We start from the raw sequence: 112,490 nt of genomic DNA, 5'->3' as shown, positions 1-112,490 counted from the left end.
TCCTCCGCGAAACCGGCCGAGCCGATGAGGAAGGGCGCGATGTAGGTGTAGAAGATGTTCTGCCCGCCGACCACGATGAGCACGAGCAGGCAGATGAACAGCACGCCGGGGAAGGTCGCGTCGCGCCGCGCCGGCAGCGCGATCTCGCCGGTGGCGAGCGTCTGGCGGTGGTCGACGGCGGGCAGGAACTTGACGATCATGAGCAGCAGCACCGCGACGACGCCGGCGATGACGAAGAAGGATGCGCGCCAGCCGACGGCCGTGCCGAGCGCCGTGCCCGCGGGCACGCCGAGCACGAAGGCGGTCGTGCCGCCCGCGCTCGTCACCGCGACCGCCCGGGCGATCTGGTGCTTCGGCACGAGGTAGCCGGCGTAGGCGCCGACGACCGCCCAGAAGAGCCCGTGCGAGACGCCGCCGAGCACGCGGGCGGCGACGAGCCAGGCGTAGCTCGGGGCGAGCGCCGCGGCGACGTTCGCCAGCGCGAAGAGGATGAGCACGACGATGACGAGGTGCTTGCGGTCGAAGCGCCGGGTGAGGGCGGCGAGCGGCGCGGTCGTGACGACGACGGTGCCGGCGAAGATCGTGATGAGCAGACCGACCTGCGCCTCGGTGACGTCGAGGTCGGCGGCGATCTGCGGCAGCAGGCCCGTGGGCAGGAACTCGCTCGTGACGCAGACGAAGATCGCGGTCGCGAGGGTGATGAGTCCGAGCCAGGGGAAGGGGCGATCGGGTTGGTTCATGGAGATGAGAGTGCTTCCGTGGTCGGCGTGGCGGGCCGACGAGCCCGGGGCGAATCGATTCGAGTCGCCACCGACGATCGTACCGCCGTGCCGCGCGGCCGCCCGCGCGCGCAGGCCTAGGCTGATTCCGTGAGCGAGAACCCGAACCACTGGATCGTCACCCTCGTCTGCGCCGATCAGCCCGGCATCGTGCACGCGGTCACGGGCGCGATCGTCGAGGCGCAGGGCAACATCACCGAGCTGCAGCAGTTCTCGAGCCTCGAGTCCGGCCGCTTCTTCCTGCGGCTGCAGACCGAGACCGAGACCGACCACGCCGGCATGGAGCGCGCGCTCGCCCCCATCGTCGAGCGCTACGGCATGAGCTGCCGCATCGACCGCGTCGGGCGCCCGCTGCGCACGCTCGTGCTCGTCTCCAAGGCCGGGCACTGCCTCAACGACCTGCTGTTCCGCCAGCGCGCCGGGCAGCTGCCGGCCGAGATCCCGCTCGTCATGGGCAACCACCCCGACCTCGGCGAGCTCGCGAGCTTCTACGGCGTGCCCTTCGAGTCGCACCCCGTCGTCGGCGCCGAGCAGAAGGCCGCCTTCGAGGCGCGCGTGCTCGAGGTGGTCGAGCAGCACGACATCGAGCTCGTCGTGCTCGCCCGCTACATGCAGATCCTCTCCCCCGAGCTGTGCGCCGCGCTCGAGGGGCGCATCATCAACATCCACCACTCGTTCCTGCCCGGCTTCAAGGGCGCGAACCCGTACAAGCAGGCGCACGCGCGCGGCGTGAAGCTCATCGGCGCCACCGCGCACTTCGTCACGAGCGACCTCGACGAGGGCCCGATCATCGAGCAGAACGTCGTGCGGGTCGACCACACCCGCTCGCCCGCCGAGCTCGTCGCCATCGGTCAGGACGAGGAGAGCCGCACCCTCAGCCAGGCCGTGCGCTGGTTCGCCGAGGACCGCGTGCTGCTCGACGGCCACCGCACGATCATCTTCAAGTAGGAGGCATCGTGACCACCACCCTGCTCGCGGGCGGCAGCCTGCTCGACGCCGACGGCCGCCGCGACGGCTGGCTGCTGCTGGACGGCGACCGCATCGCCGCCGTCGGCACGGATCCCCCTCCCGCAGCGGACGTCGTCCTCGACGTGACCGGCCGCACCCTGACCCCCGGGTTCATCGACCTGCACGCGCACGGCGGCGGCGGCGCGGCCTACGACAACGGGCCCGACGAGATCCGCGCGGCCCTCGCCGTGCACCGGGCGCACGGCACGACGCGCTCGGTGATCTCGCTCGTCGCCAACCCGGTCGAGACGATCGTCGCCGGCCTGCGCGCCGTCGCCGCGCTGGCCGCCGCCGACTCAACCATCATCGGATCGCACCTCGAGGGCCCCTTCCTCGCGGTCGCCCGGCGCGGCGCGCACGCGCAGGAGTACCTCGTCGAGCCCGATCCCGAGCTCGTCGAGACCCTGCTCGACGCCGCCGGCGGATCCCTCGTGCAGGTCACCGTCGCGCCCGAGCTGCCCGGCGCCCTCGACGCGATCGAGCGCTTCGTCGCGGCCGGGGTCATCGTCGCGGTCGGGCACACCGAGGCGGGCGAGCACGTGACGCGCGCGGCCTTCGATGCGGGGGCGCGCCTGCTGACCCACGTGTTCAACGCGATGCCGGGCATCCACCACCGCGAACCGGGGCCGATCCCCTCCGCCTTCGACGACGACCGCGTGACGCTCGAGCTCGTCGTCGACGGCGTGCACGTGCACCCCTCGGTGACGCAGATGGTGTTCCGCGCCGCGCCCGGCCGGGTCGCCCTCGTGACCGACGCGATGGCCGCGGCGGGCGGCGCCGACGGCTTCTACCGGCTCGGCTCGCTCAACGTCACCGTGCAGAACGGCATCGCGCTGCTCAACGGCACCTCGACGATCGCCGGCTCGACCCTCACGCAGGACGTCGCGCTGCGCACCGCGATCGAGGTCGCCGACGTCGACGAGACGGCCGCCGTGCGCGCGCTCACCGCGACGCCCGCCTGCGTGCTCGGCCGCGAGGGCGAGTGGGGGATGCTCGCCGCGGGCTTCGCCGCCGACGTCGTCGTGCTCGCCGAGGGCTGGCGGGTCGAGCGGGTGTGGGCCGCGGGCGTCGAGGTCGGCCCCGCACCGGTCGCCGAGTCCGTCGAGGCGAGCGCGTCATGACCGACTGGTCGCGCGGCTCCTGGACGCGTGAGCCCGCGGCCGCCGCGCTCGACGCCGAGGGATCGCTCGTGGTCGAGGCCGTCGATGGCAGCGACTGGTGGCGCGACACCGCCTACGGGTTCCGGCACGAGGACGGGCACGGGCTGCTCGCGCCGTGGGCTCCGGGCACCGCCGTGGAGGTGACCTTCGCGCTCGAGGGCTTCACCGGCGAGTTCGATCAGGCGGGACTGGTCATCGTCGTCGACGACGCCACCTGGATCAAGGCGGGCGTCGAGCAGAGCGACGGGCACCCGCAGCTGGGCGCCGTCGTCACCCTGGGCGCGAGCGACTGGTCGACGGGGCGCGTCGACGACTGGACGGGACGGGCGGTCACGGTGCGGGCATCCCGCATCGCCGACGCCGTCGTGATCCGCGCCCGGTCGCGCCCGCTCGATGCGGACGCCGCGACCCCTGACGCCGCGGCCCCCGACGGCGCGGCCCCTGCGAGCGCGGACGACTGGCGCCTCGTGCGGGTCGCCCGGTTCCCCGAGGGGGATGCCCGCATCGGGCCCATGCTCTGCGGCCCCACCCGCGCGGGCTTCGCGGTGCGGTTCCTCGACTGGCGCGAGACCGCGCCCGATCTCGAGCTGCACGCCGCTCCGCCCTCCTGAGCTGTCCCGCGGGGCGTCGCCGGACGGGCCCGTCCCGCCGCCGGCGCCACCGGTCGGCGCAGCGCAGCGGCCCGCATCCCCCTGAACAAGGATGCGGGCCGCTGCCGTGACGGCGGGGTCGAGAAGACGATCACGACCCCGCCGCGGTCATGGGCGCGGTGATCAGTCGATCACGCGCTCGCCGCCCTTCGGCCCGGGCTTGCCGGGCTTGCCCGGCTTGCCGACCTCGACGCCCTCGCTGGTGGCGGTGCCGTCGGGCAGCCCCTCCTTCGAGGCGGTGACGACGACGGTGATGACGTCGCCCTTGTCGCCGCCGGTCACCCGGTAGGTCGACCCGGTCGCCCGGCGGATGTCCTCGCCGTCGGCCTGCCACTGGTAGGTGAACGTCAGGCCCTCGACGTCCCACTCGCCGGGATCGGCGGTGAGCACGCGGCCGGGCTTCGCGTCGCCGCTGACGGAGGGGGCCACGAGCGCGACCGGCGCGACGGGCTCCTCCGGGGCGTCGCCCGTCTCGACCTGCACCGTGGTCGCGGCGCCGGTGTCGCCGTAGCGCACCAGGCCGAGGTAGGTGCTCTGCGCCTCGAGGTCGGCCCACGAGGCGGTGACGATCGACTCCTCGCCCTGCACGCCGGCGATGACGGCCGGGTCGAGGGCGAGCGGGGCGCCCCCCTCGACGATCGAGGTGACGGTCATGTCCCAGGCCGTCTCGGTCGCTGCCGAGTAGACGTCGACGAAGACGGCGTAGTCGGCCGCCGCCGGCTCGACCAGGTCGATCCGCTCATCGGCCGAGCCCGTCGCCGACTGCCACCCCGCGATGGGGGTGCCGGCGGCGTCGAGCTGGTAGACGATGAGGTCGAGGTCGGCGATGTCATCGGCCGAGTCGAGGTCGAAGCGCGTGAACGCCGACCCCTCCGGCACGGTCACCACGTACTCCGCGAAGTCGCCGGTGACGCCGGAGCCCGAGTTCTCGGCCTCCGGGTCGGTCGCGTTCGGCAGGCGCTCGCCGAGCGAGAGGCCCGTCGTCGACAGGGCGATGTCGCCCGTGCCGCCGGGGGTCACCGCGATGTCCACCGAGCCCGTCGTGCCCTCGCCCTCGACCGCGGCCGGGGCCACGATCGTGACGGGCTGCACGACGATCGGGCTGCGCACCGTCGTCTCGCCCGACGCCCAGGTGAGCGAGCCCGAGGCGTACGCGTCGAGCGCCGCATCGGTGCGGGCGAAGGTGACGGTGAACTCCTGCGATTCGCCCGCGGCGCCGAAGGTGAGCGTCGAGGGCTCGACGGTCGCCTCGATGCCCGCGAGGCCCTGGATGCTGGCCTCGAAGGTGCCGGCCTGCGTGGCCGTCACCGTGCGGGTGACCTGCTCGGGCGCCGTGAGCGTACCTACGGCGATCGAGGCGAGGTTGAGGTCGCTGCCGTCGATCGGCTCGACGCCGGCGTCGTAGCCGATGCCCTGCAGGTAGCCGAGCCAGTCGGGAACGCCGTTGAGGTAGACCAGGCCCGGCTCGAAGAAGCGGGTCGGGTCGGCATGGCCGGCACCCTGGGTGAAGGGGTCGGTCACGGTCGAGCCGTCGGCGGCGAGCGTGTCGTACGCCGTCGTCATGATGGCCGACTTGATCTCGGCGGGCGTCGCGGTCGGGCGCTCACCGAGGTAGAGGGCCGCGAGGCCCGCGATGTGCGGCGACGACATCGAGGTGCCGCTGAGGAACCCGAAGGCCGGGTCCTCCCCCTCGCGGTTGGAGACCGCGGCGAGGATCGAGACGCCGGGCGCCGAGATGTCGGGCTTGAGGATGTCGCTGCCGTCGGCGAGCACCGGGCCGCGCGACGAGAAGCCGGCGACCTGGGGCACCGGGGTCACGACGTCGGTCGAGTTGCCCGCCGTGAGGGTCGCCGTGGCGCCCTCGGTGGCGGCGTAGGCGGTGACCTCGTCGTAGTAGACGGCGTCGAGGTGCACGGTCGGCACGCTGTGCGTGTCGGTGTCCACCGATCCGGGGGTCACGTTGACGAGCACCATGCCGGCGCCGCCCACGCGGGCGACCTCGGCCGACTTGGCGACGCGGTCGTAGACGCCGCGCTCGCAGAGCACGATGTCGCCCTCGCTCACGAGCGCGGGGTCGAGCGTGCCCGGTCCGCAGAGCTCCGGGTCGGGCGCGCCGGCCGCCGCCAGGGTGCGCGACGGGACGAGCGGTCCGGTGAGCGGCTCAGCGTCCTCCGACATGTCGACCGTGATGGATGCTCCCGCGAAGGCCTGCCCGTCACCGAGCGTGACCGTGCCCTGGTACGCGGGGATGGTGCTCGCGGCGACCGTCGTGATCCACGGGCTCGCGTTGTCGAGCGTGGACGCGCCGGGGCCGGAGTTGCCGGCCGAGGCGGCCACGAACACGCCGGCCGCGGCGGCGCCGAGGAAGGCGTCGTCGGTGGGCGAGTACGTGGTGGTGGCCGCGCCGCCGCCGATCGAGTAGTTGATGACGTCGACGCCGTCGAGCACGGCCTGGTCGATGCCGGCGAGCAGGTCGCTCGTCGCGCATCCGTCGTCGGTGGTGACCGTCGCGTCGGGACCGTTCCAGCAGACCTTGTACGAGGCGACCTTGGCGGCGGGGGCGACGCCCGAGATCGGGCCGAAGTCGATGCCGCTCACGGTCGTGCCGACGCGGTGGTTGCCCGCGGCGGTGCCGCCGGTGTGCGAGCCGTGGCCGTCGCCGTCGCGGGGCGAGAGGAACTCGCCGGGGCCGGTGCTGGCGTCGCCGATGCGGTTCGCACCGAAGCCGTCGACGAAGTAGCGCGCGCTGACGATCTTGGTCGAGCAGTCGTCGGCGCTGAACTGCACGCCCTCGACGCACTCGCCGACGAAGGTGCCGCCGTCGCTCTTCTCGAAGACGATGCTGCTGCCGTCGAGGTAGGGCTCGGAGCCCGGCGCGGTGCCGAGCGCCTCACCGGCGAAGGACGGGTTCTCGGGGGCGATGCCGGTGTCGAGGATCCCGACGACGACGCCCTCCCCGGCGGTCTCGGCGCCGCCGACGGCCTCCCAGACGCCGCCCGGGCCGTCCAGCCCGAGGAACTCGGTGCCGGTCTCGGCCTGGATCTGCTTCATCTCGTCGGGCACGACCTGCAGCACGTCGCGGCTCGTGATGAGCGCGGCCGCCTGCTCGGCGGTGAGCTCGGCGGCGAAGGCGTTGATCGCGACGGTGTACGAGGAGTCGATGGTGACGTCGGCCTCGGCCGCGACCTCCTGCTGCTTCTGCTGCAGGTGCGAGCGGTAGTCGGCGACGGGGGCGCGGCGGGCCTCGAGCTGCTCGCCCTCCTCGGGGGCGGTGGCGGGGATGCCCGGCACGCCGCCCTCGTAGGCGGCGACCGCCGGCTCGGCGAGCGTCACGATGTAGCGCCCGGCCTCGAAGTCGATCGCGCCGACCCCGGTTCCCGGAGCGCCGGGGGCCGCGTTCGCGGCGGTGCCCGTCAGCAGGCTCGCGGCCACGAGCGCCGCGGTGGCGGCTGCTGCGGCGGTTCGGGCGAGCGGACGGTGTGGACGGTGCTGGGCCGACGAGCGGCTCTCCCTTAGTGTCACAGCGGTGTGCATCCTTCTCGTGGAGGGCGTGAACGGCCCGACGTCGTCGTCGGGCTCGGGTGGTGGCCTCACCATAAGCCCCCCGAAAGCGGGTAGACAACCCTTTCTGTTTCCACCGGGTGAACTCTGCGTCCACCGGGGTATCCACCGAATCCTCGGCGCCTCGCATCGACCGTGCAGCAATCGCTCCCACCGAGCACAGCGAATACCCACCGGGCGTCGGGATGCTGATCACGTCGCCCTCGCCCCGCATCGACGCCCACGACCTCCTCCGGAAGACCCCATGACCTCTCGCGCCCGCTCGTTCTCCGCTCCCGCGTCCGCGGCAGCGGCATCCTTCGCCCTGCTCGGCACGCTCGCCGGATGCTCGGCGGCGGGCGATGCGGCCGCCGAGGGGCCCGCCGGCCCCGCCGACACCTCGGCCGAGTACACCGACGGCGAGTACAGCGCGAGCGGCGCCTACCAGTCGCCGAACGGCACCGAGTCGGTCATCGTGCAGCTCACCCTCGAGGGCGACATCGTGACGGCCGTGGCGGTGACGCCCGGCGGCAGCAACTCGACGACGCAGTACTACCAGGACCAGTTCGTCGGCGGCATCGAGGCCGAGGTCGTCGGCAAGGACATCGACGAGCTGCAGGTCACCCGGGTCGCGGGCTCGTCGCTCACGAGCGGCGGGTTCCTCGAGGCCCTCGAGGCGATCAAGGCGGATGCTCTCGTCGGCTGAGGCCTCGGCCCCGGTCGATGAGGCCTGGACGTTCGAGGCGATCGGCGTCCCCTGGTCGATCGAGGCCCCCGGCGGCATCCCCGCCGAGGCGCGCGCGGCGGTCGCCCGGCGCATCGCGCGCTTCGACGCCGACTGGTCGCGGTTCCGTGACGACTCCCTCGTCGCCCGCATCGCCGCCGCCCCCGGCTCGTGGCCGCTGCCGCAGGATGCCGCACCGCTGCTCGGCCTGTACGAGCAGCTCTACGCCCTCACCGGCGGCCGCATGAGCCCGCTCGTCGGAGCCTCGCTCGAGCGCCTCGGCTACGACGCCGCCTACCGGCTCGAACCCTCGGGCCCGCCGCTCGCGGCGCCCGTGTGGGAGGACGCGATCACGCTCGTGCGCTCCGCCGACGGCGATCTGCGGCTCGACGCCGTCGCCCCGGTGACGCTCGACGTCGGCGCCGCGGGCAAGGGCTTGCTCGTCGACCTCGTCGGCGAGGTGCTGCGCGAGCACGACGTGGTCGACCCGATCGTGGACGCGAGCGGCGACCTGCGCGCCTGGGGCGGTGCGGGGCTGCGCGTCGCGCTGCAGAACCCGGCCAACCCGGCCAAGGCGATCGGCGTCGTCGAGCTCGCCGACGGCCGCGCCCTGTGCGCGAGCGCGCTCGATCGCCGCCGCTGGGGCGCGGGCCTGCACCACATCGTCGACGCCGTCACCGGCCGCCCGATCGACGAGGGCGTGATCGGCACCTTCGCGGTCGCCGACTCGGCGCTCGTGGCCGACGGGGCGGCCACCGCGCTGCTGCTCGGCGATCCGCACGCGATCGGCGACCGGCTGGGCGTCGCATGGGTGAGGATGCTCTCGGACGGCTCGATCGAGTCGAGCGCCGACTGGAAGGGTGAGCTGTTCCGATGAGAGCCGCGATCGACGCCGTCACGGGCCGCGTCAGCATGTACCGCCTCACGGTCGGCGCCCTCGCCGCCGTCATCGTCATGGGCGTCGTGCTCGGCGCCGTCGGGATCATCGGGGTCGACCCGCTCGGCCTGCTCGGCGTCACCGGCGTGGTGCTCGTCGCCACGATCGGCGCGAACGAGGTCGCGGCGCGCCTCGCGCGCGTCGTGCCGCATCGCGAGTCGAGCGTCATCACCGCGCTCATCATCGCCTGCCTCGTGCCGCCGCAGGCCACGACCATGAGCCTCGTCGGCGCCGCCGCCGCCGGAGTCCTCGCCGCGCTGTCGAAGTACCTGCTCGTCTGGCGCGGGCGGCACCTGCTCAACCCCGCGGCGACCGGTGTCCTCATCGCGGGCTTCTTCGGCCTCACCGTCGGCATCTGGTGGATCGGCACCGCCGCGATGCTGCCGGTGGTCGCGATCGGCGCGCTGCTGCTGCTCGACCGCACGCGCCGGCTCGAGATCGGCGTCGTCTTCGTCGCCGTCGCGGTCGTCGTGTACGTGGGCCGCGGCATCGCGGTCGGCCTGCCCGCGCTCGACGTGCTGCAGAACGCTGTGCTGCTGACGCCCGTGGTGTTCCTCGCCGGCTACATGCTCACCGAGCCCCTCACCCTCCCGCCCCGGCGGTGGCAGCAGGTGCTCGTCGCCGCCGTCGCGGGCCTGCTCATCTTCCTGCCCTTCGCGCAGCCGGTCGGCCCGTTCCTGCTCGCGAACTCCCCCGAGCTCGCCCTCGTCGTCGGCAACCTCGTCGGTTTCGCGGTCTCGCGCCGCCGCGGCTTCGCGCTGCGCCTCGTCGACTCGCGCCCCCTCTCCGACTCCGCGGTCGAGCTGCGCTTCACCCCGACCCGCCCGGTGCCGTTCGAGGCGGGCCAGTGGCTCGAGCTGCACCTGCCGCACAAGGCCGACGTGCGCGGCACCCGCCGCATCTTCTCCATCGCCTCGGCCCCGTCCGCCGAGCACGTCGCCATCGGCACCCGGATGCTCGCCGAGGGCTCGTCCTTCAAGCGCGAGCTCGCCGCCCTCGAGCCGGGCTCGCTCGTGCGCGCCACGCAGGTGAGCGGCGACTTCGTGCTGCCGAAGGATGCCGCGACGCCGTTGGTGCTCGTCGCGGGCGGCATCGGCGTGACCCCCTTCGTGAGCCAGCTCGCCGAGCTCGCGCACCGCGGCGAGCAGCGCGACGTCGTCGCCGTGCTCGTGCCCTCGAGCCCCGACGAGCACCTCTACCGCGAGACGCTCGAGCAGGCGGGGGCGCGCATCGTCGTGCTCGATCGCGATGCGCTGACGGTGGATGCCCTGCGCGAGCACGTGCCCGACATCGGGCAGCGCCGGGGCTACGTCTCGGGCTCCCCCGCCGTGGTCGCCGCGGGCGCCTCGGCCCTGCGCGCCGCCGGCGCGAAGCGCGTGCGCACGGACTACTTCGCGGGGTACTGAGCACCCTCGGGCGGCCTCGGCGGGGCATCCGTTCGCCCTGCACGAACGTACTCGGCGGGGGCTGGCACTCTCGCGGGTCGAGTGCTAATTTATCCGCAGTTGAGTCGCCCCGACTCAACTCTCGGAACCCCGCCCGCGAGGGCGGCAGTCACCCAGGAGGACGATCCCCATGTCGATGCTCTTCGACCCGTTCCGCGAGTTCGACCGCATGGCCGGCAGCCTGCTCGACCGGCGCGAGAGCCCGCGTCTCATGCCCATGGACCTCTACCGCGACGGCGACCACTTCGTGCTCAGCGCCGATCTGCCCGGCATCGACCCGGGCTCGGTCGACGTCGACGTCGACGGGCAGCTGCTGACGATCCGCGCCGAGCGCACCCCGCGCTCGCAGGAGGGCGTGCAGTGGCTCACCCGTGAGCGCCCCGCCGGCTCGTTCCTGCGCCAGCTCACCCTCGGCAACGACATCGACACCGAGGGCATCTCGGCGCACTACGAGAACGGCGTGCTGAGCGTCATGATCCCCGTGGTCGAGAAGGCGAAGCCGCGCAAGATCAGCGTCGCCACGACCCAGGATCGCGCGGAGGTCTCGGCCTAGCCCGCCCTCTGCCGAGAACGCAGGATGCCCGCGACGAGTCGTCGCGGGCATCCCTCGTTCTGGCGGCCGTCGTCGACGACCGCGCGCTCGGCGCTAGGCCAGGCGCTGCTGCAGGTTCTCGTCGAGGGCCTCGAGGAAGGCCTCGGTGGTGAGCCACTGCTGGTCGGGGCCGACGAGCAGCGCGAGGTCCTTCGTCATCTTGCCGCTCTCGACGGTCGTGATGACGACGTCCTCGAGGGTCTCGGCGAAGGTGATGAGCTCGGCGTTGCCGTCGAGCTTGCCGCGGTGCATGAGCCCGCGGGTCCAGGCGAAGATCGACGCGATCGGGTTGGTCGACGTCGGCTTGCCCTGCTGGTGCTGACGGTAGTGGCGCGTGACCGTGCCGTGCGCCGCCTCGGCCTCGACGATCCTGCCGTCGGGCGTCGTGAGCACGCTGGTCATGAGGCCGAGCGAGCCGAAGCCCTGGGCCACGGTGTCGCTCTGCACGTCGCCGTCGTAGTTCTTGCAGGCCCAGACGTAGCCGCCCTCCCACTTCATCGCGCTCGCGACCATGTCGTCGATGAGGCGGTGCTCGTAGGTGATGCCGGCGGCCTCGAACTTGTCCTTGAACTCGTTCTCGTAGATCTCCTGGAACAGATCCTTGAAGCGGCCGTCGTAGGCCTTGAGGATGGTGTTCTTCGTCGAGAGGTACACCGGGTAGTTGCGCGAGAGGCCGTAGTTGAGCGAGGCCCGCGCGAAGTCGATGATCGAGGCGTCGAGGTTGTACTGCACCTGCGCGATGCCGTCGCCGGGCGACTGGTAGACCTCGAACTTCTGGGCCTCGCCGCCGTCCTTCGGGGTGAACTCGACGGTCAGCGTGCCCTCGCCCTTGAACAGGAAGTCGGTGGCGCGGTACTGGTCGCCGAAGGCGTGACGGCCGATGATGATCGGCTTGTTCCAGCCCGGCACGAGGCGGGGGATGTTCGAGATGATGATCGGCTCGCGGAAGATCACGCCGCCGAGGATGTTGCGGATCGTGCCGTTCGGGCTGCGCCACATCTTCTTGAGGCCGAACTCCTCGACGCGCGCCTCGTCGGGCGTGATGGTGGCGCACTTGACGCCGACGCCGTGCTTCTGGATGGCGTGCGCCGCGTCGATCGTGACCTGGTCGTCGGTCTCGTCGCGGTGCTGGATTCCGAGGTCGTAGTACTCGAGCGTGACGTCGAGGTACGGGTGGATGAGGCGGTCCTTGATGAACTGCCAGATGATGCGGGTCATCTCATCGCCGTCGAGCTCGACGACCGTTCCTTCGACCTTGATCTTCTGCACGGGGTCCTTTCTGGTGTCCGTCGCACCTGCGGCGGAGCCCGCAGAAGTCTAGCGGCTCGCCCGAGGTATCTCGATATCGAGATAAATCTCCCGCCCCCGTCCGCGGGGATCTCGATAGCCTGAGGACATGAGCGAACTGCGGCTGGAAGAGCTGTCGGCGAAGACCATCGTGGCGGCCAACGGCCTCACCCTGCGCCCCGGGCAGGAGCAGTACGTCACGCCCGTCTCGTACTCGGCGGCCGACGCGTACCTCAATCCGACCACCACCTGGGCCCGCGTCGTCCTGCGCGGCGACGAGGTGGTCGGCTTCATCCGCGGCAACTTCGACGCCGAGCACGACCGCCCCGAGTTCCGCGCCTGCATCTGGCGGGTGAACGTCGACGCCACCAAGCAGGGCCAGGGGGTCGGCCGCTTCGCCGTGCACGAGCTCGCCGCCGAGGCAAAGTCGCGCGGCTTCGACGCGATCACCGTCATCTGGGAGACCGGCGACGACGGCCCCGGCGCCTTCTTCCAGCGCCTCGGCTTCGTCGAGGTCGGCGAGACCGAGTACGGCGAGAAGATCGGCTCGCTGGGCATCTAGCGCCGCCGCTCCCGCTCGCCCCTCCGCCCCTCCCCTGCGATGGATGCCCGCCCGCAGCCCGCGCGCGACGACGCACCCGCGCCGCTCGATTTCGGCGGCGCCGTGCTGGTCGTCGTCGCCGAGATCCCCTCCGGCCGCGTCATGACCTACGGAGACGTCGCCGCCGCCCTCGGCTCCCGCGGAGCCCGGGCGGTCGGCCGCGTCATGGCCGGCGAGGGCTCGAGCCTGCCGTGGTGGCGGGTCGTGCGCGCCGACGCGCGCCCTCCCGCCGGCCACGAGGCCGCGGCGCTCGAGCACTACGAGCGCGAGTCCACTCCGCTCCGGTGGCGGGGCCCGCGCGGCGAGCCCGACGCCTACCGCCTCGACCTCGCGGCGTGCCGCTGGGCGCCGGAGGGCGTGGGCTGACGCGCGGCTCGCGCCGGGCATCCTGCAGCCGCCCTTTGCATGCGGGCGATCCCGTGCTGTCATTACGGCACTCCCCCTGCTTACACTGAGGCTCTCCGACACTTGTCGCCGACGACGGGACCCCCCTTGCGCGCACCTCGAACCGTTGTTCTCCTCGCCGCGACGTCCGCCCTCGTTCTCGGGTCGACCGTCGCCCCGGCCGCGGCGGCGACGTCGACCGTGACGACGATCACCGACCTCACCACCGCGCTCGCCGATTGCTCGAGCGCTCCGAACACCATCGTGATCGGGGCCGACATCGTGGCCGCGGCCACTGAGCTCCAGGTTCCGTGCGACACCACCATCGATCTCACGACCCACGACCTCACCCTCCTATCGATCGCCATCGGTACCGGCGTAGAGCTCACGATCACCGGCCCGTCGGACGGTACGGAAGGCCTGCTCACGACGAACGCCTCCGGCTCGCTCACGCAGGCCGGCATCCTGACCACGGGCGCCACACTCCGAGTGGCCGGAGGGGCGATCCTCGCTACCGGCGGAATCTACGGCGGCGGCATCGGCGCGGGCGGGATCGGGCAATCCGCCGGAGAACTCATCGTCGAGGGCGGCACCGTCACCGCGGTGAGCGGTGCCGTGTACGGAAGCGCCATCGGGGGCGCGAACGGAGGAGGCAACCCAGGTGGCGATGGCGGCGTCGTCACAGTGACCGGCGGTTCTGTCTTCGCGTCGACCACCTCGCCCTACGGCGTCGCGATCGGTGGCGGTGCGGGAACGCCCGGTGGCCGCGGCGCCGACATCACCGTGACCGGCGGCGTGCTGACGGCATCGGGCACGGGTTCCGGCGCGTCCACGCTCGGCGGGGGCGACGCGTACGGCGTCTCGACGGGCGGCGCAGGGTCGCTCACCATCGGCGCGGAAGGCGCGGTCGTCCTGAGCTCGGGAGTCGGCTCCGGATCGACGGTATTCGGGCCGGGCCTGTCCAGTTTCAACGTCGCTCAAGGCGCCCCGGGCACGGTCGTCGTCGACGGCGACCTCCGCATCCCGTCCGGGATCCTCCGAATGCCGAGCGGCACCTCGATCACCGTGGGCGCGACCGGGCGGATCCTCGGCTCCGAGCTGACGCCCACCGTCGGCGCCTCGTTCGTCGGCCCTGCGACGATCACCAACAACGGCGTCATCGCGCTGGCCCCGGCGGCCGAACTCGTCACCGGGAACAGCCGCACGCTGACCTACAGCGACGCGACCCCGTCGACGACGGTCTTCGGGCCCACGCTCGATGCAGGGTTCCGCGCACTCGCCGATCCCCCCACCGGCACCGCGTGGAACACGTCCCCCGACGGCACCGGCACCTGGTTCACCGGCGCGACCGACACCTCGGGGTCGGGCACCACCCCGCTCTTCGCCGCGGGCGCGGGCTCGGTCGCCGTGTCGGCTGAGCCCGCTGACCTCACCGCAACGGCGGGCGAGCCGTTCACGCCCCCCGTCACGGTCCTCGACTCCCTCGGCGACCCGGTGTCGCCGCAACCGGCCGTGACTTTCGCCTCGAGCGACTGCCCCTTCACGGGCGATGCGGTCTTCGAGACGGCCGGCGTCTGCACGATCACAGCGACCTCGACCTGGGGTCCGTTCTCGCCCGCGACCGAATTCGACATCACGGTGGTCGCCGCGGACGCCGATTCTCTCGAGATCACGCCGTCGGCCACCTCGGTCGCCGAGGGCGGGTCGCTGTCCTTCACCGTCACCGGCGAGGACGAGTTCGGCAACGCGGTCGACACACGCGGCGTTGTCCTCACCTCGTCGGTCCCCACCGATGTCGTGGACGGGCTGTCGGTGACGTTCCCCACCGCGAGCCCCCACACCATCACGGCGACGCTCGGAGCGGTGTCAGCATCGGTGACGATCGACGTCGTCCCCGTCGTCGCGCCCGTCGAGCAGCCCCCGGTGAGCAACGGCACTGAGCCCGACGCCCTGGCGAGCACCGGCTCGGCACTGGGCGCGAGCGCACCGGCTCTCGCCGGGCTCGCGGCCCTCGCACTCCTGTCGGGGACGCTGATGGTCTTCGGTCGCCGACGCCACATCTGAGGCCGGTCGACGACGGGATGCCCGGCGCGGGTTAGACGAGCGACTCGCGCCAGGCCGCGTGCAGCTGCGCGAACTTGCCCGAGCCGGCGATGAGCTCGACGGGCGTGCCGTCCTCGATGATGCGGCCGTGCTCCATGACGAGCACCCGGTCGGCGATCGCCACCGTCGAGAGGCGGTGGGCGATGATGACGGCCGTGCGGTCGGCGAGGAGGGTCTGCAGACCCTGCTGCACGAGACGCTCGCTCGGGATGTCGAGCGAGGCGGTCGCCTCGTCGAGGATGAGCACGACCGGGTCGGCGAGGAAGGCGCGCGCGAACGACACGAGCTGCCGCTGCCCGGCCGAGACGCGGCCGCCGCGCTTGTTCACGTCGGTGTCGTAGCCGTCGGGCAGCGCCTCGATGAAGGCGTGCGCGCCGACCGCCTTCGCCGCCCGTACGATCTCGTCGCGGCTCGCCTCGGGCTTGCCGAGCGCGATGTTGTCGGCGACGGTGCCCGAGAACAGGTACGCCTCCTGCGTGACCATGACGATCGCCCGCCGCAGATCCTTCGGGTGCAGCTTGCGCAGGTCGACGCCGTCGAGCGTCACCGCGCCGTCGGTCGGGTCGTAGAAGCGCGCGATGAGCTTCGCGAGCGTCGACTTGCCGGCGCCCGTCGTGCCGACGAGGGCGATGGTCTGCCCGGCCGGGATCTCGAGCTCGAGGTCGGGCAGGATGACCGCGTCCTCGGTGTACTGGAACCGCACCTGGTCGAAGTGCACGGTGCCGCGCGCCTTCCACAGGTCGATCGGCGTCGTGGGGTCGGGCACGGAGGGCTCCTCCTCGAGCACACCCGAGATCTTCTCCAGCGCCGCGGCGGCCGACTGGTACGAGTTGTAGAACATCGCCATCTCCTCCGCGGGGTCGAAGAAGCGGCGGGTGTAGAGCACGACCGCGAGCAGCGTGCCGAGGGCGAGGCCGCCGTCGACCACGCGGAAGCCGCCGACGAGCAGCACCGCCGCGACGGTGACGTTGGCGATGAGCACGAGCCCGGGATCGAAGATGCCGAACAGCTGGATGACGCGGGCGTTGGCGTGCCGGTAGTCCTCGACGTGCTCGCCGAACTGCTCGGCGTTGCGGCCCTCCTTGCGGAAGGCCTTCACCGCGCGGATGCCCGTCATCGTCTCGACGAAGTGCACGATGAGGCGCGCCGAGGCCACGCGGGTCTGCCGGAACAGCGTCTGCGAGCGCACCTGGAACCACCGCGTCAGCGCGATGAGCGGGATGAGCGCGATCGCGAGCACGATGCCGCTCGTCGGGTCGAGCAGCACGAGCGCGACGGCCGTGAACACCATGTAGAGCAGCCCCGAGACGAGCTGGTTGAGGCCCGAGTCGAGCAGCTCGCGGATCGAGTCGAGGTCGCTCGTCTGGCGCGCGATGATGCGGCCCGAGGTGTACGACTCGTGGAACTCGAGGGAGAGGCGCTGGGTGTGCAGGAAGACGCGCTTGCGCAGATCCAGCAGGATGGCCTGGCTCAGCCGCGCGCTCATCACCGTGTACGCGGCGATGAGCGCCGCCCCGGCCGCGCCGCTCAGCACGTAGGCGCCGACGATCAGTGAGAGGGGCATCCAGTCGTTCTCGTCCACGAGGGCCGGGAGGCCGCGCTCGATGCCGAAGGCGATGAGCGCCGGGCCCGCGACCCGCAGGGCCGTCGAGACGATGATGACGATCATCGTGACGATGACCCGGTTGCGGCGCGGGCGCAGCAGCGAGCCGAGCAGGCGCAGCGAGCGGTCGCGGATCTGGCGGCTCTCGTCGCGGGTGAAGTCGTCGCGCTCCTCGCCCTGCACTCCGGTGACGCTCATCGGCTGACCTCCCCGTTCCTGCGCTCGATCACGTGGCTCTCCCGCTCGAAGTCCTCGCGGCGGCGGCCCTCCTCCTCGGCGAGCTTCTTCTCGCGCGACAGGCGCTCGATCTGCGCGAGCTCCTCGTCCTCGAGGGAGGAGATGACGTAGCGGTAGTGCTCGTTGCGCTGCAGCAGCTCGGAGTGCGTGCCGATGTCGGTGATGCGCCCCTCCTGCAGCAGCGCGACCCGGTCGGCCATCTGCACGGTCGAGGGGCGGTGCGCGACGATGAGCCCCGTGGTCTTGGCGAGCACGCGGCGCAGCGCCGCCTCGACCAGTGCCTCGGTGTCGACGTCGAGCGCGCTGAGCGGGTCGTCGAGCACGAGCACGGCCGGGTCGGCGGCGACGGCGCGCGCGAGCGCGAGGCGCTGGCGCTGACCGCCGGAGAGGCTCAGCCCCTCCTCCCCCACCATCGCGTCGACGCCCTTCGGCAGGCTGTGCACGAAGGCGGCCTGCGCGATGTCGAGCGCCTCGGCGAGCACCCGCTCGGCCTCGGCCGCGTCGGCGGGGTCGTCGCTCAGCGTCAGGTCGGGGCGGCCGAGCAGCACGTTGTCGCGCACGCTCGCCGAGAACAGCGTCGCGTCCTCGAAGGCCATGGCGATGTGGCGCCGCAGCTCGGGCCGGCTGAGGTCGCGGATGTCGACGCCGTCGAGCGTCACGCGCCCGCCTGTGACGTCGTAGAGGCGCGTCGCGAGCGCCGTGAGCGTCGTCTTGCCGCTGCCGGTGATGCCGACGAGCGCCATCGTCTCGCCCGGCTCGAGGGCGAGGTCGATGCGCGCGAGCGTGGCGGGCTCGGTGAGCGCGGCATCCTGGTACCGGAATTCGACGCCCTCGAAGGCGAGACGACCCTCGGGCGCCGCGATCGTCAGCGGCGCTGCGGGGTCGGTGATCGTGTTCTCCTCGTCCATGACCTCGAAGAAGCGGTCGGCGGCCGTGCGGGTGTCGAAGGTCATCGACAGCAGGAAGCCGATCGACTCGATCGGGAACCGCAGCACGGTCGCGGTGAAGAAGTAGGCGAAGAGCTCGGAGACCTGCAGCTCGCCGGCGGCCGTGAGCGCGACGCCGCCGAAGAGGGCGAGCGCGAAGGTCACATCGGGCACGAGCACGAGCCAGAACCAGATGCCGCCGATCGCGCGCGCCTTGGCGATCTCGGTGCCCTGCAGCATCTCGGCCTGGTCGGCGAACTTCAGCAGGGAGTGCTTGCCGCGCCCGAAGGCCTTCAGCACGCGGATGCCGTGAACGCTCTCCTCGACGGCGGTGGCGAGATCGCCCTGCTGGTCCTGCGCGCGCCGGGCGATGATCGAGTACTTCTTCTCGAACAGGTAGCCGTAGACCCACAGCGGGATGGAGGTGACGAGGAAGAGCAGGCCCAGCCACACGCTCCAGTAGATGAGCACCCCGAAACCGATAATGATCGTCACGATGTTGACGATGAGCAGCACGAGACCGAAGGAGATCCAGCGGCGGATGAGGTTGAGGTCGCTCACCGCGCGACTCAGCAGCTGCCCCGACTGCCAGCGGTCGTGGAAGGCGACGGGGAGATCCTGCAGCTTCGCGTAGAGGCCGTTGCGCATGCGCGCCTCGATGAAGGTTCCGGGGGTGAGCACGAACCACCGGCGCAGGGCGATCATGATCGCCTCGAGCACGCCGAGCGCGAGCACCAGCAGCACCGCGGGCAGGATGCCGGAGGCGTCGCCGGACTGCAGCGAGCCCTCGATGAGCACCTGCAGCACCAGCGGGATGGCGAGGGCGACGACACCGGCGAGCAGGGCGGCGACCATGCCCAGGTAGATGCGCGGCATGGCGGGCTTCGCGTACGGGTACAACCGCGCGATGGCGCGGAACGTGCTGAGGCGGGGCTTCGGTACGGCGGTGGTCGACACGATCATTCCTCGGGAGAACGCTTCCCCTCGTGAGGGAGGCAGCGGTGCGGGCGTGCGGTGCGCACGGATGCGGGGGCGCGCTGGGGCGCGTCGTGGCGACGGTGCGGTGATGGTGCGGGATGCCGCTGCCGGCTCGGCGCAGCCTTTCAGACTAGACCGGTCGGGTCGGGGGTGTCGACCGCGGGAGGCTCCGCGTTGGCTGGGCGACGTCGCGCCCGGCGCCCGCGCCTAGTGGAAGAAGTGCCGCTCGCCCGTGAGGTACATCGTGACGCCCGCGGCCTGCGCCGCGGCGATGACCTCCTCGTCCCGCACGGAGCCGCCCGGCTGGACGACCGCGCGCACGCCCGCGTCGAGCAGCACCTGCAGGCCGTCGGCGAACGGGAAGAACGCGTCGGAGGCGGCGACCGAGTACGCGGCGCGGGCGCCCGCGCGGGTGACCGCGAGGTGGCACGAGTCGACGCGGTTGACCTGGCCCATGCCGACGCCGACCGAGGCGCCGTGGTCGGCGAGCAGGATGGCGTTCGACTTCACCGCGCGGCAGGCCCGCCAGGCGAAGGCCAGGTCGGCGAGCGTCTGCTCGTCGGCGGCCTCGCCCGAGACCAGCCGCCAGTCCGCCGGCTCGGCGAAGTGCCGGTCGGGGCGCTGGCCGAGGTAGCCGCCCGAGATCTGGCGCAGCTCGAGGTCGACGGGCGCGAAGCCCTCGGGCAGCTGCAGCAGGCGCAGGTTCTTCTTCGCGCGCAGCACCTCGAGCGCGGCCGGCTCGAAGCCCGGGGCGACGACGACCTCGGTGAAGATCGGGGCGATCGACTCGGCGGCCGCCAGCGTGATGACGCCGTTGGCGGCGATGACGCCGCCGAAGGCCGAGACCGGGTCGCAGGCGTGCGCGGCGGCGTGGGCCGCCGCGATCGAGCTGCCGACGGCGATGCCGCAGGGGTTGGCGTGCTTGATGATGGCGACGGCGGGGCCGGAGTGGTCGAAGGCGGCGCGCACGGCGGCGTCGGCGTCGACGTAGTTGTTGTACGACATCTCCTTGCCGCCCAGCTGCACCGCCTGGGCGATGCCGGCGCCGTCGACGAGCGGATAGAGCGCGGCCGGCTGGTGGCTGTTCTCGCCGTAGCGCAGGTCGGCGGCCTTCTCGACGGCGACCTCGAGGCGGGCGGGGAGGGCGGCGTCCGCTCCGGCCTCGGCAGGGACGGCATCGGCGGGCGCGATCGTCGCCGCGAAGTACGCCGCGACCGCGGCGTCGTAGGCCGCGGTGTGGGCGAAGGCCTTCGCGCCGAGCTGCCGGCGCTGGTCGAGCGAGGTGCCGCCCGCGCGCACGGCCGCGGTGAGCATCCCGTAGTCGGCGGGGTCGACCACGATCGCGACGTTCGCGTGGTTCTTGGCCGAGGCGCGCACCATCGCGGGGCCGCCGATGTCGATCTGCTCGACGACGGCCGCCGGCTCGGCGCCGCTCGCGACCGTCTCGACGAAGGGGTACAGGTTGACGACGACGAGCTCGAAGGGCGCGATGCCGAGCTCGTCGAGCTGCCGCTCGTGGTCCTCGAGGCGCAGGTCGGCGAGGATGCCCGCGTGCACGCCCGGGTGCAGGGTCTTGACGCGGCCGTCGAGCGCCTCGCGGAAGCCCGTGACGCTCGCGACCTCGGTGACGGGATGCCCCGCCTCGGCGATCGTCGACGCCGTCGACCCGGTCGACACGATCTCGACTCCCGCCTCGGCGAGCGCCGCGGCCAGCTCGAGCAGCCCGGACTTGTCGCTGACGCTCAGCAGCGCGCGGCGCACCGGCACGACGTCGCGGGGGCGGTACAGGGCGGGATCGATGGCGTGGCCGGCCATGGGGAGGCTCCTCGGGGTCGTGGGGTGCGGTGGCGGGACTGGACTGGTCGTGAGGGGAGGCGCGGCGTCAGGCGGGGCGCGCGGCGGCGAGGTCGATGGCGCCGGTGGCGATGTCGTGCACGACGTCGATGAGCAGGCGGCGCTCGACCGGCTTGATGCGCTCGTGCAGACTGTGCTCGGTGTCGCCGGGCAGCACGGGCACGCGCTCCTGGCGCAGGATGGGGCCGCTGTCGACGCCGGCGTCGACGACGATGACGCTCGCCCCGGTCTGCTCGACGCCGGCGGCGAGGGCGTCGCGAACGCCGTGGGCGCCGGGGAACTCGGGCAGGTACGCCGGGTGCGTGTTGATGAGGGCGGGCGCGAGCGCCTCGACGACGGCGGCCGGCAGCAGGCGCATGAGGCCGCTCAGCACGACGAGGTCGGGCTGCCACTCCTGGATGGTCGTCAGCAGCTCGTCGCCCCAGGCCTCGCGGCTCGGGTACGAGCCGTAGGGCACGGTGAAGCTCGGGATGCCGAAGTGCTCGGCGTGCTCGAGCCCGTCGGCCTGCCGATCGGCGCCGACCGCCACGATGTGGGCCGGGTAGTCGTCGTGCGCCGACCGCTCGAGAAGAGCGCGCAGGTTCGACCCGCCGCCCGAGATCAGAACGACGACCCGCAGCACCGCTCCAGGCTACCGGTCGCGCGGGGGCTCGGTGCGCGGATGAGCGGGGTCGGCGGGCGAGGCGGGTGCGGGCGCGGGCGGCGCTGCCGGCGCCGCGGCAGGGGCGGGGCGCGGCGGCGAGGCGGGCGCCAGCGGCGCGGCGGGTGCCAGCGGCGCGGGGCGGTCGGGCATGCGGAAGGCCGGCCGATCGGTCGGGGCGGCGCTGCTGCGTGCGGGGGCAGGGGCGGCGGGGCTGCCCGCGGTCTCGGCGGCCGCGCCGCTCCGGCTCTCGGTCTCGGTGGCGGGATGCTCGCCGCGCCCCGCGAACGGCACGCGCACCCCGCCCGCGAGCAGGCCCAGCAGCACCCCGACGAAGGTTTCGGCGAGCATCCACAGCCCCACCGCGACGCCGTCGGGCCCGATCTGCTCGAGTCGCCCCGGCCCGGCGGAGCCGGCGGCGATCGCGGCGAGCCCCGCGGCGAGCAGCCCGGCGATGAGGGCGGCGAGCACGGCCGCGGCGAGCGCCCAGCGGCGCCAGGGCGCTCCCGCCGGCAGCTCGGCGACGAGGCGGGGCCGCACGGCGAGCCCGGCGACGAAGGCGAGCAGCACGGGGACGAGCAGCACGACGAACCCGGGCCCCTCCCCCGCGGCGGGGATCGCCCCGAGCAGCGGGATGGCGGGCAGCGGGCCGACGGTGGTGCCGAGGGCGCTGACGCTCGAGCCGGTGCCGAGCGCGAAGCCCGGGCCGATGAGCCACGAGAACGACCACAGCACGGCGGTCGGCACGAGCAGCAGCTGCCCGACGGTGAGGGCGACGCCGCCGAGCACCTCGGCCTGCACGCTCTCGTACAGCGCGATGACCTGGCCGTACGAGACGACGAGCGCGGCGGTCGTCAGCACCGAGGCGGCGACGACGACCGAGACGACGGCGCCGAGGCCCGCGCGCCAGCCGGCGGCGAGGGCGCCGAGCAGTCCGCGCGGCAGGTCGTCGATGCGGTCGCGCACGGCCTGCGCGCCCCGCTCGACGCGGCGCCGGGTGCTCGCGGCCGTCGCGTCGAGGGTCGCGCGCGCGGCGGCGAGGCGCCCGTCGGCGGGTGAGCGGCGCGCGGCCGCGCCGGTCGCGCCGGGGCCGCGGGTCGCCGAGCGGGCCTCGGCCATGAGCAGCCCGACGAGCAGCCCCAGCGCGAAGACGGCCGCGGGGAACACGGTGCCCTGCGTCACGTCCGCCTGCGCCACGGGATGCTGCGCCGAGGTCGTCGCGAGCCACGACAGCAGCACGACCCCCGCCACGGCGATGCCCGTGCCGAGGCCGCGGTGCGGCTGCTCGCGCAGCCGGCCGCCCAGCACGACGCCCGCCCCCGCGGTGAGCACGGCCCCGCCCAGCAGGGCGAGCGTGATCGGGAACGGCTCGAGCACGACCCCGAGCTGCACCCCCGCCGCCGGATCGAGGGCGATGCGCACGTCGACCCCGTGGCCGATGAGCCACACGTCGACGGCGGCCCGCCAGAACACCAGCCAGTCGAGCTGGAACCCGAACTGGAGTGCCCACATGAGGGTCAGCACGGCGAGCGGCAGGCCGATGCCGATGCCGACGACGAGCAGCGCTTCGAGCGCGGCGAAGGCGGCGGTGAGACGGCGGTTCATGACGGGGCCACCCTAGCCGCGGGGCGGCGCGCGGCCGGGGCCGCCTCGCGGGCGCGGCCGCGACACGCGCAGGGCCGGCAGGATCCGACCCGCCGACCGCGGGCGGCCGGTCCTCAGCCCGCGAGCACCTCGGCGGCGGCGGCCCGCGCCCGGGCGGGGTCGAGGGCGGCGCAGGCCGCGGCAGCGGCATCCCGGCACCGCGACAGCGGCAACCGGCCGAGCGCGACGCCCACGGCCGTGACCGCGCGGGCCGACATCGACAGGCTCGTCGCGCCGAGGCCGACGAGCACGGGGGCGAGGGCCGGGTCGGCGGCCGACTCGCCGCAGATGCCGACGGGGGTGCCGGTGCGCTCGCCCGCGGCCCCGATGAGCCGGATCATGCGCAGCAGCGCCGGCTGCCAGGGGTCGGCGAGCGCGGCGAGCTCGCCCGACTGGCGGTCGGCGGCCATCGTGTACTGCGAGAGGTCGTTGGTGCCGATGCTGACGAAGTCGACGGCGCGCATGAGCTCGTCGGCGACCATCGCGGCCGAGGGGGTCTCGATCATGACGCCGACCGAGGGGATGCCCGCGGCCCGCGCGCGCTGCACGAAGTCCTCGGCCTCCTGCACGGTGGCGATCATCGGGGCCATGACCTGCACCTCGGCGCTCTCGGCCTCGGCCGCGCGCGCGATCGCCACGAGCTGGTGGTCGAGCACGGCGCCGTCGCGGCGGGCCGTGCGGAACCCGCGCACCCCGAGCGCCGGGTTGGGCTCGTCGTCGGCGGTGAGGAACGGCAGGGGCTTGTCGCTGCCGGCGTCGAGCGTGCGCACGATCACCTTCTCACCGGGGAAGGCGGCGAACACCTCTCGGTAGGCCGCCACCTGGTCGTCGATGCTCGGCTCGGTGCGGCGGTCGAGGAAGCAGAACTCGGTGCGGAAGAGCCCGACGCCCTCCGCGCCGCGCTCGACGGCGCGCCGGGTGTCGCGCGGGGCGCCGACGTTGGCGCCGAGGACGACCCGGTGCCCGTCGGCGGTGGCGGCCGGGCCCTGCCACGGGGGCAGCGTCATGACGCCCGTGGCGGTGGCGCGCTGCTCGTCGGTGGGCTGCTCGATGACCTCGCCCGTGTCTCCGTCGACGAGCAGCACCGTGCCCTCGGCGAGGGCCGTGACGCCCGCAGCGCCGACGACGGCCGGCAGGCCCAGCTCGCGCGCGAGGATCGCCGTGTGCGAGGTCGGGCCGCCCTGCTCGGTCACGATCGCGAGGCAGTGCGCGGGGTCGAGCCCCACGGTGTCGGCGGGGGCCAGGTCGTCGGCGACGAGGATGAAGGGATGCTCGCGCACGGGCACCCCGGGCGGCTCGACCCCGGTCAGCGCCGCGATGATGCGGTCGCGCACGTCGGCGATGTCGGTGGCGCGCTCCGCGAACCGCCCGCCGGCCTCGCGGTACTGCTGCGCCGTGCGGCTGAGCTCGACCCAGACGGCGCGCTCGGGCGTGAGCCCCGCGTCGCGCACGTGCGCCTCGGTCGCCGCGTGCAGCGCCGGGTCGGCGGCGATGGCCGCCGTCGCCTCGAGCACCTCGCGGCGCTGCCCGCCGAGCCGATCGGCCTGCCCGTGCATGGTGCGGGCGACCTGCAGCATGGCCTGCCGCAGTCGGTCGCGGGCGGGGCCGCGCGCCTCGGCCTCGAGCCGGGCGTCCGCGTCGGGCTCGATCACCTGGTGGGTCATGACGACCGCCGGGCCGACGACGCGGCCCGAGCTCACGCCGAGCGGCGCGCCCGCGGCGGGGGTCGGGTGGCTCGACGCCGTCGAGTCGGCGGTGCCGGGCGCTCCGGCGTCGATGAGCTCCTCGCCGAAGCCGCCCTCGAGCAGCGCGACGACGGCGGCGATGGCCTCGCGGGCCTGCGGGCCGGTCGCGGCGACGCGCACGGGCGTGCCCGCGGTCGCGATGAGGATGGCGATGCCGATGGGGCTCGCCGCCGAGGCGGGGGGCTTGCCCGGCACCGCGAGGGTGACGGTCGCCGCGAACGACTGCACGGCGTCGGCGATGACGGCCGCGGGGCGCGCGTGCAGGCCGCCGACGTTGCGCACGACGAGGTCGGCGACGGCGGGCGGCGCCGCACCGGCGTCGGCCGTGCCGGGCGTCGTCGCGGCGCGGGGCGCGTCCGCGGAACCGGGGACGGGCTCGGGCCCCGCCTCGGCAGAGGGGACGGCGTCCTCGCCCTCCCCCAGGTGCATCGTCTTCGGGGCCAGCGCCGACCGCGCCTCGGCCACCACCTCGTCGAGCGCCGCGCCGCCGGCCGCGCGCACCGCCGCCGCCATGAGCCCCTCCACGAAGGGGGCGGCCACGAGGCGCACGCCCTCCGCCGCCTCGGGATCGAGGAACTCGAGCGCGAGCTCCGCGCTCATCACCGCCGAGCCGAGATCCATGAGCACGACGACTCCCGCGCCCTCCTCGGCCTCGCCGATCGCCTCGGCGATGCGGGCCGCGTCGGTACCCGTCTCCCCCTCCGGGGTGCCGGCGGCGACGGCGATGGTCGGCGGGTCGCTCGCGACCATCTCCGAGGCCAGGGCGACGGCAGCCGCGGCGAGGGCGGGCGAATGGCTGACGACGACGAGACCGACGCGGGGCGAGCTGCTCACGCGGCGGCGACCTCGGCGAGGGCATCCAGCAGCAGGGCGGTCGAGGCCGCGCCCGGATCGATGTGGCCGGCGCTGCGCTCGCCCAGGTAGCTCGCGCGCCCCTTGCGGGCGACGAGCGGCTCGGTCGCGTCGCGGCCGGCCGCGGCGGCATCGCGGGCGGCGGCGACGGCGTCGACGAGGGATGCCCCGCTCGCGACCGCGGAATCCAGCGCCGCGAGCGCCGGCAGCCAGGCGTCGACCATGGTCTTGTCGCCCGCCTCGGCCTTGCCGCGCGCCACGATGCCCTCGACCCCCGCGCGTAGGGCCGCGGCGAGCGCCGCCGCGTCGAGCTCGGCGGCGTCGCCGATGCTCGCCCCGAGCCGGAGGAAGAAGGTGCCGTACAGCGGCCCCGCCGATCCGCCGACGGCGCTCACGAGGGTCATGCCCGCGGTCTTGCCGAGCTCGCCCATCGTCGCGGGCGGGCTCGCCTCGAGCTTCGCGAGCACGGCCGCGGTGCCGCGGGCCATGTTGGTGCCGTGGTCGGCGTCGCCGATCGCCGAGTCGAGGGCGGTGAGGTGCGCCTTGTGCTCCTCCGCCAGGGCGGCGAACCGCGCGATCCACTGCTCCAGGCGGGCGAGGTCGAGGGTGTCGGTGCTCATCGTGCGCTCATTCTGCCGGAGGCCGCGAGGGGCGCTCGGCTCAGCGGCCCCAGCGCAGGCCGGGGGTCTCGACGGGCGAATCCCACAGCGAGAGCATCTCGTCGTCGGCGTGCAGCAGCGTCACCGAGCATCCGGCCATGTCGAGCGAGGTGATGTAGTCGCCCACGAGCGAGCGCTCGACCGTGATGCCGTGCTGGGCGAGCAGCGCCGAGACCTCGCCGAACATCAGGTACAGCTCGATGAGCGGCGTGCCGCCCATGCCGTTGAGCAGCACGATGACGGGGGCGCCGGCGTAGTCGCGGTCGGCGAGGATCGGCTCGACGAGCTGCTGGGCGATCTCGGCCGCGGTGCCGAGCGGCACGCGGTGCCGGCCGGGCTCGCCGTGGATGCCGATGCCGATCTCCATCTCGTCCTCGGGCAGGTCGAAGGTCGGGGCACCGGCGGAGGGCACCGTGCAGCTCGTGAGCGCCATGCCCATCGACCGCCCGCCGGCGTTGATGCGGTCGGCCAGCTCGACGAGCGCGTCGAGGTCGTAGCCCTGCTCGGCCGCCGCCCCGAGGATCTTCTCCATGAGCACGGTGAGCCCGACGCCGCGGCGGCCGGCCGTGTAGAGCGAGTCCTGCACGGCCACGTCGTCGGCGACGATGACGGTGCGCACCTCGATGCTCGACTCCGCGGCCGCGAGCTCCGCCGCCATCTCGAAGTTCATGATGTCGCCGGTGTAGTTCTTGACGATGTGCAGCACGCCCGCGCCCCGGTCGACGGCCGCGGTCGCCGCCTGCATCTGGTCGGGCGTCGGCGAGGTGAACACCTCGCCCGCGCAGGCCGCGTCGAGCATCCCGAAGCCGACGAAGCCGCCGTGCAGCGGCTCGTGGCCCGACCCGCCGCCGGAGACCAGGGCGACGGTGCCGTGCTCCTTCGGCGTCGCGCGCAGGATCACGCGGTTCTCGTGGTCGACCCGCAGCTCGCGGTGGGCGGCCTCGATGCCCTTGAGAGCATCCGCCAGCACCGCCTCGGGTGCGTTGATGAGCTTCTTCATGATGGTGGATGCCCTCTCCTCGTCGAACGGACGCCTCGGCAGCCCCGCGAGAGCGGGCCCGCGCTCGCCCGCCACCCTAGACCCGCCTCCTGCCGGGCACCAGGGTCGGGAGCGGCGGCGCCCGCGCGCACGACGAGAGCCCCGCCGCCAGGACGGCGACGGGGCTCTCGAGTCGAGCGGTGCGGCTGCGGCTACAGCGCGGCGACGATCTCGCGCATGAGCGCGGCGGCCTCGCTGGGGGTCTTGCCGACCTTGACGCCGGCGGCCTCGAGGGCCTCCTGCTTGGCCTGCGCGGTGCCCGCTGAGCCCGAGACGATGGCGCCGGCGTGGCCCATCGTCTTGCCCTCGGGGGCGGTGAAGCCGGCGACGTAGCCGACGACCGGCTTCGTGACGTTGGCCTTGATGAAGTCGGCCGCGCGCTCCTCGGCGTCGCCGCCGATCTCGCCGATCATGACGATCGCCTTCGTCTCGGGGTCGGCCTCGAACGCGGCGAGCGCATCGATGTGCGTCGTGCCGATGATCGGGTCGCCGCCGATGCCGATGGCGGTCGAGAAGCCCAGATCGCGCAGCTCGTACATCATCTGGTAGGTCAGGGTGCCCGACTTCGACACGAGCCCGATGGGGCCCTTGCCCGTGATGTTCGCCGGGGTGATGCCGACGAGCGCCTCGCCCGGCGTGATGATGCCGGGGCAGTTCGGGCCGATGATGCGCGTGACGTTGCCCTTGGCCTGCGCGTACGCCCAGACCTCGGCCGAGTCGAGCACGGGGATGCCCTCGGTGATGATGACGAGCAGCGGGATGCCCGCGTCGATGGCCTCGATGGCGGCGTCCTTCGCGAACGCCGGCGGCACGAAGGCGATCGAGACGTCGGCGCCGGTCTCGGCGATCGCCTCGGCGACCGTGCCGTAGACGGGCAGGGTGACGTCGCCGTGGCTGACGGTCGTGCCGGCCTTGCGCGCGTTCACGCCGCCGACGACCTGGGTGCCCGCCTTCAGCATGAGCGCCGTGTGCTTGGTGCCCTCGCCGCCGGTGATGCCCTGGACGATGACCTTGGAGTCCTTGGTCAGGAAGATCGACATTCTCTTACGGTCCTTTACTTCGAAGCCAGCTCGGCGGCCTTGTCGGCGCCCTCGTCCATGGAGCTCGCGACGGTGACGAGCGGGTGGGCGGCCTCCGCGAGGATGCGGCGCCCCTCCTCGACGTTGTTGCCGTCGAGGCGCACGACCAGCGGCTTCGTGGCGGTGTCGCCGAGCATCTCGAGGGCCTTGACGATGCCGTTCGCGACGGCGTCGCACGCGGTGATGCCGCCGAAGACGTTGACGAACACGCTCTTGACCTGCGCGTCGCCGAGGATGACGTCGAGGCCGGCGGCCATGACCTCGGCCGAGGCGCCGCCGCCGATGTCGAGGAAGTTGGCGGGCTTGACGCCGCCGTGCTTCTCGCCCGCGTAGGCGACGACGTCGAGCGTCGACATGACGAGTCCGGCGCCATTGCCGATGATGCCGACCTCGCCGTCGAGCTTGACGTAGTTGAGGTCGTGCTCCTTGGCCTTGGCCTCGAGCGGGTCGGCCGCGGCCGCGTCCTCGAGGGCCTCGTGGCCGGGCTGACGGAAGGCCGCGTTCTCGTCGAGCGTGACCTTGCCGTCGAGGGCGATGATGTCGCCGGCGCCGGTGAGCACGAGCGGGTTGACCTCGACGAGCGTCGCGTCCTCGGCCGTGAAGACCTCGTAGAGCGTCACGAAGACGGGGGCGACCTTGTCGACGAGCTCGGCCGGGAACTTCGCCTCGACGGCGATCTCGCGGGCCTTCTCCAGGTCGATGCCGCGGCCCGGGTCGACCGCGACGCGGGCGAGGGCGTCGGGGCGCTCCTCGGCGAGCTGCTCGATCTCGACGCCGCCCTCGTAGCTGCACAGCACGAGGTAGTTGCGGTTGGCGCGGTCGAGCAGCACCGAGAAGTAGAACTCCTCGGCGATGTCGGCGCCCGCGGCGACCATGACGCGCTGCACGACGTGGCCCTTGATGTCGAGGCCGAGGATGGCCTTCGCGGCCTCCTCCGCGTCGGCGGGGGTCTTGGCCACCTTGACGCCGCCGGCCTTGCCGCGGCCTCCGACCTTGACCTGCGCCTTGACGACGGTGACGCCGCCGAGCTTTTCAGCCGCCGCGCGCACCTCCTCGGGGGTGTCGGCGACGATGCCCGCGAGCACGGGGACACCGTGCTTCTCGAACATGTCCCGGGCTTGGTACTCGAAAAGATCCACGCTCTGCTCTTCCCATCCGCGTGCGATGTACTGGGGACTCGGCCGCCACGGCGCCGGGCGAGATCGCTCGACGTCGAGATATTCACGACCGCGACCAGGGTACTCCCGTCGGGTCGCGGTCGAGCGCACGCCCGCGACGGGCGGCGGCGCTCGTGCGACCGGCGGCCCGGCCGCCCGACCGATCCGGCCGGCCGGTCAGGCGCGGGTCGCGCCCACCAGCCGCACGAGGCGCCAGTGGTTCACCGCATCCCGCCGCTCGTACGCGAACTCGTCGACGAGCGCCCTGATCATCGGGATGCCCCGGCCCGACTCGGCGGTATCGCCGGGCATCGCGATGCCCGCGAAGTCGACCTCGACCTCGCCCCCGGCATCCCGCACGTCGACCCGCACGGCGGCGGCGTCGACGATCACCTCGATGTGGCAGACGAGATCCGGCGTGCGCTCGGCCGCGTGCTCGATGACGTTGCCCGTGAGCTCGACGAGCGCGGTCTCGACCGCGGCCCGGTCCACCGCCGGCACCGAGGGGTTGACCGCCCAGATACCGCGCAGGAAGTCGAGCGCCGTGTTCACGTCGTCCGGCGGGGCGGCGAGCGCCCACTCGTGCCGCGAGCCGGCCGGCACCGGGTCGTCAGCCACGCGGGAAGGCCTCGTCGACGGACGAGACCGGGGAGAGCACCCGCTCGAGGTTGGTGAGCTTCATGACCATGAGCACCTGCTCGCTCGGGGCGACGATGCGCAGGTCGCCGCCCGCCTGGCGCGTCGACTTGAGCCCGCCGACGAGCGCGCCCAGGCCGGACGAGTCCATGAAATCGACGCGGGTGAGCTCGACCGCGATGCGCGCGTGACCGCCCGCGACGAGCGCGGCGACCTCCTCCCGGAAGGCCGCGGCGGTCACCATGTTGAGCCGGCCGTCCAGGTGCATGACGGCGACCCCATCGGCGCGGAACTCGGTGGACTGGTTCATGATGCTTCCTTCTTCTCGGGCTGCGCGCTCTCGGACTGCGCGCTCTCGAACCGCGCACTCTCGGACTGCGGGGCCGCCTCGTAGCCGCGGAACCGGACCGCGGAGACGAGGACGGAGAACATGACGAGGTCGAAGACGACCCAGCCGACGTTGATGGCCGTGCCGAGCGGCTCCCCGACGCCCATGGCGAGTCGGACGACCCCGACGACGGTCGCGACCAGCAGCACGACCGAGGCGACGACCTGCCACCGCACGACGAGCAGCGGGTTCGGCAGCCGCTGACGCTCCTTCGAGGTCACGACGAAGTCCAGCGGGCGGCCGAAGAACACGTTCATGACGGCGGTCCAGCACGCCGTGATCCAGACGGGGAACAGGGCGAGGCTGTACTGCTGACCCCGCCAGGTGGACATCCCGCGCCCGACCACCAGGAACATGAGTTGGCTGAGGATGAGGAACGGCAGGAAGCGGAGGAAGAACTCCGCGGCCGTCGAGCTCACCGGCAGGATGCCGAAGATCAGGAAGACGGCGGGAGCGGCGATGAAGACGAGCGTCGCGAAGCCGCTGAGGTAGCTCCACATGGTGGCCGAGTACATGAGCCGCTGCGCCAGGGTGAGGCCGCGCTGGGTCCACGGGCTCTCGCGCAGCATGACCTGCACGGTGCCCTGAGCCCATCGCAGGCGCTGCCGCAGGGCGGTGCCGAGGTCCTCCGGGGCGAGACCGAGCACGAGGGTCTCGTGGTGGTAGACGCTGCGCCAGCCGAGCCCGTGCAGCCGCATCGAGGTCGCCATGTCCTCGGTCACGGAGACGGTGGCGAGCGGCATGAGCGGCTGCGCCTCGTCCGCGCGATCGACGTCGATGAGGCGCAGCAGGCGCTCGACCGCGGCGAGCGCGCCGAGGGGGCTGAGGTCGCGCGAGGCCAGCATCGCCGCGTTCTCCTCGATGCCCGCGAGCAGCAGCGTGCGCATGCCGCCGTCCGGCGCATCGACCGACGGCGTTTCCTGCTCGAGCCCGGCCGCCTCGTCGAGGGCGGCGATCGCCGCGAGGTCGTCCGCGATCAGGCTCATGTCGTTGTCGACGAGGCGGCGGGATGCTGCGCGCACCTTCTCCTGCAGGTCGTAGGTCGCGTGCGCCAGCGCCGCCCCGCCGCGCACGTCGGCGCGGGTGCGCTCGAGCGCCTCGAGGATCTCGGCGAGAGCATCCTGCACGAGCGGATCGCGGGAGCGGCGGCTGCGGCGCGCGCGCACGACGACGCGGATGGCGCCGTCGACGGCCCGCCGGACGGCCTTCTCGACCTCGACGACGTACCGCACGATGCCGAGCTGCATGAGCGCCTCGCGGCGCAGCACGGCGTTCGACCCGCAGAAGAAGGCGGCGTTCCAGCCGTCCTTGCCCTGCTGGATCGGGCCGTAGAACAGCGGCGCCTGACTGCCGAGTGGGTCGCCCGCGGCGACGTTCGAGAAGACCTGCGGAGTCTGCACGAGGGCGACCGCCGGGTCGGAGAAGTACCCGAGCGTGCGGTCGAGCGTCTCGGGGCTCGGCACCTGGTCGGCGTCGAGCACGAGCAGGAACTCCCCCGAGGTCTGCATGAGCGCGTTGTTGAGGTTGCCCGCCTTCGCGTGCCGCGACTTGCCCGCCCAGGCGTCGCTGCGCGTGATGTAGCCGACGCCGACCTCATCGGCCAGCGCGCGCACGGTCGGCCGGGCGCCGTCGTCGAGGATGTACGTCTCGTGCGGGTACCGGATCGCCCGGGCCGCGATCGCCGTCGCGCGCACAAGCTCCTCCGGCTCGTTGTAGGTCGTGATGAAGACGTCGACCGTGGCGTCGGCCGGGGGCGCCGGCGGCGCCGGGCGCTGCCGGGAGCGCCACACGGGAGCGCCTGCTCACGCGTCACGGCGGATCACCATCACCGTCACATCGTCGGGGGCGACGCCCCGGGCGCGGGTGCGCATGGCCTGCACGATCTCCTCGGCGCTGCCGGCGAGCATCGCCAGGGCGGCCACGTTGTCGAGAGACGTGAGCGAGCCGTCGTAGAGATCGAGCACGCCGTCGCTCATCGCGATGAGGGTCTCGCCGGGTTCGAGGGTCACCGTCTGGGGCATCCACTCGGTCTCGGCATCGATGCCCAAGGGCGGCGACGTCGATTTCAGCCGCTCCACCGAGCCGTCGACCCGCATGACGATCGTGAGGCCGTGGCCGGCGTCGATGAAGGTCATCTCGCCCGTGTCCATGTCGAGGCGGCCGTGGAACAGCGTGACGAAGAGGCCCGCGCTGTCGAGGTCGGCCGTGAGCGCCGCGGCGGCCGCCTCCACGGCCCCGCGCACGTCGCCGAAGCGCGCCGAGGATCGCAGCACCGCGCGCACGGTCGCGGCGATGATGGCCGAGCCGATGCCCTTGCCCATCGTGTCGGCGAGGGTGAAGGCCGCGCCCTCGCCCACCGGGTACCAGTCGTAGAAGTCGCCGCCGACGGCGCGCGCGGGCAGGCACATGCCCGCGATCTCCCACCCCGGCATGCTCAGCAGCTGCTGCGGCAGCAGGCCCTGCTGCACCTCGGCGGCGCGGCTGAGCTCCTGGCTGACCGAGAGCTCCTGCTGCACCCAGGCGGCGAGGTCCTTGAGCATCGCCGCCTCCTTTTCGCCGAACGCGCGCGGGTGCGAGTCGTAGATGCAGAACGAGCCGATGCGCTCCCCCCCGGGTGCGTAGAGCGGATGCCCGGCGTAGAACTGCAGCACGCTCGGGTCGGCGAGGCGCGCGAACCGCGGGTCGAGCGTGAGATCCGGCACGACGAGCGTCTCGTCCGACTCGATGGTGACGGTGCAGACCGAGTCGACGCGCGGCTTCTCCGCCGCCGCCGGGCCGACGATCGACTTCGACCACTGGCGGTCGCGGTCGATCATGTTGATGGCGACGCTCTCGACGCCGAACAGCTGCTGCGCGAGGCGGGTGACCCGGTCGAACCGCTCCTCGGGCGGGGTGTCGACGATGCCGAGCTCGTCCAGCGCGCGCTGGCGGGCCATCTCATCGATGACGCCGCTGATCGAGATGGAGGGGAGCTGCCGTTTCACCGGCACGGCCGCGCCGTCGGGATGCTCGCCCCCGTGCTCGCCGCGCGTGCGGATGAGCGTCCAGTGGTTCATCTCCTCCACGCGGTGGTACTCGACCGAGTCGAGCAGCAGCTGCATGAGCGGAAGCCCTCGGCCGGACTCCGCGAGCGGGTCGGGCATCACGCGCTTGCCCGTGAGGTCGACGTCGACCTCCACGCCCGAGTCGCTGACGGTCACCTCGACGCGGGAGTCCTCGACGATGACCGTGAGGGTGAACGCCACATCGCCGCCGCCGCCGGCGTGCTGGATGACGTTGGCCACGAGCTCGGCGACGGCCGTCTCGACCGACATGCGGTCGCGGTCGTCGAGCTCGGGACTGGCGGCCCAGGCCTCCTGCAGCAGCTCGTGCACCGAGTCGAGATCCTCCGCGGGCGTGGCGAAGCGCTTCGAGCGCGCCACGAGAGTGCTCACGACGGGTACGCCTCCGCCAGGGACGGTGCCGAGGCGAGCACGGAGCTCATGTTGGTGAGCTCGAGCACGAGCTGCACCTGCTCTGTCGGCTCGATGAGCACGAGTCCGCCGCCGGCCTCCCGGGCCGCCTTGAACGCCCAGACGAGCGCGCCGAGCCCGGAGGAGTCGAGGAAGGAGACGCCCGACATCTCGACGGCGATCCGCGGGTGGTTGCCGATGATGGCCTCATGGATGCTCTCGCGCACCCGCGCGGCCGTGACCATGTTCAGCCGCCCCGCGAGCCGGACCTCGGCGATGCCTTCCGGGTGGTGCACGACGGCGATTTCCATGCCAGCTCCTCATTCGGGGTGGTGCGCGTTGCTGTGTCCCGCGTCATCCCATCATGTCGCGCCGAGTGCCGTGCGCGCTCCCCCGCATCCACGGGTCGTGCGAAGGGGTTCGGAGCTTCTCGATCAGGTTCGACGCGGACGAGCGTCGAGCAGAGGAAGACGCTTGAAGAGCCGGCTACAACTTCTCAATGGGGGCGATCTTGATGAGCAGCCGCTTGCGCCCCGCCGTGTCGAACTGCACTTCGGCGATGCTCTTAGGCCCGTTCCCGCTGATGCCGCTGACGCGGCCCTCGCCGAAGTCGACGTGGCGGATGCGGTCGCCGGCGACGAGCGTGAGGTCGCCGTTGTCGCGCACGGTCGCGGTGACGCGGTTGGCCCACTCGGTCTTCGGCTTGCCGGGCGGCAGCGAGGTCTTGTAGCCGAACTCCTCGCGACGGCCGCCGCCGACGGCGCGCGGCGCGCCGGGGCTGGAGCGCATCCCCATGCCCGGGGAGTCGCGCCAGTCGATGAGCTCGGTCGGGATCTCCTGCAGGTACCGGCTGGGGGCGGCGACCTGGGTCTCGCCGAAGGTCGAGCGCGTCATGGCGAGCGAGAGGTGCAGGCGCTTGCGGGCGCGGGTGATGCCGACGTAGAACAGGCGGCGCTCCTCCGCGGGCCCGCCCGGCTCGCTCGCGCTCATCTGGTGGGGCAGCAGGTTCTCCTCCACCCCGGTGATGAAGACGGCGTCGTACTCGAGGCCCTTCGCGGTGTGCAGGGTCATGAGCGAGACGGTGCCGCTCGAGTCGTCGAGGTCGTCGGCCGCGGCGACGAGCGCCACCTCGGTGAGGAAGTCGATGAGACGGCCCTCGGGGTTGTTGCGCTGGAACTCGCGCGTCACGGCGACGAGCTCCTCGACGTTCTCGGCCCGCGCCTCGTCCTGCGGGTCGCGGCTGGCGCGCAGCAGCTCGACGTACTTCGTCTTCTCGAGGATGCCCGTGAGCACGTCGGGCACCGCGGCCGTGTCGATCGTGGCCGTCGCCTCGTCGAGGATGCGCGCGAGCTCGAGCATGGCCCCGGTCACCTTCGGGCCCGTGCCCAGCGCCGCGGCGTCGCGCAGGGCATCCCGCATGCCGCCGCCCAGCTCGTCGGCGTGCTTCGCGAGCGCCGTCTCGGTGGCCGGCCCGATGCCGCGCTTGGGGGTGTTGAGGATGCGGCGCAGCGCGAGGCCGTCGGCCGGGTTCGCCACGGCGATGAGGTATGCCATGACGTCCTTGATCTCGGCGCGCTCGTAGAACTTGGTGCCGCCGAGCACCCGGTAGGGCAGCGCCGAGCGGATGAAGATCTCCTCCAGCGCGCGCGTCTGGGCGTTGGTGCGGTAGAAGACGGCGATCTGGTTGTACGGCGTGCCCGCCTCGTGCAGCTTCTGGATCTCGTCGGCGACGAACTGCGCCTCGTCGTGCTGGCTGTAGCCGGTGAAGCCGACGATCAGCTCACCGGCCCCCACCTCGGTGAAGAGGTTCTTGGCGATGCGGTCGAAGTTGTTGCCGATGACGGCGTTGGCCGCGTCGAGGATGGTCTGGGTCGAGCGGTAGTTCTGCTCGAGCAGGATCACCTCGGCGTTGCTGAAGTCGCGCTCGAACTCGACGATGTTGCGGATGTCGGCGCCGCGGAAGGCGTAGATCGACTGGTCGGAGTCGCCGACGACGGTGAGCGAGGCCGAGGGGATGCCCCCGCTCGCGTCGGTCTCGATGCGGGTGTCGGCGGGCACGTGCACGGGGTCGACCGGCCGCGTGAGCTCGCGGATGAGCGCGTACTGCGCGTGGTTGGTGTCCTGGTACTCGTCGACGAGCACGTGCCGGAACCGGCGCTGGTAGAGCGCCGCCACCTGCGGGAACGCGCGGAACAGGTAGACGGTCTGCGCGATGAGGTCGTCGAAGTCGAAGGCGTTGGCCCGCGCGAGCTCGTGCGTGTAGCGGCGGAAGATCTCGAGGAACATGACCTCGGCCGGGTCGTTGGCGTTGATCTGCCTGCTGTAGCCCTCGACGTCGACGAGCTCGTTCTTGAGCTTCGAGATCCTCCCCGAGGCGGCGCTCACGGTGAGGCCCATGGTGTCGGCCTGCAGATCCTTCACGATGCGCTTGATGAGCGCGCGCGAGTCGGCGGAGTCGTAGATGGTGAAGGCCTGCGTGAAGCCGAACTGCTGCGCCTCGCGACGCAGGATGCGCACGCAGGCCGAGTGGAACGTCGAGATCCACATGCCCTCGGCGGCGTCGCGCCCGATGAGGTGCCCGACGCGCTCGCGCATCTCGCCCGCGGCCTTGTTGGTGAAGGTGATCGCGAGGATCTGGCTGGGCCACAGCTCGCGATCGCGCAGCATGCGCGCGATGCGGCGGGTGAGCACGCTCGTCTTGCCCGAGCCGGCGCCGGCCACGATGAGCAGGGCCTGCGCGCGCGACTCGACGGCGGCGCGCTGCTGCGGGTTGAGCCCGTCGAGCAGCGGATCGGGCCGGTCGCCGGAGCCCTGCGGGGCGGCGCCGGGCGCTGCCGCACCGGCCTGCGCGGCGGGTCGTGCGGCCGCGGTCGCGGCGGTGGGTCGGGCCGGAGCGGCGCTGCCGGTCGGCCAGCCGCCCGGGGCGTCGAGGGTGTCGTCGGGGAGGAAGCTCATGGCCGCCTCAGTCTAGGTCGCACCGCCGACGCCGCCCGAGCCGGGCATCCCGCCCCGCCCGCGGCCTGCGCGCCGCCCGCCTGCCGCGCCGCTGCGCCGCGCGCGCCCCGCCACCGCTCGCTTCGACCTCCGTGAGGTTTCACGATGCACCGAACGTCGGACTGCAGGCCGATTGTGCGCCTGTATCGACGGCGAATCGCTCGATCCGCCTCGGATCTCCGACGTTCCGCACCCTCGCCGACACGGACGACTGGCGGATCACCCCTCCCCAGAGCGACCGAAGCCCGTCGATCCCCGAAGTGGGACGGCGACCGGTCCGCGCCCGCTCGAGTGGCCGATCCTCTCGTTCATGTGTTCGTTGACAGCTCTCCTCGCTCAGCACGGAGGCGCGCTCCGGACGAGCGAGCTGCGACGCGCGGGGTTCACGGCGCGCGACATCGCGCGAGCAGTTGACGGGGGTCAGCTGCTCCGGGTTCGTCGCGGAGTGCTCACCCGTCCTGACATCGCTGATCCCGCTCGCATCGCCCTCGCCGCCGGCGGTGTGCTCACGTGCACCGGCGCTCTCCGAGCGCACGGGGTCTGGGCGATCCATGCTTCCGCCGTGCATCTCCGACGAGGCCCTCACGCGCGGATCCCCCTGTACGCCCCGGCGTCCGACGACGTCGTCGTGCACTGGCGCCCCGGAACGTCCGACGACCGCGTCGTCTCCGGGCTGGTGGATGCTCTCGCCGACTACTCGAGGTGCGCAGTGCCCCTGCACGCGCTCGCCTCAGTGGATTCTGCTCTTCGGCTGCGTCCCGACCTCCGGAGCGAGCTGCTGACTGCCGGCCTCCTCAGCGACGGGGTGGACGGCCGGTGCGAGTCGGGGACGGAGTTCATGGCCTGGTATCGGTTGCTTCGCGCCCTCGGCGCTCGACGTCAGGTGCGCATCCCCGCCGTAGGACGCGTCGATTTCATGCTGGGTGACCGTCTGATCATCGAGATCGATGGGCGTGAGTTTCACGACACCGCGTCGACCTTCGAGAGCGACCGGCGGCGCGACGCGATGCTGAGCGCGCTCGGCTATCGGGTTCTGAGATTCAGCTATGCCCAGGTGCTCGGACGATGGGCGGAGGTCGAAGCCGCCATTCGCGCGGCGCTCGCGCGGGGCGATCACTGGTGACGGGGTACTCGAGCATGCAACCGGGCCGGACGCGCGGTGACGAACGTCGGAGAACCATCCGCGCGCGAAGCCAGTGAACGGGACTTTCGACGGAGAGCGCACGCATCTCCGGCGTTCGGAACATCAGGGCACCGCCACCAGCCCGGGCGCCCCCGCGCTACAGCGCCGCGCGCGCCTCGAGCGCCAGATCCGGGTGGTCGGCGAAGACCCCGTCGAGCCCGGTGCCCATGAGCAGCCGGAACCATGCGAGCCAGTCGCCGTGCGCCGCGGGCGCCGTGCCGATGCGCAGCGCGCCGGGCAGGAAGCGGTTCTCAGGCCGCAGCGTCCAGGTGTACACGGCGAGCCCGGCGGCGTGCGCCCGCGCGACGAGGTCGGAGGCGACGGGCATCTCGCCCCTCCGCGGGGGCTTCGCGATGAGCGCCGTGTCGACGCTGATGCCGTCGACCGAGCCCGCGAGCCGCGCGAGCCCCTCGTCGGTGAGGTGCCCGGCGTAGTCGAGCGCCGCGGCGCCGTGCCGCGCGACGAGATCGGCGGGCGCCCCCGCCTTCTCGAGCAGGTAGACGTACTGCGCTGGCACCCCCCGCCCGGCGAGCTCGCGCAGCACGGTCTGCTCGAAGGCCTCGATCGTGAGGCGGTCGCGGGATGCCCAGCCGGCGATCTCCGCCGCGAACAGCTCGTCGAGCGGCAGCCCGATGCTCGCGAAGTACGTGGCGTGCTTGATCTCGGCGACCATCCGCACGGGGGTCGGAGCGGCGTCGAGGATGCCGACGAGGTCGCGCAGGCGCAGCACCGGGTAGCGCCCATCGAAGCGGCTCGAGGCCTGCCGCACCTGGGGCAGGCGCTCGCGCGCCCGCAGCGTCGACAGCTCGGCCCAGGTGAAGTCCTCGGTGAACCAGCCGGTCAGCCGCTGCCCGTCGATCGTCTTCGTCGTGCGGCGGGCGGCGAACTCGGCCCGGTCGGCGACGTCGGTGGTGCCGCTGATCTCGTTCTCATGCCGTAGCACGAGCACGCCGTCGCGCGTGGCGACGATGTCGGGCTCGATCGCCTCCGCGCCGAGGGTCACGGCCAGCTCGTAGGCGGCGCGGGTGTGTTCGGGCCGGTGCCCGCTCGCGCCGCGGTGGGCGACGACGAGCGGTCGGCCCGGGCCGGAGGGCGTGGGCTCGATCACGGCGACGAGCCTACGGGGTAGCCTCGCGGCCATGAGCGCCGAGACGCCCGAGCGCCCCGTGTGGGCCGACGCGCCCCTGCGCCCGCGGCGCTCCGGGCGGGATGCCCCGGCCGGGCATCCCCTCACCGAGGCCGCGCCGCCCGCCCCCGCCGCCGCGCCCGCCCCGTCGCCCGCCGGCCCCGACCATGCGGCGCCCGGCGGCGACCCCGAGTCGGATCGCGCCGCCGAGCTCCCCCACCGCGCCCGCGGCCCCGTCAACGCCCTCGCCGTCGTCTCGCTCGTGCTCGGCATCCTTCTGAGCCCGCTCGCCGCGCTCTTCGGGCACCTCGCGATCGGGCAGATCAGCCGATCCCGCCGCCCCGGCGGGCGGGACGAGCGCGGCATGCGCCTCGCCGGCATCGCCGTGGCGCTCGGCTGGCTCTCCCTCGCCGCCCTCATCGTGGGGGCGGCCGCCGTCGCCGTCGCACTGCAGGGCGGGTTGTGACGGCGGCGCCGCCCCGGCTCGGCCGTCGCGGGCGACCGCGGCAGCGGCATCCCGACCCCGCCTCGCTGCTGCCGCTGCGCTGGGGCCGCTACCGGGATCGCATCGCGATCGGTCTCGTGCTCATCGCCGGCGGCCTCATGCAGCTGCAGGGCGCGATCACCTACGACCTGATCCCGCTCATCTGGGGCTCGGCGGCGCACATGGCCGGCTGGCTGATCATGCCCGCGCGCGGCTGGCGACGGCTCGTGCCCCTGCTGCCGTCGACGCTCGTCGTCTGGCTGCTGCTCGCCGGGCCCGCCGCCGTCATCACCCTCATCGTGCCGTTCCTGTGCTGGCTGCTCGTGCGGCACCGCCCGTGGCGCAGCCTCATCGCGGCGGGGCCGGTCGTGCTCAACGGCGTGCTGTTCGCGACGCTGACCCGCGACTACGCGTGGATGCCCCTGGCCCTCGCCGTCTCGGCGCTCGTGCTCGTCGGCTCGGCGTGGTGGGCCGCCGCGCTCTCGCGTTCAGCGAGCGCATAGCCCCCGCACTGCCGGGCGCGGGAGCTTTTCTCTACACTGAATGCACAGTGCCGACCGGGAGACGCCTCCTGCAGGCCGACACGATGGAAGAGGAAACCATGGCACGCAGCAGCTCCAACCCCGCCTTCTCACGCAACCCCGCCTTCTCGACCGGCGCCACCAAGGGCCTGCAGGTCGCGAACGCTCCCACCGCCGAGCAGCTCGACGAGATGTACGGCCGCCCCTCGGCCACCGCCGCCGACACCGAGCGGATGACTTACGAGAACACGATCACCAAGATCGTCATCGCGTTCGTCGTCCTCCTCGCCGGCGCCGCGCTCGGCTGGGTCGTCCCCGTCCTCGCGATCCCCGCCGCCATCGCCGGCTTCGTGCTCGCACTCGTGCTCATCTTCAAGAAGAAGCCGAGCGCGCCGCTGACGCTCGCGTACTCGGCCATGCAGGGGCTCTTCGTCGGTGGCATCTCGGCGATCTTCGAGGCCATGCCCAACATGGAGGGCGTCGTCAGCCAGGCCGTGATCGCCACGCTCGTGATCGTCGGCGTCGTGCTCGCCCTGTTCCGCAGCGGCAAGATCCGCGCCTCCAAGCGCGCGACCAAGATCTTCCTCATCGCGATGGTCGGCTACGCGGTCTTCTCCCTGATCAACATCGGCCTCATCGTCTTCGGTGCCAACACCGACCCCTGGGGCCTTCGCGGTGGCGAGATCTTCGGCATCCCCGTTGCTCTGCTGATCGGGGTGTTCGTGGTGCTCATGGCCTCGTACTCCCTGGTGCTCGACTTCGACTCCGTCCAGCAGGGCGTTCGCCAGGGCGCCCCGGCAGCCTTCGGATGGGCCGCCGCCTTCGGCATCATGATGACCGTCGTCTGGCTCTACCTCGAGCTGCTGCGCATGCTCGCGATCCTGCGCGGCGGCGAGTAACCAGTACCGCGCATCCATTCAGGGATGCGAAAGGGCCGCCCCTCGGGGCGGCCCTTTCTTCGTTCCAGGAGTCGGAACCCGTTCCTCAGCGGCTCACCCGAGCCGGGAAACTATTCCCATTCAATGGTCCCCGGCGGCTTCGACGTGACGTCGAGCACGACCCGGTTGACGTCCGAGACCTCGTTGGTGATGCGGTTCGAGATGCGGGCGAGCACGTCGTAGGGCAGGCGCGTCCAGTCCGCCGTCATGGCGTCCTCGCTCGAGACGGGGCGCAGCACGATCGGGTGGCCGTAGGTGCGGCCGTCGCCCTGCACGCCCACCGAGCGCACGTCGGCGAGCAGCACGACCGGGCACTGCCAGATCTCGCCGTCGAGGCCGGCCGCGGTGAGCTCCTCGCGGGCGATCGCGTCGGCGTGGCGCAGGATTTCGAGACGGTGCTCGGTGACCTCGCCGATGATGCGGATGCCGAGGCCCGGCCCGGGGAACGGCTGGCGGCCGACGATCGGCTCGGGCAGGCCGAGCTCGCGGCCGATGGCGCGCACCTCGTCCTTGAAGAGGGTGCGCAGCGGCTCGACGAGCTGGAACTGCAGATCGTCGGGCAGACCGCCGACGTTGTGGTGGCTCTTGATGTTGGCGGTGCCCGAGCCGCCGCCCGACTCGACCACGTCGGGGTACAGGGTGCCCTGCACGAGGAACTCGACCTTCTCGCCCTCGCCCTGGGCCTCGAGCACGAGCGCCTCGGCCGCGTTCTCGAAGGTGCGGATGAACTCCCGACCGATGATCTTGCGCTTCTGCTCGGGATCGGTGACGCCGGCGAGCGCGTCCATGAACTGCTGCCGGGCATCCACCGTCACCAGGCGGATGCCGGTCGCGGCGACGTAGTCCTCCTCGACCTGGCGGCGCTCGTCGGCGCGCAGCAGGCCGTGGTCGACGAAGACGCAGACGAGCTGGTCGCCGACCGCTTCGTGCACGATCGCCGCGGCGACCGCGCTGTCGACGCCGCCGGAGAGGCCGCAGATCACGCGGGCCGAGCCGACCTGTGCGCGGATGCGCTCCACCTGCTCGGCGATGACGTTGCCGCTGTTCCAATCACCCGGGATGCCCGCCGCGCGGTGCAGGAAGTTCTCGAGCACGCGCTGCCCGAACTCGGAGTGCTTCACCTCCGGATGCCACTGCACGCCGTAGAGCCGGCGCTCATCGCTCGCGAACGCGGCGACCGGGGTGTCGGCGGTGCTCGCGAGCACGGCGAAGCCCTCCGGCGCCTTCGACACCGAGTCGCCGTGGCTCATCCAGGTGGTCTGCGCCTCGGGCTGCCCGTCGAGCAGCGCGCCGCCGTCGCCGTGCACCGTCATCGGGGTGGCGCCGTACTCGCGGCGGCCGGTCTTGGCGACCTCGCCGCCGAGCTGCTTCGCCATCACCTGGAACCCGTAGCAGATGCCCATGACGGGCACGCCGAGCTGCAGGATGCCCGGATCGAGGTCGGGCGAGCCCGGCTCGTAGACGCTCGACGGCCCCCCGCTCAGCACGATGCCGGCGGGGTTGCGGGCCGCGACCTCCTCTGCCGAGATCGTGTGCGGCACGATCTCGCTGTAGACGTTGGCCTCGCGCACGCGGCGCGCGATGAGCTGCGCGTACTGGGCGCCGAAGTCGACGACGAGGACGGGGCGGTGGTCGGTCTCGCTCACGCGGGGGCCTCCTGGCTGGTCGGGCCGGGGCCGGAGGATGCCGGGCCGGCGGGCTGCTCGATGCGGTCGATGATCGCCTCGACCTCGCGCGGCACCTGGCGCTCGAAGACGAAGGAGAGGAAGGGGATGATGCCGCCCATGGCGATCCAGAGGAACTTGAGGAAGGGCTGCGGGTGCATGCCCCGGTACGCCACGCGCCAGAGCACGAAGTCGCAGCCGAGGTAGAGCACGTAGAGCCAGCCGTGCACGGCCAGCAGGAAGATCGACACGTTGATGCCCGTGAGGGTGTCGACGGGGCTGAGCGCGAGGAACCCGCTCGGGCCGTTGAGCTCGATGTCGCGGTCGAAGCCGTACCGCGTGATCATCATCACGACGAGGCCGATGAGGAAGGTGCCGGTGAGCACCGACGACACCTTGTAGACCGCGAGCGTGCGCCGGATGAGGGGGATGTCAGAAGCCTTCGGGCCGATCGCCATGCAGTCAGTTTAGGGCCGGGCGTCGAGCGCTTCCTCCGCGGCCGGCTGCCGCTGGAGCTCCTGCTCCTTCTCCCACTCGTCCTTCACGAGGCGCCACCAGAGGTAGACGGCGAAGCCGCCGAAGATGACCCACTCGAGCGCGTAGAAGAGGTTCAGCAGGTTGAGCTCGGCGTCGAGCTCGGGCGGCGGGGCGGCGATGGCCTCGACCCCGGCGGGGGCATCCGTCAGCGTCAGGTAGCCGGCGTAGACGAGGTCGGCCTGCTGCCACAGGTTGATGAGGTCGGCGACCGCGATGACGGTGCGCTCCCCCGCCTCGAAGTCGCTCTGCTGCGGCGACTCGCTCGGAACGTAGCGGCCGGTGAGCTGCGCCTCGCCGGTCGGGAGCTCGGGCATCCCCTCGCCGGGCTCGACGTAGCCGACCGCGACGGCGAGGCTCGCGCCCTCATCGGTGGCGAAGTGGCGCACGATCCAGTCGCCGGGCTCGCCCGCGCTCTCGCGGCCGGTGACGACGACGTCGTCGCCCTCGACCCAGCTACCGCTCACCGTGACGATGCGGCCGCTCGCGTCAGAGGTCATGATCTGCTGCGGCTCGGCGATGCTGTCGAGCGGCACGGCCGACTCGGTGTCGCGCTCGACGACCGTCGCGGCGTCGACCGACCGCTCGAACTGCCACTGGCCGAGGGCCGCGAAGGCCGCGGCGACGCCGAGGGCCAGCACGAGCAGGGCGATCCACTTGGGGCGGCGGGCGATGCTCCACACGGCGGCGGGGACCCTCTCTGAGCGGATGACGACGACCCGATAAGGGTAGCCGGGGCGTGCTGAGGAGCGCCCGCGAGCGGCGGACCGATCCGGGGTCGTGCCGAGCGGGCCGGCGGCTACCGCGAGCGGTACGGCGCGACGACGACCTCGACGCGCTGGAACTCCTTGAGGTCGGAGTACCCGGTCGTCGCCATCGAGCGGCGCAGGGCGCCCATGAGGTTCACCTGGCCGTCGGCGAGGTGGCTGGGGCCGAAGAGCAGCTGCTCGAGCGGGGCCAGCTGGCCGACGCGCACGCGCTCGCCGCGCGGCAGCTCGCCGTGGTGCGCCTCGGCGCCCCAGTGCCAGCCCTTGCCGGGAGCATCCGTCGACTGCGCGAGCGCCGAGCCGAGCATGACCGCGTCGGCGCCCATCGCGACCGCCTTCACGATGTCGCCGCTCGTGCCGAGGCCGCCGTCGGCGATGACGTGCACGTAGCGGCCGCCCGACTCGTCCATGTAGTCGCGGCGGGCGGCGGCGACGTCGCTCACCGCGGTCGCCATCGGCGCGTGGATGCCCAGGCTGAGGCGCGTCGTGCTCGCAGCACCCCCGCCGAAGCCGACGAGCACCCCGGCCGCGCCCGTGCGCATGAGGTGCAGCGCCGCGGTGTACGTCGCGGCGCCGCCGACGATGACGGGCACGTCGAGCTCGTAGATGAACTTCTTGAGGTTGAGGGGCTCGGTCGACTTCGACACGTGCTCAGCGCTCACCGTGGTGCCGCGGATGACGAACAGGTCGACGCCGGCGTCGATGACCGCCTGGTGGTGCTCCTGCGTGCGCTGCGGGCTGAGTGCGCCGGCGACGGGCACGCCCGCGGCGCGGATCTCGGCGAGGCGCGCGCTGATGAGCTCGGGCTTGATGGGCTCGGCGTAGAGCCGCTGCATCTCGGCCGTGGCGTGGGAGGGGTCGAGCTCGTGGATGCGGGCGAGCTGGTGCTCGGCATCCTCGTAGCGGGTCCAGAGGCCTTCGAGGTCGAGCACGCCGAGGCCGCCGAGGCGCCCGATCGCGATCGCGGTGGCGGGGCTCACGACGGAGTCCATGGGCGCGGCGAGCACCGGGATCTCGAAGGTCAGCGCGTCGATCGTCCACGAGATCGAGACGTCCTGGGGGTCGCGCGTGCGCCTGCTCGGCACCACCGCGATGTCGTCGAAGGAGTACGCCCTCCGTGCCCGCTTGCCTCGGCCGATCTCGATCTCCGTCACCCGGCAAGCCTAGCGGGCGGTGCCGAGGCCTCCCGGCGCGCAGCTAGCGGCGGTAGTTCGGCGCCTCGACGACCATCTGGATGTCGTGGGGGTGCGACTCCTTGAGACCGGCGGCCGTGATGCGCACGAACTTGCCGCGCATCTTGAGCTCGTCGATCGTGCGCGCGCCGGTGTAGAACATCGACTGCCGCAGGCCGCCGAGCAGCTGGTAGACGACCGAGCCGACGGGGCCGCGGTAGGGCACCTGGCCCTCGATGCCCTCGGCGATGAGCTGCTCATCGCTCGGCACGTCGGCCTGGAAGTAGCGGTCGCGCGAGTAGGAGGTCTTCTTGCCGCGGGTCTGCAGCGCGCCGAGCGAGCCCATGCCGCGGTACGACTTGAACTGCTTGCCGTTGACGAAGATGAGGTCGCCCGGGCTCTCGTCGGTGCCCGCGAGCAGCGAGCCGAGCATCACCGTGTCGGCGCCGGCCACGATCGCCTTCGCGATGTCGCCCGAGTACTGCAGGCCGCCGTCGGCGATGACGGGCACGCCGGCCGGCCGGGCCGCCAGCGAGGCCTCGTACACGGCCGTGACCTGAGGCACCCCCACGCCCGCCACGACGCGGGTCGTGCAGATGGAGCCGGGGCCGACGCCGACCTTCACGGCGTCCGCGCCGGCATCCACCAGGGCCTGCGCCCCCGTGCGGGTGGCGACGTTGCCGCCGATCACGTCGATGTGGGCGAAGGAGGGGTCGGACTTGAGGCGGCGGATGATCTCGAGTACCCCGCTGCTGTCGCCGTTCGCGGTATCGACGACGAGGATGTCGACGCCGGCGTCGCGCAGCGCCTCGGCGCGCTCCCACGCGTCGCCGAAGAAGCCGATCGCCGCGGCGACCCGCAGGCGGCCCTCGGAATCCTTCGTGGCGTTCGGGTACTGCTCGCTCTTGTCGAAGTCCTTGACGGTGATGAGACCGGTGAGGCGGCCGTCGTCGTCGACGAGCGGCAGCTTCTCGATCTTGTGCTGGGCGAAGAGCGCGAGCACCTCGTCCTGCCCGATGCCGGGGCGGCCGGTGACGAGCGGGGCGGCGGTCATGACGTCGCGCACGAGGGTGGTCGCGGCCTCGAAGCGCGAGACGAAGCGCATGTCGCGGTTGGTGACGATGCCGACGAGGGTGCCGTCGCCCTCCACAACGGGCACGCCGGAGATGCGGAAGCGGCCGCAGAGCTCGTCGACCTCGGCGACGGTCGCGTCGGGGGTCGTCGTGACGGGGTTCGTGATCATGCCCGACTCGGAGCGCTTGACCTTGTCGACCTGCGCGGCCTGATCCTCGATGGAGAGGTTGCGGTGCAGCACGCCGATGCCGCCCTGGCGGGCCATGGCGATCGCCATGCGCGCCTCGGTGACGGTGTCCATGGCGGAGGAGAGGAGCGGGGCGAAGACCCGGATGCGGCGGGTGAGCTGCGAGCCCGTCTCCGCCTCGGAGGGGATCACGTCGGTGTGCGCCGGCAGCAGCATCACGTCGTCGTAGGTGAGTCCGATGAAGCCGAACGGGTCGGGCTGGTCCATGAGTCCCCTTGTAAGCGAAGAAGGTGCCGTGCGGGTGCGGCAGTGGGCCCGGATGCTGCGCTGGATGCCGGTGCTCCATCTTAACGATTTCGACGCCGACGTATTCCGAGGCCATAATGACGGGCCGGGTTCGGATACCGTCAGTGGAAACACGGATGCAACATCGGATCCGTATCGTCACCGTCGACGAATCGGGCCGTCCGGCCCGCGGGGCCGCGCGCCTCACCCGAAACGACCTGGAGGTTTCGTGGCACACGCTGCTGGCAGACCGCACCCGCGCCGTGCACCCCGCCTGATGGCCGGCATCTTCGTGGCAGCGCTCGCCGCGCTGACGTTCGCGGGGGCATCCCCCGCCATGGCCGACGAGGTCGGGCTCGACGAGTACGACTTCCGCGTGGTGGGCAACGTGCAGCTCGACGGCGAGCCCCTCGAGGACGTGCTGCTCGTCATCGAGGGCAACGGCTTCGACGTCGAGGTCGAGACGGACGCCGAGGGCCGCTGGGCCGTTGGCGTGCCCGAGAACGGTGACTACTCCGTCACCCTCGACGAGGAGACGCTGCCCGAGGGCATCGCCGTCATCGACGAGGAGGGCCTCGACGACACCCCCAACGTGCGCGACGTCACCATCGGGCCGAGCGGCAGCACCGTCGCCAACTTCTTCATCGGCGAGGGCGAGCGCAACACCGTCAGCCTCGCCGACCAGGTGCTCGAGCGGGTGTTCAACGGCTTGAACTTCGGCCTGCTCCTGGCGCTCGCCGCCATCGGCCTCTCGTTGATCTTCGGCACGACGGGCCTCAGCAACTTCGCCCACGCCGAGCTCATCACCTTCGGCGGGCTCATGACCCTGCTCTTCGGCTCGATCCTGGGCATGCCGATCTGGATCGCGATCCCCATCGCGCTCGTGCTCAGCGCGGGGCTCGGCTGGGTCAACGACGCGGCCCTCTGGCGGCCGCTCCGCGCCCGCGGCGTCGGCCTCATCCCGATGATGATCGTCTCGATCGGCCTCTCGCTCGCCGTGCGCTACGTCTACCAGTACTTCGTCGGCGGCGGCACCTCGCAGCTGCCCGGCGCGACCGACTCGACGCTGTCGATCGGCGTCTTCGGCCTCTCCTGGATCGACGTCGGCTCGATGGCGATCTCGATCATCGTGCTGCTCGCCGTGGCCTACTTCCTGCTCAAGACCCGCATCGGCAAGGCCACCCGCGCCGTCTCCGACAACCCCTCGCTCGCCGCCGCCTCGGGCATCGACGTCGACCGCGTCATCCGCATCGTGTGGGTGATGGCGGGCGGGCTCGCCGGGCTCTCGGGCATCCTGTGGGCCTACTTCCGACCCGGTGTCAGCTGGGACATGGGCTTCCAGATCCTGCTGCTGACCTTCGCCGCCGTGACCCTCGGCGGTCTCGGCACGGCGTTCGGCGCCCTCGTCGGCTCGCTCATCGTCGGCTTCTTCGTCGAGATGTCGACGCTGATCATCCCGGCCGACATGAAGTACGTCGGAGCGCTCGTCATTCTCATCCTCGTTCTGCTCCTGCGCCCGCAGGGCATCCTCGGTCGCAAAGAACGAATCGGCTAGGAGACCCCCATGATCGACTGGTTGCAAATCATCTCCAACGCCGCGCAGGAGATCATCAGCCCCACGACGGCGGCGTACGCGCTCGCCGCCCTGGGCCTGGCGATCCACTTCGGCTTCACCGGCCTACTGAACTTCGGTCAGGCGGGCTTCATGATGCTCGGGGCCTACGGCTTCGCCATCGCGACCCTGAGCTTCGACGCGCCCATCTGGGCCGCGATCCTCACCGGCGTCCTCGCCTCCGTCGTCTTCGGGCTCATCCTCGGCATCCCGACGCTGCGGCTGCGGGCCGACTACCTCGCCATCGTGACGATCGCCGCGGCCGAGATCGTGCGGCTGCTGTTCACGACGAACACCTTCGAGCCCATCACGGGCTCGGCGAACGGCCTGCAGGGCTACAAGAACGGCTTCGCCGCGACGAACCCCATCCCCGAGGGCACCTACGGCTTCGGCCCGTGGGTCTACAACGAGTACGACTGGTGGCTGCGCATCGTCGGCTGGTCGGTCGTCATCATCGCGGCGATCATCACCTGGCGCCTGATCAAGAGCCCGTGGGGCCGCGTCATCAAGGGCATCCGCGAGGACGAGGACGCCGTGCGCGCGCTCGGCAAGAACGTCTACTACTACAAGATGCAGTCGCTGGTGCTGGGCGGCGTCTTCGGCTCGCTCGCCGGCATGATCTTCATCCTGCCCCGCGCGGTCGTGCCCTCGAACTACCAGACCTCGCTGACCTTCTTCATCTACGCGATCCTGCTGCTCGGCGGCGCCGCGACCGTGCTCGGCCCGATCGTCGGCTCGATCATCTTCTGGGTGCTGCTGTCGTTCTTCTCGGGCTTCATCGCCCGCGCCGTCGAGGCGGACTGGCTGCCCTTCATGACGAACGTCCAGGCCGGTCAGCTTCGCTTCATCCTCGTGGGCATCGCGATCATGGCGATCGTGATCTACAGACCGCAAGGCATATTCGGGAACAAGAAGGAGCTGGCCTTTGTCAAGTAGCGCTGGCGCCCAGGGCGCCCCGATCAAGTCCACCGGCCTCCACATCGGCGAGCCGGCTCCCGGGGTCAAGAAGGTCGACCCGATCATCGTCGCCGACAACATCACGCGGCGCTTCGGCGGCCTCACCGCGGTCGACGTCGAGCACCTCGAGATCCCCCGCGGCGCCATCACCGCGCTCATCGGCCCGAACGGCGCCGGCAAGACGACGCTCTTCAACCTGCTGACCGGCTTCGACAAGCCCGACACGGGGGCCTGGACCTTCGACGACAAGTCGATCTCGGGCATCCCGGCCTTCAAGGTCGCCCGGCGCGGTCAGGTGCGCACCTTCCAGCTGACGAAGGCGCTCGGCCTGCTGACCGTGCTCGACAACATGAAGCTCGGCGCGAAGGGCCAGAGCGGCGAGAGCCTGCTCCGCGCCCTCTTCCCGTGGATCTGGCGCAAGCAGGAGCAGGAGATCGAGGCGCGGGCGATGGACCTGCTCGCGCGCTTCAAGCTCGACGCCAAGAAGGACGACTACGCGGCCAGCCTCTCCGGCGGGCAGCGCAAGCTGCTCGAGATGGCGCGCGCCCTCATGAGCGAGCCGAGCCTCGTGATGCTCGACGAGCCCATGGCCGGCGTGAACCCCGCGCTGACGCAGAGCCTGCTCGACCACATCCTGAACCTCAAGACGGAGGGCATGACCGTGCTCTTCGTCGAGCACGACATGCACATGGTGCGCCACATCGCCGACTGGGTGATCGTGATGGCCGAGGGCAAGGTGGTCGCCGAGGGCGACCCGCACGAGGTCATGGCGAACCCGGCCGTGATCGACGCCTACCTCGGCTCGCACCACGACACCGACCTGGGCGACCTCGACACCGGGGTCGTCGACGCGATCAAGGAGCTGGCCGATGACGACGCCGACGAATCCAAGCACTGAAGCGGCGACGCCGGTGGACACCCGAGCGATGGTCGTCCACGTCGACCGCGTCACCGCGGGCTACGTGCCCGGCGTCAACATCCTCAACGAGTGCTCGCTCACCGCGCGCGCCGGTGAGCTCATCGGCATCATCGGCCCGAACGGCGCCGGCAAGTCGACGCTGCTGAAGGCGATCTTCGGCCTCGTGAAGGTGCGCGAGGGCACGATCTCGCTCTACGGCGACGAGATCACCAACCTCAAGGCGAACAAGCTCGTCGCCAAGGGCGTCGGCTTCGTGCCCCAGACGAACAATGTCTTCCCGACCCTCACCATCCAGGAGAACCTGGAGATGGGCATCTTCCTGAAGCCCAAGGAGTTCCAGGGGCGGCTCGAGTTCGTCACGGCGATCTTCCCCGAGCTCGGCAAGCGGCTCCCGCAGCGCGCCGGCTCCCTCTCGGGCGGCGAGCGCCAGATGGTCGCCATGAGCCGCGCGCTCATGATGAGCCCCGAGGTCATCCTGCTCGACGAGCCGAGCGCCGGCCTCTCCCCCGTCCGCCAGGACGAGGCGTTCATCCGCGTCAAGGAGATCAACAAGGCGGGCGTCACGACCATCATGGTCGAGCAGAACGCCCGTCGCTGCCTGCAGATCTGCGACCGCGGCTACGTGCTCGACCAGGGCCGCGACGCCTACGAGGGCAGCGGCCGCGAGCTGCTGAACGACCCCAAGGTCATCGGCCTCTACCTGGGCACGCTCGGCCAGGACTAGGCGCCGCACGACGCGACGAGGGCCCCGCTGGAGCGATCCGGCGGGGCCCTCGTCGTTGCGCCTGCGTCGGTGGGCGGCAGTCCCTCGCGGTCCGATCCGGGATGCTGCGCCGGCGCCCCGCGCACGAAGAAGGGCCCCGGCACGAAGCCGGGGCCCTTCGGCGAACGATCGCCTAGCTGCTGTGACTAGTTGATGCGCTCGTAGGTGTTGTCGGCGAGGTACTGGTAGATGCCGATGGTCGCCTCGGTCGGGTCGCCGTTCTCGTCGAACGTCACCGGGCCGGAGGGGCCGTCGTAGTCGACCGTGCCGCCGTCGAGGATGATCTGCGCGGCCGACGCGAAGTCGGTCGCGGTCTCACCGTCGCCGGAACCACCGGAGACCTCCTGCAGCTGGGCCGCGATGTCGGCGCCCTCGGTCGAGTTGGCGGCGAGCGCAGCCAGCGCGATGAGGATGACGGCGTCGTACGACTCGGCCGAGTAGCTGAAGTCATCGAGCTCGGGGTCGACCTCGAGCAGACGCTCCTGGAAGGAGTCGTCCAGTGCCGGGCCGGGAAGGGTGCCCTTGGCGCCCTCGACCAGTCCGGGCTCGAAGTCGGCGCTGTAGTCGGCGAGGTTGCCGTCGACGAAGTACAGGTTCTCGCCCGGGTAGCCGGCGCCGACGAGCGACGGCACGACGACCTTGGCCTGGTCGAAGGTGATGACCGCGATCGCGTCGGGGTCGGCCGCCGTGATCGACGAGATCTGCGCGTCGAAGCTGGTGTCGCCCTCGTTGAAGAGCTCCTCGGCGACGACCTCGCCGCCGGCCGCCTCGAACGTCTCGGTCAGCGCGGCCGCGAGGCCGGTGCCGTAGGCGTCGTTGAGGACGAGCAGACCCAGGGTCGAGTTGCCGTCGGCCGCGATCTCGTTGCCGAGCACCTCGCCCTGCAGCAGGTCGCTCGGGGCGGTGCGGAAGTAGAGACCGTCGTCCTCGTAGGTGGTGAAGTCGGGCGAGGTGTTGGCGGGCGAGAAGTGCACGACGCCGGCGCCGGTGATCTGGTCGATGACCGTGAAGGAGACGCCCGACGAGGCCGCGCCGATGATGGCCGAGACGTCCTGCGAGAGGAGGTCGGTCACCGAGACGGTGGCGGTGTCGGTGGTGGTGTCGCCGGAGTCGCGGTAGATCGGGTTGATCTCGATGCCGAGACCGGCGTCGTTGATCTCCTGCACGGCGAGAGCGACACCGGCCTCCTCGGGCGGGCCGAGGAACGCGAGCGCACCCGACTGCGGGAGGATCGTGCCGATGTTGAGCGTGAGGTCCTCGCGGGGGCCCGTCGGCTCGTCCGTGGTCTCCTCGGCGGCGGGGGTCGCCGCGCAGCCGCTGAGGATGAGGGCGCTGGCGCCGAGAAGAGCGAAGCCGCTCAGTGCTGCCTTGGCGCCGCGCGAGCGGCCGGCCTTAGCCGTGGTGAAAACGCCCATGGTGCTCCTTGCGTAAGGGAATGTGTTCAGGAAGCGACGACATGGCGCCGTCGCCGTCCTGTCACCGTACGGGGGGCGGGGCACGCGCACAATACGCTGGCATTACATCCCTGTAACACCGGGAAACGAGCGAACCCCCCGTTCGCGGGTACGGATTCTGTCGCTCTGCGGCCCCGGCGCGACGGATTCCGCATCACCGGCGCCGATCGATCAGCTCGCGGCGAGCCCCACCACGAGACCGTCGGATCCGGGCGCCTCGGCGGCCGTCAGCCCTCCCGTGCGGCCTTCGAGGAGGATGACGGGCTCGGTCTCGAGCACCGCGAGGCAGGCGCCGTACGAGGCGCAGGGGATGCCTCCGGCCAGTGCCGAAGGGATGGCGAAGGCAATCGAGACCCCGGCGTCGTCGTCGGCGAGCACGGCCGCGAGGGCGGCGAGCACGACGGCGTCGTACGCCTCGGGTGCGGAGGCGGTCGACTGCACCGCCGGATCCGACTGCCGCAGCCGCTGCGCGAGGGACTCGTCGGCCTCCTCGCCCGCCGTGGCGGCGGCGCCGTCGAAGGCGGGCACGATCACGGCGACGCCCGCCGCCGTCGCGAGCGGGAGCATCCGCTCGACGAGCGCGGCATCGGCGGGACCGATGACGACGTCGACGCCGCGCGCGACGAGGTCGGCGAACGCGGCGTCGAGCTGGTCGCCCTCGGCGGTGCCGGCCGAGCGGTGCAGCACCTCGACGGGGGCGCCGAGCACGCCCGAGGCGGCGTTGAGGTCGCGCACGGCGGCCTCGACGGCGGCGATCCGCGCGGGCGCGGTACCGGCCAGATCGCCGGGGCTCGGCAGCAGGGTGGCGACGCGCAGCACGCCGTCGCCGGCGGGCTCGGGTGCGACGGCGGTCGGGGTCGGGCTCGGCTCCGCGACGGTCTCGAGCTCCGGCGCGGCCGGCGTGCACGCGGCCAGCGAGACGGCGAGCGCAAGGGCGACGGCCGAGGCGAGCACGGCGGTGAGGAGGCGCATGGGCCGGTCCTTCCAGCAGAGGAGCTTCGACGGCGGCCGCGGAGCGCGCGGCCGTCGCCAGCACGCTACTGCCGGGTTGCGGCACCGGGTGCGCGCCGCGCCTGAGGGGGCGAGGGATGCCCGGCAGCGGCATCCCGAACCGCCCTCGTCACACGGTCGTGACGGGCCCGGTCTCGGGCATCGGCGCGGGCTGCGGCCGCCGCGACCGGCGCCGGTGCCGGATCGCCTCGACTGTGAGCACCACCAGGGCCACCCACACCAGCGCGAAGCCGGCCCAGCGCTCGGGCGGCATGGGCTCGTTCATGACGAACACCCCGAAGGCGAACTGCAGCAGCGGCGCGAAGTACTGGATGAATCCCATCACCGAGAGCGGCAGGCGGCGTGCGGCGGCCGCGAAGAGCAGCAGCGGCACGGCGGTGACGACGCCCGCGAGTGCGAGCAGCACGGCGTGGCCGGCGCCCTCCTGCCCGAGGGTGATGCCGCCGCCGAGGCTCGCGACCCAGACGAGCTCGGCGATCGCGATGGGCACGAGCCAGGCCGTCTCGAGCGTGAGCCCGCCGACGGGGGTGACGGCGGTGCCCATGCGGTTCTTGACGTAGCCGTAGAAGCCGAACGAGAAGGCGAGCACGAGCGAGATCCACGGCAGCTCGCCGTAGCCGACCGCGAGCACGATGACGGCCACGATGCTGATGCCGACCGCGGCCCACTGGCCGGGGCGCAGGCGCTCGCGCAGCAGCACCACGCCGAGGGCGACGGTGACGATCGGGTTGATGAAGTAGCCGAGCGCGGCCTCGACGATGAAGCCGTTGAGCGAGGCGTAGAGGTACACGTGCCAGTTGACGGCGATGAGGATGCCCGCCAGCAGGCTGAGCTTGAGGATGCGCGGGTCGCGCACGAGCCGGCCGACGCCGCTCGAGCCGCGCATGACGGCGATGAGCAGCCCGCAGAAGACGAGCGAGAGCAGGATGCGCCAGGCGACGATCTCGATCGGCCCGCTCGGCGCGAGGAGCAGGAAGTAGACGGGCAGGAAGCCCCACAGCCCGTAGGCGCCGATCGCGAGCAGGAGGCCCGAGGAGGAGGGGCGGGGCTCGGTCACGAGTGCCAGCGTACGCCCGCGCGACCGCCGCCCCGGACGCGTCGGGCGACCGTCCGCCGGGGCCGCGACGGGAGCATCCCCGCCGCTGCGGCATGCGAACGGCCCCCGCCCTCCGAGGAGGAGCGGGGGCCGTTCGGCGAGGGTTGCGTCCTAGCGGACGATCACCGCGAGGATGTCGCGGGCCGAGAGCACCAGGTACTCCTGGCCGTCGTACTTGACCTCGGTTCCGCCGTACTTGGAGTAGATGACCTTGTCGCCGACGGCGACGTCGAGCGGCACGCGGTTGCCGTTGTCGTCGATGCGGCCGGGGCCCACGGCGACGACCTCGCCCTCCTGGGGCTTCTCCTTGGCGGTGTCGGGGATGACGAGCCCGGAGGCGGTGGTCTGCTCCGCCTCGACCTGCGTGATGACGATGCGATCTTCGAGCGGCTTGATGGAGACCGACACGGTTGACCTCTTCTTTCCTAAGACGATGAGGGAGTTGGCACACTCGAGGTGCGAGTGCCAGTTCCACTGTACCCAAGGGATTAGCACTCGTGCAATCCGAGTGCCAATAGCGCGGCGCCCCGGCGCGCACCCCGCCTGGCAGGATCGGGGGATGGACACGAGCGAGCTGCGCGAGCTGCTGACCCCCGAGGCGCTGGGGCTGCTCGAGCAGCTGCCGCCGAGCGAGGGCGCGCCCGACGCCGTGCGGCTCGTCAGCCGGTTGCGGAAGGAGGGGCATCCCCCCGCCCGCGTCGCCGCCGTGCTCACCCAGTACCGGCTGCGCCGCAAGGCCGTCGCGAAGTTCGGCCCCTTCGCCGAGCGGATGCTCTTCACCGCGCCCGGCCTCGAGCAGGCCTCCCGGCTCGCCGTGGCGGCGCAGCACGCGGGGCGCTACCGCGCCGCCGGGCTCGGGTCGGTGGCGGATCTCGGCTGCGGCATCGGCGGCGACAGCATGGCCTTCTCGGCCCTCGACCTGCGCGTGACCGCCGTCGAGCGCGACGAGCCGACCGCAGCCGTGGCCTCGTACAACCTCGCGCCCTGGGTGCGCACGACCGTCGAGCTCGGCGACGCGACGGCCTTCGACGTCGAGCGCGCCGAGGGGCTCTGGCTCGACCCCGCCCGACGGGAGGGCGCGCGCCGGCTCTCCGCCCCCGACGACTTCTCGCCGAGCCTCGACGCGGCGCTCGCCCTCGCGGCGCAGCGCCCCACCGGCATCAAGCTCGCCCCGGGCATGGACCGCGCCCTGCTGCCCGAGGGCCTCGAGGCGCAGTGGGTGAGCGACGGCGGCGAGGTCGTCGAGCTCGTGCTGTGGAGCGGCGCGCTCGCCCGCGACGGCATCGGCCGCGCGGCGCTCGTGCTCACGGCCGAGGGCTCGGCCGAGCTGACGGCCCCCGCGGACAGCGCCGATGCGGCCGCCGGCGCGCTCGGCGAGTACCTCTACGAGCCCGACGGCGCTGTCATCCGCGCCCGCCTGATCGGCGACCTCGCGCGCCGCCTCGACGGCCGGATGCTCGACGAGACCATCGCGTGGATCACCGCCGACCGGCTCGAGCCCACCCCCTTCGCCCGCGCGTTCCGCGTGCTGGAGCGATGGCCCCTCGACGCCAAGCGCATCGGCCGCGAGCTGAAGCAGCGCGGCATCGGCACCGTCGAGATCAAGAAGCGCGGGGTCGACATCGACCCGGCGGCGTTCCGCAAGCAGCTCAAGCCGACGGGTTCGGGCTCGGCGACGCTCGTGCTGACGCGCCTCGCGGGCGAGCGCGCGGCGCTGCTCGTCGAGCGCTGCGACTGAGGCCGCGCGCGGCCGGGCCGATCGCGCCGCCCGCGCTGCGCATCCCGGATTAGCGCGCCCGCGCGCACGACGGCCCGCCGGCGCGGGTGCGCGAGCGGGCCGTCGGGTGACGCGTGAGTGTCAGCTGAAGTCGTCGAAGGTGCTGTACGACGCCGTGCCGGCGACGCCGATGAGCGCGATGAAGCCGATGACGAGCAGCAGGCCCAGCGCGATGCCGACGTAGCCGAGGATGAGGCCGGCGAGGCCCATCCCGCGGCCCTTCTCGCCGGTGCGCTTGATCTGGCCGAGCGCCATGTGACCGGTGATGATCGCGCCGATCGAGCCGATGAAGGGGATGATCACGTAGGCCGCGATGCCGAGGCAGAGCGACACGATCGCGAGCACGTTCGTCTTCTCCTGCGGAGCGCCGTAGCCCTGGCCGCCGTAGGGCGCGGCGACGGGCTGGCCGTACGGCGCCGAGGACTGCTGCGCGTAGGGGTTCGCGGCCGGGGCGGACGGAGCGGCGGGCGGCGGCGTGGTTCCGCCGGGCGTCGCCGGCTGCTCGGGCGGCTGCGGTGCGGGAGGGACGTCGGTCATGGGGTGTGCTCCTGGGGCTGGGGTGGTCAGCGCGACGCGAGGACGCGTCGGCTCCACTGTGTCAGGGCGCGGCGCGGGGTGTCAACGCGAGCGCTCAGGCCTGCACGACGGTCACGGGCAGCGTCGAATCGGCGCCGACCCCGAGGTCGGAGGGGCCGTGCCCGGCCATGATCCGCTGGGCGGCGATCGCGGCGATCATCGCGCCGTTGTCCGTGCAGAGCGACAGCGGCGGGATGCGCAGCGCGACCCCCGCCGCCTCCGCGCGCTCCGCGGCGAGCGCCCTCACCCGGGCGTTGGCGACGACCCGCCGCCCAGCAGCAGCCGGGGCACCCGGAGGTCGCGGCAGGCCGCGATCGCCTTCGCCGTGAGCACATCGGCGACGGCCTCGCGGAAGCTCGCCGCGATGTCGGCCACGGGCACCTCCTCGCCGCGGTCGCGCAGCGCCTCGACGTGCCGGGCGACCGCGGTCTTGAGCCCCGAGAACGAGAAGTCGTAGCGGTGCCGCTCGAGATCCTTCGGCAGGCTCAGCCCGCGCGGGAACCGCACCGCGCGCGGGTCGCCCTCGGCCGCCGCGCGGTCAATCTGCGGACCGCCCGGGTAGGGCAGCCCGAGCAGGCGGGCGACCTTGTCGAAGGCCTCGCCGGCGGCGTCGTCGATGGTCTCTCCGAGCAGTTCGACGTCGTCGGTGAGGCTGCGCACGTGGAGGAGGCTCGTGTGCCCGCCCGAGACGAGGAGCGCGATCGTCGGGAGCTCGAGCGGAGCATCCCCCGCATCATCGCGCAGCAGATCGGCGCCGACGTGCCCCACCAGGTGATTGACCGCGTAGAAGGGCTTCTCGAGCGCGATCGCGAGCGCCTTGGCGGCGCCGACGCCGACCATGAGGGCGCCGCCGAGGCCCGGCCCGCTCGTGACGGCGACGGCGTCGAGCTCGTCGAGGGTCACGTCCGCCTCGGCGAGCGCCGCCCGGATCGTCGGCTCGAGCGCCTCGAGGTGGGCGCGCGCGGCGATCTCGGGCACAACGCCGCCGAAGCGCGCGTGCTCGTCCATCGAGCTCGCGATGACGTTGGCGAGCAGCTCGGTGCCGCGCACGATGCCGACGCCGGTCTCGTCGCAGCTCGTCTCGATGCCGAGGACCAAGGGTTCACGCATCCTTGAGCATCTTCCGCATGACGATCGCATCGACCCCGTCGGGCTGGTAGTACCGCGGCCGCACGGCGATGCGCGCGAAGCCGTGCCGCGCGTACAGCGCCTCGGCCCCCGGGTTGTCGGCGCGCACCTCGAGGAACACCTCGGCGGCGCCGCGCGACCGGGCCGCCCCGAGCAGCTGCTCGACGAGCACCGTGCCGATGCCGAGCCGGCGATGCGTGCCGTCGACGGCGATGGTCTGGATGTCGGCCTGCTCCGACCCCGCGGGCGCGCTCAGCCCCGCGTAGGCGACGACCTCGTCGCCCGACTCGACCACGAGGTAGGCGGTGTGCGGGCTCGCCAGCTCGGCGGCCATCAGGTCGCGGCTCCAGGCGTCGGTCGGGAAGGTCGCGGTCTCGAGGGCCATGATCGCGTCGAGATCGGCGAACTCGGCATCGCGCAGCCGGATGCCCGCCCCGCGCCCCGCCTCGGCCGCGGTCACCCGGTCACCCGCTTCGGGCTCGACAGGGTCACGTCGGGGGCGCGCAGGTACAGCGGCGCCGGTTCGGGCAGCGGGATGCCGGCGGCGAGCCGCGCCTGCGCCACCCGCGCGAGCTCGACGGCGGGGATCTCGGCGACCTCGTAGGCGGGTACGTCGTGCGCGGGCGCGAAGGCCGCGCGGGCGATGAGGTGCGGCGGCTCGAGCACGACGGGCACGGGCAGCTGCGCCGTGTAGACGGTGACGGCGACCTCGCGGCGGCGGGCGTCGGTGACGACGGCGAACCGGCCGGCCGCGACGCCGCCGACGACGCGGTCGAGGGCGACCGCGTCGTGGCTCGGCACCGCGTGCAGGGGCACGCCGCGGGCGAGCGCCACGGCGCGGGCGGCGGCGATCCCGACCCGCAGGCCGGTGAACGGGCCCGGGCCGATGCCGGCGACGACGCCCGTGAGCGGTGCGGAGCCGGCCTCGGCGAGCACCTCGGCGAGGAACGGCCCGATGACCTCGGCGTGCCGGCGCGTGTCAGGGGTGGAGCGGGAGGCGAGCATCCGGCCGTCGTCGTCGACGATCGCGACCGCGGTGCCCGCGGAGGTGTCAATCGCCAGCAGCATGCAGCCAGCCTAGGTCGGACCAGCGCTCGCCGACGCCCTCGATGATCACCTCGCGGGGCTCGACGGGGGCCTCGTCGGGGTCGGTACCGGCGTCGTCGGCGGCGCCCGCAGCCCCGGCGCCCGTCGGCCGCATGATCGTGATGCTCAGCCACTCGTCGACGAGGTGCTCGAGCAGCCCCGCGCCCCACTCGACGACGGCGATCGATCCGGCGAAGTCGATGTCGAGGTCGTCGAGCTCGGCCGCGTCGCCGAGCCGGTAGGCGTCGACGTGCACGAGCGGCGCTCCCCCGTCCTCGCGCGGATGCGTACGGGCGAGCACGAAGGTGGGGCTCGTGACGGTGCCGCGCACGCCGAGCGCCGCACCGAGCCCGCGGGTGAAGGTCGTCTTGCCCGCGCCGAGCTCGCCCGACAGCAGCACGGCGTCGCCCGCGCGCAGCTCGCCGGCGATGCGGGCGCCGAGGGCCTCCATCGCCTCCGGGTCGACGATGCGCAGACGGATGCTCACGCGCGCGTCCTCGTCACGCGGCGGCCGATGCGGGTGACGATCTCGTAGCCGATCGTGCCCGCGGCGTCGGCCCAGTGCTCGGCGCTCGGCTCGCCCTCCGCCGGATCCCCGAAGAGCACCGCGCGGTCGCCGACGGCCACGGGGTGATCCCCGACGTCGACGACGAGCTGGTCCATGGCGATGCGGGCGACCACCGGGAACGTGCGGCCGTTGATGAGCACGGGGGCGTGCTCGGCCGCACGGGGCACGCCGTCGGCGTAGCCGAGCGGCACGAGCGCGAGCGTCGACGCCTCCCCCGTGCGCAAGCGGTAGCCGTACGAGACGCCGCTGCCCGCGGGCACGCGCTTCACCGAAGCGACCGCGGCGCTCAGCTGCATGGCCGGCCGCAGCTCCAGGGAGCGGTGGTGCGGCGCGGGCGGCAGCCCGTAGAGCGCGATGCCGGCGCGCACCATGTCGTAGCGGGCCTCGGGCAGGTCGAGCGCCGCGCCCGAGGCGGCGAGATGGCGGATGCCCGGCTCGAGGCCGTGCGCCTGCAGGGCATCCAGGAACCGCTCGAAGGCGGCGAGCTGCGCGCGGTCGTCGTCGGCGCTCGTGCCGGAGACGTGGCTGAAGACGCCCTCCAGACGCACGGCGCCGGAGCCCACGAGCGCCGCCGTGCGCTCGAGCAGCGCCCCCCACTCGGCCTCGACCGCCCCGTTGCGGCTGAGCCCGGTGTCGGCCTTGAGGTGCACGGCCGGCCGGTGCCCGGCCGCGGCGACGCGCTCGAGCTGCGCGAGCGAACTCACGCCGATCGCCACGCCCGCCGCGAGCGCCGGCTCGAGGTCGCCGTGCGGGTCGAGCAGCCAGGCGAGCACGGGGGCGTCGATGCCCGCCGCCCGCAGCTCGAGCGCCTCGGCGACGTCGGCGACGCCGAGATGGTCGGCCCCCGCCTCGAGCGCCGCGCGCGCGGCGGTGACCGCGCCGTGCCCGTAGCCGTCGGCCTTGACGACCGCCATCAGGTGCGGGCTCGGCGCGAGACGGCGCAGCAGGGCGACGTTGTGCGCGATCGCCGCGATCGAGACGCGCGCCTCGCGGAAGGGGCGCGTGGTCATCGCTCGCCCGTCTCGGCGACGACGAAGGCCGTGGCGATGCCGGCGTCGTGCGACATCGACACGTGGATGCGCGTGATCCCGCGCGCGGCCGCGATCTCGGCGGCCCGCCCGGCGAGCATGAAGTCGGGGTCGCCCTCCGTGTCGGCGACGACGGCCATATCGTGCCAGCGCACGCCGTCCGTCTGCCCCAGCGCTTTGAGCAGCGCCTCCTTCGCAGCGAAGCGGCCGGCGAGCGAGCGCAGGGGCAGCGCGCGCTCCGGCTCCGCGAACAGGCGGTCCCGCAGGCCAGGGGTGCGGGTCATGGCGCGCTCGAACCGGGCGAGGTCGACGACGTCGACGCCGATGCCCGCGATCACGATGGCGCCCCGACCCGCACGCCGACTACTCGACCGTGACGGACTTCGCCAGGTTGCGCGGCTGGTCGACGTCGAGGCCCTTCGCGGCGGCGAGCTCCATGCCGAAGATGTGCAGCGGCACCACCGCGATCAGAGGCTCGAAGAAGCGCGAGGCGAGCGGGATGCGGATGACCTCGTCGGCGTGCGGCAGCACCGCGACGTCGCCGGCCTCGGCGATGGCGATGACGCGCGCGCCGCGGGCCCGGATCTCCTGGATGTTCGAGACGACCTTCGCGTGCAGCGAGTTCTCGTCGCGGGGGCTCGGCACGATCACGAACACGACCTGGCCGGGCTCGATGAGCGCGATCGGGCCGTGCTTGAGCTCGCCCGCGGCGAAGCCCTCGGCGTGGATGTAGGCGAGCTCCTTGAGCTTGAGCGCTCCCTCGAGGGCGACCGGGTAGCCGACGTGGCGCCCGAGGAACAGCACCGAGCGGGTGTCGGCCATCCACTTGGCCAGCTCGCGGATGCGCTCGCCATTGCCGAGCACCTCGGCGAGCTTCTCGGGCACGGTCTGCAGCTCGGCGACGAGCTCGCGCGCGGCCTCGGGCGAGAGCGAGCCGCGCACCTGGCCGAGCTGCAGGCCGAAGAGGTAGGTCGCGGTGATCTGCGCGACGAAGGCCTTCGTCGAGGCGACGGCGACCTCGGGGCCGGCGTGCGTGTAGACGATCGCGTCGGACTCGCGCGGAATGGTCGCGCCCTGCGTGTTGCAGATCGAGAGCGTGCGAGCACCCATCTTCCGGGCGTACTTCACGGCCATGAGGGTGTCCATTGTCTCGCCCGACTGGCTGATCGAGACGACGAGCGTGTTCGGCGAGAGCACCGGATCCCGGTAGCGGAACTCGTGCGCGAGCTCGACGTCGACGGGCACGCGCGCCCACTGCTCGATCGCGTACTTGCCGACCATGCCGGCGTAGGCCGCGGTGCCGCAGGCGATGATGATGATGCGGTCGATCGCGCGCATCGTCTCGTCGTCGAGGCCGGCGAGCTCGGGGATGCGCACGAGGCCGTCCTCGACGCGGCCGAGGATGGTCTTCGCGACGGCCTCCGGCTCCTCGCTGATCTCCTTCGCCATGAAGCTCGACCAGCCGCCCTTCTCGGCGGCGGAGGCGTCCCAGTCCACCTCGAAGGTCTTCGTCTCGACCGGGTTGCCGTCGAAGTCGACGACCTCGACCGATCCGGGGCGGATGGTGACGAGCTGGTCCTGCCCGATCTCCATCGCGTGGCGCGTGAACTCGACGAAGGCGGCGACATCGGAGCCGAGGAAGTTCTCGCCCTCGCCGAGCCCGATGACGAGCGGCGAGTTGCGACGCGCGCCGACGACCACGTCGGGGGCGTCGGCGTGCACGGCGAGCAGGGTGAAGGCGCCCTCGAGGCGGCCGACGACCTGCAGCATGGCGGTGGTGAGGTCGCCCGAGGCGCGGTAGGCGTCGCCGACGAGCAGCGCGGCGACCTCGGAGTCGGTCTCGGAGGAGAACGAGTGACCGGCGGCCGCGAGCTCCTCCTTCAGCTCGCTGAAGTTCTCGATGATGCCGTTGTGGATGAGCGCGAGCCGGCCCTCGTCACCGAGGTGCGGGTGCGCGTTCTCGTCCGTCGGGCCGCCGTGGGTCGCCCAGCGGGTGTGCCCGATGCCCGTGGTACCGCGCGAGAGCGGGGTCGCCGCGAGGTCGTCGCGCAGCACGCCGAGCTTGCCGGCGTGCTTGCGGGTGTCGAGGCTGCCGTCGGGATCGAGCACGGCGACGCCGGCGGAGTCGTAGCCCCGGTACTCCAGACGCTTCAGCCCGCCCATCAGCACATCGACACTGGCCCGATTCCCGACGTATCCCACGATTCCGCACATGAGACGAGATTCTAGGGCTCGACGCCGCCGTGCAGCGATTCCGGCGGCCGGCCGCGCGGAGGCGGGCGTCGCCGTGGCGGTACTGTGGGCCGGATGTCCGAGGCGAGCGCGGCGCGCGAATCCAGTCCCCGCGACCAGAGCCCCTTCGTCGAGATCGACCGGGCCCGATGGTCCGCCCTCGCCCCGGCGACCCCGCACCCCCTCGACGAGCGTGAGCTCGTGCAGCTGCGCGGGCTCGGCGATCAGCTCGATCTGCGCGAGGTGGAGGAGGTCTACCAGCCGCTCAGCAAGCTGCTCAGCCTCTACGCCGTCGGCGCTCGTCAGCTGCACACCGCGACCCGGGCCTTCCTCGGCGATGCCCGCCCGCACACGCCCTTCGTCATCGGCGTCGCCGGCTCCGTCGCCGTCGGCAAGTCGACGATCGCGCGTCTGCTGCGCGAGCTGCTCTCCCGCTGGGAGGACACCCCGCGGGTCGAGCGCGTCACGACCGACGGCTTCCTGCTGCCGACCGCCGAGCTCACCCGCCGGGGCATCCTGCACCGCAAGGGCTTCCCCGAGTCGTACGACCGCCGCGCGCTGCTGCGCTTCGTCGCCCGCATCAAGGCGGGCGCCGAGGAGGTGCGCGCACCGGTGTACTCGCACCTCACCTACGACCGCGTGCCGAACGCCGAGATCATCGTGCGCCGCCCCGACATCCTCATCGTCGAGGGGCTCAACGTCCTCCAGCCGCCCGGCGCCGACGCCTCGCTCGCCGTCAGCGACCTCTTCGACTTCACGATCTACGTCGACGCCCGCACGAGCGACATCGCGCAGTGGTACGAGGATCGCTTCCTCGCGCTGCAGCGGGGAGCCTTCGCCGATCCGCGCAGCTACTTCCACCGGTACGCGGCGCTCGATCACGACGAGGCCGTGCGCAAGGCGCGCGAGATCTGGCGCGAGATCAACGAGCCGAACCTCGTGCAGAACATCCTGCCCACGCGGGCGCGCGCCTCGCTCGTACTGCGCAAAGAGCGCGACCACGCCGTCTCGACGGTGCTGCTGCGCAAGATCTGACCCCTCGGGCCGACCCGCTGCCGGATGCCCGGCGCCCGTGCCTCAGACCGCGAGCTGCTCGCGCACGATGCCGACCAGGCGCTCGGCGACCGCCTGCGCGGTCGCCTCGTCCGCGGCCTCGACCATGACGCGCACCATCGGCTCGGTGCCGCTCGCCCGCAGCAGCACGCGGCCGGTGCGGCCCAGCTCGGCCTCCGCCTCGGTGACGGCCGCGGCGATGACCGTATGGCCTTCGAGCCCGGTGCGATCGACGCCGCGCACGTTGATGAGCACCTGCGGGAAGACCGTCATGATCGACGCGAGCTCGGCGAGCGTCCTGCCGGTGCGCGCCATCTCGGCCGCGATCTGCAGTCCGGAGAGGATGCCGTCGCCCGTCGTCGCGTGATCGCTGAAGATGACGTGGCCGCTCTGCTCGCCGCCGAGGCTCAGACCGTGCTCGGCGAGAGCCTCCAGCACGTAGCGGTCGCCGACTTTGGTCTCGACCATGCGCACGCCGTGCTCGGCCATCGCGAGCTTGAGCCCGAGGTTGCTCATGACGGTGGCGGCGAGGGTGTCGTGCGCGAGCAGGCCGCGCTGCTTCATGGAGACGGCGAGGATCGCCATGATCTGGTCGCCGTCGACGACCCGGCCCTGGTCATCCACCGCGAGGCAGCGGTCGGCGTCGCCGTCGTGCGCGATGCCGAGATCGGCGCCGAGCGCCACGACGGCCTCCTGCAGCTTGGTCAGGTGGGTCGAACCGACGCCGTCGTTGATGTTGAGGCCGTCGGGCTCCGCGCCCATGACGGTGACCTCGGCGCCGGCGTCGACGAAGACCTGCGGCGAGATGCCCGCGGCGGCCCCGTGAGCGCAGTCGAGCACGACGTGCAGGCCGTCGAGGCGCACGTCGAGCGTGCCGAGCAGGTGCAGGGTGTAGCGGTCCTCGGCGTCGGCGAAGCGACGGATGCGGCCGACGCCGGCGCCCGTCGGAGCGAGCTTCGGCCCCTCGAGCGCCTGCTCGATGCGATCCTCGACCTCGTCGGGCAGCTTCGTCCCGCCGAAGGAGAAGAACTTGATGCCGTTGTCGGGGGCCGGATTGTGCGAGGCCGAGATCATCACGCCGAAGTCGGCGCCGATGTCGCCGACGAGGAACGCGGCCGCGGGGGTCGGGATGACGCCCGCGTCGAGCACGTCGATGCCCGAGGAGGCGAGCCCGGCGGCCACGGCGGCCCCGAGGAACTCGCCCGAGACGCGGGGGTCGCGGGCGAGGATGGCGCGCGGGCGCTTGCCCTGCGCGCGGAGGTCCTCCGCGTGGCGCCCCTGAGTGAGCACGAGCGCGGCGGCCTGGGCGAGGCCCAGGGCCAGGTCAGCGGTGAGATCACCGTTGGCCAGCCCCCGGACCCCGTCCGTGCCGAAGAGACGACCCATGAGGTCCGCCCCGTCCGACTAGCGCTTCGAGTACTGAGGAGCCTTGCGGGCCTTCTTGAGACCGGCCTTCTTGCGCTCGATGACGCGGGCGTCACGAGTGAGGAAGCCGGCCTTCTTGAGGGTCGCGCGGTTGTTCTCGCGGTCGATCTCGTTGAGGGCGCGCGCGATGGCGAGGCGCAGGGCGCCCGCCTGGCCCGAGGGGCCGCCGCCGGTGATCTTCGCCGTCACGTCGTAGCCGCCCGCGAGCTGCAGGATCGTGAAGGGATCGTTGATCAGCTGCTGGTGCAGCTTGTTCGGGAAGTAGTCCTCGAGGGTGCGGCCGTTCACCACGAAGGTGCCGGAGCCGGGGACGAGGCGCGCGCGGGCGATGGCCTGCTTGCGTCGGCCGACGGCCGAACCGGAGACGGTGAGGGCCGGGCGCGGGGTCGCGGCAGCGGGAGCTGCCGACGACTCGGTCGTGTAGCTCTCGGGAGCCACGTCAGTGCTGGTGTCGTTCGCCACGATGGTGATCCTTAGAGTCTGCGGGCCGCTACTGGGCGACCTGGTCGAGGGTGTAGGTCTTGGGCTGCTGCGCCGCGTGGGGGTGCTCGGCACCCTTGTAGACCTTGAGCTTCTTGATCTGGGCGCGGCCCAGCGAGTTCTTCGGCAGCATGCCGCGGATGGCCTTCTCGACCGTGCGCTCGGGGTTCTTCTCGAGCATCTCGGCGTACGAGGTGGCCGTGAGGCCGCCCGGGTAGCCCGAGTGGCGGTACGCCATCTTCTGGGTGAGCTTCGAGCCGGTCAGCGCGACCTTGTCGGCGTTGATGATGATGACGAAGTCGCCCATGTCCATGTGCTGGGCGAAGGTGGGCTTGTGCTTGCCGCGGAGGAGCGCGGCGGCGTGGCTGGCCAGACGGCCGAGGACGACATCGGTTGCATCGATGACGACCCAGTCGTGCTGAACATCAGCAGGCTTGGGGCTGAAAGTGCGCGTCACAGTACGTGCTTTCTTGTCGAGGAGTTCGTGAATCCCGCTCCGGGGGCTGTTCACGCGCGGATCGCGCGGAACCACCTGGTGGAGGGCTCAACCGGATGCCCGCCGACGGCGGACACCAAAGAGCGAGACTACGGCACGCCCGCCCGCCGGTCAATTCGCGGGGGATGCTGCGCCGGAGCCCGTCGCCGGCTCCCGCCGGGCTCGCGTCTGCACGGCGCGCGCGGCGAGCTCCTCGTCGTGCGGGTACGCGACCTCCGCGAGCGTCAGCCCCTTGGCCGGAACGACGGCGACGTCGTTCGAGCGCTCCGCGAGGTCGCGCACCTCCTGCACCCGATCGGCGTCGATGCGGCCGAGCCCCACGGCGATGGCCGCCCCGACGAGCGAGCGCACCATCGAGTGGCAGAAGGCGTCGGCGCGCACGTGGCCGATGAGCACGCCCTCCTCGTTGCGCCGCCACGAGTAGTCGAGCAGCGTACGGATGGTCGTCGACCCGGCGCGCGGCTTGCAGAAGGCGGCGAAGTCGTGCAGCCCGGTGAGCGCCCGCGAGGCGGCGTCCATCGCCGCCACGTCGAGCTCGCCGGAGTGCCACAGGGTGTGATTGCGCCGTCGGGGGTCGCGCTCGGCGGCCTCGTCGGCGATGCGGTACTCGTACCGCCGCCAGCTCGCCGAGAAGCGGGCGTCGAAGCCCTCGGGCGCGCGGGCGACCGAGCGGACGACCACGTCGCCCGCGCCGCCGGCGAGGCCGTTGAGGCGCCGGCCGAGCGCCGCCTCCGGGCCGAGCGCCGCGACGTGGCCGCCGCGCGGCGGCCCCACGAGGCCGTGCCACTGCGCGGGCGTGAGATCGACGTGCGCCACCTGGTGCGTCGCGTGCACGCCGGCGTCGGTGCGGCCGGCCACCGTGAGCGTCGGCGGCTCCGGAACGCCCTCTCGGCCGCGCAGCACCGTCGCGAGGGCCGCTTCGAGCTCGCCCTGCACCGTGCGCAGCCCCGGCTGGCGCGCCCATCCCGAGAACGCCGAGCCGTCGTACCCGAGGTCGAGTCGAAGCCGCACGTTCTCCACGAAGGAGGAGTCTACGGCGCGGCCGGTTTGACCTCGCGAGCCCGCGGCGCGACCCTGGAGGGGCGATGAGCAGCAGTCCCGCGACACCCCCGATCGGCACCCGGGCCCGCCTCCCCGGTCTCGACGGGGTGCGGGCCCTGGCCGTCGTGCTCGTGCTCGCCTACCACCTCGTCCCCGGCCTCGCCCCCGGCGGGTTCGTCGGGGTCGACGTGTTCCTCGTCGTGAGCGGCTACCTCATCACCGCGCTGCTGCTCGCGGAGCACGCGCGCGAGGGGGGCATCCGCCTCGGCCGCTTCTGGCGCCGCCGCGCCCGCCGCCTGCTGCCCGCCCTGCTGCTCGTCGTCGGCGCGAGCGCCGGCGTCGCCGCGCTCATCGGCGGCGACGTGCTCGTCGGCATCGACTGGCAACTGCTCGGCGCCGCGACCTTCTCCAGCAACTGGGTCGCGATCGCGCAAGGGGCCAGCTACCTCGATCAGACCAGCCCCGAGCTGCTGCGCCACCTCTGGTCGCTCGCCGTCGAGGAGCAGTTCTACCTGCTGTGGCCCCTCGCGCTCGCGGGCCTGCTCGTCCTCCCCCGGCGATGGATGCGCGTCGCCGTGCCCGTGGCGCTCGCCGTCGCGTCGGCCGTCGCGATGGGGCTCGTCGCGGGCGACCCCGCCGCCGACGGCGCGGCCGCCTCGAGCGCCTACTTCTCGACCCTCACCCACGGCTTCGGCCTGCTCGTCGGCGCGGGGCTCGCGCTCGCGCGGCGGCCGCTCGCCCTCCCCGCCGACCGCGCGGCCGGGCGCATCCCCGCCGCGGTCGCCGACGCCGGGGCGATCACCGCCGCGGTCGGCATCGTCGCCCTCGCGAGCATCCTCGCCATCGACGGCGCCGCCGCCTACCGGGGCGGCATGGTCGCGGTCGTGCTGCTCACCGCGGTGCTGCTGCTCGCGCTCGACCACCCGGGCGGCCGGGTCGCCCCGCTCATCGACCGCGGACCCGCCGGATGGGTCGGCGAGCGCTCGTACGGGCTCTACCTGTGGCACTGGCCGGTCGTCGTCCTGCTGGGCGCGGCGCTGCCGGGCATCGACCGCACCGGGGCGACGGGGTGGATGCTCGGCCTGCTCGCCCTCGCGATCTCGCTGCCGCTCGCCGCGGGCTCGTACCGCTGGCTCGAGCAGCCCGTGCGCCGCCACGGGCTCGCGGCGCTCGGGGTCGGCCGCCGCGCCGAGGTCGCGCCCTCCCCCGCCGCCGGGTCGCCGTCCGGCGCGCCCTCCCCTGCCGCCGGCGCTCCCGCCCCCGCCCCGATCGCGCGCCGCCCGTGGGCCGTGGCGCTCGTCGCCACCGCGGTCACCGCCCTGCTCCTCGCCGGCACGACCGCCGCCGTCGTGCGCGCCCCCGCGGAGTCGCAGGCCGCGGCCGCAATCCTCGCCGGGCAGACCGCCCTCGACGAGCTCGAGCGCCGGCCCGCCCCGACCGTGCCGCCGGAGCCGCTCGTGCTCACCGCTCCGAGCCCCGCGCCGACGGTGCCGCCGGGCGACGAGATCATCGCGATCGGCGACTCGGTGATGCTCGCCTCGGCCCCGGCGCTGCAGGAGCGCTTCCCGGGCATCCTCATCGATGCCGCCGTCTCGCGGCAGATGCGCGCCGCGCCCGATCTGCTGCGCGGGTACGCCGCCGCGGGCGAGCTGCGGTCGACCGTCGTGCTCGGCTTGGGCACCAACGGGCCGATCGACGCCGCGACGCTCGACGAGGTGCGGCGCATCCTCGGGCCCTCGCGCACGCTCGTGCTCGTGAGCGCGCAGGCCCCCCGCGACTGGACCCCCGGGGTCAACGGCGAGCTCACGACCTTCGCCGCTCGGTTCCGCGCGGTCGAGCTGGCCGACTGGCGCTCGGCGATCGAGCCGCAGCTCGCCCTGCTGGCCGGCGATCAGATCCACCCGGGCAGCGCGGGGGCGCGCGTCTACGCCGACGCCGTCGACGGCGCGGTGCGACGGCTGACGGCGCTGCCCCGGTTCCAGGACTACCTCGCCGACCTGTCCTGAGCGCGGCGCGCGGCCCCGAGGCGGGGCGGTGGGGTCGGGATGCTCCTCAGTACTCGATCGCGTACGCGACGTCGCGGTCGGTGGCCGTGAACCCGAGGCGGGTGTAGACCCCGAGCGCACCGGTCGGGTTCTCCGTGTCGACGTCGAGCACGCAGCGCTCGAGCCCCGCCTGCCGGGAGGCCCGCATGACCTCGGCCAGGAGCGCCCCGGCCAGCCCGCGGCCCCGGTGCTCGCGGAGCGTGCCGACGAGCCCGATGTAGATGCTCGTGAAGCCCTGCCGCGGCCAGTCCTCCTCGTTGACCTCCACCGTCGCGAACGCCACGACCTGCTCGCCGACGAGCGCCACCCGGCTGAGATCGGCGCGGAAGGTCGGGAGGGCGACGTTCGCGTCCCAGGACTCGGCGACGACGGGCTGGCTGCCCCAGTGGTCGGCGAAGGAGGCGTTCTTGGCGAGCCGCACGCGCTCGCTGAGCTCCGCGCTGAACGGGACGACCCGCACTCCCGCGGGCAGCGGACGATCCGGCAGCTCGACGTCGAGCGCGGCCTCGAGCGTCGTGAAGTAGCGGGCGGCGGTGAAGCCCGCGGCCCGCAGCAGGGCGCCGTGCTCGGGCGCCCGGTCGGCCGCGGAGGAGAGCAGCCAGCCGGGCATCCGGTGCTCGCTCGTCGACAGCCGCTCGTGGCCGCGCGCGAGCTGCCAGGCGAGCATCGCCCGCCCGAGGCCGCGGCCCCGGTGCTGCGGGTGCACCCCGCCGTGCAGGAACACCCGCACGATCGATTCGGGCTCGGGCGTCTCGATGACGATGCCGTGCGCCACCATCGTGCCGTCGTCGGCGAACGCGACGACCGTGTCGCGCTCGAGGTCGATCCACGAGTGCGCGAGCTCCTCCTCGATCTCCTCGAGGGTCTCGCTCCAGCTCGGGTGGTCGCGCGTGCTCATGGCCGCCAGCAGCCCGGTGATCGCCGCGGCGTCGCCGGCGACGGCGGGCCGCCAGCGCACGCCCTCGCACCCCTCCGGCAGGACGACCTCGCCGGGCGCGGGCACCCGCTCGCGGAGCGGGGTCGTGGCAGCCGAGGCGGAGGGGACGGGATCGCTCATGGCAGACAAGAGTAGGGCCCCACCCGAGACGGATGGGGCCCTACTGTCGCGCCGTGCGCGGTACTACTTGCTCGACTCCTCGGCAGCGGCCGACTCGTCGGTGCTGCTCTCGTCGGTGCTCGTCTCCTCGGCGGCCGCGTCGTCGGCGGTGGTCTCCTCGACCACGACCTCCTCGGTCTCCTCGGTGGTGGGCTGCTCGGCGGCCGGCGCCGCGGCGGCCGCCGCAGCGGCCGTCTTCTTCGCCGACTTCGGCTTCGGGTTCACGGGCTCCAGGACGAGCTCGATGACGGCCATGGGGGCGTTGTCGCCCTTGCGGTAGCCCGTCTTCACGATGCGGGTGTAGCCGCCCTCGCGCTCGGCCATGAGCGGAGCGATCTCGGTGAAGAGCTCGTGCACGGCGCTCTTGTCGCGGATGGTCGTCATGACGCGACGACGCGCGTGCAGGTCGCCGCGCTTGGCGAAGGTCACGAGGCGCTCGGCGAGCGGACGCAGGCGCTTGGCCTTCGTCTCGGTCGTCGTGATGCGCTTGTGCGTGAACAGCGCCGTGGCGAGGTTCGCGAGCATGAGGCGCTCGTGCGCCGGGCCTCCTCCGAGGCGGGGACCCTTGGTGGGCTTAGGCATGATCAGTGTTCTCCAGTGTCAGGGGTTCTCGGGCTGTCGGGACGACGAGCCTCAGACGTAGTCGTCCTCGTTGCCGCCGTAGAAGTGCGCGCCGTCGAAGCCGGGCACGGCGTCCTTCAGCGAGAGGCCCATCTCGACGAGCTTGTCCTTGACCTCGTCGACGGACTTCTGCCCGAAGTTGCGGATGTTCATGAGCTGCGTCTCCGACAGGGCGACGAGCTCGCTCACGGTATTGATGCCCTCGCGCTTGAGGCAGTTGTAGCTGCGCACCGAGAGGTCGAGGTCCTCGATGGGCATCGACAGCTCGGTCGAGAGCACGGCGTCGACCGGCGCGGGGCCGATCTCGATGCCCTCGGCCTGCGTGTTCAGCTCGCGGGCGAGACCGAACAGCTCGACGAGCGTGCGGCCGGCCGAGGCGATCGCGTCGCGGGGCGTGATGGCGGGCTTCGACTCGACGTCGACCACGAGGCGGTCGAAGTCGGTGCGCTCGCCGGCACGGGTGGCCTCGACGCGGTAGGTGACCTTGAGCACGGGCGAGTAGATCGAGTCGACCGGGATCTGGCCCGCCTCGCTGAACTCGCTGCGGTTCTGAGTCGCGCTGACGTAGCCGCGGCCGCGCTCGATGGTGAGCTCGAGCTCGAACTTCGCGCTGTCGTTGAGGGTCGCGATGACGAGCTCGGGGTTGTGGATCTCGACGCCGGCCGGGGCCGAGATGTCGGAGGCCGTGACCTCGCCGCTGCCCGTCTTGCGCAGGTAGGCGGTGATGGGCTCGTCGTGCTCGCTCGAGACAACCAGGTTCTTGATGTTGAGGATGATCTCGGTGACATCCTCCTTCACGCCCGGGATGGTGCTGAACTCGTGCAGCACGCCGTCGATGCGGATGCTCGTGACCGCGGCACCCGGGATCGACGAGAGGAGCGTGCGGCGGAGCGAGTTGCCGAGGGTGTAGCCGAAGCCGGGCTCGAGCGGCTCGATGATGAAGCGCGACCGGAACTCGGAGACGCTCTCCTCGGTCAGGGTGGGACGCTGTGCGATGAGCACTATTGATTCCTTTCGGCGAAGTGTCCGCTATATGACACTTGTGGCGCGACGAGTGGCTGGCTCGTCGAGTGTGTTGAGTTATGAGGTCGTACGAGCGGCACGGGGCGCCGCCGGGGCGGTCGCACGGCGGAGGCGGTGAGGCGCTCCCCCGTGCGACCGGACTGCGGTGCGACTAGACGCGGCGGCGCTTGGGCGGCCGGCAGCCGTTGTGCGCCTGGGGCGTCACATCGCTGATCGAGCCGACCTCGAGGCCGGCGGCCTGGAGCGAGCGGATCGCGGTCTCGCGGCCCGAGCCGGGGCCCTTGACGAAGACGTCGACCTTCTTCATGCCGTGCTCCTGCGCCTGGCGGGCGGCCGACTCGGCGGCCAGCTGCGCGGCGAAGGGGGTCGACTTGCGCGAGCCCTTGAAGCCGACCTGGCCGGACGACGCCCAGCTGATGACGGCCCCGCTGGGGTCGGTGATCGACACGATGGTGTTGTTGAACGTCGACTTGATGTGGGCCTGGCCCACGGCGATGCTCTTCTTCTCTTTACGACGCGGCTTGCGAGCGGCCGACTTCGGTGCTGCCATGGTTTTCTCCTAGAACGAGGTCGAAGGGATGGTCGCGGGGTGACCCCGGGACTATCGCGCCTTCTTCTTGCCGGCGACGGTGCGCTTCGGGCCCTTGCGGGTACGAGCGTTGGTCTTGGTGCGCTGACCGCGCACGGGCAGGCCGCGGCGGTGGCGGATGCCCTCGTAGGAGCCGATCTCGACCTTGCGGCGGATGTCGGCGGCGACCTCGCGGCGGAGGTCGCCCTCCACCTTGAACGTGCCCTCGATGTGGTCGCGGAGGCTGACGAGCTGGTCGTCGGTGAGGTCCTTCACGCGGATGTTGCGGTCGATCCCGGTGGCGTCGAGGGTCTGCACCGCACGGGTGCGGCCGACGCCGTAGATGTAGGTCAAGGCGACTTCCACGCGCTTATCGCGCGGGATGTCGACTCCGGCAAGACGGGCCATGATGGCTCCTTCTGTGATGCGGGGAGGTGTGGAGCAGCTCCGGTGCCCGGGCCTCCCGCCCGGGGTGTCCACCGCCGAAGCGGTCTAGTGGAGCTGCCTTGTGTTCGTGTTCAGTTGTGAGCGCCGCGACGCGGCAGGGCGCTAGCCCTGACGCTGCTTATGGCGGGGGTTCTCGCAGATGACCATCACGTTGCCGTGGCGGCGGATCACCTTGCACTTGTCGCAGATGGGCTTGACGCTGGGGTTGACCTTCATGGTTCTTCCTTTGGGTTTCGCTGGCCTCGTGCGCCGGGTGGGATCCCGGGCCGTTCCTTGTGCAGCGGTCCCGTTACTTGTAGCGGTAGACGATCCGGCCGCGGGTCAGGTCGTAGGGGCTCAGCTCCACGATCACGCGGTCCTCCGGGAGGATGCGGATGTAGTGCTGACGCATCTTGCCCGAGATGTGGGCGAGAACCTTGTGTCCGTTGGTCAGTTCGACGCGGAACATGGCGTTGGGCAGTGCTTCAACCACTGCGCCCTCGATTTCGATGACACCGTCTTTTTTGGCCATAGCCTCTTCGTCGCTAAAAGTTGGGGATTCGCTGGTCGTGCGGTTCGATGGCACCTGTCGAAGGTCGCGTCAACTGCACGTCAGACGCGTTACGTCGACACGCCGAAGGCGTGCCGAAAGCACCAAGGGTCAAGCTTAGGTGATAGAGCGGGCGCCGAGCAACTCGGGCGTGTCGCTCCGGCCCGTCTCAGTCGGAGACGAGGATGCCGCGGGCGGCGAGCGCCTCGGAGATGCGGGCCGTGACCTCGTCGATCTCGCCGATGCCGTCGACCTTCGCGAGCATCCCGCGACCGTCGTACAGGTCGATCAGCGGCGCCGTCTGCTGACGGTAGACCTCGAGCCGGTGGCGCACGACGGACTCGTCGTCATCGCTGCGGCCCTGGTCGAGCGCGCGCTTCTTGAGGCGCTCCACGACGACGTCGGGGTCGGCGACGAGCTCGATGACGACGTCCATCGCCGTGCCGTGCTCGGCGAGGAACTCGTCGAGCGCGCGGACCTGGTCGGTCGTGCGCGGGTAGCCGTCGAGCAGGAACCCCTCGGCGCAGTCGCTCTGCGCGAGCCGATCGCGCACGAGGTCGTTGGTGAGCGAGTCGGGAACGTTGTCGCCGGCGTCCATGTACGCCTTGGCCTTCGTGCCGAGCTCGGTCTCGCTGCGGACGTTCTCGCGGAAGATGTCGCCGGTGGAGATCGCGGGGACGCCGAGCGAGGCGGAGAGCCGCACCGCCTGGGTGCCCTTGCCCGCGCCGGGCGGCCCGATGAGCAGCAGGCGGGCGCTCACTTCAGCAGCCCCTCGTAGTGGCGCTGCTGCAGCTGCGCGTCGATCTGCTTCACCGTCTCGAGGCCGACGCCGACGATGATGAGGATGCTCGCCCCGCCGAAGGGGAAGTTCTGGTTGGCGCCGATGGTCGCCAGGGCGATGAGCGGGATGAGCGCCAGCAGGCCGAGGTACAGCGAGCCGGGCAGCGTCACGCGGGTCAGCACGTAGTCGAGGTACTCGGCGGTCGGGCGGCCGGCGCGGATGCCCGGGATGAAGCCGCCGTACTTCTTCATGTTGTCCGCGACCTCCTCCGGGTTGAAGGTGATCGCGACGTAGAAGTACGTGAACCCGACGATGAGGAGGAAGTACACCGCCATGTAGATCGGGTTGTCGCCCGAGACCAGGTTGTTCTGGATCCACACGACCCACTCGGGGGCGGTCTGGCCGGCCTGCGGCTGGTTGAACTGCGCGACGAGAGCCGGCAGGTACAGCAGCGACGAGGCGAAGATGACCGGCACGACTCCGGCCATGTTGACCTTGATCGGGATGTAGGTGTTGTTGCCGCCGTAGGTGCGGCGACCCACCATGCGCTTGGCGTACTGCACGGGAATGCGGCGCTGCGACTGCTCGACGAACACGACGGCCGCCATGACGAGGATGCCCACGGCGATGACGATCACGAAGATGTTCGGGCCCTGCGCGACGGCGATGGCCCAGAGCGCCGACGGGAAGGTCGCGGCGATCGACACGAAGATCAGCAGCGACATGCCGTTGCCGATGCCGCGCTCGGTCACGAGCTCGCCCAGCCACATGATGAGACCGGTGCCCGCGGTCATGGTGATGACCATGAGAAGGATCGCGTACCAGGCGTCGTTGGTGATCAGCTGGCTGCACTGCGGGATGCCCGAGGTGGTGGGGAACAGCGCTCCGGCGCGGGCGACGGTGATGAGGGTCGTCGACTGCAGCACGGCGAGCGCGATCGTGAGGTAGCGCGTGTACTGGGTGAGCTTGGCCTGGCCCGCCTGGCCCTCCTTGTAGAGGGTGTCGAAGTGCGGGATGACCACGCGCAGCAGCTGGGTGATGATCGAGGCCGTGATGTACGGCATGATCCCCAGCGCGAAGATGGAGAGCTGCAGCAGAGCGCCGCCGCTGAAGAGGTTGACGAGCTGGTAGAGCCCGGTGGTGCCCGCGTTGCCGCTCAAGCACTCCTGCACGTTCTGGTAGTCCACGAACGGCGCGGGGATGAATGAACCCAGACGGAAGAGGGCGACGATGCCCAGGGTGAAACCGATCTTCCGGCGGAGGTCGGGCGTGCGGAAGATCCGCCCGATAGCTCTGAACACGAGACCTCCCGTATAAAAACCATGAGCATCCCGTGCCCGGCGGCAGGGGATGCGGCGACCCTGGTTGGGCCAAGAGCCGGGCGGCCCCCGCGGTGGGGGGGCCGCCCGATCGACTACTTGATGGAACCGCCGGCGGCCACGATCTTCTGCTCGGCGGAGCGCGAGACCTTGTCGACCGACACATTGAGCTTAACCGCAATGTCGCCGTCGCCGAGAACCTTGACCTTCTCGTTCTTGCGCACCGCACCCTTGGCGACCAGGTCGCCGATGGTGACGTCGCCGCCCTTCGGGTACAGGTCGGCCAGGGTCGAGAGGTTCACGACCTGGTACTCGACGCGGAACGGGTTGGTGAACCCGCGCAGCTTCGGGGCGCGCATGACGAAGTTCAGGTTGCCGCCCTCGAAGCCGGGGCGCACGGAGTAGCGCGCCTTCGTGCCCTTGGTGCCGCGACCGGCCGTCTTGCCCTTCGAGCCCTCACCGCGTCCGACGCGGGTGCGCTCCTTCTTCGACCCGGGGGCCGGGCGGAGGTGGTGCACCTTGAGGACCTGGGGGCGCGCGACCTCGGCCGGAGCGGCCTTCTTCGCGGCCGGGGCCTTCTTCGCCGGAGCCTTCGTCGCCGAGGCGTCGGAGGAGGAGGCGGTGTCGGCGGCCTTCGCCGGGGCCTTCTTGGCGGGGGCCTTGGCGGCCGGCGCCTTGTCGGCAGCGGCCTTCGCCGGAGCCTTCTTGGCGGGAGCCTTCTCGGCGGGAGCCTTGTCGGCAGCGGCCTTCGCCGGAGCCTTCTTGGCGGGAGCCTTCTCGGCGGCGGCCTTGGCGGGCGCCTTCTTGGCCGGAGCCTTCGCGGCCCCGTCCTTCTTCTCTTCAGTCATTAGTCAATCTCCTCGACCTTGACGAGGTGAGCGACCGTGCGGACGTACCCGCGGTTGACCGGGCTGTCCTCGCGGACGACGGAGTCGCCGATCCGCTTGAGGCCCAGGCTGCGGAGGGTGTCGCGCTGGTTCTGCTTCTCGCTGATAACAGACTTGATCTGGGTCACCTTCAGGCGGACGGCCATCATGCACCCGCCTTTCCGGCTGCGGCCTCGGCCGCGAGGGCCTCGGCGCGGACGAGGCGCGCAGGCGCGACGTCCTCGAAATCGAGCCCACGACGGGCGGCGACGGCGCGCGGCTCCTCGAGCTGCTTCAGCGCCGCGACCGTCGCGTGGACGATGTTGATCGTGTTCGACGAGCCGAGCGACTTGCTCAGCACGTCGTGGATGCCGGCGCACTCGAGCACGGCGCGCACGGGGCCGCCGGCGATGACACCGGTACCGGCCGCGGCGGGGCGCAGGAGCACCACACCGGCGGCGGCCTCACCCTGGACGGGGTGGGGGATGGTCGCGGCGACGCGCGGGACGCGGAAGAAGTTCTTCTTCGCCTCCTCGACGCCCTTCGAGATCGCGGTCGGCACCTCGCGGGCCTTGCCGTAGCCGACGCCGACCATGCCGTTGCCGTCTCCGACCACCACGAGGGCGGTGAAGCTGAAGCGACGGCCGCCCTTGACGACCTTCGACACGCGGTTGATGGTCACGACGCGCTCGAGGAACTGGCTCTTCTCGGTGTCGCGCGCACCGCGGTCGCGGTTGGGGTTGCGCTCGCGGCTGCCTCGACGGGCCTCGCGGGGCTCGGTCGACGGCTCGGACGACGCAGCGGTCTCCACGGGGGCCTCTGCCGCCACGGTCTGCTCCTTCTCGGTCTCACTCACAGGCTCAGTCCACCCTCTCGCGCTCCATCGGCGATGGCCGCGACGCGACCCGCGTAGCGGTTTCCACCGCGGTCGAACACGACGGCCTCGACGCCCGCCTGCTTCGCGCGCTCGGCGACGAGCTCGCCGACCTTGCGCGCCTTGGCGGTCTTGTCGCCGTCGAACGTGCGCATGCTCTCCTCCATGGTGGAGGCGCTGGCCACGGTGTGGCCCTTCGCGTCGTCGACGACCTGCACGAAGACGTGCCGGGCCGAACGCGTGACGACCAGGCGCGGCCGGTCGGCCGTGCCGGTGATGCGCTTGCGCAGACGCGCGTGACGGCGGCCCTTGGCCGCGGTCTTGCTCTTGCCTCTAGTTCCGAGACCCATGATCACTTACCACTCTTTCCGGCCTTGCGGCGCACGATCTCGCCGGCGTACCGCACGCCCTTGCCCTTGTACGGCTCGGGCTTGCGGATCTTGCGGATGTTCGCTGCGACCTCGCCCACGGCCTGCTTGTCGATGCCGCTGACGGTGAGCTTGTTGTTGCCCTCGACGGTGAACGTGATGCCCTGGGGCGGGTTCACCGTGACGGGGTGGGAGAAGCCGAGCGCGAACTCGACGCCCTCGCCCTTCGCCTGAACGCGGTAACCGGTGCCGACGACCTCGAGGCCCTTGGAGTAGCCCTGGGTGACACCGATGATGTTGTTGGCGATGAGCGTGCGGGTGAGGCCGTGGAGCGAGCGCGAAGCGCGCTCGTCGTCGGGACGGGTCACGACGACCTGGTTGTCCTCGATGGCGACCTCGATGGGGCTGGCCACGGTCAGCCAGAGCTGACCCTTGGGGCCCTTGACGGTGACGGCCTGGCCGTCCACCGTGACCTCGACACCGCCGGGGATGTCGATGGGCATGCGTCCGATGCGGGACATGTCAGATCACCACACGTAGGCGAGGACTTCCCCACCCACGCCCTTCTTCATCGCCTCACGGTCGGTGAGCAGACCGGAGGAAGTCGACAGGATGGCCACGCCGAGCCCGCCGAGGACCGTGGGGATCTCGGTGCTCTTGGCGTAGACCCGGAGACCGGGCTTGGAGACGCGCTTGATGCCGGCGATCGACCGCTCGCGGTTCGGGCCGTACTTCAGCGACAGCGTGAGCGTCGAGCCGACGCGGGCGTCCTCGACGGCCCAGTCGGAGATGTAGCCCTCGCGCTTGAGGATCTCGGCGATGTGGCTCTTGAGCTTGGAGCTCGGCATCGCCACGGTCTCGTGGAACGCCGAGTTGGCGTTGCGCAGTCTGGTCAGCATGTCTGCGACCGGATCTGTCATCGTCATGATGATTTTCCTGTTCTCGTCCGGTTTCCGGACCCGTTACACGGGGACGGACCTAGCCGATCGGGGCCCGAGTGCTCGGGCCGGGTGGAGTGGATCGCCTCGGTCAGGAGGCGTCGGCGGCCTTGAAGGGGAAGCCGAGCGAGCGCAGCAGGGCGCGTCCCTCGTCGTCCGTCTTCGCGGTCGTCACGATGGTGATGTCGAAACCGCGGACGCGGTCGATCTTGTCCTGGTCGATCTCGTGGAACACGCTCTGCTCCTGGAGACCGAAGGTGTAGTTGCCGTTGCCGTCGAACTGCGTGGCGCTCAGGCCGCGGAAGTCGCGGATGCGGGGCAGCGCGAGCGAGAGCAGACGGTCGAGGAACTCCCACGCGCGGTCACCGCGGAGGGTGACGTGCGCGCCGATGGGCATGCCCTCGCGCAGCTTGAACTGCGCGATCGACTTGCGGGCCTTCGTGACCTGCGGCTTCTGCCCGGTGATGGCGGTGAGATCCTTGATCGCACCGTCGATCACCTTGCTGTCGCGCGCGGCCTCGCCGACGCCCGTGTTGACGACGATCTTGACAAGCCCGGGGACCTGGTGCGGGTTGGTATACCCGAACTCCTCGGTGAGCGCCTTCGTGATGTCGGCGCGGTACTTCTGCTTCAGACGCGGCTGGACCTTCTCGGTCGTCGCCGCGCCGGTGGCGGTAGCGGTGTCGGTCATTAGAGCTTCTCACCCGAATTCTTGGCGTAGCGCACGCGCACCGTCTTGCTGATGCCGTCCTTCTCGACGGTCTCCTCACGGTGCCCGACGCGCGTCGGCTTCTTGGTCTTGGGGTCCACCACGGCCACGTTGGACACGTGGATGGACGCCTCGTGGGTCTCGATGCCACCGGTCTTCGTGCCGCGCTGGGTCTGGCCGACGCGCACGTGCTTGGTGACGAGGTTGATGCCCTCGACGATGATGCGGTTCTTCTCCGCGATCACCTCGAGGACGCGACCCTGCTTGCCGCGGTCGCCGCCGCGCGCCTGCGTGGCGCCAGTGATGACCTGGACGAGGTCGCCCTTCTTGATCTTCGCCATGGTTACAGCACCTCCGGGGCCAGGGAGACGATCTTCATGAACTTCTTGTCACGAAGCTCACGACCGACCGGTCCGAAGATGCGGGTACCGCGGGGGTCCCCGTCGTTCTTCAGGATGACGGCGGCGTTCTCGTCGAACTTGATGTACGAGCCGTCGGGACGACGGGTCTGCTTCACGGTGCGCACGATGACCGCCTTGACGACATCGCCCTTCTTGACGTTGCCGCCGGGGATCGCGTCCTTGACCGTGGCGACGATGATGTCACCCAGGCCGGCGTACCGACGGCCGGAGCCGCCGAGCACACGGATCGTGAGCAGCTCCTTGGCGCCGGTGTTGTCGGCGACCTTGACGCGGGATTCTTGCTGCAGCATTTGCTACTCCTTAAGGTCAAGCAGGCGCGGGCCTACTTGGCCTTCTCGAGGATCTCGACGAGGCGCCAGCGCTTCGTGGCGGACAGGGGGCGGGTCTCGGAGATGAGCACCAGGTCGCCGATACCGGCGCTGTTCTGCTCGTCGTGGACCTTGACCTTCGAGGTGCGGCGGATGACCTTGCCGTAGAGCGGGTGCTTCACGCGGTCCTCGACCTCGACGACGATGGTCTTCTCCATCTTGTCGCTGGTGACGTAGCCGCGACGGGCCTTGCGGTACCCGCGGGCCTCGGCGTCGCGAACGTCGTGCGCGGCCGACTCGTGGCCGGCAGCGGTCTTCTTCTCAGCCGTAGCCATCAGTTCTTCTCCTCGGTCTCGGCGGCGGGGGCCTTGTCGGCCTCAGCCTTCTTCGCCGACTTCTTGGTCGCCTTGGCGGGCGCCTCGATGGGGGCGGGCGTGGCCCGGATGCCCAGCTCGCGCTCGCGGATGACCGTGTAGATGCGAGCGATGTCGCGCTTCACGGCGCGCACGCGGCCGTGGCTCTCGAGCTGCCCGGTCGCGGCCTGGAAGCGCAGGTTGAACAGCTCCTCCTTGGCCTTCTTGAGCTCGTCGATGAGGCGCTCGTCCTCGAAGGTATCGAGCTCGGCAGGTGCCAGCTCCTTGGATCCGATCGCCATTACGCGTCGCCTCCCTCGCGCTTGATGATGCGTGCCTTGAGGGGCAGCTTGTGGATTGCACGGGTCATGGCCTCACGAGCGAGTTCCTCGTTGACGCCCGCGACCTCGAAGAGGACGCGTCCCGGCTTGACGTTGGCGACCCACCACTCGGGCGAGCCCTTGCCGGAGCCCATGCGGGTCTCCGCGGGCTTCTTGGTGAGCGGACGGTCGGGGTAGATGTTGATCCAGACCTTGCCGCCGCGCTTGATGTGACGGGTCATCGCGATACGCGCCGCCTCGATCTGGCGGTTCGTCACGTACGCGGGGGTGATGGCCTGGATGCCGAACTCGCCGAACGAGACCTCGGTTCCACCGGTCGCGTGCCCACTCCGCTTGGGGTGGTGCTGCTTGCGGTACTTGACCTTGCGGGGAATCAGCATGTTCCTTAGCCTTCCGCTCCGGCCGCGACGGGCGCCGTGGCCTCGGCCGGACGGCCGGTGCCGCGACGGGGACCGCGGTCCGAGTCACGTCGCTCGGGGCGCGACGACTTCTGGTTCGCCTGCTCGCGAGCGAGTTCCTTGTTGGTGATGTCGCCCTTGTAGATCCAGACCTTCACGCCGATGCGGCCGAAGGTGGTCTTCGCCTCGTAGAAGCCGTAGTCGATGTTCGCGCGGAGGGTGTGCAGCGGCACGCGGCCCTCGCGGTAGAACTCGGAACGGCTCATCTCGGCGCCGCCGAGGCGCCCGGAGACCTGGATGCGGACGCCCTTGGCGCCGGCGCGCTGCGCGCCCTGCAGCCCCTTGCGCATCGCGCGGCGGAAGGCCACGCGGGCGCTGAGCTGCTCGGCGACGCCCTGCGCGACGAGCTGAGCCTCGGCCTCGGGGTTCTTGACCTCGAGGATGTTCAGCTGGATCTGCTTGGCGGTGAGCTTCTCGAGGTCGGTGCGGATGCGCTCGGCCTCGGCGCCGCGGCGACCGATCACGATGCCCGGGCGGGCGGTGTGGATGTCGACGCGGACGCGGTCGCGGGTGCGCTCGATCTCGATGCGGGCGACGCCGGCGCGGTCGAGGCTCGTGGTGAGCATCCGACGGATCTTGACGTCCTCCGCCACGTAGTCGGAGTACCGCTGACCGGGCTTCGTCGAGTCGGAGAACCAGCGCGACACGTGGTCGGTGGTGATGCCGAGACGGAAACCGTACGGGTTGACTTTCTGACCCATGTCTACTTGCTCGCCTTCTTCTTGGTGCTCGAGCCCGCAGCGACAGCCTCGTCCGGCGTGGCGAGCACGACGGTGATGTGGCTGGTGCGCTTCTTGATAGCGAATGCCCGGCCCTGGGCGCGCGGCTGGAACCGCTTCAGGGTGGTGCCCTCGTCGACGAAGGCGCGGGACACGTAGAGGTCCTGCTCGTCGAGGAAGGTGTTCGAGGCGTCGGCCTTGACCCGCGCGTTGGCGATGGCCGCCGCGACGAGCTTGCCCACGGGCTCGCTGGCGCTCTGCGGCGCGAACTTCAGGATGGCCAGGGCCTCGAGGGCCTGCTTGCCGCGGATCAGGGCGACGACGCGACGGGCCTTCTGGGGGGTGACGCGGATGTGACGCACGCGTGCGATCGACTCCACCATTTCTCTCCTCCTTCCGCCACCGCGTTAGCGGCGGCGACCCTTCTTGTCGTCCTTCTCGTGGCCGCGGAAGGTGCGGGTGGGCGCGAACTCGCCGAGCTTGTGCCCGACCATGGTCTCGGTCACGAACACGGGGATGTGCTTGCGACCGTCGTGCACGGCGATGGTGTGCCCGAGCATTGCCGGGATGATCATCGAGCGGCGCGACCAGGTCTTGATGACGTTCTTGGTGCTGGCCTCGTTCTGGGTGACGACCTTGCGGAGCAGGTGGTCGTCGACGAACGGGCCCTTCTTGAGACTGCGAGGCATTCTTCTCGACTCCTACTAGCGCTTCTTACCGACGGTGCGGCGACGGACGATGAGCTTGTCGCTCTCCTTGTTGGGACGACGCGTGCGGCCCTCGGCCTTGCCCCAGGGGCTGACCGGGTGGCGACCACCGGAGGTCTTGCCCTCTCCACCACCGTGCGGGTGGTCGATCGGGTTCATCGCGACGCCGCGGACGGTCGGGCGGACGCCCTTCCAGCGCTTGCGGCCGGCCTTGCCCCAGTTGATGTTCGACTGCTCGGCGTTGCCGACCTCGCCGATGGTGGCGCGGCAGCGGGCATCCACGTTGCGGATCTCGCCCGAGGGGAGGCGCAGCTGGGCGTAGGGGCCGTCCTTCGCGACGAGGCGCACGGAGGCGCCCGCCGAGCGGGCCATCTTCGCGCCGCCGCCGGGGCGGAGCTCGATGGCGTGGATGACGGTACCCACGGGGATGTTGCGAAGCGGCAGGTTGTTGCCGGGCTTGATGTCGGCGGCGGGACCGGACTCGACGACGTCGCCCTGCGACAGCTTGTTGGGCGCCAGGATGTAGCGCTTCGTGCCGTCCACGAAGTGCAGCAGCGCGATGCGCGCCGTGCGGTTCGGGTCGTACTCGATGTGCGCCACCTTGGCGTTCACGCCGTCCTTGTCGTTGCGACGGAAGTCGATCATGCGGTACTGGCGCTTGTGGCCACCACCGATGTGACGGGTCGTGATGCGACCGGTGTTGTTGCGGCCACCCGTCTTGGGCAGCGGCTTCAGCAGCGACTTCTCGGGCGTCGAGCGCGTGATCTCCGCGAAATCGGCGACCGACGAGCCACGGCGACCGGGGGTCGTGGGCTTGTACTTGCGAATAGCCATGTCGTTATTCCTTCGATCCCTAGCCGACGGCCGTGAAGATGTCGATGGTGCCCGACTTCAGCGTGACGATGGCGCGCTTGGTGTCCTTGCGCTTGCCGAGGCCGAAGCGGGTGCGGCGGGTCTTGCCGGGGCGGTTGAGGGTGTTGATCGAGGCCACCTTGACGTTGAAGATCTTCTCGATGGCGAGCTTGATCTCGGTCTTATTGGCTCGCGGGTCGACCAGGAACGTGTACTTGCCGTCGTCGATGAGCGTGTAGCTCTTCTCGCTCACGACGGGCGCGATGATGATGTCGCGCGGGTCCTTGTTCTGGGAGACAGCGTGGATGCTCATGCGCCGGCCTCTTCCTTGTTCGTCTTGCTCGCCACGAACGCCTCGTAGGCGCCCTTCACGAACACGATGTCGTCGCTGACCAGCACGTCGTACGCGTTGAGCTGGTCGGGGTTGATGACGTGCAGGTTCTTGAGGTTGCGCACGCTCTTGAGGCTGAGCTCGTCATCGCGCTCGATCACGACGAGCACGTTGCGGCCCGAGGTGAGGGTGCCGATGACGGAGGCGGCGGCCTTCGTCGAGGGCGCGTCGACGCCGAAGCCCTCGACCACGTGCAGGCGGTCGCCGCGCGCGCGGTCGGAGAGGGCGCCGAGCAGAGCCGCGGCGATCATCTTCTTGGGGGTGCGCTGCGCGTAGCTGCGCGGCACGGGCCCGTGGACGATGCCACCGCCGGTCATCTGGGGGGCGCGGATCGAGCCCTGACGAGCGCGACCGGTTCCCTTCTGCTTGAACGGCTTGCGGCCGGCACCGGAGACCTCACCACGACCCTTGGTCTTGTGAGTGCCCTGGCGGGCGGCGGCGAGCTGGGCGACGACGACCTGGTGCAGCAGCGGCACGTTGGTCTGAACGTCGAAGACGGCCGAGGGCAGGTCGACCGAACCGGTCTTCTTGCCGGCGGCGTCGAGTACGTCGAGCGATGTGGCCATGGCGATTACGCTCCCTTCACGGCGTTGCGGACGAACACGAGACGGCCACGAGCACCGGGCACGGCGCCCTTGACGAGCAGCAGACCCTTCTCGAGGTCGACGGAGTGGACCTTCAGGTTCATGACGGTGACGCGCTCGCCACCCATGCGACCGGCCATGCGCATGCCCTTGAAGACGCGGCTGGGGGTCGACGAGGCGCCGATCGAGCCGGGCTTGCGGTGGTTGCGGTGCGAACCGTGCGAGGCGGAGACGCCCTTGAAGTTGTGGCGCTTCATGACGCCGGCGAAGCCCTTGCCCTTGCTGGTGCCGACGACGTCGACCAGCTGGCCGGCCTCGAAGATGTCCACGGCGAGCTCCTGGCCCGGCGTGTACTCGGCGGCGTCGGCGGTGCGCACCTCGGTGAGGTGGCGACGGGGCGTCGAGCCGGCCTTCTCGAAGTGGCCCGTGAGGGGCTTCGTGACCTTGCGCGGGTCGATGGCGCCGTACGCGATCTGGACGGCGGCGTAGCCGTCGATCTCGGGGGTGCGGACCTGGGTGACCACGTTGGGCGCGATCTCCACGACGGTCACGGGCACGAGCTTGTTGTTCTCGTCCCACACCTGCGTCATGCCGAGCTTCGTGCCCAGCAGACCCTTGGTCGTCTTGGTAGCAGACATTCTCGGGTTCCTTAGAGCTTGATCTCGATGTTGACGTCGGCGGGTAGGTCGAGACGCATGAGCGAGTCGACGGCCTTCGGCGTCGGGTCGATGATGTCGATGAGCCGCTTGTGGGTGCGCTTCTCGAAGTGCTCGCGGCTGTCCTTGTACTTGTGGGGCGAACGGATCACGGCGACCACGTTCTTCTCCGTCGGCAGCGGCACGGGGCCGACCACGGTGGCTCCCGCACGGGTCACGGTGTCGACGATCTTGCGCGCCGATGCGTCGAGACCTGCGTGGTCGTACGACTTAAGCCGGATGCGGATCTTCTGTCCCGCCATGCTCAACTCTCTTCCTTATTGGACGTGATGCACCCTGACGGGCCCATCTGCGCGGAGCGCTCTCGCTGTCGCACCACTGTTCTTCTGTCAAACATCGATCTGCTGCCGCAAGCCGGTTCGGGATCGCTCCCGACCCGGGTTCCTCGCTGGGTTGGACCTCTGCTCGTCACCGACCCCCGCGCTCGGGCGTGTCGCCCTCGCCAGGCACAGAGATCTCCCCGTGCGAAATGGTTGTCGGTTTAAGTCGTGTTCTGCTGCCTGCGGCCTAGGCTCATCGCGACCCGCACCTGCGAGCTGCTCGTCCTATGCACTGCCTGGCAGTGAGCCGCGCGACGAAGCACGGCGTGTGGAACTAGAAGAGTCTGCCACAGGCAGGAAACTGCTGCAACCCGGGCGTGTCGCGCTCGGCTGCGGGCTGGCCGATGCGCCCGGCCGGCCGCTGGCTCTAGGCTCGGGACAGCGTCTGCCGCCCACATCCCAGTCGAGGAGCACCGTGGCTTTTCTCGTTCCGACAGCTGTGCCGAACCGCCGGTGATCCTCGTCACCGGGGGCACCGGATTCATCGCCGCCCACGTGCAGCGTCGGCTCCTGAATGCCGGCCACGAGGTGATCGCGACCAGCCGTTACGACTACCGGCCGGAGTCGCTGTTCGTGCTGGGGCCGAACGTGCCGCGACTGGAACGGGCCGATCCGCGCGACAGCGACTCGCTGCGTCCGCTGTTCGCGAGATACCGGCCGGACACGGTCATCCACCTCGACGCCTATGTGAACCCGGTGGCCCTGCAGACCGATCCGCTGCGCGCGGTCGAGTACAACGTCATGGAGACCATGAACCTGCTCGAGCTCTCCCGCGAGTTCGGGTGCGGCCGGCTGGTGTTCAGTTCCTCCATCGCGGTGCTGCCGACGATCCAATACGAGCCGATCGACGCGCGCCATCCGATCGTCCTTCCGACCGAGGGATCGGGGGGCGGGTTCTACGGCACGTCGAAGGCGATGTCCGAGCTGCTCGGCCTGGCGTACGCGTCCGCGTTCGGCGTGGACTTCAGGTGCGTCCGGCCGAGCGCCGTGTTCGGGTTCGGGATGCAGTGGCCCATCGGAATCAAGCCGGTGATCGAGAATCTGGTCGAGGGGAAGCCGGCGGTGATCGCCAGGCACGCACCGCCGCGCGACTACACCCCCGTGCAGGATGTCGCCGCGGTCGTCGCCGCGCTGGTCGACTGCCCGCCGGAGACGGATCGGGTGGTCTACGCCGGCACGGGCCGCGCGCTCGTCTCGAGCGACGAGCTGCTGCGCACCGTTCAGGCGCTGTTCCCGGACGGCGACGTGACGATGGGGGACGAGGCGCTGGACCCGACCGGGGTCGAGAGCAACTACCGCGGGATGCTCGACATGGGACCCGTGCGAACTCAGCTCGGCGTGCGTCCGGCGTTCGACTCGCTCGCCGCCGCGCTCACCGCCTACGCCGAGGACTACCGTGCGTTCCTCGGCCGGGCGGGCTGACCCGGACGGCCCCGCTCACGGGGTTCGGGATCGGGTGCCGAGGTAGTCGACGGCGTGCCGTACCCACGCGGTCTCGGTGGCGACGGTGCGGTCGATGGAGCCCTGCCACGGGCACCACTGCTCGATGATCTGGCTGATGCCGCGCTCCTCCGGCCGAACCGTCGCGATGAGGTGGTCGTAGTCGAGCAGTCCCTCGCCGAGCGGGCAGCCGGCGAGCCGGAACCCGACCATGTCGTCGTTTCGGGTGAAGGAAAAGTCCTTCACGTGCATGTTCGCGACGTATGGCGCCGTCAGCTCGGCGACGGCTGCGGGGTGCTCCAGCGCGGCGATGACGTTGCCGGGGTCGAGGCAGATGCCGAGGCTCCGGCTGCCCACCCGCCGCACGATCTCGACGAGGGTGGCGGTCTGAACCTGCTCATACGTCTCGAGCGCCAGGGTGACGCCGTGCTCGTCGTAATCGGGAAGCACCGACCGGAGGTCTCGCTCCGCGGTGTCCGGGTCGGGCCGGTACGAAGCCGAGTGCAGCATCGAGCGCACCACCGGTGACCCGAGCCGGGATGCGATCCGGCGGAATCGTCTCAGGTGCTGCGGCTCGATGCCCTTCGTGCCCACCTCCAGCGCGATGCCGAGCCGGGTGGCGCGCTCCCGCACGTCGTCGAGCTCCGCGGCGCTCATGGTCTCCAGCGGCGGGTAGTCGCACAGCTGGATCAGCCCGAGCCCGAGTGCCGCCGTGTCCTCGAGCATGGCCGCGAGCGTGAGCGGTCGCGGCGATCGGTCGGAGAGCCGCCATTGGTAGGCGTAGGTGCTGATGCCGATCATCGGCGCCGGCCCGCGGAGAACAGTGCGAGCGCTTCGGCGAGCTCTGTGTGCGTCGCCGCGTAGTCGCTCGCCGGCACCCCGGCGAGCGCCGCTTCCCATGCCTGCCGGATGCTCGCGACGCCCGCCGCGACGCCGCTCGGGTGCGCCATGATGCCGCCGCCGCAGACATACATCAGGTCCGCCGACCCCAGCGCCGCCCAGGTGTCCGCGGCCTGGTCGGCCGACTGCGCCGACGAGAAGACGGGCATCACCGGCGGACCGCCGTTCACCGGCTGCAGCAGGTCGCGGGCGGAGCCGAGCACCGACTCGTCCGGCTCCCAGAACTTGTTCCGAAGCCCGTTCACATGCAGGTGGTCGGCGCCGGCGAGCCGCCACAGCTGCTGCCACACCCGATAGGAGTAGCCGAGCAGGGGGTGGCGGGTGAGCGCCCCCCAGCCGTTGCGGTGCCCGTGGATCGGGAGGGAGCTGCGCAGCCGCACCTGGCGCAGTGCGGCGATGCCGACGGCGTTGACGCTGACCATCACGCAGTTCCCGCCGCGCTCGGCCACCCGGTCGACGTGGCGCAGCATCTGGTCGAGTTCGTCCGTGACGTTGATGGCGTAGAGCGGTCGCCGCCCGGTCTCCTCCGCCACCTCGTCGAGGGAGGCGAGCACCGCGTCGAGCCGCTCGGCGAACGGTGAGTGCGGCGGGTTCGCCATCAACTCGTCGTCCTTGATGAAGTCCAGTCCTGCCCGCGCCAGCCGCGCAGCCAGGCCCGCGGTCTCGTCGGGGGTGAGGCCGACGCTCGGCTTGATGATGGTGCCGATGATGGGTCCGCGCTGCACTCCGGCGAGTCGCCGGGTGCCGTCGATGGCGAACTGCGGGCCGGGGTGCGCGGCGGAGAACGCCGCGGGAAGCCGCAGATCCTCGAGCCGGATGCCGGTGAGCTGCTCCAGCTCGAACAGGTTGCCCGCCACCGTGGCGAGCAGGTTCGGCAGCGCGGTGCCCACGTTGTCGAGGGGGAAGGAGAGCTCCACCTCCGCCTGCCGGAACGGGCCGGCCGAGCGTGCGCCGCTCAGCGTCGGCGTGTCCCGCTCGCCGATCGTCCTCACCCGCTCGACACGTGCCCCGTGCCGCCGGTGCAATTCCGGAGTCTCGCCCGGCACCGCGATGAAGGTCCCCGTCGACTGCTCCCCGGCCATGGCGGCGGCCGCCGCCTCGGGGGCGTACGGGGTCTCGATCGAATACGTGGCGTGGATCCGGTTCTCCTCGGTCACGCGGCACCTCCTTCGTCGTCGTTGTCCGGTCGTCCGCGCCCGCCTTCGGCGGAGCCGAGATCGATCGCACGCACCTCGTACGGCGCCAGCCGGAGGTCGCCCGCCCTCCCGGCCAGCCGCGCCGTCTGCTGCTCGTCGGTCGTGTTGGCGATCAGCAGGCGGACGTTGTGCGGGGTGCGCACCGCGAGCGCGCGGATCGCACCGCCCGGCTGGACGGCGGCGGGCATGGACCCGACGGCCTCGCTCAGCTGGGTGAGGACGGAGTGCAGCGCGGTGCGGTGCCGCGCCTCGCGCCCGGACGCGTCCCGGGCGATGACCCCGCGCGGACCGGTCGCCTCGAGCAGGGTGATCCGGTCCACAGCGGCGGTCACGAGCGCCTCGAGGGTGGCGACCAGCCAGGCGGCCGCGAACGGGGACTCCTGCCGCGGGTCGGTGGCGTCGTCGTCGCGGCCCAGCCGGTCGACGGCACCGGATCGGTAGATGTTGCGGCGGGGTTTCAGCGTCACGGGGCCGACCGCGACCGGCGCTCCATTCGCAAAGCCGCGGGCGGTGTCGATCATCGCGGGCAGCGCCTCGGTGCTCTCCATCACCGCGGTGGAGCGGGCGTCATGCACCTGCGGGTTGAGGCTGAACAGCACCGCGTCGGCACCGACCTCGCCCGGCACGATCCGATTGCGGTTCAGTTCCGCGAAGTTATCGTCGGTGCCGACCAGCAAGGGGACCCCCTCCAGCACCTCCCGCAGTCTCCGCCGCGCGGCGGCGAGAGCCCGCGCGGTCGTGGCGGGCGCGGTGGAGTCCAGGATGGCGAAGGCGGCGATGCGGACGGAGGTGCTGAGGATCGTCCGGCGGAGTGCCTCCAGGCCGGCGTCCGGATCGGCGCCCACGTGCACCGCGAGTTCCACCGGGATGCCGGTCGCGGCGACCTCCTCGAGGCGGGACCCACCGCGCAGCACGCCACCGTCGGCCGCCACGTCCACCCTGAGGTGGGCGGCGCCCATCGCCGCCAGCTGCGGCGCCACCGACCGGATGTCGTCGTCCGGGCCGACGGTGACCCCGACCGCCGGCCAGCGCCGGACCACGGAGGTGTCCACCGTCACCACCGCAGGGCCCGCGGGAGGGGGCGCGGCGGCGGGCGATGGCACGGTGGCCGGGGCCATGGTGAGCACCACCGACTGCTCCACCCGGTCCCCCGGGGCCATCGGCACCGGGAACGGCAGCGCCAGCGGCGTCGAGTACGTCTTGAAGGATGCGTCGGACCAGTTCCGCTGGTCCTCCGTCTCGAAGACGTCCCCCTCGAACCTCAGCTCCACCACGCCACCGGAGTCGAGGCGCTGCCGCACGCCGGCGAGGTCGAGGAACGGCTGATGCGGCGCCACCTGGAGCGGGTACACCGTATCGGTGGTCGAGCCGTCCGGGTGCAGCAGGGTGACCGGGCGGCCCGACCAGTTGAGCGAGTGCAGAGCGACCAGTCCGATGCGGTTCTTGAGGAAATCCGAGCGTGCCCGCCCGCTGAACTGGAACTCGATGCGGCTGTCGGGCGTGCCGGTCAGGCGACCCGCCCAGTCGAACTCGATCTCCCCCGCACGGTGGACAGAATTGAAGGTGATCTCGAAGGAGTCCTCACGCAGCACCTCCGAGGTGATCTCCACCCGCCCCGGCACGGTTCCCCAGGCCGCATCCCGGACCACCGCGTACAGCCCGCGGAGCACCTCCACCCCCGCCGCCCGGACGTGCGAGAGGGAGCCGTCGGGGCTGAACCGGGCCGTCCAGGCGCCGGCTCGCACCTGCCGAATCTGCATCGCCGACGCCGCTTACTGGCCGACGATCTCGTCGATGCTCGCCATGATGACGTCCTCGTCGAAGACGCGCTTCCAGTCGTCCTTGAACAGGATGCTCTTCGCCGTCTGGATCGCCTTCAGCGCGCCGTCGGAGAACGGGGAGCCGATCTCCCCGAACACGATCGCGAGCTCCACGTTGACATGCCCCAGGATAAACGCGCGCGCCGCCTCCGCCGGCACGCCTCGCCGCACCGCCTCATCCATCGCCTCCTTGATGATGACAACGCAGGTGGCCGCGGTCGTCTCGGCGAGCACCGGCTCGAGCAGCACCATGTTCTCGACGGTGATGCGGTGCGCGTTCACGACGGGGGCGAAGAACGCCCGGATGACCGCTTCCGCGCGGGTGTAGTCCTCCTCCGTGCCGGAGATCAGGGCGATCACCACGTCCTGGCGGGCCGCGATCCCGCCGAAGTAGTCCGTCTGCGCCTCCGGGTCCGTCTCGTCGTTGTTGAACACCGACGGGTGGCAGGGGTGACAGGCGACGAAGCTGACGTCCTCCCGCTGAGGGAGATGACCCGCGTGGGGTGCCGCGGCGTCCAGCACGATCAGGGTCGCGCCTGCCTTCATCTTCGGCACCGCCTCATGGGCGACCTGCCCGATGCGGTTGTCGGGCACCGCGAGGATGACGAGGTCGGCCTCGGCGACCGCGCTGTCGAGCGAGGTGACCGAGGCGCCGCGTTCGGCCAGGCGTGCCTGGCCCGCCTCGCTCGGCTCGACGAACAGCATCCGGTAGTCGGTCTTCAGCAGGTTGTCGGTGAGCCGGGTGCCCATTTTTCCTCCGGCACCGAGCAGAGCGATCGTGGTCAAGTGGAGTTCCTTCCTTCGTGGCTTGATGTCGTGGACGGATGTGCGGGGCCGTATTCAGCGACCCGCACGAAGTAGTCGGGCTCGCCGATCTGTCCGGCCTTCAGGCAGACCTCGAGACCGTCGTGGCCGCGGTGTCGGCCGGAGGCTCGGCACAGCGGCGCGCCGGGGGCGAGCGGCGCGATGAGCTCCAATGCCTCGATGCCGAGCGCGCGCGCCACCAGTCCCGATGTGTCGCCGCCGGCGACCACCAGGCGCCGGATCGGGTGTCGGCGGCCGATCGCCGCGGCGATGTCTCCGAGCGCCCGGGCGAGCGTGGTGCCGTCGACGGGCGCCGAGGCGGATTTCGGCGGGGTGCGCACCAGCACGTGGCCTCCGCCGGCGAGGGCGGTCACGGCGGCCTCGGTCACGCGGGCCCGCGCGCGGTCGCCGGTGAGCGGATCCGTCACCGCGACCGGGTCGACCGGCACGTCGGCGAATCCCGCGGCGAGTGCGTGGGCGACCTGCGCATCCGTCGCGGCGGCGCGTGAGCCGGCGATCACGAGCGTCTGGCTGGGCGGTGCCACGTCGCCCGCCGGGCTCCACTCAGGCGAGGTGCCGCGCCAGGCGGTGCGGAGCGCGTACTCCACGCCCGAGGAGCCGAGCACGGCCAGCGAGGACCCCGTGGCCTGGAACCGTGCCCGCACCAGCCGGTCGAGCGTGCGACCGACCTGTCGCTCGGATGCGCCGTCGAGCACGTCGAAGAGCACGATGTCCGCTCCGGAGCCCATCACCTCGTCCACGCGGGCGTCGACGGTGTGCGCGTCCCCCGCCAGATCGGTGACGTCGACGAGCGCAGAGCTGAGATCAGTCTGCTCCGCCAGGTGCACCAGCAGATCGCTCTCCGTCATGGGGGTCGCCGGGTGAACGGTCATCGTGGGATGCCGGTCGAGCCGGTACACCTTGCCGCGGAACTTGGCGAACAGCGTCCCGAACGCGGTGTACCTGCCGAGCACCGGAACCCCGACGACGAGCGGGAGCGGACTTCCCGGGAACGCCTCCCTGACGAGCTCGGCCGCGCGCCCGATGCTGCCGAGCGACGGCGATGAGTCGAAGGTCGAGCACACCTTGTAGTGGAAGAGCGGCGCACGGAGCCGTGCCAAGCCGGAAAGGACCGGGGGGAGCTCGATGCCGGCCTGCTCCGGGGTCATGGTGCGGCTGATGCCGGCGACCCCGACCGCCGCCGCGTGCGGGTAGTGGGCCACCTGCTCGGGGGTGGGAACGTCGAGGAACAGCACCGTCGGGATGCCGCCCAGGGTGAGGGCTTCCAGAACATCGGTCGAGCCGGTGAAGTCGTCGCCGTAGTAGGTGAGGCTGAGCCCCGCGTCGTTGACGGGAGGGGCCGCCGGGGAGCTGACCACGCTATTCCTCGGCCCGGCCGGAGGTCACCACACGGCGGGTGAGCTTCTCCAGGCGCTTCGTGCGGAGACTGTCAGCGAACACCGCGAGCAGGATGATCGCCGCCTGCACCATCGGCGTGACGTACAGGTCGACGCGCATGAACTGCAGCCCCGTCTGGATCAGCTGGATGAGCAGGGCTCCGACGACGGTTCCCGGGAACACGGATCCGCGGCCGCCGAACAGGCTGGTGCCACCGAGGACCGCCGCGGCGATGGCGTCGAACTCGTCGCCGGTGCCGAAGCCCGGCGCCGCGGTCCGCAGCTGCGTCATGGCGACGAATGCGCCGAGCCCCGCCAGAGCGCCGGAGATGACGTAGACGGCGAACAGGATGCGGCGCACCGGGATGCCGGCACGCTCTGCCGCGGCGCGGTCTTCACCGGTGGCAAGCAGCTGGCGCCCGAACGGTGTGCGGGTGACGACGACATGGGCGAGCGCAACCACGATGGCGAAGATCCACACCGGCAGGGGAACGCCGAGGATCGCCTCCGAGCCCAGCTGCCCGATCACCGGAGGGTAGTTCACCTCCCGGGATCCGGAGAGCTGAAGGCCGAACCCCCGGAACGCCGTGAGCATCGCCAGCGTCACGATGAACGGGATGACCCTGAGCACTGAGACGGTGAAGCCGTTGATCGAGCCCAGCACGACGCCGACGGCGATGGCGATCACCGGGACGAGCGCGACCGGAACCGCGTACGCGTTGACGGTCTGTCCGACGACGACCGCCGTGAGGTACAGGATCGCGCCGACCGAGAGGTCGATCCCCGCCGTCATCAGCACCAGCGTCATCCCGACCGCGACGATGCCGATGTAGGCCGTGCCCCGAGCGACGGTCGCGAGGGTCTGCACGTCGAAGAACCGGTTGTCGAGCACGGAGAAGATCACGAAGACCAGCACGAGCAGCAGCACCGGCACGTTGTGCAGTGCGATGTTCCTCAGTCGTTGCATGCTCATGCCACCTCGCTCGGGACCGGTGGGGCCTCACCGAAGGCGGCCCCAAGGATTCGTCTGGCTTCGAATCGATCGCGCGGGAACTCCGCGACGATCCGCCCCATCCGCATGACGAGGATGCGGTCGCAGATTCCGATGAGTTCCGGCAGCTCCGATGAGATCGCCAGCAGACCGGTGCCGGAGTCGGCGAGTTCGAGCGCGGTGCGGTACACCTCGTACTGGGCCCCGACGTCGACCCCGCGGGTCGGTTCGTCGAGGATCAGGAGTTTGGGTCGGGTGAGCAGCCACTTGGCGAGCACGACCTTCTGCTGGTTCCCGCCGGAGAGCGAACGGACCGGCGACTCGGTCAGGTTGGCGGCCTTCAGACGGAGGTCGGACGTGACCTCGGCGACGTCGTTGCCGAGCTGCCTGCGGTTCAGCGGGCCGAGCAGCCATCTCGCCCATCTCCGCAGCGACGGCAGCGCGGCGTTCGTGGTGACGGCGTAGTCCATCAGCAGGCCTTCGCCGCGCCGATCCTCCGTCACGAACGAGAGCCCGCTCGCGATGCGGCTGCGGGTGGTGGCGCCGGTGATGTCCCGCCCGCCGATCGTGATGGTGCCGCTGTCGGCGGCGTCGAGTCCGTAGATGAGGCGGGCGAGTTCCGTCCGCCCCGCCCCCATGAGGCCGAAGAGGCCGACCACTTCGCCGGCGTTCACCCGGAGCGAGACGTCCTCCACGACGCCGGTGGCGGAGAGCTTGTCCACAGCGAGCACGGTGTCCGCTCCGGGTGCACCACTGCGATCCGGGAACCGTTTGTCCAGCGAGCGACCCACCATCAGCGTGATCAGCTCCGCCGTCGGCAGCGCCTGCTCGTCCCGCACCTCGACCAGCGCGCCGTCGCGCATGATCGCGATGCGGTCGGACAGCCGCTTGACGTCCTCCAGGATGTGGGAGACGTAGATGATCGACGTGCCGTTGGAGGTCATCCGCCCGATGAGCTCGAAGAGCTTCCTGGTCTCGCGGGAGGTGAGCGACGTGGTCGGCTCGTCGAGGATCATGAGCTTGGGGTCGCCGACCGCCGCCTTCGCGATCTCGAGCATCTGGCGCTGCCCAGGACTGAGGTTCTCCACCAGTGTGCCGGGCGGGAATTCCAGGTCCAGCAGCGCCAGGGCCTCGATCGTCTGCTGCCGAGCGCGCTTCCGGTCCGTGAACACCCCGGCCTTCCTCGGGAACGCGGTGAGGAAGACGTTGTCGGTGACGGAGAGCTGCGAGAAGAGGTTCAGCTCCTGGTGCACATGGGCGATGCCGTGGCGGCGCGCCTCGGCGGGGCTGTGCGGAGCGTACGGCTCACCGTCGACGAAGAGCTTCCCCTCCACGGGGCGGATCAGGCCGCCCACGATGTTCATCAGGGTGCTCTTGCCGGCGCCGTTCTCGCCGACCAGCCCGAGCACCTCGCCCGGCCCGACCGTGAGGTTCACGTCGCGGTTCACGGTGACCCCGTAGAAGCTGTGTGAGATCGAGTCGAGCTGGAGACGGGGGACGCTCACCGAACACCTCCCAGGATCCGGGTGCGGGCGACGTCGAGCAGGGCTGCCGCAACGATGACGAGCCCCTTGACGATGAAGACCACGGTGAAGGGCAGGTTCATCAGGTTCAGGCTGTTGGCCAGCACGACGAAGAACAGCGCTCCGAGGAACGCGCCGAGCACGCTCCCCTTGCCGCCGAACAGGGAGATGCCGCCGATCACCGCGGCTCCGATGACGTCGAGCAGCATGTCGTCGGCGAGGGTCGGCCGACCGGCGCCGAGCCGCATGGAGTAGAGGATGCCGCCGAGGGTCGCGAACATGGCGCTCAGCATGTAGGCGGAGATGACGACGCGCTGGTACGGGACGCCCGAGATGATGGCGGCCGACCTGTTCGTGCCGGAGGCGTAGACCCAGCCGCCGAAGGTGGTCCGGCTGAGCACGAAGTGGGCCGCCGCGGCGACCAGGAGGGCGACGATCATCGGGTAGGTGATCGGGCCCCAGATGGCCTCCCTGCCGAGGGCGGTGTAAGCGGCGGGGAGCCCGGGCACGTTCTCGCTGCGGGTCATCCAGACCGAGATGGCGCTGAAGAGAAGCAGCGTGCCGAGCGTCACCATGAACGGCGGCATGCCCAGCCTGGCGACCGCGAAGCCGTTCAGGGCGCCGAGGGCGCCTCCGATCAGCAGCATGATGAGCACGGCGAGCGGCATCCCGGCCGCCGAGCCGGCGAGCGGGCCGCCGTCTTCTCCGATGAGGGTGCCCCAGAAGGCCGTGTTCCCGAACAGTGCCGGCTCGAGGGCCTGGGTGAGCAGCAGCGCACCGAAGGTGTTGGTGATGTTGATCGTCGCCGCTTGGGCGAGATCGATGCCGCCGAGGATGAGCACGAAGGTCTGCCCCACGACGATGATCGCGAGCGGCCAGAGGTTCGACATGACGTTCAGGGCGTTGCGCTCGGTGAGCATCCCGCTCGCGAACGGCGATATGGCCAGGATGTAGACCACGATGAGCACGGCGACGAATCCCTCGCCGGCCAGGAACCGCCGCACCGCGTTTCGGCGATGATCAGCCGTTCCTGGTTCCTGGTTGCCCGCGGCATGCGGCGCCTGAACGGTGGACATACTCAGGCTCCTTCCTTCGAATCGGGGGAGATCGTCGTCCGGGCCACTGGTGCGGCCGGAGCAGGGGGCGGCTCGGCGCGGCGCCCCGGACGAGGTGATTCGTCCGGGGTGCCGGGCCTGGGGGGGCGGGTCAGCTGTTCGGGGGCGTGATCACACAGCCCCACATGTCCTTCTCGCGGTCCGCCAGGTTCGCCTGGGTGAGGGCGAACCCGGGATCGATGAGCAGCTCGTCGGGCTGCGTCTCGCCGGCGTTGATCGCCTCGGCGAGCGCCTTCAGCAGCGACTCCGCCTCGTAGAAGAGGTCCTGCACGCCGGTGGCGTCCACGTAGCCCTCCTTGATCAGGCTGCACGCCCGGTTGTCACCGTCGAGGCCGCCCATGATGACGTGCCCCTCCTCGCCGACCGGCACCCACTTGCCGAGCGGCTCGAGCACCGACTGGATCTGCGGGAACAGGAAGTCGCTCGAGGTGAACAGCAGATCCACGTCCGGGTTCGCCTGCATCGCCGCCGCCAGGTTGGACTGACCGGTCGCGGCGTCCCAGTTGGTCTGCACCTCGATCGGCTCCTCGAAGAGGTCCGGGTTGGCCTCGATCACGTCGTAGAAGCCGTTCCGGCGCTCCACGGCGTTCTGGTCGCTGAGGTTCCCGACCATGATCAGGGGCTGCACCTTGCGGCCGAGCTCCTTCGCCTGCTCGGCGAGGTACTCGTTGGTCTGCTTGGAGATGTCCCGGTTGTCCGCGACCGCGACCAGCGCCGCCCCGTCCTCGCTCGCCGGCGGGCGGTTGAAGATGCCGATCGGGATGTCTGCGGCGTTGGCTTCTTCGATGATCGTCAGCGCGCTGGACCCGTCCTCGGGGATGACGATGATGCCGTCGACGCCCTGGGTGATGCAGTCGCGCACCTGCTCGAGCTGGCGGTTCGGGTCCTCGTTCGAGTTGTGGGAGATGACCTTCGCGTTCGCCGCCTCCAGGGAGTCCGTGATCGATTTGATGCCGGCCGCCCAGAACTCCGTCTCACTGCCGGAGAACCCGAAGCAGATGCTCTTCCCGGAGAGGTCACCGCCGACGTCGACGCTGATGTCCTCGGCGGGCTTGCCGGACGATGAGCCACCACCCGTCGTCGCGCAGCCGGCGAGTGCTGTGACCGCGACGAGCGCTGCTGCGCCGAACGCGATGGATCGTTTTCTTGCCATGAGGCCTCCTTGACTCAGAACAACCATGACTCAGAACAACCAGCGTTGTTCGTCTTTGGTATGCCACAACGTAGCGTGGCTGGCACGAGACCACAACCGCGGCCCAGCGTGTCGGGTGATTCGCATGGTTTCGCGGTTTTGCTGGGCAAGACCTGGGTGCGGGTTCGGCTCGGCGCGGAATCCGGCCGTGAAATGCCGTCGCCGCGCGGTGCACACATCCGCGCATGGATCTTGGTATGCCAAACCCTTTATGCGGTACGGTTTCCACAGCGAGCAGTGATGTTGAACCCCGGAAGTGGAGCAGGATGAGCGAATTCAGTGCGATCCCGCGTCGGCCGTCGCTCGCGACTCAGGTCACCGAAGAGCTCCTCGACGCCATGGCCTCCGGCCGCCTTCAGCCGGGCGCCACTCTCCCGACCGAGCGTGCGCTCAGTGCCCAGTTCGGGGTCTCCCGGACGGTGATCCGCGAGGCGGTCCGCGGTCTCGAGGCGAACGGCGTGCTGGAGATCAAGTCGCCACGTGGGGCGACGGTGGCGGTCGTCTCCGGCACCCACGCTGCGGAGACGCTTGAGCGCTACCTGCGCGGTGCGCAATCCCAGGACATCATCCAGCCGGGCCACATCGCGGAGATCCGCATCACGCTCGAGCTGAGGCTCGTCGAGCTGGCGTGCGAGCGAGCCACCGACGACGATGTGGACGCGATGGAGCGCGAGCTCGACGCCATGAAGAACGGGGCGAGCGCCGAGCAGACCGCGGTCCACGACGCCGAGTTCCACCGCCTGATCGCGGTCGCGACCCACAACGCGCTGGCGGTGACGCTGATCGAGTCGATCAACGCCACCATGCGCTCGATCCGGGTGCGCAGCCTTCAGGTGGAGGGCAGGCCGGCGCTGGCGGTCGCCCAGCATGCCTCGGTGCTGAAGGCGATCCGCGATCGGGACGCAACGGCGGCCCGGAACGCCATGGACGACCATCTGGAGGACTCGAGGCACTACTACAGCAGCGTTGGTCCGTCGGAGTCGGCGGAACCGGGGGCGGACGCGTGACGGAGCGACCGCACGGCAGACTCGCGGGCAAGACCGCGCTCGTGACGGGCGCCGGCTCCGGAATCGGCCGCGCCGCGGCGCTCGCGTTCGCCGGGGAGGGCGCCGAGGTGTTCTTCGCCGACCGGGATCTCCATGCCGCACAGGAGGCCGCGGCTGAGGCGGCGGGTCGCGGGCACGCCCTCCACGTCGACATCGCCGACGAGCCGTCGGTCGTCGCCGCGTTCTCCGCCGTCGCCGCCGCGGGCGCACGGCTCGACGTGGTCGTGGCGAACGCCGGCATCCAGGCCTTCGGCGAGGACGCGCCGGTTGCCGAGCTCGACCTCGCGGCCTGGCGGAAGACCATCGAGGTGAACCTGACCGGCACGTTCCTGACCCTGAAGCACGGCGTGCGGGCCATGCTCGGCCGGGGAGGCTCCATCATCGTCACCGGCAGCCCGACCGGGGTCACCGGGGAGGGCGCGGGATTCACCGCCTACTCCGCCTCGAAGGCGGGCGGACATGGGCTGGCGCGCACCGTCGCTGCGGACTACGCCCGCAGCGGGATCCGCGTGAACACGGTCGTTCCCGGATACACCGCCACGCCCCTCGTGGCCGCCATCGCGGACGATCCGGAATCAGCGGCGGCCATCGTCGGACGAGTCCCGCTCGGCCGGTCCGGCACGCCGGACGACGTCACCGGGGTGATGGTGTTCCTGGCCAGCGACGAGGCGTCCTACGCCACCGGCGGCATGTTCTTCGTCGATGGAGGCATGAGCACGCTGTGATCGGCCCGAGCGGCGCCCGCTCTCCGGAAGAGCGCGAGGTGCGTCACGGGGATGGCGATGGCGGCCGCCACGAGGAAGGCGATGGCTGCCATCAGCACGATGGCGACGAGCAGCATCGCCCACCCGCCGGCGGTGAGGCCGATCACCACGAACACGACGACGTTGACCAGGGACGCGCCGAGCGCGGAGAGCAGGTTGTGCAGCACCCGGGCCCCGGGGCGGCGGTTGCGATGGAGGACGTTCCCCACGATCACGAGCACCGTCCACAGCGCGAGTGCGATCAGAAGGCGCCGAACATCAGCGACGGCGCGTCGGAGAGGAACGCCGCGGCCGGGTCGGTGCTGTCGATGGAGTTGAGGCTCCCGGGGTCGTGCGCGAGGAACGGCGGCAGCCCCGCATTGCGCGCCTTATCGAGGAACCGATCGGTGCGCCGCTCGCTCATGCTCGCGAGGTCGGCGACCGCGATCGCGAGGAAGTCGAGAACGAACGCGACGGGCGCCCCGTGGAAGTTGCCGTTCGACTCGACCCGCCCGTCGAGCGTCACGACGGGGTTGTCGATCGCGCTCGCGAGCTCGCGGGTCGCGACGAGCGCGGCGTGCGCCATCGTGTCGCGCACGGCGCCGTGCACCTGCGGCGCGCAGCGCAGCGAGTACGCGTCCTGCACGCGCGTGCAGTCGTCGGTCCTGTGGCTCGCGACGATCGCCGATCCGGCGAGCACGGCGCGCAGGTTCGCGGCGCTCGTCGCCTGGCCGGGGTGGGGGCGCAGCTGCTGCAGATCCGAGGCGAAGACCGCGTCGGTGCCGAGCTGGCCCTCGACGCTCATACCTGCGGCGAGGTCGGCGGTGGCCACGAGGCCGTCGAGGTCGGCGAGCGCGAGGCAGAGCATCCCGAGCATGCCGTCGGTGCCATTGATGAGGGCGAGGCCCTCCTTCTCCTCGAGCTCGAGTGGGCGGATGCCCGCCGCCGCGAGCGCGTCGCCGGCGGGCACGAGGTCTCCCGCGGCGTTCCGCACCGAGCCCTCGCCCATCGCGGCGAGCGCGCAGTGCGCGAGCGGCGCGAGGTCGCCCGAGCAGCCGAGGCTGCCGTACTCGCCGACGATCGGGGTCAGCCCCGCGTTGAGCATCGCCGCGTAGGTCTCGGCGACGACGGGGCGCGCGCCGGTGCGGCCGGTGGCGAGCGTCGCGAGGCGCAGGAGCATCGTCGCGCGGACGACCTCGCGCTCGACCTCGGCCCCCGAGCTCGCGGCGTGCGAGCGGACGAGCGAGCGCTGCAGCTCGGCGCGCTTCGCGAGCGGGATGTGCGTGGTCGCGAGGGCGCCGAACCCGGTCGAGACGCCGTAGTGGGGCACGGTGTCGTGGGCCAGCCCAACGATGAGCGCGCGCGTCGCGGTCATGGCGGCGAGGGCATCCGCGTCGATGACGACCTCGGCGTCGTGGCGGGCGACGGCGACGACCTCGTCGCGAGTGAGGGTGCGGGAGCCGACCGTGATGCGCATGGCCCCAGTGAAGCGCTCGCGCGCGTCGGCGACACCGGCCCGGCGCGATAATGTGTCTGAGATTTCAGACGATGTTCACGAGAGCGATGGTCAAGAGAGCGGAGGCCGGGCGATGCCGGATGTTCCCGCGGCGCGCGCGGCCCTGCGCATCGTCACGCACCTCGCGCACCACAGCGAGCCCGTGCCCGCCTCGACGATCGCGCGCGAGCTCGGGCTGCCGCGGTCGTCGACGTACCAGCTCATCCGCGTGCTGCAGGAGGAGGGGTACGTCGTCCACTACCCCGAGCTGCGCGCGTACGGGCTCGGCGGGGTCGTCGCCCAGATCGGGTCGAGCGTGCTGCAGGCGAGCCGGCTCGCGCGCCTCGCCAACCCGCTCATCGAGCGGCTCGTCGCCGAGGCCCCCGTGCCCGCGGTCGCGCAGCTCGCGGTGCTGAGCGGGTCGGACGTCTCGTACGTCGGCCAGGCCTCGGCTCCGCGTGCGCCGACGACGGTCGCGCGGCTCGGCGTTCGCCTGCCCGCGCACCTGACCGCGACCGGACGCGCGATGCTCGCCGCGCTGCCCGCCGCGCAGGTGCGGGCGCTCTACCCGCACCGCGACGCGCTCATCACGCGACACGGCATCGGCCCGGCGACGCTGCGCGAGCTCGATGGCATCCTCGCCGAGGCGCGCGGGCGCGGCTGGGCCGGCGAGCACGGAGAGATCACGCCCGACTACTCCTCCGTCGCCGCCGCGGCGACCGACCGCGCCGGCTACCCGAGTGCGGGCATCGGCCTGACCTATCGGGGCGAGGCGGTGGATGCCCTCGCCGAGGCCGCGCTCGCGCGCGCGGTGCGCGCGGCCGCCGACGCCCTGACGGCCCGTCTCACGGGGCGCTGAGCGGATTCAATTGTCACGCGTGACAGGATTCACTGCATGGGGAAGGGCGACGAGGAGGATCGGCCATGATGCTAGGAGCACGATCGGGGGGCACGGTCGCCCTCCGACACCTCGTGATGGCGGCGATAGCCCTCGCGCTCGCGGGGGCGGCCTGGGCGCTGTACAGCTCCTGGAGCGCCGACATGAGGCTCTGGAAGTCGCTCGGGGTGTCGGCGATCGGGCTGCTCTGGTGGGCCATCATCATCGGACCGCTCGCCCGCCTGTGGCCTCGACTCTCCGGGCTGGTCCCCTGGCGACGAGAGGCCGGGATCTGGTTCGCTCTCGTCAGCGCGCTCCACGGCTACCTCGTCTGGGACGGCTGGGCCCGGTGGGATGTCGCCGGCCTTCTTGGGTACCAGTTCTCACCGGAGTCGGGACTCTACCTGCGAGCAGAGCCCGGCTTCGGCCTCGCCAACCTCCTCGGCGTCGCTGCGCTCGGACTCGGCCTCGCGCTCGCCGCGACATCCTTCGATCGTGCCGTCGCGTTTCTCGGGATCGGCTCATGGAAGTGGATGCACACTCTGGCCTATGCGGCCTTCTACCTCGTCACGCTGCACGTGCTCTACTTCGCCTTCATCCACTATTCGCCATCACCGACGAGGCTGACGATCTACGAACCGAATCCGCTCCGCTACTACTACCTGGCGTTGTTCCTGACCGCGGTCGGCGCTCAGGCCTCCGCATTCACCGCCGCCGTCTGGCGCCGACAGAAGGTCGGAGCGCTCTGATGCGGTCGAACAGGCGTCGACCTGGCGCGGAGCTCCCCCGATGAGAGGTGCACTGCGAGCGACCGGTCTCGCGCTGATCGGACTGAGCCTCGTCCTCCCTCTCGCCCTGCTGTCGGTCGTCGTCGTCGCGGCCGAGCAGCAGGTGACCAGCAGAGCGTCCGCGGCACAGCAGAGCGAGACCGCCGCTCCCTACGCGCAGACGTTCGCGATGACGATCCTCGAGGAGCAGCGAACGATCGATCTGTGGCTGGTCGACCTGGATACGGAACCGTTCTTCCGTCAGACCATCACAGCGGGCGGCACGGTCGTGTCCGACCAGATCTACCGATTCGATGAGCGCGCCCTCTACACGTCGGATGACGGATCCCCGGACGCGCCGGCCTGGTCCGTGCTGTCTCCTGTGGAGCCGGAGGCCCTCGGGCTCCCCGATCTCTCCGCTGGACCGGCGCAGTGGGCGGCGCAGTTCGGGGCGGGGGAGCAGCAGATCCCTCTCGCTGACGGCACCACGGTAAACGTGGTCATCCACGCAGTGGATGACCCCATCGATCCGGCGATCTTCACGCTCCCCCCCGACGCCGTCGTGACGCCGGCCGGGCCGTAGGGTGCGGGGCGATGACCGGCCGCAGGCCGTGGAGACGCAGGGATCGTCGGTGAGAGGGCACGTCGCTCGGCGACGTTCATGGCTGACCCGCATCGTGGATCGGAGAGTGATCGCTCCGGATGTGATCGAGATCTCGGTGAGCCGCCCCCCGGGCTTCGATTTCGACGCGGGGCAGCACGTACAACTGGGCGTCCTCGCACTGGACGGACGCGACCCGCATGGCCGTTCGCGCGTCTTCTCGATCACCTCGTCGCCCAGCGACAGAGACATCCTGGCCGTCGCCTTTCGACGGTCTCCGAGCGCCTACAAGCGGACCCTCGCCGGCCTCGCCTTCGGTTCGACGGTCAGGCTGTCGGGACCTTACGGCCACGTGACGCTGACGAGGAAGTCCGACAGGCCCCGCGTCCTGGTCGCGTTCGGCGTCGGAATCACCCCTCACGTGAGCATGATTCGCTTCGCTTCCGAGGAGGCGCTGACCGTCCCCATCGCCGTGCTGCACGTCGCGAATCACGAGAGGCGCGTCGCCTATGCGGATGAACTCACTCGGTGCGCTGCGGAGAACCCCGCGATCCGGCTTCTCGCTCGATCCTCCTCACTGGCTCTCGCCGACCTGGAGCGGGCTCGTGACGAGCACCCGCACGCGATCTGGTACCTCTCCGGCCCTCCCACTCGAGTGGGTAGCGCTGTCGCCGACCTCCGGGGTCTCGGGGTGCCGGAGCGGGACATCTTCACGGAGGAGTTCATCGGCTACTGACACCGGGATGCGTGCCGCGGGCGACCCGGCGGGCTGACTCGCGTGGGTCACCGGCTCCTGCGACGGGGGGAAACGATCAGCAGCTCGGTGACGAGTACCGCGATGATGGCCGCGACCAGGAGGACGGCGCCCGCTCCGAGCGCGATCGCGATGATGAGGCCCGACCAGCCGCTGTCGGCCGGGCCCGCGACCAGCGCGAGCAGGCCGGTGTTGACGCCGACCGCGACGACCGCGGTCAGCAGGTGCACGCCGATGCGGACGCCGACCGGGCGGTGGCGGAGCGCGACGGACCCGGCGATGAGCAGGAGGGTCCAGAGGCCGATCGCGATGCCGGTCGCGCCGAAGAGGAACCGGGCGGCGTTCGGAACGATGTCGCCCGGTGCGGCGGCGTCTCCCGCAGTGACGATCGACAGCCCGACGAGGGCGAGGACGATCGTGATGCCGAGGATCGAGCCGACCTCGGTGAGGATCCGCCTGCCCATGCGTGCCGCCCTTCGCCGGGCATCAGCCTCGTGACGGACGCTCTGCCGCGACTGTAGCGCCCCGCGTGCCGGAATGGCGCTCAGGGCGGCTGAATCGCTGCGGGAACGACGAAGCGGGGGCCGGGCTTGCGCCCGACCCCCGCTCGTGGTGCTGCGAAGAACTACTTGATGATCTTCGTGACCGTGCCGGCGCCCACGGTGCGGCCACCCTCGCGGATGGCGAAGCCGAGGCCCTCCTCCATGGCGATGGGCTGGATCAGCTCAACCGTCATGTCGGTGGTGTCGCCGGGCATGACCATCTCGGTGCCCTCGGGCAGCGAGATGACGCCGGTGACGTCGGTGGTGCGGAAGTAGAACTGCGGGCGGTAGTTCGTGTAGAAGGGGTTGTGACGCCCACCCTCGTCCTTGGAGAGGATGTACGCGGTGCCCTCGAAGTTCGTGTGAGGGGTCACCGAACCCGGCTTCACGACGACCTGGCCGCGCTCGACGTCCTCGCGCTTGGTGCCGCGGAGGAGCAGACCGCAGTTCTCGCCGGCCCAGGCCTCGTCGAGCTGCTTGTGGAACATCTCGATACCCGTGACCGTGGTCTTCTGCGTCGGGCGGATGCCGACGATCTCGACCTCGGAGTTGATGCCGAGGGTGCCGCGCTCGGCGCGGCCCGTGACGACGGTTCCACGACCGGTGATCGTGAAGACGTCCTCGATCGGCATGAGGAAGGGCTTGTCCTTGTCGCGCACCGGGTCGGGGATCGACTCGTCGACGGCGGCCATGAGGTCGAGGATCGCCTGGACCCACTTCTCGTCGCCCTCGAGCGCCTTGAGGCCCGAGACCTGGACGACGGGGGCGTTGTCGCCGTCGAAGCCCTGGCTCGAGAGGAGCTCGCGCACCTCGATCTCGACGAGCTCGAGGATCTCCTCGTCGTCGACCATGTCGCTCTTGTTGAGGGCGACCATCAGGTACGGCACGCCGACCTGCTTGGCGAGGAGCACGTGCTCGCGCGTCTGGGCCATCGGGCCATCGGTCGCCGCGACCACGAGGATCGCGCCGTCCATCTGCGCGGCACCGGTGATCATGTTCTTGATGTAGTCGGCGTGGCCGGGGGCGTCGACGTGAGCGTAGTGACGCTTGGGCGTCTCGTACTCGACGTGCGAGATGTTGATCGTGATGCCGCGCTGACGCTCCTCGGGAGCCGAGTCGATCGACGCGAAGTCACGCTGCACATTCGTCGCCGAGGGGAACTTGTCGGCAAGCACCTTCGAGATGGCGGCGGTGAGCGTGGTCTTGCCGTGGTCGACGTGACCGATCGTTCCGATGTTGACGTGCGGCTTGGTCCGCTCGAACTTGGCCTTAGCCACTGTGGGTCCTCCTCAGGACTCGGTTGCCAGCATCCGAAGGTCTCGGACGCTCTGCTGTTGGGTGTGTGTTCATCGTAGCGATGCTCGTGGGAGCACCGCAGAGCGAGAGGTTACTCGCCCTTGCTCTTCTGGACGATCTCGTCGGCGACGGCCTTCGGGACCTCGGCGTAGCTGTCGAAGGTCATCGAGTAGACGGCCCGGCCCGAGGTCTTCGACCGCAGGTCTCCGACGTAGCCGAACATCTCCGACAGCGGGACGAGGGCACGGACGACCTTGACGCCGGTCGCATCCTCCATCGACTGGATCTGCCCACGACGGGAGTTCAGGTCGCCGATGACGTCGCCCATGTACTCCTCGGGGGTGCGCACCTCGACCGCCATGAGCGGCTCGAGGAGCACGGGGGTCGCCTTGCGAGCGGCCTCCTTGTAGGCCATCGAGCCGGCGATCTTGAACGCCATCTCCGAGGAGTCGACGTCGTGCGCCGCGCCGTCGAGGAGCGACGCCTTGACGCCCACCGTCGGGAAGCCGGCGAGAACGCCGACCTGCATCGCGTCCTGGATGCCCGCGTCGACCGAGGGGATGTACTCGCGCGGAACGCGACCACCGGTGACGGCGTTGACGAACTCGTAGCTCGTCTCGGGCGTGACCTCGAGGGGCTCGAGGCGGATCTGGATCTTCGCGAACTGGCCCGACCCACCGGTCTGCTTCTTGTGGGTGAAGTCGAACTTCTCGATCGTCTTCTTGATCGTCTCGCGGTAGGCCACCTGGGGCTTGCCGACGTTGGCCTCGACGTTGAACTCGCGCTTCATGCGGTCGACCAGGATGTCGAGGTGCAGCTCGCCCATGCCCTTGATGACCGTCTGACCGGTCTCCTGGTTCTGCTCCGTGCGGAACGTCGGGTCCTCCTCGGCCAGCTTCTGGATGGCCGTGCCGAGCTTCTCCTGGTCGGCCTTCGTCTTCGGCTCGATGGCGACCTCGATGACGGGCTCGGGGAAGGTCATGGACTCGAGGACGACCTGCTCGTTGGGGTCGCACAGCGTGTCGCCCGTCGTGGTGTCCTTGAGGCCGATGACCGCGTAGATGTGACCGGCGGTGACGCTGTCGACCGGGTTCTCCTTGTTGGCGTGCATCTGGAAGATCTTGCCGATGCGCTCCTTCTTGCCCTTGGTCGAGTTGATGACCTGGGCGCCGGAGTCGATCTTGCCGGAGTAGACGCGCACGTAGGTGAGGCGGCCGAAGAACGGGTGCACGGCGACCTTGAACGCGAGGGCCGCGAAGGGCTCGCTGGCGTCGGGACGGCGCTCGATCTCCTTCTCCTCATCGCGCGGGTCGTGCGCGATCGTCGGCGGCACCTCGAGCGGGCTGGGCAGGTAGTCCACGACCGCGTCGAGCATGGGCTGCACGCCGCGGTTCTTGAACGCCGAGCCGCAGAGCACGGGGTAGATCTCGGAGGCGATCGTGAGCTTGCGGATGGCGCCCTTGATCTCGGCGACCGTCAGCTCCTCACCGCCGAAGTACTTCTCCATGAGCGCGTCGTCGGTCTCGGCGACGACCTCGAGCAGCGCGGTGCGGTACTCGGCGGCCTTCTCGACGAGGTCGGCCGGGATCTCCTCGATCTCGTACTTCGCACCCATGGCGACGTCGCCCTTCGCATCGCCGCGCCACGTGAGCGCGCGCATCTCGACGAGGTCGACGACGCCCTCGAAGGAGCTCTCGAAGCCGATCGGAAGCTGGATGACCAGCGGCTTCGCCCCGAGGCGCTTGATGATCGTGTCGACGGTGAAGTAGAAGTCGGCGCCGAGCTTGTCCATCTTGTTGACGAAGCAGATGCGCGGCACGTCGTACTTGTCGGCCTGGCGCCAGACGGTCTCGGACTGGGGCTCGACGCCCTCCTTGCCGTCGAACACCGCGACGGCGCCGTCGAGAACGCGCAGCGAGCGCTCGACCTCGACGGTGAAGTCGACGTGGCCGGGGGTGTCGATGATGTTGATCTGGTGCTTGTTCCAGAAGCACGTCGTCGCCGCTGACGTGATGGTGATGCCGCGCTCCTGCTCCTGCGCCATCCAGTCCATGGTCGAGGCGCCGTCGTGCGTCTCGCCGATCTTGTGGTTGACGCCCGTGTAGAACAGGATGCGCTCGGTCGTGGTCGTCTTGCCGGCGTCGATGTGCGCCATGATGCCGATGTTGCGGACCTTGTTCAGGTCGGTCAGCACGTCCTGTGCCACAGGGGGTTCCTCCGGTTCGATAAAAAGTGCGGGTGCGAGCAGGGGCGAGGGGCGGGGCCCGCCGCCCCCGCTCGCGAGCTGGTCGTTACCAGCGGTAGTGCGCGAAGGCCTTGTTCGACTCGGCCATCTTGTGGGTGTCCTCGCGACGCTTCACCGCGGCGCCGAGGCCGTTCGATGCGTCGAGGATCTCGTTCATGAGGCGCTCGGTCATCGTCTTCTCGCGACGAGCCTTGGCGTAGCTGGTCAGCCAGCGCAGCGCGAGCGTGTTCGCGCGGTGCGGCTTGACCTCGACGGGCACCTGGTAGGTGGATCCACCGACACGACGCGACCGCACCTCGAGGGTGGGGCGCACGTTGTCGAGGGCCTTCTTCAGCGTGACGACGGCATCCTGGCCGTTCTTGGCCGAGACGCCTTCGAGCGCGCCGTAGACGATGCGCTCGGCGAGACCCTTCTTGCCATCGAGGAGGATCTTGTTGACGAGCTGGCTGACGATCGGGGCGCCGTAGACGGGGTCTGCGACGACGGGCCGCTTCGGGGCCGGTCCTTTACGAGGCATTACTTCTTGTCCATCTTCGCTCCGTAGCGGCTGCGCGCTTGCTTACGGTTCTTGACCGCCTGGGTGTCGAGCGCGCCGCGCACGATCTTGTAGCGCACGCCGGGGAGGTCCTTCACACGACCGCCGCGGACGAGCACCATCGAGTGCTCCTGCAGGTTGTGGCCCTCACCGGGGATGTAGGCCGTGACCTCGGTACCGTTCGAGAGCTTGACGCGGGCCACCTTGCGGAGGGCCGAGTTCGGCTTCTTGGGCGTGGTCGTGTACACGCGAGTGCACACGCCGCGCTGCTGCGGGTTGGCCTTGAGGGCCGGCGCCTTGGTCTTGACGACCTTCGGCGTGCGGCCCTTGCGGACCAGCTGCTGAATTGTGGGCAAAATTGCTCCTTGACAGTGCTGCACGGTGACAGCGGTTGCGGTGTGGTCAAACCCGACGCGCGGTTCTCACCGGGTCGGGCTCACGCGAATCCGCCGGTGGTCGACTGCTCGACCCTGGTGACGGATATGCCGTGGGGGCGTCTCGGGCCGCGCGTCGCGCTCTCGCGCTGCTCGGCCCCGTGGCCCTCGATCGTGGATGCTCTCGCCCGCGCTGCCCGCCCCACCTCGGTGGCACGACTCAGGCGCGCGCTCACGCACACACGTGGTCAAGAGTACGCGGCGCGGGCAGAGCGGTCAAACGGCGATCGTGGGGAGTCGCGGTAGGCGCCCGACGACCGCGCCGCGACCGCGCGGTCGCCTCGTCGCGAGGTCGCCGCGTGTCACGTCGCAGTGCGGGTCACACCGCAGGGCAGGTCAGGCCGCGGGGCGCGCGGCGCGCGATTCGGCGAGCTCGCGCTCGTAAGCCTCGCGCGCCTCGACGTTGCGGGTCTTCACGGTGCGGCCCCGCTTCGCGACGAGCCCGCCCACCCAGATCGGCACCTCACGCGCGGCGATCGCGGCCGCCCAGCCGATGGGGTTCACGAGCTGCTGGGTGATGAACAGCTGCACCTGCGCGGCGGGGGCCCCGAGCGCGTTGGCCGTCAGCAGCGACGACCCGATGAAGACCAGGTAGACGAGCGCGGCGACGATGAACCCGCCGAGCACGTGCGCCCACCAGCCCGCGCGGTTGACGATGAGCGCGAGCAGCACGTAGAAGAGCGCGAACGCGACGATCGGCAGGTAGTAGCTGGGCGTGAGGAAGAAGTCGACGGCCTCGCTCGCGACGATGCCGCCGCCCGCGATCGCCACGAACAGCAGGGCGAAGGCCGCGTACACGACCGCGAAGACCGGGGTCGCCGCGAGCGCGATGCCCACGCCCATGCCGCGGTTGCCCTTCTTGCGGGGCGGGGTCGGGGCGGGCACGTAGACGACCTGCGGCGACGCATCGGCGGTCGGCGTGGGCGCGGCGGGTGCGGCTGCGGCCGCGGTGGCGGCGGACGCGGCGACGGCGGCGGGCTCGTGGGCGGGGGTCTCGTGGGCGGGGGTCTCGTGGGCGGGGGTCTCGTGCGCGGAATCCTGCTGCACGGCGGCCTGCTGCACGGCGGTGTCCGCCGGGGCGGTGGGCTCGTGCGCGGGCCGCTCGGCACCGTGGACGACGGGAGCGTGCTCGGGCACGTCGACGCCGGCGGTCGTGCGGGGTTCGGTCGCGGAGCCGGCGACCGGGGCGGCGGCGGGCTGCGGCTCGACGAGGTCGGGGGTCGGGTCGGCGGCGAGCGACGCGGGCGCGGGCTCCGGGTCGACCAGGGCGGGGGTCGGCTCGGGGCGGACGGGCGGCGGGGCCCAGCGGCTGTCGTCGGCGGGCTCGGAGGCGGTCGGCTCGGCGGCGGGCTGCTCGGGCTCGGCCTCGGCCCGGGGCTCGTCGGCGATCAGGGGCGCGCCGTGCTGCTCGGTCGCGGCGGACGGGCCGGCAGCGGCATCCCGATCGTGCGCGATCGTCGGATCGTGCTCGTCGCGGGGTTCCGACGGGGTGGGGGTGGTGGACATCGCGGAGCCCTTCGCTGGGAGTCGGATCGCGGCAACCCTAGCAACGACGACGGCGCGGATGCCCGAGGGGGGCATCCGCGCCGGTCGCGGGTCGCGCGGGGTGCTACTCGTCGAGCGCCCCGGTCGGCTGCTCCTCGGCGGGGGCCGCCGCGGGCTGCGCGCCCTCGGCGAGCGCGTAGGCGCTGCCCGTGAGATCGGCCGTGTACAGACCGGCCTCGACGTCGACGGTCATGACGACGTCGCTGACGAGCAGCAGCCGGGTGGCCGACTGGACGCCGGAGACGAAGGCCGTCACCTGCTCGAGGGTTCCCTGCGCGGAGATCGTCAACGGCTTCACCGCGAAGGTGTCGCCCGTCACCCCGCTCGGGATGGCGCCGGCGAACTCGGGTGCGGCGAGGTAGGCGACGAGCTCCTGCGGCGTGTACGTCAGCAGACGGGCGCCGGACGAGGAGGCGATCGCGTCGAGCTCGCGCAGCAGCGTCGACTCGTCGACCTGGTCGGGCACGTTCTCGCGCAGCGTCTCGATGTCTGCCTGGATCGTCGGCATCTCGGCCGCCTGCTCCTCCAGCGACGCGAGCGTCGCCTCGAGGCCGCGGTTCTGGGCCTCGACGGCCTCGCGGTCGTCGCGGGCGCGGTCGGCGGCGGCGAGCTCGGGCTGCACGCCCAGGAAGAGGCCGAGCGCGACGACGGCGACGATGAGGGCACCGCTGATGATGGCCCAGAGCCTGTTCTGGTTCACGGGGTTCCTCCTGCCGCGTCGGTCGTCTCGTCGGTCGCCTCGACGGGCTCGGCCGCCTGATCCTGCGCGGCGGCGATCACCTCGTCGGGGATGTACCGGCCGCTCCACGCGCCCTGCGTCACGCCGACGGCGATGCCGGTCGTGTAGAGCTGGACGTCCTCCGCCCACGAGACGCCGCTCGTGCCGGCCGCCGAGAACCCGGTCACCGACGTCTCGAGGGCGTCGAGCCAGTCCGCGACGCGCGGGACGGTCGGGGTCACGGCCGTGAACGTCATGACGGCGCTCACGGGAGCGGAGAACGGCGTCGTCGGCTGCGGGTAGGCGACCATCGAATCGCCGCTGTCGAGCGCCATCTCGATGATCACCGCGTCGGCGGGCAGCGCCGCCTGCACCTCGGCGACCCGGGCCATCCAGTCGATCTCGGAGTAGGCGCCGGCGATGCGCGCG

General features: G+C 71.4%; 115 protein-coding genes and 3 pseudogenes (2 of these 118 running past the window's edge). 29 read left to right on the top strand and 89 right to left on the bottom strand.

Going from position 1 to position 112,490, the window contains the following annotated elements; translation table 11 throughout:
* On the bottom strand, window positions 1-740 hold the 5' portion of the coding sequence (locus HGB54_RS02135) for an MFS transporter (protein WP_168914993.1). 556 nt of this gene lie to the left of the window's left edge; the window shows 740 of its 1,296 coding nt (coding positions 1-740); its start codon is at window positions 738-740; its stop codon lies beyond the left edge, outside the window.
* Window positions 741-869: 129 nt separating this feature from the next.
* Between HGB54_RS02135 and purU the strand changes: the two genes are divergently transcribed.
* Genes purU through HGB54_RS02120 form a run of 3 tightly spaced genes read left to right on the top strand, consistent with a single transcriptional unit; the run spans window position 870 to window position 3,558 of the window.
* Window positions 870-1,727, top strand: a complete 858-nt coding sequence (gene purU, locus HGB54_RS02130) for a formyltetrahydrofolate deformylase (protein ID WP_168914992.1) — start codon at window positions 870-872, stop codon at window positions 1,725-1,727.
* An 8-nt stretch (window positions 1,728-1,735) separates the two neighbouring features.
* A complete protein-coding gene (gene nagA, locus HGB54_RS02125) occupies window positions 1,736-2,908 on the top strand; it encodes an N-acetylglucosamine-6-phosphate deacetylase (protein WP_228545893.1) in 1,173 nt (390 codons plus the stop codon).
* Complete coding sequence (locus tag HGB54_RS02120; protein WP_168914991.1) at window positions 2,905-3,558, top strand: DUF1349 domain-containing protein; 654 nt, start codon at window positions 2,905-2,907, stop codon at window positions 3,556-3,558. The genes nagA and HGB54_RS02120 overlap by 4 nt, the downstream gene beginning before the upstream one ends.
* Window positions 3,559-3,720: 162 nt before the next feature.
* On the opposite strand, the gene HGB54_RS02115 is transcribed toward HGB54_RS02120, so the two are convergent.
* Window positions 3,721-7,029 carry a S8 family peptidase gene (locus tag HGB54_RS02115; RefSeq protein WP_228545892.1) on the bottom strand — a complete coding sequence of 1,103 codons (3,309 nt, stop codon included), beginning with the start codon at window positions 7,027-7,029 and terminating at the stop codon, window positions 3,721-3,723.
* Between the two features lie 373 nt (window positions 7,030-7,402).
* Between HGB54_RS02115 and HGB54_RS02110 the strand changes: the two genes are divergently transcribed.
* The 4 genes from HGB54_RS02110 to HGB54_RS02095 all read left to right on the top strand — a co-directional run bounded on the left by HGB54_RS02110 (window position 7,403) and on the right by HGB54_RS02095 (window position 10,796).
* The gene (locus HGB54_RS02110; RefSeq protein WP_168914989.1) at window positions 7,403-7,843 is read left to right on the top strand and encodes a hypothetical protein; all 441 of its coding nucleotides are present in this window, start codon (window positions 7,403-7,405) and stop codon (window positions 7,841-7,843) included.
* The gene (locus HGB54_RS02105) at window positions 7,827-8,738 is read left to right on the top strand and encodes an FAD:protein FMN transferase (protein WP_168914988.1); all 912 of its coding nucleotides are present in this window, start codon (window positions 7,827-7,829) and stop codon (window positions 8,736-8,738) included. The genes HGB54_RS02110 and HGB54_RS02105 overlap by 17 nt, the downstream gene beginning before the upstream one ends.
* Window positions 8,735-10,204 carry an FAD-dependent oxidoreductase gene (locus tag HGB54_RS02100; protein WP_168914987.1) on the top strand — a complete coding sequence of 490 codons (1,470 nt, stop codon included), beginning with the start codon at window positions 8,735-8,737 and terminating at the stop codon, window positions 10,202-10,204. Before HGB54_RS02105 ends, HGB54_RS02100 begins: the two co-directional genes overlap by 4 nt.
* Window positions 10,205-10,373: 169 nt before the next feature.
* The gene (locus HGB54_RS02095) at window positions 10,374-10,796 is read left to right on the top strand and encodes an Hsp20/alpha crystallin family protein (protein WP_168914986.1); all 423 of its coding nucleotides are present in this window, start codon (window positions 10,374-10,376) and stop codon (window positions 10,794-10,796) included.
* A gap of 93 nt (window positions 10,797-10,889) precedes the next feature.
* Here the strand turns inward: HGB54_RS02095 and HGB54_RS02090 are convergent, their stop codons facing one another.
* Window positions 10,890-12,104 carry an NADP-dependent isocitrate dehydrogenase gene (locus tag HGB54_RS02090; RefSeq protein WP_168914985.1) on the bottom strand — a complete coding sequence of 405 codons (1,215 nt, stop codon included), beginning with the start codon at window positions 12,102-12,104 and terminating at the stop codon, window positions 10,890-10,892.
* 127 nt (window positions 12,105-12,231) lie between these two features.
* Between HGB54_RS02090 and HGB54_RS02085 the strand changes: the two genes are divergently transcribed.
* From HGB54_RS02085 to HGB54_RS02075, 3 genes are all read left to right on the top strand, one after another.
* Window positions 12,232-12,684, top strand: coding sequence for a GNAT family N-acetyltransferase (locus HGB54_RS02085; RefSeq protein ID WP_168914984.1), 453 nt, complete (start codon window positions 12,232-12,234; stop codon window positions 12,682-12,684).
* 39 nt (window positions 12,685-12,723) lie between these two features.
* Complete coding sequence (locus tag HGB54_RS02080) at window positions 12,724-13,089, top strand: MGMT family protein (RefSeq protein WP_168914983.1); 366 nt, start codon at window positions 12,724-12,726, stop codon at window positions 13,087-13,089.
* A gap of 126 nt (window positions 13,090-13,215) precedes the next feature.
* On the top strand, window positions 13,216-15,171 hold the full coding sequence (locus tag HGB54_RS02075) for a hypothetical protein (protein ID WP_168914982.1): 1,956 nt from the start codon (window positions 13,216-13,218) through the stop codon (window positions 15,169-15,171).
* Window positions 15,172-15,202: 31 nt separating this feature from the next.
* On the opposite strand, the gene HGB54_RS02070 is transcribed toward HGB54_RS02075, so the two are convergent.
* From HGB54_RS02070 to HGB54_RS01995, 16 genes are all read right to left on the bottom strand, one after another.
* Window positions 15,203-17,011, bottom strand: a complete 1,809-nt coding sequence (locus HGB54_RS02070) for an ABC transporter ATP-binding protein (protein ID WP_168914981.1) — start codon at window positions 17,009-17,011, stop codon at window positions 15,203-15,205.
* Complete coding sequence (locus HGB54_RS02065; protein WP_168914980.1) at window positions 17,008-18,939, bottom strand: ABC transporter ATP-binding protein; 1,932 nt, start codon at window positions 18,937-18,939, stop codon at window positions 17,008-17,010. Before HGB54_RS02065 ends, HGB54_RS02070 begins: the two co-directional genes overlap by 4 nt.
* 222 nt (window positions 18,940-19,161) lie before the next feature.
* Complete coding sequence (purH, locus tag HGB54_RS02060) at window positions 19,162-20,769, bottom strand: bifunctional phosphoribosylaminoimidazolecarboxamide formyltransferase/IMP cyclohydrolase (protein ID WP_168914979.1); 1,608 nt, start codon at window positions 20,767-20,769, stop codon at window positions 19,162-19,164.
* Window positions 20,770-20,836: 67 nt separating this feature from the next.
* The gene (purN, locus tag HGB54_RS02055; RefSeq protein WP_168914978.1) at window positions 20,837-21,430 is read right to left on the bottom strand and encodes a phosphoribosylglycinamide formyltransferase; all 594 of its coding nucleotides are present in this window, start codon (window positions 21,428-21,430) and stop codon (window positions 20,837-20,839) included.
* A 9-nt stretch (window positions 21,431-21,439) separates the two neighbouring features.
* Entirely contained in the window at window positions 21,440-23,053 is a 1,614-nt protein-coding gene (locus HGB54_RS02050) for a cell division protein PerM (protein WP_168914977.1), read from the bottom strand.
* Window positions 23,054-23,166: 113 nt separating this feature from the next.
* Window positions 23,167-25,671, bottom strand: a complete 2,505-nt coding sequence (ptsP, locus tag HGB54_RS02045; RefSeq protein WP_168914976.1) for a phosphoenolpyruvate--protein phosphotransferase — start codon at window positions 25,669-25,671, stop codon at window positions 23,167-23,169.
* Window positions 25,668-26,309 (bottom strand): dihydroxyacetone kinase subunit DhaL, encoded by a 642-nt coding sequence (gene dhaL, locus HGB54_RS02040; RefSeq protein WP_168914975.1) that lies wholly within the window; start codon window positions 26,307-26,309, stop codon window positions 25,668-25,670. The genes ptsP and dhaL overlap by 4 nt, the downstream gene beginning before the upstream one ends.
* Before the next feature lie 40 nt (window positions 26,310-26,349).
* On the bottom strand, window positions 26,350-27,348 hold the full coding sequence (gene dhaK / locus HGB54_RS02035) for a dihydroxyacetone kinase subunit DhaK (protein ID WP_168916753.1): 999 nt from the start codon (window positions 27,346-27,348) through the stop codon (window positions 26,350-26,352).
* A gap of 191 nt (window positions 27,349-27,539) precedes the next feature.
* The gene (gene sucD, locus HGB54_RS02030; protein ID WP_168914974.1) at window positions 27,540-28,427 is read right to left on the bottom strand and encodes a succinate--CoA ligase subunit alpha; all 888 of its coding nucleotides are present in this window, start codon (window positions 28,425-28,427) and stop codon (window positions 27,540-27,542) included.
* Window positions 28,428-28,441: 14 nt separating this feature from the next.
* Window positions 28,442-29,605, bottom strand: coding sequence for an ADP-forming succinate--CoA ligase subunit beta (gene sucC / locus HGB54_RS02025; RefSeq protein WP_168914973.1), 1,164 nt, complete (start codon window positions 29,603-29,605; stop codon window positions 28,442-28,444).
* A gap of 195 nt (window positions 29,606-29,800) precedes the next feature.
* Window positions 29,801-30,241, bottom strand: coding sequence for an ATP-binding protein (locus HGB54_RS02020; protein ID WP_168914972.1), 441 nt, complete (start codon window positions 30,239-30,241; stop codon window positions 29,801-29,803).
* The gene (locus HGB54_RS02015; protein WP_168914971.1) at window positions 30,234-30,569 is read right to left on the bottom strand and encodes an STAS domain-containing protein; all 336 of its coding nucleotides are present in this window, start codon (window positions 30,567-30,569) and stop codon (window positions 30,234-30,236) included. Before HGB54_RS02015 ends, HGB54_RS02020 begins: the two co-directional genes overlap by 8 nt.
* A complete protein-coding gene (locus HGB54_RS02010) occupies window positions 30,566-32,437 on the bottom strand; it encodes a glycosyltransferase (RefSeq protein WP_168914970.1) in 1,872 nt (623 codons plus the stop codon). Before HGB54_RS02010 ends, HGB54_RS02015 begins: the two co-directional genes overlap by 4 nt.
* Before the next feature lie 12 nt (window positions 32,438-32,449).
* Entirely contained in the window at window positions 32,450-34,081 is a 1,632-nt protein-coding gene (locus tag HGB54_RS02005; RefSeq protein WP_168914969.1) for a SpoIIE family protein phosphatase, read from the bottom strand.
* The gene (locus HGB54_RS02000) at window positions 34,078-34,410 is read right to left on the bottom strand and encodes an STAS domain-containing protein (RefSeq protein WP_168914968.1); all 333 of its coding nucleotides are present in this window, start codon (window positions 34,408-34,410) and stop codon (window positions 34,078-34,080) included. Before HGB54_RS02000 ends, HGB54_RS02005 begins: the two co-directional genes overlap by 4 nt.
* A gap of 175 nt (window positions 34,411-34,585) precedes the next feature.
* Complete coding sequence (locus HGB54_RS01995) at window positions 34,586-37,054, bottom strand: ATP-dependent helicase (RefSeq protein WP_168914967.1); 2,469 nt, start codon at window positions 37,052-37,054, stop codon at window positions 34,586-34,588.
* Window positions 37,055-37,403: 349 nt separating this feature from the next.
* Between HGB54_RS01995 and HGB54_RS12795 the strand changes: the two are divergent.
* Together HGB54_RS12795 and HGB54_RS12565 are read left to right on the top strand one after the other, a co-directional pair.
* Window positions 37,404-37,529 (top strand): annotated as a pseudogene (locus HGB54_RS12795) (type IV toxin-antitoxin system AbiEi family antitoxin domain-containing protein); the annotation flags it as partial.
* A 192-nt stretch (window positions 37,530-37,721) separates the two neighbouring features.
* A complete protein-coding gene (locus HGB54_RS12565) occupies window positions 37,722-38,216 on the top strand; it encodes an endonuclease domain-containing protein (RefSeq protein ID WP_228545891.1) in 495 nt (164 codons plus the stop codon).
* A 157-nt stretch (window positions 38,217-38,373) separates the two neighbouring features.
* On the opposite strand, the gene HGB54_RS01985 is transcribed toward HGB54_RS12565, so the two are convergent.
* Window positions 38,374-39,384: a glycerophosphodiester phosphodiesterase family protein gene (locus tag HGB54_RS01985; RefSeq protein ID WP_228545890.1), complete on the bottom strand. Its 1,011-nt coding sequence runs from the start codon at window positions 39,382-39,384 to the stop codon at window positions 38,374-38,376.
* Window positions 39,385-39,415: 31 nt separating this feature from the next.
* On the opposite strand from HGB54_RS01985, the gene HGB54_RS01980 reads away from it, so the two are divergent.
* The 3 genes from HGB54_RS01980 (at window position 39,416) to HGB54_RS01970 (ending at window position 41,306) form a co-directional block, all read left to right on the top strand.
* A complete protein-coding gene (locus HGB54_RS01980; protein ID WP_168914964.1) occupies window positions 39,416-39,868 on the top strand; it encodes a DUF4190 domain-containing protein in 453 nt (150 codons plus the stop codon).
* On the top strand, window positions 39,865-40,389 hold the full coding sequence (locus HGB54_RS01975) for a hypothetical protein (RefSeq protein WP_168914963.1): 525 nt from the start codon (window positions 39,865-39,867) through the stop codon (window positions 40,387-40,389). Before HGB54_RS01980 ends, HGB54_RS01975 begins: the two co-directional genes overlap by 4 nt.
* 98 nt (window positions 40,390-40,487) lie before the next feature.
* Entirely contained in the window at window positions 40,488-41,306 is an 819-nt protein-coding gene (locus tag HGB54_RS01970; RefSeq protein ID WP_168914962.1) for a Bax inhibitor-1/YccA family protein, read from the top strand.
* A gap of 110 nt (window positions 41,307-41,416) precedes the next feature.
* Here the strand turns inward: HGB54_RS01970 and guaA are convergent, their stop codons facing one another.
* The 5 genes from guaA to guaB form a co-directional block, all read right to left on the bottom strand.
* Window positions 41,417-42,991: a glutamine-hydrolyzing GMP synthase gene (gene guaA, locus HGB54_RS01965; RefSeq protein ID WP_168914961.1), complete on the bottom strand. Its 1,575-nt coding sequence runs from the start codon at window positions 42,989-42,991 to the stop codon at window positions 41,417-41,419.
* Complete coding sequence (locus HGB54_RS01960) at window positions 42,988-43,467, bottom strand: DUF3817 domain-containing protein (RefSeq protein ID WP_168914960.1); 480 nt, start codon at window positions 43,465-43,467, stop codon at window positions 42,988-42,990. Before HGB54_RS01960 ends, guaA begins: the two co-directional genes overlap by 4 nt.
* 9 nt (window positions 43,468-43,476) lie before the next feature.
* A complete protein-coding gene (locus HGB54_RS01955; protein WP_168914959.1) occupies window positions 43,477-44,226 on the bottom strand; it encodes an SURF1 family protein in 750 nt (249 codons plus the stop codon).
* A 116-nt stretch (window positions 44,227-44,342) separates the two neighbouring features.
* Window positions 44,343-45,464 (bottom strand): GuaB3 family IMP dehydrogenase-related protein, encoded by a 1,122-nt coding sequence (locus HGB54_RS01950; protein WP_168914958.1) that lies wholly within the window; start codon window positions 45,462-45,464, stop codon window positions 44,343-44,345.
* Window positions 45,465-45,507: 43 nt separating this feature from the next.
* A complete protein-coding gene (gene guaB, locus HGB54_RS01945) occupies window positions 45,508-47,010 on the bottom strand; it encodes an IMP dehydrogenase (protein ID WP_168914957.1) in 1,503 nt (500 codons plus the stop codon).
* A gap of 295 nt (window positions 47,011-47,305) precedes the next feature.
* Between guaB and HGB54_RS01940 the strand changes: the two genes are divergently transcribed.
* The 4 genes from HGB54_RS01940 to HGB54_RS01925 are packed head-to-tail and all read left to right on the top strand — an operon-like array spanning window position 47,306 to window position 51,240.
* On the top strand, window positions 47,306-48,583 hold the full coding sequence (locus HGB54_RS01940; RefSeq protein WP_168914956.1) for a branched-chain amino acid ABC transporter permease: 1,278 nt from the start codon (window positions 47,306-47,308) through the stop codon (window positions 48,581-48,583).
* A gap of 12 nt (window positions 48,584-48,595) precedes the next feature.
* A complete protein-coding gene (locus HGB54_RS01935; RefSeq protein ID WP_168916752.1) occupies window positions 48,596-49,576 on the top strand; it encodes a branched-chain amino acid ABC transporter permease in 981 nt (326 codons plus the stop codon).
* On the top strand, window positions 49,566-50,495 hold the full coding sequence (locus HGB54_RS01930; RefSeq protein WP_168914955.1) for an ABC transporter ATP-binding protein: 930 nt from the start codon (window positions 49,566-49,568) through the stop codon (window positions 50,493-50,495). Before HGB54_RS01935 ends, HGB54_RS01930 begins: the two co-directional genes overlap by 11 nt.
* Before the next feature lie 28 nt (window positions 50,496-50,523).
* Complete coding sequence (locus HGB54_RS01925) at window positions 50,524-51,240, top strand: ABC transporter ATP-binding protein (protein WP_168914954.1); 717 nt, start codon at window positions 50,524-50,526, stop codon at window positions 51,238-51,240.
* Between the two features lie 185 nt (window positions 51,241-51,425).
* On the opposite strand, the gene HGB54_RS01920 is transcribed toward HGB54_RS01925, so the two are convergent.
* From HGB54_RS01920 to groES, 4 genes are all read right to left on the bottom strand, one after another.
* On the bottom strand, window positions 51,426-52,694 hold the full coding sequence (locus HGB54_RS01920; protein ID WP_168914953.1) for an ABC transporter substrate-binding protein: 1,269 nt from the start codon (window positions 52,692-52,694) through the stop codon (window positions 51,426-51,428).
* A gap of 210 nt (window positions 52,695-52,904) precedes the next feature.
* Window positions 52,905-53,705, bottom strand: coding sequence for an ABC transporter substrate-binding protein (locus tag HGB54_RS01915; protein ID WP_168914952.1), 801 nt, complete (start codon window positions 53,703-53,705; stop codon window positions 52,905-52,907).
* Window positions 53,706-53,853: 148 nt separating this feature from the next.
* On the bottom strand, window positions 53,854-54,801 hold the full coding sequence (rarD, locus tag HGB54_RS01910) for an EamA family transporter RarD (RefSeq protein WP_168914951.1): 948 nt from the start codon (window positions 54,799-54,801) through the stop codon (window positions 53,854-53,856).
* Between the two features lie 150 nt (window positions 54,802-54,951).
* Window positions 54,952-55,248, bottom strand: coding sequence for a co-chaperone GroES (groES, locus tag HGB54_RS01905; RefSeq protein ID WP_168914950.1), 297 nt, complete (start codon window positions 55,246-55,248; stop codon window positions 54,952-54,954).
* Between the two features lie 151 nt (window positions 55,249-55,399).
* On the opposite strand from groES, the gene HGB54_RS01900 reads away from it, so the two are divergent.
* Window positions 55,400-56,578 carry a class I SAM-dependent methyltransferase gene (locus HGB54_RS01900; RefSeq protein ID WP_168914949.1) on the top strand — a complete coding sequence of 393 codons (1,179 nt, stop codon included), beginning with the start codon at window positions 55,400-55,402 and terminating at the stop codon, window positions 56,576-56,578.
* A gap of 120 nt (window positions 56,579-56,698) precedes the next feature.
* On the opposite strand, the gene HGB54_RS01895 is transcribed toward HGB54_RS01900, so the two are convergent.
* From HGB54_RS01895 to glmS, 8 genes and pseudogenes are all read right to left on the bottom strand, one after another.
* Complete coding sequence (locus tag HGB54_RS01895; RefSeq protein ID WP_168914948.1) at window positions 56,699-57,154, bottom strand: DUF4190 domain-containing protein; 456 nt, start codon at window positions 57,152-57,154, stop codon at window positions 56,699-56,701.
* A 94-nt stretch (window positions 57,155-57,248) separates the two neighbouring features.
* Window positions 57,249-58,303: pseudogene (gene tsaD, locus HGB54_RS01890) on the bottom strand (tRNA (adenosine(37)-N6)-threonylcarbamoyltransferase complex transferase subunit TsaD).
* Window positions 58,296-58,781, bottom strand: a complete 486-nt coding sequence (gene rimI / locus HGB54_RS01885) for a ribosomal protein S18-alanine N-acetyltransferase (protein ID WP_228545889.1) — start codon at window positions 58,779-58,781, stop codon at window positions 58,296-58,298. Before rimI ends, tsaD begins: the two are co-directional and overlap by 8 nt.
* Window positions 58,778-59,389, bottom strand: coding sequence for a tRNA (adenosine(37)-N6)-threonylcarbamoyltransferase complex dimerization subunit type 1 TsaB (gene tsaB, locus HGB54_RS01880; RefSeq protein ID WP_168914947.1), 612 nt, complete (start codon window positions 59,387-59,389; stop codon window positions 58,778-58,780). The genes rimI and tsaB overlap by 4 nt, the downstream gene beginning before the upstream one ends.
* On the bottom strand, window positions 59,373-59,894 hold the full coding sequence (tsaE, locus tag HGB54_RS01875) for a tRNA (adenosine(37)-N6)-threonylcarbamoyltransferase complex ATPase subunit type 1 TsaE (RefSeq protein WP_323740676.1): 522 nt from the start codon (window positions 59,892-59,894) through the stop codon (window positions 59,373-59,375). The genes tsaB and tsaE overlap by 17 nt, the downstream gene beginning before the upstream one ends.
* Window positions 59,891-60,985 carry an alanine racemase gene (gene alr / locus HGB54_RS01870; RefSeq protein ID WP_168914946.1) on the bottom strand — a complete coding sequence of 365 codons (1,095 nt, stop codon included), beginning with the start codon at window positions 60,983-60,985 and terminating at the stop codon, window positions 59,891-59,893. Before alr ends, tsaE begins: the two co-directional genes overlap by 4 nt.
* Window positions 60,982-61,341, bottom strand: a complete 360-nt coding sequence (locus tag HGB54_RS01865; protein WP_168914945.1) for a holo-ACP synthase — start codon at window positions 61,339-61,341, stop codon at window positions 60,982-60,984. The genes alr and HGB54_RS01865 overlap by 4 nt, the downstream gene beginning before the upstream one ends.
* Window positions 61,342-61,366: 25 nt before the next feature.
* Complete coding sequence (gene glmS, locus HGB54_RS01860; RefSeq protein WP_168914944.1) at window positions 61,367-63,217, bottom strand: glutamine--fructose-6-phosphate transaminase (isomerizing); 1,851 nt, start codon at window positions 63,215-63,217, stop codon at window positions 61,367-61,369.
* Window positions 63,218-63,310: 93 nt separating this feature from the next.
* On the opposite strand from glmS, the gene coaA reads away from it, so the two are divergent.
* Window positions 63,311-64,270, top strand: a complete 960-nt coding sequence (gene coaA, locus HGB54_RS01855; protein WP_168914943.1) for a type I pantothenate kinase — start codon at window positions 63,311-63,313, stop codon at window positions 64,268-64,270.
* 42 nt (window positions 64,271-64,312) lie between these two features.
* Here the strand turns inward: coaA and glmM are convergent, their stop codons facing one another.
* From glmM to HGB54_RS01835, 4 genes are all read right to left on the bottom strand, one after another.
* Window positions 64,313-65,674, bottom strand: coding sequence for a phosphoglucosamine mutase (glmM, locus tag HGB54_RS01850; protein WP_168914942.1), 1,362 nt, complete (start codon window positions 65,672-65,674; stop codon window positions 64,313-64,315).
* A gap of 18 nt (window positions 65,675-65,692) precedes the next feature.
* Window positions 65,693-66,151: a 30S ribosomal protein S9 gene (gene rpsI / locus HGB54_RS01845; protein WP_407663508.1), complete on the bottom strand. Its 459-nt coding sequence runs from the start codon at window positions 66,149-66,151 to the stop codon at window positions 65,693-65,695.
* Between the two features lie 52 nt (window positions 66,152-66,203).
* Complete coding sequence (gene rplM / locus HGB54_RS01840; protein ID WP_168914941.1) at window positions 66,204-66,650, bottom strand: 50S ribosomal protein L13; 447 nt, start codon at window positions 66,648-66,650, stop codon at window positions 66,204-66,206.
* A gap of 150 nt (window positions 66,651-66,800) precedes the next feature.
* Window positions 66,801-67,700, bottom strand: coding sequence for a tRNA pseudouridine synthase A (locus HGB54_RS01835; RefSeq protein ID WP_168916748.1), 900 nt, complete (start codon window positions 67,698-67,700; stop codon window positions 66,801-66,803).
* Window positions 67,701-67,774: 74 nt separating this feature from the next.
* Between HGB54_RS01835 and HGB54_RS01830 the strand changes: the two genes are divergently transcribed.
* Complete coding sequence (locus HGB54_RS01830) at window positions 67,775-69,736, top strand: acyltransferase family protein (protein WP_168914940.1); 1,962 nt, start codon at window positions 67,775-67,777, stop codon at window positions 69,734-69,736.
* Between the two features lie 46 nt (window positions 69,737-69,782).
* Here HGB54_RS01830 and HGB54_RS01825 read toward each other — a convergent pair whose 3' ends face one another.
* The 29 genes from HGB54_RS01825 to rpsJ all read right to left on the bottom strand — a co-directional run bounded on the left by HGB54_RS01825 (window position 69,783) and on the right by rpsJ (window position 86,007).
* Complete coding sequence (locus HGB54_RS01825) at window positions 69,783-70,832, bottom strand: GNAT family N-acetyltransferase (protein ID WP_168914939.1); 1,050 nt, start codon at window positions 70,830-70,832, stop codon at window positions 69,783-69,785.
* A 63-nt stretch (window positions 70,833-70,895) separates the two neighbouring features.
* On the bottom strand, window positions 70,896-71,453 hold the full coding sequence (gene rplQ, locus HGB54_RS01820; RefSeq protein WP_168914938.1) for a 50S ribosomal protein L17: 558 nt from the start codon (window positions 71,451-71,453) through the stop codon (window positions 70,896-70,898).
* Window positions 71,454-71,504: 51 nt separating this feature from the next.
* Entirely contained in the window at window positions 71,505-72,494 is a 990-nt protein-coding gene (locus tag HGB54_RS01815; protein ID WP_168914937.1) for a DNA-directed RNA polymerase subunit alpha, read from the bottom strand.
* 172 nt (window positions 72,495-72,666) lie between these two features.
* The gene (rpsK, locus tag HGB54_RS01810) at window positions 72,667-73,065 is read right to left on the bottom strand and encodes a 30S ribosomal protein S11 (RefSeq protein WP_047561544.1); all 399 of its coding nucleotides are present in this window, start codon (window positions 73,063-73,065) and stop codon (window positions 72,667-72,669) included.
* A 51-nt stretch (window positions 73,066-73,116) separates the two neighbouring features.
* Window positions 73,117-73,491: a 30S ribosomal protein S13 gene (rpsM, locus tag HGB54_RS01805; protein ID WP_168914936.1), complete on the bottom strand. Its 375-nt coding sequence runs from the start codon at window positions 73,489-73,491 to the stop codon at window positions 73,117-73,119.
* A 141-nt stretch (window positions 73,492-73,632) separates the two neighbouring features.
* The gene (gene rpmJ, locus HGB54_RS01800) at window positions 73,633-73,746 is read right to left on the bottom strand and encodes a 50S ribosomal protein L36 (protein WP_047561540.1); all 114 of its coding nucleotides are present in this window, start codon (window positions 73,744-73,746) and stop codon (window positions 73,633-73,635) included.
* Window positions 73,747-73,819: 73 nt separating this feature from the next.
* Window positions 73,820-74,041, bottom strand: a complete 222-nt coding sequence (infA, locus tag HGB54_RS01795; protein WP_022883252.1) for a translation initiation factor IF-1 — start codon at window positions 74,039-74,041, stop codon at window positions 73,820-73,822.
* A 187-nt stretch (window positions 74,042-74,228) separates the two neighbouring features.
* Window positions 74,229-74,819: an adenylate kinase gene (locus HGB54_RS01790; protein ID WP_168914935.1), complete on the bottom strand. Its 591-nt coding sequence runs from the start codon at window positions 74,817-74,819 to the stop codon at window positions 74,229-74,231.
* On the bottom strand, window positions 74,816-76,141 hold the full coding sequence (gene secY / locus HGB54_RS01785; RefSeq protein ID WP_168914934.1) for a preprotein translocase subunit SecY: 1,326 nt from the start codon (window positions 76,139-76,141) through the stop codon (window positions 74,816-74,818). Before secY ends, HGB54_RS01790 begins: the two co-directional genes overlap by 4 nt.
* A gap of 113 nt (window positions 76,142-76,254) precedes the next feature.
* Window positions 76,255-77,007, bottom strand: coding sequence for a 50S ribosomal protein L15 (gene rplO, locus HGB54_RS01780; protein WP_168914933.1), 753 nt, complete (start codon window positions 77,005-77,007; stop codon window positions 76,255-76,257).
* The gene (gene rpmD / locus HGB54_RS01775; protein ID WP_168916747.1) at window positions 77,007-77,192 is read right to left on the bottom strand and encodes a 50S ribosomal protein L30; all 186 of its coding nucleotides are present in this window, start codon (window positions 77,190-77,192) and stop codon (window positions 77,007-77,009) included. Before rpmD ends, rplO begins: the two co-directional genes overlap by 1 nt.
* A complete protein-coding gene (gene rpsE / locus HGB54_RS01770; RefSeq protein WP_168914932.1) occupies window positions 77,192-77,881 on the bottom strand; it encodes a 30S ribosomal protein S5 in 690 nt (229 codons plus the stop codon). Before rpsE ends, rpmD begins: the two co-directional genes overlap by 1 nt.
* Window positions 77,878-78,249 carry a 50S ribosomal protein L18 gene (gene rplR / locus HGB54_RS01765; protein WP_168916746.1) on the bottom strand — a complete coding sequence of 124 codons (372 nt, stop codon included), beginning with the start codon at window positions 78,247-78,249 and terminating at the stop codon, window positions 77,878-77,880. The genes rpsE and rplR overlap by 4 nt, the downstream gene beginning before the upstream one ends.
* Before the next feature lie 2 nt (window positions 78,250-78,251).
* A complete protein-coding gene (gene rplF, locus HGB54_RS01760; protein ID WP_168914931.1) occupies window positions 78,252-78,788 on the bottom strand; it encodes a 50S ribosomal protein L6 in 537 nt (178 codons plus the stop codon).
* Between the two features lie 6 nt (window positions 78,789-78,794).
* Window positions 78,795-79,193, bottom strand: coding sequence for a 30S ribosomal protein S8 (gene rpsH, locus HGB54_RS01755; protein ID WP_168914930.1), 399 nt, complete (start codon window positions 79,191-79,193; stop codon window positions 78,795-78,797).
* 103 nt (window positions 79,194-79,296) lie between these two features.
* Complete coding sequence (rplE, locus tag HGB54_RS01750; protein WP_168914929.1) at window positions 79,297-79,896, bottom strand: 50S ribosomal protein L5; 600 nt, start codon at window positions 79,894-79,896, stop codon at window positions 79,297-79,299.
* Window positions 79,896-80,255, bottom strand: coding sequence for a 50S ribosomal protein L24 (gene rplX, locus HGB54_RS01745; RefSeq protein WP_168914928.1), 360 nt, complete (start codon window positions 80,253-80,255; stop codon window positions 79,896-79,898). Before rplX ends, rplE begins: the two co-directional genes overlap by 1 nt.
* Window positions 80,256-80,257: 2 nt before the next feature.
* Window positions 80,258-80,626, bottom strand: coding sequence for a 50S ribosomal protein L14 (rplN, locus tag HGB54_RS01740; RefSeq protein ID WP_168914927.1), 369 nt, complete (start codon window positions 80,624-80,626; stop codon window positions 80,258-80,260).
* A gap of 32 nt (window positions 80,627-80,658) precedes the next feature.
* Window positions 80,659-80,979 (bottom strand): 30S ribosomal protein S17, encoded by a 321-nt coding sequence (gene rpsQ, locus HGB54_RS01735; RefSeq protein WP_168914926.1) that lies wholly within the window; start codon window positions 80,977-80,979, stop codon window positions 80,659-80,661.
* On the bottom strand, window positions 80,979-81,299 hold the full coding sequence (gene rpmC / locus HGB54_RS01730; RefSeq protein ID WP_168914925.1) for a 50S ribosomal protein L29: 321 nt from the start codon (window positions 81,297-81,299) through the stop codon (window positions 80,979-80,981). Before rpmC ends, rpsQ begins: the two co-directional genes overlap by 1 nt.
* Window positions 81,299-81,718, bottom strand: a complete 420-nt coding sequence (rplP, locus tag HGB54_RS01725; RefSeq protein ID WP_168914924.1) for a 50S ribosomal protein L16 — start codon at window positions 81,716-81,718, stop codon at window positions 81,299-81,301. The genes rpmC and rplP overlap by 1 nt, the downstream gene beginning before the upstream one ends.
* A gap of 5 nt (window positions 81,719-81,723) precedes the next feature.
* Window positions 81,724-82,497, bottom strand: a complete 774-nt coding sequence (rpsC, locus tag HGB54_RS01720; protein WP_168914923.1) for a 30S ribosomal protein S3 — start codon at window positions 82,495-82,497, stop codon at window positions 81,724-81,726.
* A 2-nt stretch (window positions 82,498-82,499) separates the two neighbouring features.
* Window positions 82,500-82,898 (bottom strand): 50S ribosomal protein L22, encoded by a 399-nt coding sequence (gene rplV / locus HGB54_RS01715; RefSeq protein WP_168914922.1) that lies wholly within the window; start codon window positions 82,896-82,898, stop codon window positions 82,500-82,502.
* Window positions 82,899-82,922: 24 nt separating this feature from the next.
* Window positions 82,923-83,204, bottom strand: coding sequence for a 30S ribosomal protein S19 (gene rpsS / locus HGB54_RS01710; RefSeq protein ID WP_168914921.1), 282 nt, complete (start codon window positions 83,202-83,204; stop codon window positions 82,923-82,925).
* 15 nt (window positions 83,205-83,219) lie between these two features.
* A complete protein-coding gene (gene rplB, locus HGB54_RS01705; protein WP_168914920.1) occupies window positions 83,220-84,056 on the bottom strand; it encodes a 50S ribosomal protein L2 in 837 nt (278 codons plus the stop codon).
* Window positions 84,057-84,075: 19 nt separating this feature from the next.
* Window positions 84,076-84,387, bottom strand: a complete 312-nt coding sequence (gene rplW, locus HGB54_RS01700) for a 50S ribosomal protein L23 (RefSeq protein WP_168914919.1) — start codon at window positions 84,385-84,387, stop codon at window positions 84,076-84,078.
* Window positions 84,384-85,031: a 50S ribosomal protein L4 gene (rplD, locus tag HGB54_RS01695; RefSeq protein ID WP_168914918.1), complete on the bottom strand. Its 648-nt coding sequence runs from the start codon at window positions 85,029-85,031 to the stop codon at window positions 84,384-84,386. The genes rplW and rplD overlap by 4 nt, the downstream gene beginning before the upstream one ends.
* 5 nt (window positions 85,032-85,036) lie before the next feature.
* Entirely contained in the window at window positions 85,037-85,687 is a 651-nt protein-coding gene (gene rplC, locus HGB54_RS01690; RefSeq protein ID WP_168914917.1) for a 50S ribosomal protein L3, read from the bottom strand.
* An 11-nt stretch (window positions 85,688-85,698) separates the two neighbouring features.
* The gene (rpsJ, locus tag HGB54_RS01685) at window positions 85,699-86,007 is read right to left on the bottom strand and encodes a 30S ribosomal protein S10 (protein WP_096420529.1); all 309 of its coding nucleotides are present in this window, start codon (window positions 86,005-86,007) and stop codon (window positions 85,699-85,701) included.
* Between the two features lie 531 nt (window positions 86,008-86,538).
* Here rpsJ and HGB54_RS01680 point away from each other — a divergent pair.
* Window positions 86,539-87,507: an NAD-dependent epimerase/dehydratase family protein gene (locus HGB54_RS01680; protein ID WP_168914916.1), complete on the top strand. Its 969-nt coding sequence runs from the start codon at window positions 86,539-86,541 to the stop codon at window positions 87,505-87,507.
* Between the two features lie 15 nt (window positions 87,508-87,522).
* Here the strand turns inward: HGB54_RS01680 and HGB54_RS01675 are convergent, their stop codons facing one another.
* From HGB54_RS01675 to HGB54_RS01635, 9 genes are all read right to left on the bottom strand, one after another.
* Complete coding sequence (locus HGB54_RS01675; RefSeq protein WP_168914915.1) at window positions 87,523-88,326, bottom strand: sugar phosphate isomerase/epimerase family protein; 804 nt, start codon at window positions 88,324-88,326, stop codon at window positions 87,523-87,525.
* Entirely contained in the window at window positions 88,323-89,582 is a 1,260-nt protein-coding gene (locus HGB54_RS01670) for a ribulose-bisphosphate carboxylase large subunit family protein (RefSeq protein ID WP_168914914.1), read from the bottom strand. The genes HGB54_RS01675 and HGB54_RS01670 overlap by 4 nt, the downstream gene beginning before the upstream one ends.
* Entirely contained in the window at window positions 89,579-91,381 is a 1,803-nt protein-coding gene (locus HGB54_RS01665; protein ID WP_168914913.1) for a hypothetical protein, read from the bottom strand. Before HGB54_RS01665 ends, HGB54_RS01670 begins: the two co-directional genes overlap by 4 nt.
* A gap of 12 nt (window positions 91,382-91,393) precedes the next feature.
* Entirely contained in the window at window positions 91,394-92,227 is an 834-nt protein-coding gene (locus HGB54_RS01660) for a phosphogluconate dehydrogenase C-terminal domain-containing protein (RefSeq protein ID WP_168914912.1), read from the bottom strand.
* Window positions 92,224-93,624: a four-carbon acid sugar kinase family protein gene (locus HGB54_RS01655; protein ID WP_168914911.1), complete on the bottom strand. Its 1,401-nt coding sequence runs from the start codon at window positions 93,622-93,624 to the stop codon at window positions 92,224-92,226. Before HGB54_RS01655 ends, HGB54_RS01660 begins: the two co-directional genes overlap by 4 nt.
* A 1-nt stretch (window position 93,625) precedes the next feature.
* Complete coding sequence (locus tag HGB54_RS01650) at window positions 93,626-94,570, bottom strand: ABC transporter permease (RefSeq protein ID WP_168914910.1); 945 nt, start codon at window positions 94,568-94,570, stop codon at window positions 93,626-93,628.
* 41 nt (window positions 94,571-94,611) lie between these two features.
* Window positions 94,612-96,138 carry a sugar ABC transporter ATP-binding protein gene (locus HGB54_RS01645; RefSeq protein WP_168914909.1) on the bottom strand — a complete coding sequence of 509 codons (1,527 nt, stop codon included), beginning with the start codon at window positions 96,136-96,138 and terminating at the stop codon, window positions 94,612-94,614.
* Complete coding sequence (locus HGB54_RS01640; protein ID WP_168914908.1) at window positions 96,135-97,232, bottom strand: ABC transporter permease; 1,098 nt, start codon at window positions 97,230-97,232, stop codon at window positions 96,135-96,137. Before HGB54_RS01640 ends, HGB54_RS01645 begins: the two co-directional genes overlap by 4 nt.
* A 130-nt stretch (window positions 97,233-97,362) precedes the next feature.
* On the bottom strand, window positions 97,363-98,424 hold the full coding sequence (locus HGB54_RS01635) for a sugar ABC transporter substrate-binding protein (RefSeq protein WP_168914907.1): 1,062 nt from the start codon (window positions 98,422-98,424) through the stop codon (window positions 97,363-97,365).
* Between the two features lie 305 nt (window positions 98,425-98,729).
* Between HGB54_RS01635 and HGB54_RS01630 the strand changes: the two genes are divergently transcribed.
* Window positions 98,730-99,470 (top strand): FadR/GntR family transcriptional regulator, encoded by a 741-nt coding sequence (locus tag HGB54_RS01630; protein ID WP_168914906.1) that lies wholly within the window; start codon window positions 98,730-98,732, stop codon window positions 99,468-99,470.
* Window positions 99,467-100,234 carry an SDR family NAD(P)-dependent oxidoreductase gene (locus HGB54_RS01625; RefSeq protein WP_168914905.1) on the top strand — a complete coding sequence of 256 codons (768 nt, stop codon included), beginning with the start codon at window positions 99,467-99,469 and terminating at the stop codon, window positions 100,232-100,234. The genes HGB54_RS01630 and HGB54_RS01625 overlap by 4 nt, the downstream gene beginning before the upstream one ends.
* On the opposite strand, the gene HGB54_RS01620 is transcribed toward HGB54_RS01625, so the two are convergent.
* Both HGB54_RS01620 and HGB54_RS01615 read right to left on the bottom strand, forming a co-directional pair.
* Window positions 100,183-100,482: a hypothetical protein gene (locus tag HGB54_RS01620; RefSeq protein ID WP_168914904.1), complete on the bottom strand. Its 300-nt coding sequence runs from the start codon at window positions 100,480-100,482 to the stop codon at window positions 100,183-100,185. The two genes, HGB54_RS01625 and HGB54_RS01620, sit on opposite strands and share 52 nt — an antisense overlap.
* A gap of 113 nt (window positions 100,483-100,595) precedes the next feature.
* Window positions 100,596-101,729: pseudogene (locus HGB54_RS01615) on the bottom strand (aromatic amino acid lyase); the annotation flags it as partial.
* Between the two features lie 112 nt (window positions 101,730-101,841).
* Between HGB54_RS01615 and HGB54_RS01610 the strand changes: the two are divergent.
* The 4 genes from HGB54_RS01610 (at window position 101,842) to HGB54_RS01595 (ending at window position 104,728) form a co-directional block, all read left to right on the top strand.
* Window positions 101,842-102,606, top strand: coding sequence for an IclR family transcriptional regulator (locus HGB54_RS01610; RefSeq protein WP_168914902.1), 765 nt, complete (start codon window positions 101,842-101,844; stop codon window positions 102,604-102,606).
* Window positions 102,607-102,788: 182 nt separating this feature from the next.
* Complete coding sequence (locus HGB54_RS01605; protein ID WP_168914901.1) at window positions 102,789-103,373, top strand: ferric reductase-like transmembrane domain-containing protein; 585 nt, start codon at window positions 102,789-102,791, stop codon at window positions 103,371-103,373.
* A 40-nt stretch (window positions 103,374-103,413) separates the two neighbouring features.
* Window positions 103,414-103,974: a hypothetical protein gene (locus HGB54_RS01600; RefSeq protein WP_168914900.1), complete on the top strand. Its 561-nt coding sequence runs from the start codon at window positions 103,414-103,416 to the stop codon at window positions 103,972-103,974.
* 106 nt (window positions 103,975-104,080) lie between these two features.
* Window positions 104,081-104,728 carry an FAD-dependent oxidoreductase gene (locus HGB54_RS01595; RefSeq protein WP_168914899.1) on the top strand — a complete coding sequence of 216 codons (648 nt, stop codon included), beginning with the start codon at window positions 104,081-104,083 and terminating at the stop codon, window positions 104,726-104,728.
* Between the two features lie 47 nt (window positions 104,729-104,775).
* Here HGB54_RS01595 and HGB54_RS01590 read toward each other — a convergent pair whose 3' ends face one another.
* From HGB54_RS01590 to HGB54_RS01555, 8 genes are all read right to left on the bottom strand, one after another.
* Window positions 104,776-105,210 (bottom strand): hypothetical protein, encoded by a 435-nt coding sequence (locus tag HGB54_RS01590; protein WP_168914898.1) that lies wholly within the window; start codon window positions 105,208-105,210, stop codon window positions 104,776-104,778.
* A gap of 161 nt (window positions 105,211-105,371) precedes the next feature.
* Window positions 105,372-106,565, bottom strand: a complete 1,194-nt coding sequence (gene tuf / locus HGB54_RS01585) for an elongation factor Tu (protein WP_168914897.1) — start codon at window positions 106,563-106,565, stop codon at window positions 105,372-105,374.
* Window positions 106,566-106,675: 110 nt separating this feature from the next.
* Window positions 106,676-108,790 carry an elongation factor G gene (gene fusA, locus HGB54_RS01580; RefSeq protein WP_168914896.1) on the bottom strand — a complete coding sequence of 705 codons (2,115 nt, stop codon included), beginning with the start codon at window positions 108,788-108,790 and terminating at the stop codon, window positions 106,676-106,678.
* An 85-nt stretch (window positions 108,791-108,875) separates the two neighbouring features.
* Window positions 108,876-109,346: a 30S ribosomal protein S7 gene (rpsG, locus tag HGB54_RS01575; protein WP_104265237.1), complete on the bottom strand. Its 471-nt coding sequence runs from the start codon at window positions 109,344-109,346 to the stop codon at window positions 108,876-108,878.
* Window positions 109,346-109,720, bottom strand: a complete 375-nt coding sequence (gene rpsL, locus HGB54_RS01570; protein WP_055857271.1) for a 30S ribosomal protein S12 — start codon at window positions 109,718-109,720, stop codon at window positions 109,346-109,348. The genes rpsG and rpsL overlap by 1 nt, the downstream gene beginning before the upstream one ends.
* A gap of 414 nt (window positions 109,721-110,134) precedes the next feature.
* Window positions 110,135-111,304 carry a hypothetical protein gene (locus HGB54_RS01565; RefSeq protein WP_168914895.1) on the bottom strand — a complete coding sequence of 390 codons (1,170 nt, stop codon included), beginning with the start codon at window positions 111,302-111,304 and terminating at the stop codon, window positions 110,135-110,137.
* Window positions 111,305-111,407: 103 nt separating this feature from the next.
* Complete coding sequence (pilO, locus tag HGB54_RS01560) at window positions 111,408-112,043, bottom strand: type 4a pilus biogenesis protein PilO (protein ID WP_168914894.1); 636 nt, start codon at window positions 112,041-112,043, stop codon at window positions 111,408-111,410.
* Window positions 112,040-112,490, bottom strand: partial view of a hypothetical protein gene (locus HGB54_RS01555; protein ID WP_168914893.1) — the 3' portion only. 302 nt of this gene lie beyond the right edge of the window; the window shows 451 of its 753 coding nt (coding positions 303-753); its start codon lies beyond the right edge, outside the window — the gene reads right to left on this strand; its stop codon occupies window positions 112,040-112,042. The genes pilO and HGB54_RS01555 overlap by 4 nt, the downstream gene beginning before the upstream one ends.

The organism is Microcella flavibacter (genome assembly GCF_012530535.1).
GTDB classification, from domain to species: domain Bacteria; phylum Actinomycetota; class Actinomycetes; order Actinomycetales; family Microbacteriaceae; genus Microcella; species Microcella flavibacter.
Note: the sequence above shows the minus strand (reverse complement) of the source record. Positions and strands in the feature narration are given on the sequence as shown.

Coding starts and splice junctions, on each gene's coding strand:
- HGB54_RS02120 (WP_168914991.1), top strand. CDS start 2,905: ATGACCGACTGGTCGCGCGGCTCCTGGACGCGTGAGCCCGCGGCCGCC.
- HGB54_RS02110 (WP_168914989.1), top strand. CDS start 7,403: ATGACCTCTCGCGCCCGCTCGTTCTCCGCTCCCGCGTCCGCGGCAGCG.
- HGB54_RS02105 (WP_168914988.1), top strand. CDS start 7,827: ATGCTCTCGTCGGCTGAGGCCTCGGCCCCGGTCGATGAGGCCTGGACG.
- HGB54_RS02100 (WP_168914987.1), top strand. CDS start 8,735: ATGAGAGCCGCGATCGACGCCGTCACGGGCCGCGTCAGCATGTACCGC.
- HGB54_RS02095 (WP_168914986.1), top strand. CDS start 10,374: ATGTCGATGCTCTTCGACCCGTTCCGCGAGTTCGACCGCATGGCCGGC.
- HGB54_RS02085 (WP_168914984.1), top strand. CDS start 12,232: ATGAGCGAACTGCGGCTGGAAGAGCTGTCGGCGAAGACCATCGTGGCG.
- HGB54_RS02080 (WP_168914983.1), top strand. CDS start 12,724: ATGGATGCCCGCCCGCAGCCCGCGCGCGACGACGCACCCGCGCCGCTC.
- HGB54_RS02070 (WP_168914981.1), bottom strand. CDS start 17,011: ATGAGCGTCACCGGAGTGCAGGGCGAGGAGCGCGACGACTTCACCCGC.
- HGB54_RS02065 (WP_168914980.1), bottom strand. CDS start 18,939: ATGATCGTGTCGACCACCGCCGTACCGAAGCCCCGCCTCAGCACGTTC.
- purH (WP_168914979.1), bottom strand. CDS start 20,769: ATGGCCGGCCACGCCATCGATCCCGCCCTGTACCGCCCCCGCGACGTC.
- HGB54_RS02050 (WP_168914977.1), bottom strand. CDS start 23,053: ATGAACCGCCGTCTCACCGCCGCCTTCGCCGCGCTCGAAGCGCTGCTC.
- dhaL (WP_168914975.1), bottom strand. CDS start 26,309: ATGAGCACCGACACCCTCGACCTCGCCCGCCTGGAGCAGTGGATCGCG.
- dhaK (WP_168916753.1), bottom strand. CDS start 27,348: ATGAAGAAGCTCATCAACGCACCCGAGGCGGTGCTGGCGGATGCTCTC.
- sucD (WP_168914974.1), bottom strand. CDS start 28,427: ATGTCGATCTTCCTGACCAAGGACTCCAAGGTCATCGTCCAGGGCATC.
- HGB54_RS02015 (WP_168914971.1), bottom strand. CDS start 30,569: ATGAACCAGTCCACCGAGTTCCGCGCCGATGGGGTCGCCGTCATGCAC.
- HGB54_RS02000 (WP_168914968.1), bottom strand. CDS start 34,410: ATGGAAATCGCCGTCGTGCACCACCCGGAAGGCATCGCCGAGGTCCGG.
- HGB54_RS01995 (WP_168914967.1), bottom strand. CDS start 37,054: ATGAGCTTCCTCCCCGACGACACCCTCGACGCCCCGGGCGGCTGGCCG.
- HGB54_RS01980 (WP_168914964.1), top strand. CDS start 39,416: ATGAGCGCCGAGACGCCCGAGCGCCCCGTGTGGGCCGACGCGCCCCTG.
- HGB54_RS01970 (WP_168914962.1), top strand. CDS start 40,488: ATGGCACGCAGCAGCTCCAACCCCGCCTTCTCACGCAACCCCGCCTTC.
- HGB54_RS01960 (WP_168914960.1), bottom strand. CDS start 43,467: ATGGCGATCGGCCCGAAGGCTTCTGACATCCCCCTCATCCGGCGCACG.
- guaB (WP_168914957.1), bottom strand. CDS start 47,010: ATGGACCAGCCCGACCCGTTCGGCTTCATCGGACTCACCTACGACGAC.
- HGB54_RS01940 (WP_168914956.1), top strand. CDS start 47,306: ATGGCCGGCATCTTCGTGGCAGCGCTCGCCGCGCTGACGTTCGCGGGG.
- HGB54_RS01925 (WP_168914954.1), top strand. CDS start 50,524: ATGGTCGTCCACGTCGACCGCGTCACCGCGGGCTACGTGCCCGGCGTC.
- HGB54_RS01920 (WP_168914953.1), bottom strand. CDS start 52,694: ATGGGCGTTTTCACCACGGCTAAGGCCGGCCGCTCGCGCGGCGCCAAG.
- HGB54_RS01915 (WP_168914952.1), bottom strand. CDS start 53,705: ATGCGCCTCCTCACCGCCGTGCTCGCCTCGGCCGTCGCCCTTGCGCTC.
- HGB54_RS01900 (WP_168914949.1), top strand. CDS start 55,400: ATGGACACGAGCGAGCTGCGCGAGCTGCTGACCCCCGAGGCGCTGGGG.
- HGB54_RS01895 (WP_168914948.1), bottom strand. CDS start 57,154: ATGACCGACGTCCCTCCCGCACCGCAGCCGCCCGAGCAGCCGGCGACG.
- tsaB (WP_168914947.1), bottom strand. CDS start 59,389: ATGCTGCTGGCGATTGACACCTCCGCGGGCACCGCGGTCGCGATCGTC.
- alr (WP_168914946.1), bottom strand. CDS start 60,985: ATGACCACGCGCCCCTTCCGCGAGGCGCGCGTCTCGATCGCGGCGATC.
- glmS (WP_168914944.1), bottom strand. CDS start 63,217: ATGTGCGGAATCGTGGGATACGTCGGGAATCGGGCCAGTGTCGATGTG.
- coaA (WP_168914943.1), top strand. CDS start 63,311: ATGTCCGAGGCGAGCGCGGCGCGCGAATCCAGTCCCCGCGACCAGAGC.
- glmM (WP_168914942.1), bottom strand. CDS start 65,674: ATGGGTCGTCTCTTCGGCACGGACGGGGTCCGGGGGCTGGCCAACGGT.
- HGB54_RS01830 (WP_168914940.1), top strand. CDS start 67,775: ATGAGCAGCAGTCCCGCGACACCCCCGATCGGCACCCGGGCCCGCCTC.
- HGB54_RS01825 (WP_168914939.1), bottom strand. CDS start 70,832: ATGAGCGATCCCGTCCCCTCCGCCTCGGCTGCCACGACCCCGCTCCGC.
- rplQ (WP_168914938.1), bottom strand. CDS start 71,453: ATGCCTAAGCCCACCAAGGGTCCCCGCCTCGGAGGAGGCCCGGCGCAC.
- rpsK (WP_047561544.1), bottom strand. CDS start 73,065: ATGGCAGCACCGAAGTCGGCCGCTCGCAAGCCGCGTCGTAAAGAGAAG.
- rpsM (WP_168914936.1), bottom strand. CDS start 73,491: ATGGCCCGTCTTGCCGGAGTCGACATCCCGCGCGATAAGCGCGTGGAA.
- rpmJ (WP_047561540.1), bottom strand. CDS start 73,746: ATGAAGGTCAACCCCAGCGTCAAGCCCATCTGCGACAAGTGCAAGGTG.
- infA (WP_022883252.1), bottom strand. CDS start 74,041: ATGGCCAAAAAAGACGGTGTCATCGAAATCGAGGGCGCAGTGGTTGAA.
- rplO (WP_168914933.1), bottom strand. CDS start 77,007: ATGACTGAAGAGAAGAAGGACGGGGCCGCGAAGGCTCCGGCCAAGAAG.
- rpmD (WP_168916747.1), bottom strand. CDS start 77,192: ATGGCCGTCCGCCTGAAGGTGACCCAGATCAAGTCTGTTATCAGCGAG.
- rplR (WP_168916746.1), bottom strand. CDS start 78,249: ATGGGTCTCGGAACTAGAGGCAAGAGCAAGACCGCGGCCAAGGGCCGC.
- rplF (WP_168914931.1), bottom strand. CDS start 78,788: ATGTCCCGCATCGGACGCATGCCCATCGACATCCCCGGCGGTGTCGAG.
- rpsH (WP_168914930.1), bottom strand. CDS start 79,193: ATGACGATGACAGATCCGGTCGCAGACATGCTGACCAGACTGCGCAAC.
- rplE (WP_168914929.1), bottom strand. CDS start 79,896: ATGACCGACACCGCTACCGCCACCGGCGCGGCGACGACCGAGAAGGTC.
- rplX (WP_168914928.1), bottom strand. CDS start 80,255: ATGGCGAAGATCAAGAAGGGCGACCTCGTCCAGGTCATCACTGGCGCC.
- rplN (WP_168914927.1), bottom strand. CDS start 80,626: ATGCTGCAGCAAGAATCCCGCGTCAAGGTCGCCGACAACACCGGCGCC.
- rpsQ (WP_168914926.1), bottom strand. CDS start 80,979: ATGGCTACGGCTGAGAAGAAGACCGCTGCCGGCCACGAGTCGGCCGCG.
- rpmC (WP_168914925.1), bottom strand. CDS start 81,299: ATGGCGATCGGATCCAAGGAGCTGGCACCTGCCGAGCTCGATACCTTC.
- rplP (WP_168914924.1), bottom strand. CDS start 81,718: ATGCTGATTCCCCGCAAGGTCAAGTACCGCAAGCAGCACCACCCCAAG.
- rpsC (WP_168914923.1), bottom strand. CDS start 82,497: ATGGGTCAGAAAGTCAACCCGTACGGTTTCCGTCTCGGCATCACCACC.
- rplV (WP_168914922.1), bottom strand. CDS start 82,898: ATGGTGGAGTCGATCGCACGCGTGCGTCACATCCGCGTCACCCCCCAG.
- rpsS (WP_168914921.1), bottom strand. CDS start 83,204: ATGCCTCGCAGTCTCAAGAAGGGCCCGTTCGTCGACGACCACCTGCTC.
- rplB (WP_168914920.1), bottom strand. CDS start 84,056: ATGGCTATTCGCAAGTACAAGCCCACGACCCCCGGTCGCCGTGGCTCG.
- rplW (WP_168914919.1), bottom strand. CDS start 84,387: ATGAGCATCCACGCTGTCTCCCAGAACAAGGACCCGCGCGACATCATC.
- rplD (WP_168914918.1), bottom strand. CDS start 85,031: ATGGCCACATCGCTCGACGTACTCGACGCCGCCGGCAAGAAGACCGGT.
- rplC (WP_168914917.1), bottom strand. CDS start 85,687: ATGTCTGCTACCAAGACGACCAAGGGTCTGCTGGGCACGAAGCTCGGC.
- rpsJ (WP_096420529.1), bottom strand. CDS start 86,007: ATGGCGGGACAGAAGATCCGCATCCGGCTTAAGTCGTACGACCACGCA.
- HGB54_RS01675 (WP_168914915.1), bottom strand. CDS start 88,326: ATGATCGGCATCAGCACCTACGCCTACCAATGGCGGCTCTCCGACCGA.
- HGB54_RS01665 (WP_168914913.1), bottom strand. CDS start 91,381: ATGCAGATTCGGCAGGTGCGAGCCGGCGCCTGGACGGCCCGGTTCAGC.
- HGB54_RS01640 (WP_168914908.1), bottom strand. CDS start 97,232: ATGTCCACCGTTCAGGCGCCGCATGCCGCGGGCAACCAGGAACCAGGA.
- HGB54_RS01635 (WP_168914907.1), bottom strand. CDS start 98,424: ATGGCAAGAAAACGATCCATCGCGTTCGGCGCAGCAGCGCTCGTCGCG.
- HGB54_RS01630 (WP_168914906.1), top strand. CDS start 98,730: ATGAGCGAATTCAGTGCGATCCCGCGTCGGCCGTCGCTCGCGACTCAG.
- HGB54_RS01610 (WP_168914902.1), top strand. CDS start 101,842: ATGCCGGATGTTCCCGCGGCGCGCGCGGCCCTGCGCATCGTCACGCAC.
- HGB54_RS01605 (WP_168914901.1), top strand. CDS start 102,789: ATGAGGCTCTGGAAGTCGCTCGGGGTGTCGGCGATCGGGCTGCTCTGG.
- HGB54_RS01600 (WP_168914900.1), top strand. CDS start 103,414: ATGAGAGGTGCACTGCGAGCGACCGGTCTCGCGCTGATCGGACTGAGC.
- HGB54_RS01590 (WP_168914898.1), bottom strand. CDS start 105,210: ATGGGCAGGCGGATCCTCACCGAGGTCGGCTCGATCCTCGGCATCACG.
- rpsG (WP_104265237.1), bottom strand. CDS start 109,346: ATGCCTCGTAAAGGACCGGCCCCGAAGCGGCCCGTCGTCGCAGACCCC.
- HGB54_RS01565 (WP_168914895.1), bottom strand. CDS start 111,304: ATGTCCACCACCCCCACCCCGTCGGAACCCCGCGACGAGCACGATCCG.